Consider the following 115,343-nt stretch of genomic DNA (forward strand, 5'->3'; position numbering starts at 1 on the left):
GCTCGCTGACCAAGCAGGACACGGCCGTCGCACCAGCACCGGATCTGATCGGCCGGGACTTCACCGCCGACGCGCCCGGCGAGCGGTTCGTCGGCGACATCACCTACCTGCCCACCCAGGAAGGCTGGCTGTATCGTCAAGACCTCGCCCTCGTGGCATAAACCCCGGTGTCCGATTCCCGGGGGCAACCTCACTGCCACGTCGTCCAGCCGTCTGTCACCTTGCCACGGCGTCCGCATGGTCGACCTCCGTCGCGCCCTCACCACACCCGCCGACCGCCCCGGCGACGCCTCCGGCAAGCTTCTTTGACTGGTTGCCGCTGCCACGTGACACGTCACCGGTAGTCAACAAGCGGCGCTGTCCACATGAGACACATGTCTTGTTTGACGGATCGCTTGACAATGGCGCGGTGACGAAGCGTCCATAGACGTGTAGCTCGAACAACCGGATGCGCACCGGCGGGCCAAACGCCCCGGCCGGGGCATGACCATCCCCATTCCATACCTAACGCATGGAGTCCGTCATGTCCCGCAAGAACCACACCACCCCGATCCCTGACGCCACCGACAGCGACCGCCACCTGCATGCCGTGTCCGATGCGCCCGGCACGCAGAACGCGCCCACCACAAAAGACAAAGTGCGGGCGGCGCTGACCGCCAATCCCGCCTCCACGACCGCCGCACTGGCGATAACCGCCGGAGTCGGCCGTTCGACCGCCGCGAAGATCCTGGCCCGCTGGGGGCGCGACGGCACCGCGATCCGGACCGCCGGAGACGGCCCGCGCAATCCCGACACGTGGGCGCTCGCCCCGTCGGACCGTGATGCCACACCCGGCACCGAGGACACGCGACCGGACACCACAGCGAGCGACGCCACCGACGGCACCGAGGCGGCAGAGGAGACCACCTCCGACACCGACGGCGCGACCATCACGAACACCACGGCAGCGCAGGACACCACCACCGGTTCGGACGCCGATGACGACGCGGAGTCCCCCGCCACGGACACCACCGACGACAAGGTCGGTCCGGTAACTGCCGCCGACGTCGAGAACGACACCAGCCCGGTGCCCGACACCGCACCGGGGGATCCGGCCGACAGCACGACCGGGACCGAGCCGTCTGCGGCGGAACCGCCTGCGGTCGCCGACACCACCGACACCGCCCGACCGGACAAGGACCGACTGCCCAAGGGCGGACTGCNNGCGCGCAAGACATGCGAGGCACCGAAAAGGTTCGCCATCAACCCGGACAAGACCGACGTACCGAACACGAACACCGACGCCGCCGAGCCCGCGCTGAAAGCCTGACGGCTCGCCCGCCTGGACAAGTCTACTTCGGCTCGGCTTGTGTCACTTGGTCGGCGAGATGTCATGGATTCCACGTGAGATGTCAGGTGGTCTTGAGCCGGAGATGAGCGGTGTCGTTGAAACGGACCAGGCGCCAGATATTGGTCGTGTCGTCGTGTTCCCATTCGGTGACGGACGTGAAGTCTGGATCGATGCGTGTTCCGGTTCCGGGGCGGGGAATCGCGAACAGGATCATGAACGCGACCACGATGAAGCCAGCGTGGGTAACGGCTACCACCGTCTTGCCTTGGTAGGTCGCGGCCAGTGTGTTGAGCATGTTGTGAACGCGGTTGCGGAAGTCGTTCCAGCTCTCGCCGTCGGGACAGATTGGTTGGTTCGGTGCGGCGACGAGGTCGAACGAGCCAAACCTCGCCTTGAACTTCGCCCTGGGCAACCCGTCGCCTTGACCGAGCCGCAACTCGCACAAGTCGCGGTCGGCCACGATGGTGTCAGTGCCGAATGCTGGGTGCAGGAGTTCTGCAGTCTGGCGAGCCCGGTCAGCGGTGCTAGACAGCAGAGTGTCGACCCGTCGCTGTTCACCGGCAAACCGCGTTCGCAGGGCGTCAACTTGCCCGCGCCCATGGTCGGTCAGACCGAGACACCCGCGTTCGCTCGAAGCGATGCCGCGGACGGTGTGGTGCGATTCGCCGTGGCGGATCAGGATCAGATGCATGACAGAGCAGGCTATCGGGCCTTGGTCGGCGATGGTATGGCGCTGACACCAGTTGAACATGCGGTGGCTTGCTGCGGGGATTTCTGCCGTCGGATCAGGCTATTCGACAGTGCCGACACCCGAGGGTTCGCGATTTCTGAAGCCATGTACGGCTGGAACTCACGGGTGCGGGCCGTGTGCTGACCGTAGCCGACCACTGGAGTTCGTGAACCGGACGGTACGGCGGCCAGTTGATCGTTGCCGTGCAACGAAGTCTCGTTGAGCTTTCTTCATTGAACTAGGGAGTTTGATCACAATGACTGGAGAGACCACGACTACGTTGGTCGGAAACTTGACTGCAGACCCAGAGTTGACTTTCGCCCCGTCAGGTTCGTGCGGTAGTACACGGCCGTCAGCAGTACCCGATCCGCCAACGACAGGCCCCGCCGCCGGCCGGCCCCGGTCTGCTCGCCACCCCGACCGGCCACGATCCGCACCAGCTTCCGAAACTGCTTGACCGACAGACCCGTGAACACCGGCACCTACTCCGGCCGGTCCGCGCTGATCACCTGCTCCACGCCAAGATCATCGACCCAGGCACGACATCGTTACGGGACAACCTTTAGACGACCTATTCCAAGGGGGCTACCTGCTCCCCACCGCAAGACATACGCCCTGACAGCGCCACCCGGGATTCGATGTCAGGGCATGGACAGTGGCCGCCGGAGCGCTTTCCGCTGTCCGACGGCCACTGTGACCTTGTCCTCTAACGAGTCCGATGTGGACTTACGCCCGGGAATAGGCACTGGTCCACACTGATCCTGGCCCGTGACGGCAGCCTGCTCGGCACCTTCGCCATGTACCACCGCCTCCCGTGCAACCCACAGGACACCGACTTCACCCTCGCCCGGCTTTTCGCCGGCACCGCCGCCGCGAAACTGGCCTCCCGCCGAACAACCGAGCACGCCGACAGCCCGACCTGGCCGTAGCCGTCGTGCCGCACCGCAACTGGATCATCGCGAACTCGACCACCGACAACTCCTCGGACGAGAAATTTGTGCGAGGCGATGGTTACGTCGAGCCGCACCAGAGGCCCAGTCGGGCCCTGACCATTCACCGCTCCTTCGAAGACCCGATCTCGGCGAGCAGACCGTCGATGTCGAAACTCCCGAGCGACTCCCCACTGATCCCGTCCTCAGCGATCCGCCGGGCAAGCACAGCACGCACCGTCTCGCGTGTCGGCTCGCGCATCAGCACTTTCGTCAGGTCCTCGGCCCAATCGTCGTACTCGGTCGGAGCGAACTGGCGATCCTCGCCCACCCCGTAGATATCCCATCTCCACAAGTAGTCCGCGGCGAGGCGCCGGAGCAGCTTCCACCGTTCGAGTTGTTCGTTCATCGGCGAGGCATCCGCCTTCCTGCTTTTCCCTTCGGCCAGGCCGAAACGACCTTGCCCCGTTGGTTGACCACCACGACCGCGTGCTTCCCGTGATAGGCCGATGTTCTCCGCTTAATGTTCGTGACGGCCTTCCGGGGGTTCCGCACGGCATCGAGCATCGCCCTGGGGTGGACGCCACCGTCACCCCGCGAGCCCATCACCCGCTGCAAGCCGTGTCTGGTGTAACCCGTGATCACACCGCCGACACGTACCTTACGCGCTTGTGGTACGTGCCTTACCGCGCGGACGGAGCGCGCGACCTTCACCGCCGCACCGATATAGCGGGAAGCGCCTCCGGTCAGGGCGCCCATAGCGTACTGCGCAGCGGCACCCCAGTTGCCCTGGACAGCGTTGCCGACCGCGGCCACGCCGCTCGCGATAGCACCGATCGGACCGGGAATCCACGAAGCGACCTCGGCGACCTTGGTCACGACGTTGACGGTGGCCTTGAGCCAACCCCACATGGTTCCGTCGAGATCTGTCGCGTTGATCGGGTCGCCGACCACGTAGTCGTAGTCGTTCGCCGAACCGCCCTCGACAGGGTCAACCGAGAGGAACCGGCCCAGCAGCGGGCTATACGGCCGAGCCCCCATCTGCACGAGGGACAGCGCACCGGTGTGCTCATAGGGCCGCTGGTACTGACCGAGCCACCCGTAGTCCATCGAGCCTAGGGAGTTGTCCGGCACGTTCTGGGTGTCGACCACGCCCGAAGTGGCCAGCGGCTGACCGTACGGATCGAAGGTGCGCAGGTTCCCGACCTGGCGACCGGCTGCATCGGTGGACAGCACCAAGTCCCCACGCACCGACGGGTGGTCGAACGACGGTGTGAACGCCCCATCGGAACCGACCTTCGACGTGTAGAGCACCCCGCCCGGCAGCGTCAACGACAACGTGGTGAGCCGCCCGGCTCCGTTCAAAGTGAGGTCCGCACTGTCCCCGTCGCCGGTGTAGCCGTAGCGCACGACGGAGTTGTTGTCGCAATCGCGCGGGTCACGCCGGACGATCCGGTTGGTCGCGTCTCGGACGTAGGCGATATCCGCCGGGGTCGCCCCCGTAGTCCTCACGCCGATGTTGCGGTCGGACCCGTCCCACGCCAGCGTCGTCGTGCTGCCATCGGCCGCGGTCCAGGCCGTGGTGTTGCCGTCCGCGTCGTAGCCGAACCCGGACAGGGCAGTCGCACCTTCGGTGGCCAGCAGCCGATCCGCCGCGTCGTAGCAGTACCGGGTTTCGGCCGTGCCGCCGGCGGTCTCGTCGAGCAGCCGCATCCGGTTGGTGTTCAGCCCCGCGTTCGGCTGGGTGCCCACCGGGCAGGTAACCGAAGCGCTCGAGGTGAAGTCGTAGGTGTAGTGGTGACCGGTGACATATGCCTCGGTCAGCCGGCCGAGCCCGTCGTAGACGTAGTTCGGGGCGTTCGGGCGAGCGTCGGCCCCCGCCAGGGACTCGTCGACGATCGTGCCCGCCGATGTGCGACCGACCTTCGAGACAACGTCCTTGCCGTCACTCGTCTTCCACCCGAGCGACAGCAGCCGGGAGCCGTTGTCCTTGGCAATGGAAGCCAGCGACGACCCGTTGCCATAGGTGACCGACGCGAGCTCTCCCGCGCCGTCATAGCCAACCGTCGCGAGAACCTGGTCGCCCAGCTTCTCCGTCACGACCCGCCCAGCGTCGTCGTAGGTGAACGACACTCTGCGCGGTGCGTCCGCGGAGTCCGGCGGTGTCACCGTGGACGACGCAACCCGGCCTACCTGGTCATAGCTGGTGTTGGTGCGAACGCCGTGGACATCGGTGTAGGCGACGACCCGTCCGAGCAGGTCGACAACCGTGGTGACCGTGCCCTTGTCGTCGCTGACCGACGAGGTGAGCGGGTCACCCCCGACCGCGTAATCGTGCGTCACGGTCCGGGCCGACGCGTCCTTGCTCGCCGGAACCCTTTCCTGCACCGGCCGGTCCCGGCTGTCGTAGCTGGTACAGGTCCAGTCACCGCCGGTCGCCTCGGCGACCACCCGCCCAGAGGAGTCGTAAACCTGCTCGTCGACCCGAGCCGTTCCGGCCGCGGGCGTCGTGGACGTGGCCAGCTTCGGCATCCCACCCTGGTTGACCGCCGCGCTGCCCTGGTCACACGGGTTGACGCGGCTTTCCGCATCGCCGTAGTACACGTAACCGGTCTTCGCCCCGGTCGGCATGGTCTTGCCGGTTTTGCGCAGGTACCCCGCTCCTGGGGTTTCGTACGACACCGCCCCCGCGACTTTGAGCCCGGCCGGGTTGGCCGCACCGGACGTCGCCAGCCCGTAGGTCGGGTCGAGGCCGTTCTCATCGAACTTGGTCGTGCCCACCTTGTCCGGTACCCCGTCGGACTCCGTCGCCGTGGTCGAGGTCTTCAGGCCGTATCGCGGCCGCAATTGGGTGCCCGGTATGAGTTCCTGCACTCCTGCCGGAGTGGTCCAGTTCAGGTCGAGTTTGGCGTAACCGCCGTTGTCGTAGTAGTCGATGCGGATCTTCTTGGCCTGGCCTGCGGCGTCACTGTGGACGGTCGCTTCGCGCCAGGCCGGGTTGCTGATCTGCCAGTAGTCCATGACCAGCTGATCGTCGATCCACATCCGGATGCCGTCGTCGACGTTGGCCCGCAGCTTGTAGTCACCCGACGCCGGGAAGACGAGGTCGCCGGTCAAGCGAAGCGAGAACGAGTCGGAATTGATGCCGGGAACGACGTCCGGGCTGTACTCCCAACGGCTTTTGACCGTGCCGTCCGCCTGCCCGACCCCCGTCTGGTACACCTTCGGCGCACCAGTGAGAGTCATGTTGTCGTAGAAGGCGGCGCTGAGCCCGTTGATGCCTTCGTCATAGCCGTTGTGGCCGTGCGACATGCCGCCCGGGCAGGTGCCGCTGGGCAGCTGGCCGGAGAAACAGGACACGGGCGCGGGGCCATAGGAGTCGATGGGACGGTCCGCGTAGTCGTAGACCGTGGTCGCCTTCCGGCCGGCGGCGTCCGTGGTGGCCAGTGGCTGGTCCTTGGCGTTCCACTCCTGCCGGGACACCTTGCCCGCCGAGTCGGTGGTCGAGGTGGCGCGGTCAGCGTCGTCGTAGGTGACCTTGCCGGCGAATCCGATTGCCGGGGTCAGCCCTGCGGTGTCGGTGAAGGTCTGTTTGTTCGCCGGGTCGTATCGGTAGGAGGTCGCCGGGCGGGGCTGTCCCGGCATCGGCGCGGGCTCGACCACCTTGGTGGCCTTGGGCTTGCCCGAGGTGGTGTCGTAGGTGATCTCGGACCGGACATCGGTAGCGCCCGCACGGGCCGCCGGGTCGGCTGCGATCCAGTCGTTGACCAGCGGTGACCGCAGCGTGGTCAGCAGCCTGGAGGCGTTGTACCCGTAGTCGGTGACCTCCGCGCCCGGGTCCTCGATCCTGGACAACCGGCCGCCGGTGTACCAAAGACGGGTTTCGGTGCCGTCCCAGTAGCTGATCCGGCACAGCATCTGCGCCGGTGCGGTGGCATCGGCGCCCGTGGGCGGTGTGACACCTCCGTAGCAGTCATCACCCGCACGGTTGTAGCGGAGAATCTGCGACCGCTGCGACACCGGGTCTTTGATCTCCCGCAGGCGCGACGGCGCACCGTCGTAGACGTATTGCAACGTCGCGGGTTTGCGGCTGTCGCTGACGCCGGTCTGGCTCTCCAGCTTGCCGTCCGCGCGGAAGACGAAGACGTCTCCCCCGTCGGTCAGCGTGATCTTTCCCGCGGTGTCGAGGGCGAGGGTGCCGTCCTCGTTCGCGGGCGGCGTGTATCCGCCGGTGCTTTTCTTGGTCCAGGTGTGCTTGGCGCCGCTGGCGTCAGTGAGCACGATGGTCTGGTCGGCGACCTTCGCCTCGGTGTAGCTCGAGCCATCACCGTCGAGGTCGGCCGACAAGGTCCATCCCTGCGGGAGGGTGGGCAAGTCCGAGCTGTAGAGCCAGTCCGCCGGGACGATCTGCGGGGCGACGGTGGTGTTGTCGGTGGTGCGCACGAACAGGCGCATCTTCGCCGCGCCGGTGGCCTCGGCGTTCTCCACCTTGATCGGCACGCGCTGCCCAGCGGCCAGGGTGACGTTGGTGGACTGGGTCCAGTTCACATCACTGGGAACACCGACGTCGTAAACCTTCGCACCGTTGATCCAGACCACGGCCCCGTCGTCGTGCACACCGGCGAACTGGTAGGTCCCCGCGACCGGGGCTTGGAAGAAGCCCTCCCAACGGGTGACGAACCAGTCCGCGGCCAGAGCCGGGGAGAACGGCGAGTCCGTTCCCCAGTCGACGTTCACCTGCGGCTCGGTCCGCACCAGCACAGGCTGTTGGGCGTCGCTGATGAGCCCGTTATGAGACAGGTCGGAGAAATAGGACGCCTTGAGGCCCTTGTCCTCGTTCTGCTGGGAGTTGTAGGTCATCGTCACACCGGCCGTGCCCGCCACGGTGGTGAACGTCGGCGAGTCCTGCGAGGTTGTGACGTTGCCGTTGGCCAGATTGACGCTGACCGGGCCGGCGTCGTCGCTCGGGGAGGGGCCGCGGTCACCGATGCGCTGATCGACCTTGAGGTGGCCGATCCACGTCGGCGTTGTGGTGGTGGCCCCGCTGTAGGTCAGGGCCTGCCACGTGTAGGCGACACCGTCCTGCAGAATCCCGGCGGGCACCGTCCAGGTTGGGGTGCTCAGGCAGCCGGATTCGACCACGACGCCGGATTTCGCGTCGGCGCCGGTCGCGACGCGGTAGCAGTACTTGACCGGATCGCCGTCCGGGTCGGTCGCCGGGTTCACCGCAAGCGTCGGGGTGAGCGACGTGGACACGGTGCCGTCCGCCGGTCCGGCCAAGACCGCGGCAGGAGGCGGGGTGCCGGTGTCGACAGTGAGGGTGGCGTTGAGGTTCTTGTAGGTCCAGGTGCCGGGGTTCTCGGCGCCGATGAGCATGAACGACACATTGACGTCGCGGGCGTTGACCCGGTCTCGCAGGAAATTCGTGAACGCCGTGCTGGAGAAGGAGCCCACGTCACCGACCAGCGCGGAAGCCAGGTAAGGGCCGACGCCGTTGAAGTTGTTGTCCGACGCGTGGTGCAGGTTCGCGTTCCAGGTCTTGACCGACCCGACAACACTGGTGTTGCGGGTGAGGTTCAGGGTGGCGCCGACGACAGTCTTGCCCCACAGAGGTGAGTAATCCAGGTGCGCGACCGACCGGTTGTAGGTGTCCCCCTTGGCCTGACTGTTCCCGATCCGCAGACCACAATCAGTGCACTTCGAGCCGTCGGAACGGAACGCGAAGGAATACTGCACGCCATAGGTGAAGGTGGGATCGATCGACACCGGGTAGACCCGCTTCGGATCCTTCAGCCAATTCGCGTCGACCGCGACCGTGAGCCACCACTCCGCGCCGGTCCGCTCGAGGGTGTAGGTGCCGCCGGTCATCGCCGGTGCGGTCTCCCCGTTGCCCGCGGAATCCCAGGTCTCCACCGGCGGGAGCACGAACGTCGCCGCCCCAGTCTTGTCCAGCAGCGAGATCGAACCTGTCGTGGCGTCCAGCTTCGGTGTCAGGTCCCCGGTGTTGAGCTTGAACCGCCACGACGACCGACCATCGGCCGGTGGGCGTTTCAGCTTGATGGTCTCCTTGACCGCACCCGGGGTGATCTCATAGTCCAGGTCGGTGCCCGGCGCGACCTCGGGATAGGTGACGGAGTCACCGTTCACCGCGGCGACCGAGGGCGCGGCCTGGTCCAGTGCGAGGCCGGCGGTGTGCCCGGCGGTCTCGACTTGAAGCACTGCGGGGTCGTTGGCCTTGCCGGCCAGCGAGGGGTTCAGCGGGTGGTTGTCGACGGCAGACCGCTTGGTCGCCGCGTCGATGTCCAACGTCGTATCCACCGCCTGCCACTTCCCGGCGGCGTCCTGGACGTTCAGCGGCTGGGTCGACTCCCGCACCGAGTGCGTACCGTCAGGGTTGAGGTACTCGGTCCTGAACATCGCCTGCGCAACCGGCTTCGACCGCTGCGGGTCGAAATGACTTCCCGCCCCACCGTCACGCCGCGACGAAGCCGCGAAATCCCCAGCCTGCGGCGACGCCGGTGCCGCGCCGGCAGGCGGCGGAGACGGCAGAACAGGAACGTCACGCGGGTTGATCGGCTCGGCGGCCGCCGCGCGAGGCGGAGCCGAGACCGCCTCGGCTGTCGTGATACCCAGCACAGCGATTAACAGAAAAACAGCGGCTCTGAACCAGATCGATCTCAGCGCGAACCGCGACAACCTCAACACGAATAAATCCCCTCGTTAATCTGATCACATCGCGGTAAGTGCACCTGCCTCAGATGCACTTACCGCGAGTGGGCACTACAAAACGGGCGCCATAAGACGACGCCGTCAGGAGTGCGGGCCAGCGGCGAGAACCCCGCTTCCCGCCACGCGATCTTGCATCGCTGATCCGCGCAGGGCGTTACATCACCAGAAACGCGAACATGCAACGTTACTTATTCGTTAAAAACTTAAAGGCGGGACGGGCCCTGATAGCCAGCCCCACGACTGAAAGCCGTAGGCAGAGGACACCCTTTTCGGGCAAACACTGCTGCTGCCATGACGACGCGGACGCAAACCCCTCTCGATAGTCCCAATGTCCACAAAATTCACCCAGTGAGGCTGATCACCCGCACTGTGCTACACGACACAGCTGGTAGATAGCGTCCAGATGAGCCGATGGCTGACATCACTGCGGCCGCCCGGCTCTCTGAGACAGCACTCACGGCAAGCACTCAGTACTGACCAGTAATCGCAATCCGCAGTCAGCGTGACAAGAATCCCTATTGTCGATCCCACTATCGACGAGATGACGTGGACCTTTCGATTTTTTCCACTTGAAAACCTCCGTTTCGGCGAATAGTTGACAATCTGATTGAACATAAGCGCCAAGTCTTTACCAGAGTTGCTTTCTGGGGTCGGAGTCGCTTGTTGTCGACCCCATCTCGACACGCACGACTACAGAGGTAAAAATTCGCGAAATAGTCGCCGAAATATACTTAGCCCAAAAGATACCTCGGCGCGGACGAGGCAAAACGTACACCTGGCTTGACATTCCGGCATGTATGGAGCGTCCCTGGACATGTCATAGCGCGGATCGCGCATCGCATACACAAAGGGATGGGTCTCTTATGGACGGAACACCCGCAACCGTTCCCGGCTGTGCCGCGGCGCTTCCGGTGTTGCCGGAGGGCGAGGCGTGGGTGGCGATGCCGTACAAACCGGCATTCCCCGGCATCATCCCCGGCGACGAGACACCACCGGGCGTCATACAAGACCAGACCCGGTTCCCCACCCTGCCCAACCCAAACAATGACGTCGAGATCGGGTTGCGGTGCCGCCCCGCTGTGGCGCGCTGGATCGGGATCCATCTGGGATCGTTCTACAGCAACTCCGAATACCGCTTCACCTGGCGGGGGGACGCCTTGGAAATCCACGACGGCGGCCCCTGGGGCGACGTCGACGGTTCACCGCCGCGCGTGATCCGTCCCGGGGACGACGGCCGTTACGAGATCCGTGACCTGTGGTACCCCGTCGCCCCGGCGGCGGTCGGCGGATTGTATCGGCGGCATCCTGACGCGCTGGCCGCGCTGGCACGCGACGACTTCCCATCTCCCGTCCCGCACATGGTGGCGTACCTGACCGATCACCCCGGTGCGCCGTCGTCGTTACGGCGGACCATCGAGACCGCGCTGGCGACACCCACCGCCGAACCGGATCGGTGACTCGCGATGACAACGGTGGTCACGGCCTACGACGTCCCCGAGATCCGGAAACGAATGACCGAATGGACCCGCGACCCGGAAACGGACGGAGCGGGCCACTGGTACCGGTTCTTCGTCGGCCCCCGGCCCGAGGACTCGGCGGGCGAACCCGCGTTCCCGCCGCTGGACGACGTCGGCGCCACGATCGCGGACACACTCCGCGCCCAGATCCCCGCCGCTGAGCTGTTCTACGTGTCCGCCGACCTGACCGACCTCGCCTGCCACGCCGCCACCACCCTGGCCGACTACCGCCTCCACCCCGAAGACCTGCCCGCCCCTATGGGACTCATGATCTACGAACACCCACCCGTCACTCGAACCGCCAACGCATTGCACAACGACGTCTCCCTGGTCTCGTGGGGTCCAGGACGTGGCGGCTTGTGGGTGCAGACCTGGGGCACCGTCCCCGATCCCCTGCCGACAGCGGTCGACGTGGGACGCAGGCTCGCCCGTTTACCGCGCGAGCAGGCCCTGTCGCAGATGCGGAAAGCCGCCGCGTTCAACCCGCAACCCCTCACCCCCGGCACCAGACCCGCCAGCCACGACGACGCCGTCGACCAAGCCGCCCAACACCTCCTGGCCACATTCCTGAGCAACACCGAACGCGCACCGATTCCGCCGAGCTTCTCCCCGCCACACGGCTACCAATGGTGCGGCCTCACACCCATGACGTTCACCGACATGACGGGCTGGCCCAGCGCACTGACCGAAGGCATCTCCGCCGCTACTATCGACGCGCAGCTCGCCCTGCAGCGCACCATCCTCACCACCTGGCTCCTGTTGGGCCAGACCCTCGTACGTTCCGAGCGGATAGTTGCGCCCCGAGCTGCCCGCCGTCGCATCGAACGGTACGACCCCACTCTCAATCAAGATGTCCGGCTCGTTGACCTCCGGCGTGCCCGCACCACACCCGCCGAACGCCACAGCGACGCCTTCGGCAAAGGCACACGCGAATACCACCACAGCTGGATCGTTCGCGGCCACTGGCGCAACCAGTACTACCGCACCCGAGACGACCACCGTCCCATCTGGATCGCCGACCACCTCGCCGGACCAGAAGACAAACCCCTCATCGGCGGCGAACGCGTCAACGTCCTACGCCGCTAGCCCGGACACGGCCGCCCGCCGTAACGAGAGCTGGCCTCGACTGTCCGCAACAGACGCCCTGCACCCGCAGGCGATTGCAAACACAGGGAAAGGTACCCGGACCATGAGCACCACAGAAAGCATCGGCACTCCGACGGCCCAGCCAGCACCCGCCCGCGCGGCCATCATCGGCGACCTCTACGACCGCACCGCCGAACTGCCGCTTCGGGACATCGCCGCCCGCGTCCTCGAGGACCTCGTCGCCGTCCAGGACGACGACATGATCCACGCCGACGCCGAGTTCGCCGTCGCGGCGGACGAATCCGGCCCGCAGAACCAGATCCGCATCACGATCACCGGGCTACCCCACAGCGATCACGGCACCGCCGACACGCCGAGTATGGACGTGACGAGGGACGTGTTCCGGTCGGCGTTCGCGCTCGCCAGCCACTACAACCGGTTCGTCAGCAGCCCCTACCAGCTGCGGTACCTCGTGGTCATCCAAGCCGTCCACGACAGCGGCACCGTCTACGCCGAAGGCGCCGGCGCCATCGGACTCTGGGACACGCCACCCCTGCCCGCCCCCGCCGAAGAGGTTCTCCACCAGGGATAGGGAAACTCTGGGACGACACAAAGACCGCTCCGGGACACGGCGCTCACGAATCGCGCCCCGGAGCGGTCTTTGCCGGCTACGGCACCGTCTCCCACACCGGTACGCCCCGCTACGTGACACCCCAGAGCGGATCGCGAAACACCGGACCACCCGGCGGCGGGACCCACACGTGACCCGTTCGTATAGGGCAAACAAGGAAATCCACGACGTGTCCACATGAGACACATGTCTTGTTTGACGGATCGCTTGACAATGGCGCGGTGATGAAGCGTCCATAGACGTGTAGCCCGAACAACCGGATGCGCACCGGCGGGCCAAACGCCCCGGCCGGGGCATGACCATCCCATCCCATAGCTAACGCATGGAGTCCGTCATGTCCCGCAAGAACCGCACCACCCGCACCGCCCCGATCGCCGACGCCACCGACGGCGACCGCCACCTGCACGCCGTGTCCGATGCGCCCGGCACGCAGAACACGCCCACCACGGAAGACAAAGTGCTGACCGCGCTGACAGCCAATCCCGCCTCCACGACCGCCGCACTGGCGAAGGCCGCCGGAGTCGGCCGTTCGACCGCCGCAAAAATTCTGGCCCGCTGGGGGCGCGACGGCACCGCGATCCGGACTGCCGGAGACGGCCCGCGCAATCCCGACACCTGGGCACTCGCCCCGACGGGCCGTGACACCACCGCATCCGACACTCACGACGCACAGTCGGACACTGCGGCGGGCAACACCACCGAAACCAGCGAAGCGACGAAGAAGACCATCTCCGACACCGACGACGCCCCGGAATCCACCGCCACGGACACCGCCCAGGACGACGCCGATCCGGTCACGGCCGCCGACGACGCCGGGACCAACCCGTTGCCCAACACTGCGCCGCAGGATCCGACGGACGGTGCGGCCAAGCCCGAGCCGTCTGCGACGGGGTCGCCTGCGGTCACCGACGCCACTAGCACCGCCCGACCGGACAAGGACCGACTGCCCAAGGGCGGACTGCNNGCGCGCAAGACATGCGAGGCACCGAAAAGGTTCGCCATCAACCCAGATAAGACCGACATCCCGAACACAGTCAAAGACGCCATCGAGCCCGCGCTGAAACCCTGACGCCTGCCACCTGATCCGCGCGCGGGGCCGTCACCCCTCCCCTGGGGTAACCGGTCCCGCGCGTGGATCCTTCATACCTTCCGGGGCGCGGGGGTCGCCCCCGGTAGCCGCTGTGGACCGTCGGTAACTCCGGTTGAGCGGGGGATGCCAGCGATGACCTCCGCCGCGCCATCCGGCACGGTGGTGGCACCTATGCCCGCCGCCGTAGGCCGCATCGTGCCCGCCTCGGGGCGGGAAGGCGTTTGGCCCATTCCTTGCCTCACAACAGTGATGGGCCGTGTTCCATGGACCGGTAACTGGCGGGGCCTGTCGGCTACGCGTCGATGACGGCGTGCAGCAGGGCGCGGGTTTCTGTGTCGGTGGAGTAGAGGACGGTGCCTGCCCTGGCCCGGGTGAGCAGCACGCGGTAGGTGCGGCGCACCCACAGGTCGACGTCGGCCGCTGCCGCGCCGTCGAGGGCGTCGTCGTGGGTGGCGGCGGGATCGGTGACCCATCGGTCGTCTCGCCAGCGCAGGTCGGGCCCGAGGATGACGCCGCCGTAGTCGTACTCGAATCCTTGCGCGCTGTAGACGCTGCCGATCTGGCCGGCGCCCGCGGGGTCGATCGCCCACAACGGCGAGGGCGGCTGCCCGTTGACCGTGCGCTTGCCCTTCACACTCCACGGGCGGCGCCAGTCGCCGATCACGATGTCGCCGACCAGCGGATTTCCTGGTCTCGCCTCGCTCCACGGCCAGCACAACCCGGCCGTGATCCGGGCGCTCGCGCCGAGGTCGGTCTTCGCGCGCAGCAGCTGCTCCAGCTCGCCTGAGCTGTCGGCCACTCGCAGCTCGAACCGCGGCGCGGGTTCTTCGCCTGGGTTCCATGAGGTCGGCAGGCAGGGTGCGTCGTCGAGGCCGAGAAGCCGACGGACCCAGCTGTCGTAGCGGACGCTGCGGTGGCGGTGCTGGCTCGTCAGCTCGGTGGCGTGCACAGTGGCGCCGCCGGCCTGGGCGGCGGACGCGAGGTAGTCGCGGGTGCCGAGCTGGCCGGGGCGGATCGCCTGGTCCTCATCGAGGAGGAACACCACGACGCGGGCGGCCTCGAGCAACTGTGCGGCCTGCGTCCGGTCGCTGCGGCGTGAGGCGGGCGTGTAGCGGGTGTTCGAGGTGGTCCGGAGCTGGTGCGCGTCGTCGCACACCAGCAGATCCAGGCTGTCCGGTTCGGCGGCGGTGCCGAAGTATTGGAACAGCTTCTGGGTGACGCGGGAGCCGTATCCGGCGGTCTTGCGCAGCGCCGTGGTGAACGACTGCGAGCCGGTGGCGTGCCGGGCCCGGTAGCCGGCGCGCACAGCCTCGCCGAGCAGAGTCAACGCGAGGGCGCTCTTGCCCGTGCCCGCGGCGCCGGCCACCACCACCACCACCGCCCTCACCCCGTCCTCGCCGGCGAGGCACCGCCGCACGTGGTCGAGGACGGTTCGCTGATCGTCGGACAGGGCGAAGGCGTCGGCGTGGGTGAGCGAGCGGGCCGCGAGGTCGAACAGGGTGGGCGCCGCGGAGCGTGAGGGGGATCCGGCGGTCGGCATGACGAGTAGGTCCTCCTCGTTGCGGCGTTAAACGTGTGCCAGGGTCTCAGGACTCCGCCAGGCCTGTGTGGAGGTGTCCCTCGGGCGAGCGGCGCCGGGACGGAAGCACGATGCCGCGACGCATCCCAGGACACGCTGTGGTGATCAAGATTGCAGCCGAAGGAGGCGACCTCCCAGTCCCGCGGGCCAGTGGCGCTCGTCGTTGGTGGCGTCCCGCTCGGTGGCTGGAAACCGATCACGCCGGGTTCCTCAATCAGGTCGGGTGGCGCGGCCGGGTGCACGTCAACCCTCGGATTTCTCGAGACCGTCGATGCCCGCAGGCGAGCCCAGGCTGCTGGTGAAGTGTGGTCATCGCGGCTCTCCTTCGACAGTCGTGTCCTAGTCGGTCGAAGTCCGGTGGCCGGGGCGGATCCAGCGGTGCGCGACCGGATCCCAGGTGGCGGTCGACATCAGGCGATTAAGGTCGGGGAGACCGTCCCCGTAGGTCCAGCCGTACTCGAAGCACTCGGCCGCGCCAGGCCATCGCCCAGACCAGGTGTCTTTCGCGCACAGGCACGTTTCGTCGTGGCCTGTGCGCTGCAGCCCGGTGGCCAGGCAGCGAGCCACGGGACACCACTTGCGGTGGACGCGGCCGATCTTGGCGTGGCAGCGGGGACAGGACGGTTCCAGCGGTGGCATATCTGACCCGATGGCGGGCGGTGTGGTCATGCCGACCTCCCGGCAGGATTGTGCTGGTTTTTGAGGTACTCGTTCCAGGGCCGGGTCTCGGCACTGATGTAGGTGTCGTGCAGGGGCACGTCAGGGTTTGCGCGCAGTTGGCGGTGGGCGAGGACCAGTCCGGCTCCGGCGGTGATGGCCTCGGCGAGGCGCAGGTGCATGCGCGCCCAGTCGAGGCAGCGCCGGTATTCATCTTGGTCGTGCGCGCGGCTGCTGAGCGTTGGGTAGATCTCGCGGGCGTGGGCGAAGAGGGCCTCGGCGGCGGCGCAGTGCTCGGCGGCGCTACGCGGCTCTGTCGCGGTGCACGGGTCGGCAGGTGCGGTGTTCGATGACATTGGCGTCTTCTCCTTCGGGGTGGCTGGAACGTGGGGGGTCAGAACGCGGCGACTACCGCGCGGGTGCGCGGATCCGCAAGCATCGGGTGCGTGGTGTGGCGGCCGTCGTCGGCGATGAGCACGCGTACACCGAAGCGGGGCGGCCCGCCGAGGGGATCGGTCCATCCGTAGAGGGCGGGCAGCGTCGATAAGGCGTGCGCGGTGGCGTCGGCGGCGGGATCGCTGTCGCGGTAGCCGGAGATCTCGATTTCCAGCTCCACCGCCGTCTCGTCGGTGGTGACGGCGTAGCGCAAGTGCGGTGGCAGCTGTGCCCGGAGCTCGGTGAGGGCGCTGGGTGCACCGGGTACAGGTGGCCCGGTGAGGTCTGTCAGGATCCGCAGCCCGAGCTGGGGCAGGTCGTGGAGGCAGGTGTCGCCCAGCAGCGGGCCGTAGCGGCGGGTGGTGGTGTCGGCGGCGTCGATCCCGGTGTATCCGCAGCTGTCGCGCATAGGCGGGAACACCAACGGTGTCTCATCCGGTCCGGGCGGGATGTACTCGTCGGCGCGCAGCGACCACCGGTCACCCCGTCTCGCGGTCCACACCGCGCCGGTGTCGAACGCGTGGACATAGTCGGTGCCGTGGCTGGTGGGCCAAGGCCACGCATGGTTGCCGAGGGTCACCTCGCCGGCCTCGTGGATCTCGGCGGTGCGCAGGAAAAGAGCGACGAGGGTGATGAACCCGCCCGCGGACCGGGCGCGCGTGATCTCGTGGAGCCAGCGGCCGTCCCAGCTGGCCAGACGGACCGAGCCGAGCCAGTCGGCGTCCGCGCCGCGCCCGAGGTAGAAGTCGTGCGTCGTGCTGCTCATCGGGTGTCACCGCCGATGATGGGCATCTCGGCGGGTTTCTTCCGCATCAGCGGCAGCGGCACCGACGGCGGCGCGGCCGGATCACGCAGCCACGCGTACAGGTCCGGCGGGCCGAGCGGGTCGTCCCCGCCTTCGGGAAACCAGGGGTCGTGCGGGTCGATGCGGTGCCAGCGGACACCACCGCCCACCGTGACGAACACTGCCTCGTCGAAGGTGATGATCCAGGTGCTGTTGTGGCTGGAGTACCACGGCCACGGCCAGCCGAGCCCGCGCCGGTACGCGTGACCGAGCCGTTCGTCCTCCCAGATATCGAAGGTGTCGGCCAGCGCCGCGCGGAACGTCGCCTCGTCGGTCGCGGTCACCGCCAGCCGCAAAGGTGGGACTGCGAGGAAGTTCTCGGGATAGCACTCCCCGTGCAGGGAGCCGATCCACTCGGCGGCCTCGCCGCGTCCGAGGTAGAAGTCGGTGGTGCTCGACATCGCCAGGTCCTCCTTAACGTGACGGCGCAGTGCGGTTCCGGCTCACTGGCACCGGGACGCAGGCGTACGGATCGGGCGGCGGGTACGGAGGCTCCTCGTCGTGGTGCCGGGCGTCCCGGTCACGGGCGGCGGCGCGGTCCAGGACATAGGCGAGCACGACCACCGGGGTCCACGGTCCCGGCAGGACCACGGCCAACACTGTCCACAAGAGACGGTTCTTCCTGTCTTGCATCAGTTCTCCTCGCATTCGTTAGTTGGCGCGGGAAATGGAGGCTTTCTGTCACGGGCAGGCACTCAGGACAGCTGTCAGCGCGGCCGTGGACGGAAGGTCGGGAGCCGAAGCGTGGGCGGCGCGCCCGGGTCGCACAGCCATCTAGCGAAGTCCTGCGGGCCGCACCGCAACGGCGGGCGCGGATCGTCGGGATCCAGGCGGTGCCAGCGGTAACCGCCGCCCGCCGTCATGTGCGCGGCACCGTCGTAGTGGGTGATGATCCAGTCGTTGCGGTGGCTGGTATCCCAGTCCCAGGGCCACCCGTTGCGGGGCTCGTGTGCCGCGCCGAGTCCCTTGACGGCCCACATCAGCAGCAGGTCTCGCACCGCCGTCCGGTAGGCAGTGGGCTGTCTCGCGGTCAGCACGGCTCGGCCGTGGGGGTCTTTGAGGAGGTTGTCGGGGTGGCAGGCGAACTGCAGGGAACCGAGCCACGTCGCCGATGGTCCGGTGCCGAGGTAGAAGTCGGTGCGCGTGACCATCACGATGCCCTCTCCCTGGTCGCGGTTGGCTTCGTGAACTGTCCGGTCTGGCGCGGGCATGCCGACGTGTGGCCGACGCCGTACCTCGATTCGGGTGGGCAGGCAACGAGGTGGCCATCGGTCCGCGCACCGAGGACACGGCCGAGGGACACCAGATCGATGACGTCCGCCAGTGGCACCTCGCGACCGCAGTCCGGGCACGGCCCCAGGACACGCAGGGCGTCCCCTCTGCCACTGAATGAGGTGAATCGATAGTCGGTGCCGTCGTCGGTGATGGTCACGCGAAACCAGCGCCACCCACCGTGTATCCGGTCGGGATCGTCGGTGACCGTCACCGCCGATTGCACGACCCCGAACGTCTCGGCCACGTCGCGGACCAGCTCGCGCCGACAGGTATCGCGCTCGAAGTCATGAGGGCGGAGATCGAATTCGGGATCCTGGCGGCGGGCCCGGTCGACCGCGTCGCACGCGCGTCCCGCGAGAGTGCTGGCCCCGCCCGCCCTGGCAGCGGACGGCACGCGGCCGAGGGTGATGTTCTGCCAGTCGTTCTCGGCGTCGTCGATGCTGGGGCGGCCCTCGGGAAGGTACAGGACCCGGCCGCCGTCGAAGGTGTACGAGCTGCCAACAAGTAGGTCCGAACGCCACCACTTATCCAGCGTTCCGAGTTCGTCGTCGCAGCCGGATACCGCCAGTCCGAATCCACTCAGCGTCCACGCCTCGGCCAGGTTGTCCAGCGCGATCAGGAAATCGGGCTCGGTGGTAGCGGTCAGGAACTCGCGTCCGACGGGAAGTGCCGCGACGGTCGCGGGGTCGGCCACCCTGTCCGGCCACGCGGATCCGAGATAGCCGCACAACACGGCTTCCGGGCCCGTACCGATGAAGACCTCGGCCCGGGAAGAGTCGTAGAAATCGCCGGGGCGCAAACGTGAGACGACAGTGGTCATCGAGGTCATTTCGTCTCCTGGGTTTCCGTTGGCGTGGACAGTGCGGTGGTGGCGTCATCGGCACGGAGTGCCTGTGCGAGCGCGGGAATGCGGGCGAGCGCGTCGTCGACCGGCATGGTCAAACTGATGCTCATGCGGTCATCGCCCCTGTAATAGACGGCGACGGACCCGCACGCCAGTAAGAACTGGCCTTCCAGTTGCGCAGTGATCCGGTCGCGGGCCTCGCGTGCCCGCTCACGGGCTTTGTCTCGTTCACGCCGGGTGGCGCGGGCGTGGTCGATCCACTGGCGGAAAGCCGGGAGAAGCCTTTGCTGGATGCGGGTCGCGACCTCGGTGGCAGGGGTGCCGACGGTGAACGTGGCGGTGGGATACTCGTCATCGTTCCGCCACGTGAAGGCTTCCCGAAGGTCTGCCGGAACAGGCCCGGGTACGAGTGTGTAGCGCCACGACCCCGGCTCCTGCACCGCGAGGAAGCCGAGATGGATACCGGTGGCCAAGCACAGGATGTCGGCGACTTCGTCGAAGTCACGGCCGCGCCCGACCGTCCAGTGCCCCGGTAGCGCGGTCGCGACCTCGATCGCGGCGAGAGCTACCCGATCTTTCTTGAAGACGCGTGCCGGTTCGTCGATCGGCGAGGTCGTAGCCGTGGTCATGACTGAGATTCCTTTTCGTTGTCCCGTGCGGTGTGTGGCGCGGTGGCGGCGTAGAGGCAGTGGGTGCGGTGGGCGGGGTCGCCGTGGAATTCGATGGTTGCGGTGTCGAAGAAGTGGTGCTCGGGCTCGGGGTCGAGGTGCGCGCCGAGGCTGGCGAGGCCGGCGACTCGCGTGACCGGGACCCGCGGTGCCTCGCAGGCTAGGCACGGGCCGAGTAACAGCCAGGTCCACATGACGAATCCGGTCACGTCGGGAATGAAGTACCAGGGGCGGCCGTCGCTGGTGACCTCGATGAGGTCACCGGGGCTGGTACTGGCTGCGATGCCGTAGCGGCGGTCGGGGTCGTCCCGCACGATCACGGACTCGACACTGACGTCGAGCGCGACCGCGAGATGGGTAGTGGTGATCGCGCGGCGATTCCACGAGGACGGGATGGTGTCGCGGTGGGCGAAGGCGCGCGGGTCGATGGCGCGCTGACGGCGGGCGACGGTGATCGCGCGTTCTGCCAGCGAAGCGGATGTGTCGTCGTGTGTTTCGTTGGTGGCCATTACGACCACCTCAACGCGTCGGCGGCGGGCGCGGGCACATACCCGACCTGTTCGCCCGCACCGAGCCACACCACGGGCTGGTCGCTATTGGCGGGACTATCGCCGTCGGCATTGCCCGGGGTGCACGCAACCCGCGCGAGAAGGTTCTCCAGGGGATAGTCGGGTTGTGTCGCGAGCCGTACCGGGGCGGCGGGGTCGTATCGGTCGAGGGCGGCGATCAGCTCGCCCACGGTGGCGATGGTGGTGTCGGCCATCGGTAAGTCATCTCCAAGTCTCGGTGTGGGCCCGGGCGGGGCGGAGGTGAGGGGGAGGGTGTCCGCCCCGCCCGGGGTCTGGGGGTGGTTAGCGTGTGGCGCGTAGCGCGGCGGTGGCGGCTTGTCCGATGGCGCGGGCGGTGGCGGTGGGGTCGGTGAGGGTGTGATTCGTGACGCCGTCCATCGGCCGAAGCCACGGGCTACCGCCGGGAAGCAGCCACAGGACCGCGCATCCGGTGGCGCGTAAGCGATCGAGGAGCCGCTGGCCCGGTTCGCGGGTCTCGTCTTCGAAGTCACCGTCGGAGATGACCACCAGGAGCCGGGCGGCGTTCGGATGGGAGAGGTCGAGGGCGCCGTCGAGGGCTTCGATGGCGTCGTCGATGACGTGTCCGGCGTAGCCTGTGCCGAATTCGGTGGTCCGGGCGGGGGTGGCTCCGGGGTGTGTGATCGGGGTGACCAGGCCCGAGCCGAAGGTCACTGTGGCGGTGGTGGCGGGCACGTCGGTGTGGTGTGCGGCGTGGGCGAGAATCCACGCGGCCGAGGCGACGGGTGCCGTGTACTCCTTCATGGAATCGGTGACGTCGCAGGCGATGCCGAGCCGTAGTGGTGGCGCGGGCACGGTTTTGCGGGTGGTGCGGGTGAATGGTTCGGCGGTGGGGATGGCGCCCGCCGCGCGTTGTGCGGCGGCGGTCATGGCGCCGCGCACCCGTAGCCGCCCTGGTGGGATGGCCGAGGTGGTCGTGGTGGTGGTGCGGTCGCGGACTCCGGCGGTGGTCAGCGTGCGGGCCAGGTGCCGCGCGGCGGCACGTTCGGCCGTGGTGGGCAAGCGGGTGCCCGTGATGTGGGTGGCGTACGGGCTGGTCCCGGTCCCGAAGGTCTTGTTCGCCATGCTGACGGCCCTGGCTCGGGCGGCGTCCTCGGCGGCACGTGCCTCCATGGCTTCGGTGACGGGGTCGGTCGGCGCGGGGTCGTCGGCGGCCGCGTGGGTGATGGCGGCGGCGGTGGCGGTGATCGCTTGCGCCAACGGTGACGGCGTCCCGTTGCCGGGCTGGGCGCCCGGATCGGCGGCACCGTGATCGGGCGGCGGCTGGTCGGGGTCGTCGCCGAGGACCTCACACCAGCGGCGCCCGAGTTCGATCATGGCGGCGGCGGCGTCATCGGCGACCCGGTGCGCCGCACGCCAGATGGCGCGCAGTTCGGCGAGAGTGTCGTCGCTGAGGATGCCGCGCACGACGCGCTCGACCCGGGCGACTTCGCGATGGTTGAGCACGCCGCCGTCCACGCGTGCCAGCAAGAGCGCAGCGGTCTGCGCGGCGTCCTGTTTCGTCATGGTCGGCGCGGCGGCGGGGTCGTTGGCGCGGGTGTCGGCGAGGATGAGATGGGTGGCACTGCCGCGCAGCCAGTACCGGTCCTGCGGGCGGCGGCGTAGCTGTGCCGCTTCGATGCGGGACTCTTCCAGCAGGGTCGCGGCGGCCGCCGCTCCCGGTGGCGCGCCCGGGGGTTCACGCCATACCGAGTGTTGCGCGTGGGCGCATTCGTGGGTGAGCAGACCCCATGCGGTGCGGTAGCGCTTGCGGTCCCCGACCCGGTGCGGTTCGACGGTGGCGGGGTCGACCCCGCTGGGGAGGTGGATTCCGTCGACTTCGATGGCGGCGAGGTCGGGGAAGAAACACGCGGGGGCGTCGTGGCCCGCCCCGGGGGCGACGGTGACCACGAGGTCGTCTCGGTCGGCGATGGCGGGGACCTCGTCACCGAACCGGGCCGACAGGGTCAGCCATCCCGGTTTGGCAGGGAACACGGCGGTCGGTGTGGCGGCGGGTGCGGCGATGTGCGTGGTCATCGTGTGTCCTTTCCGGACGGTCACGGGCGGCGGTAACCGGTGGGGCCGGGGGTTAGAACTGTTCGCCGACGGCGAGCGGTGTGACGTGGGCGCCGAAGATGTTGCGGACCACGTCGGCGACGATGTCCTGGTCTTCTTCCGGTGCGGCGGCGATCAGGTTTCCGGCGGCGGTGATGGTGTCCAGCGCGGCGGCGGTGTCTTTGAACGCCAGGAGTTCGCGCATCTGGGGCGCCCACCCGATCTCGCCCTTCGTCTGCCGTGCGGCGAGGTTTTTCGCTACTCGTACCGCTTTCGGGTCGACCCCGATCCGGGCGGCGAGGTCATAGTCGGTGGTCACTTGGATCTTGACCCGGAACCGGGACGCCAACGCGGGGCTGAGAACCGCGCCGTGTACCCCGGGGTTGTGCCCGCCCACGACGTAGAAGCCCGGTGCGGCGTCGACACGTTCCCAGTTGTTGGTCTTGATGGTGATGTGCCCGCGCCCGTCCATGACGGGGTACACCACGGCGAGCACGGGCGCGGGAATCAGGGTGAAGTCGTCGATGAAGAACGCGCGCCCCTCACGCATCGCGGTCACCAGTGGCCCGTGCGCGAATTCGTAGGTTCCGCCCGGGGTGGGTACATACCCGCCCACGATGTCGTCCACCGTGGTGTCACTGTCGCCTGGAAGGGTCACCGCATCGCCGAACGCGGCTTCGACCAGCGACGTCTTGCCCGTTCCCGGGGGCCCGTACAGCAGCGAGGGAATCTGGTTCTGCCGCAACCGCCGCAACACCGTCACGTCCGAACTTCCCGCCAGTTTGCGCGGGTGGTACATCTGACCGCCCGGGCGTCGAACCGGTGCGGTCACCAGTGCGGGCGCGGTCGGTTTTTTCGGTCCGGGGGCGCGTTTCGGTGTGACGGGCGCGGGCGGTGTGGCGGCGGTTGCTGTGGCGGGTTCGGTGGTGCGCGTGCCGATCACGGCGGCAGCGGCGGCGGTGGGAGTGCTGGCGTTCGCACGGTAGGCCCGGGACGGTTGCCCCATGTAGGCGGCTTCCCCCCTTGCTACAAGGGTTTTTAAAGCGTTGAGCACGGCGCCGGATGATCGGTTCAGGAGGCGGGCGGCGGCGCCCGCCGTCAGTCCGGCGTTGCGGGGTTGCTGGGTGAGCAGTTCGGCCACCATGCGGCGGAGTTCGCCGCCGCGCAACCGGTTGGCCGCGCCCGGGGCGGCGGGCGCGGTGCCCGTGGCCGGAGTCGTGGCGTTCGTGGTCATCGTGCTGGTTTCCCTTCACAGCAATGGGTTTCGGCGGTTGTGTGCGGCGGGGACCGGGGGCGAGTAGGGCGAGCTTTTACGCGCGGCGCAATGTGGTGGTGAGCGCGAGCACGGCGTGCCCTTCGCTGGGGGCGGGGTATTCGGCGCCGTCGGCGGTCACCACCCGCCATTCCGATTGCCACACGATGTCGGCGGGAAAGTAGCTACCGACGAAACGCCCGTCGGGCCCGGTTACCGTGCCGTACAACAGTTGTTGGCGGTCGGCGGGGTCGATCACCACACCCGTGACGGTGCACTCGTTTTCGGTATTGGTGCGGGTCACCACTTCGGGTTGCACGTCGCGGCCCATGGTCGGGTCGACCACGTACACCACGCGTTCCGGCGCGTCGTCGTGGTTCATGGTGTTGCCCCTTTCGTTGCGGTGTCGCGGTTTCGCGGTCGGGTGATCAGTGGGCGCGGCGGGGAAGTCGGCCGACGACGGCGACGGTGTGGGTGGTGTCGTCGTAGGTCGCGGCGTCGATCACGTGCCCGCATCCGTCGCACTTGTACAAGGGTTCGACCCACCGTTTGGGGGCGTGGGCGGTGTCGTCGCCGTTCCTGTCGATCATGCAGAAACCGCTACTGTGCGGCGTGTTCCCGCATACACACACCCAGCGTTCGCAGTCGTGGGCGGTGATCGTGGCGACGGTGGCGGCCCGCATGGTCGGCACTTCCGGGTGCGGCGTGGCGGCGTTGTGGTTCATGTGTTCGGCCCCCTTTCGCGGTGGCACGATGGGCGGGGTCAGTGGGTGGCGGCGAATTCGGCTTCCGCCGCTTCGGCGTCCCGGGTGTGGGATTCGGCGGCCGCTTCGGCGGTGTCGTGGTCGGGGTAGGTGTTGCACCAACCGCAATAGCAATGCGCGGCCGTGGTGCCGTCCGGGTTGTCGGTGGTATCGGCGTAGCACATAGCAATCCCCAATCACGTGTTTTCCGGTTTCCGCTTTCCGGGGAACCATTCGCGCCCGGTGCGGTGATTTGTTGCGATTTCCGGTTTCCCGGTGACGCAACAAACGTAACTCGACCCCGGGGCGCCGCGCAATAGTTTTCCGGGTTAATTTCGGGGAATTTCGTCTATCTTTTCGCGTGAATGAGCACGCTTTTACGGAAATGTTTGCGCAGGTCAGGATGGTTCGGTTCGCTTGAGCAGGGGACAGCCGACCACAGGTGAAACCGCGGATAATTGCAGCCTCTTTCAATAAAAAAAGAGAACGAAGGAACAGGAGGAGGCGAGTAGGGCACGGGGGTGAGTACTGGTGTGAAACGATGACGGAGCCGCGTGACATCGCCGCCGGGCCTGATGTGTTCACCTGCTTGGTGTCAAGCGAGTCTGGGATACCGGTGGATCCCCCTGGAGGGGGTATGACCTGCGAGAACGACTGACACGGGGGGATCCGCCTTAGGCGGATACCGGAGAACGAGGCTGATGGGCCGGGTCGGCGGCCCCACGGGTGGCAGTCACGCTCCGGGGCGACGAACGCTGCTGCGGTGGCACCACGCGATCGCGACGGCGGAGGCGGCTCGGCGTTCGGCGCGCTATCCGCGCGCGGGGCGCTCCGATGGCATCGGAATGTCTTGTCGGCGCGCGAACGTCGCCGCCGACTCTCGACGAGAAGGGATGCCAGCGTTTTCAGGGAATGCGTTTGTGCGCCCACAGAGTTCTTTTTCTTCGCCTTCGACGGTTGTGTTGCCACAGTCGACGCTAGCATCGGCACGGGCGTAACCAAGGCGGGAAATCGAGGTATTTCGCTGTTCCGCGCAAATACCTTTACCGCCCGGTAGTCGCACCTCGGTTCCCGCTGTGGCGAGGTGTGTTCGAGAATCGGCGGCGTGTCATTCATGGTGCCGTGGATGGGGAGAGATTCTCGACCGGTATCCCGGTGGAGCGGGCACGCAACCGTTCGGCGAGGTCGACAGTGCCCGCGGTGGGCGTGGTGTCGATTTCGGCGAGGCGGGTCCGCAGGAGGTGAAGGGTGCGGGAGATGGCGTCGTGCAGGCCGAGCGTGTGCTGCAGGCGCATGATGTCGCGGTACAGCAACTCGTTGTGCGGATCGAACGCCCGCGCGGTTTCCAGCAGATCCAAGGTGTAGTCGGGGTCGGTCCCTACCCGGACGCGGGCGAGCGCGGCCACGGCGTCGAGCGCGTCGCGCCGCGTCGCCTCCCGGGCGGCGGCGAGCCAGCCGGCATCCAGGCCCTCGGCCAGGTCACCGCCGTAGTGCGCCACGATCGCCTCGTAGGCGTCGACGCGCCGCTCGTCGGTGACGGCCGCACGGCGGCGGGTCACCGCCTCGGCAAAGGACCAGAAGTCCACCTCCACCACAGCCCAGTCGAGCCGGTACCGGCCATGGTCGGCCACAACCAGCTCGCCGACAGTGCCGCTGGTCGCGCTACCGAGAGCGCGGCGGATTCGGGACAGGATCGTGCGCAGCACGCTGGCGGGATTGTGGGGCGGTTCGTTCGGCCACAGGGCGTCGACGATCAGGTCCCGCGACACTCCGCCGGGATGCACCGCGAGGAAGACCAGCAGTTCGAGCGGGCGGCTGCTCAGCTCGCCCGTCAGGTCGCGCGGCTCCACCGCGGCCTGGCCGGAGTCGAGTCGCCAGTGCAGTGCCGGGGCACCGAAGACCGTCAGCGCCAGCGGCGCGGGTGGCCTCGGATCCGTGCCAGCCTCGTGCGGGCGGGGTTCCTCGCCGGGGTAGCTGGCCGGGGATGGTTCCGGCGCGGGTGGTCCCGCGGTGATCTCCAGTCGTCGCGGGTCGCCTACGGCGTTCCGCGGCGGGCCCGGGGAAGTCGTGTCCGGCGGTGTCGCTGCCTGCCGGGGCTCGAGGACGTCGCGGGACGGGTCGGCGTCGGTGATGCCGCTGCCGGTGCTGTCGTGGGGCGCGGCGGTGCGGAGGAAGGCCAGGAGGTCGCGGGTCGCGGGCTCGGGCAGGGTGAAGGCACGGGTCCCGCGCAGGGGTTCACCGAGGCCGGGATCGGTCGCGGAGATGATCCCGCCGCCGGTGACGTAGGCGGTCACCCCGGCGCGCCATTGGCCCAGCAGCAGCGCGGTGAGCCCGTGCTGGCCGTGGTTGTCGAGCACGTGCTGCAGCCTCGCCTGCTGACTGGGGTTACCGGGTGGGGAGGCGATCAGGACGGCGGGCCGCGGCGGTGCGGGGGCGTCGAGGGCGGCCAGGGCGGTGTCCAGGTCGGCCACCACGGTGATCGACGTCGGCAGGTCGGTGGTCGCTGTCGGCACGCCGAGCAGGCGGGCCACATCGGCGCTGGGCACGTAGCCCCTGAGCGTGGGCGCGTTCTCGGACGCGGTGGCCAGGAGCGTGAGCAGCAGGGCGCGGGCCGCGGCGTAGCCGCCCGGCCCGACCAGACCGAGACCGTGAACCCGGGCCAGGTCGAGAGCGACCTGGGTCCCCTCGCCTGCGGTGGCGACGTCGCCACCGGCGGGAGACGACGTGGTGTCGAGGGCGATGTCGACCACGGATGGCAGCGTCGCCGGTCCGGCGACGCTGCCGGCGGGTGTGGCGGCGCCGATCACACGGCGGACACGAGGTACGAACACCGTCGGCCGGGCCTCGTTGCCCGTCCCTTTCGGTGCGGTGCCCGAGCGCGGTACCGGGTCTTCGCCGCCGGGTTCACGGTGCTCGCGCGTGGCCGGGTCGCCGGTCGCGATATCGGTCTCAGCGTCCAGTTCGAGGTCCTCGTCGTGGTGCTGGGCGCGCAGATGCGCCAGGCGCAGCTGGTACACGACCGGGGCGACGGGCGGGTCGTCGTCACGTCGGCCGCTGCCCGGCCGGTACCGCGCGTGGCGCCGCCGTCGCGTGAGCACGAGCAGGGCACTGACCGCGGCGGCCAGGCCCAGGCTGACGAACACCTCACCACTCCCCCAGCTCGCCGCGCCACCGACGGGCCTGTCTACCTCCGGGTCGGCGGCAGGTGTGGCACTGGGCGTCGCGGCCGGGGCAAGCTCGGAGGGAGCTGGCGTGACCGTGCTCGGCGTCGGGGGCGCTGATTCGGGGGCGGGCGTAGAAGGCGTGGATTCCGGCGGAGGCGGCGCAGGCGGGGCGGGCGTCGGGCTGGTGGTGGGGAGGTGGAGAGTGTCGCCGGGGTGGATCTGGTTCGGGTTGGTCAGCGTCCGGCCGCTGGGCTGGGCGCTGCCGTGGTTGAGGGCCCAGATTTCCGGCCAGCGAGCGCCCTCGCCCAGGCAGCGTTGGGCGATTCTCCACAGCGAGTCGTGCACCCCGTTCTCCGGCGGGCGGACCCGCTCGGTCCCGGGCTCGGCCGGCAGCCGGGGTTGTTCCTGGGCGACCGGTGCCGTGGACGCGGGAGCGGTGACGGCCACCTGGGCATGGCCGGCGCGGTGGGCGGCGTCGGCGGTGGTGAGGGGTGCGGCGGTGGCGGTGCGGCCCAGCATGGCCACGAGCAGGGAGCCGACGAGCACAGCCGCGACGCGCCGTACCGGGCCTGTCTGCTGTTGCAGGTCCGGTAGTCGCGCTCCGCGGGCGACGTCGGCCGCGCACGCGGCGAGGTCGAGGACGAACACCAGCCACAGCAGCCAGGCCAGGCAGGCGAGGGTGTTGAGCAGGAACCGTGCGGACATGGGGGTCATCAGCTGCGAGCCGATCTCGTCCAGGCCCGGCAGGTGATCCGGCAGCGGCCAGCCCACGCCGTGGATCAGCGCCCACGGCAGCCCGGCCACCAGCGCTGTCAGCACGACGGCGGCGAACAGCCCACGCATCACCCGGCCCAGCAGCCGCGCGGTGCGCGGGAGCGGCGCACGGGAGGGCATCAGCTGTTCGCCACGGTCAGGGCTACCCCGCCGTTGATGCCAGCGGCCGGTGCGGGCGCGGTGGGCCGGGTGGCGCGCGGTGCGGTGGCCTCAGGGGTGTCCTTGCCGGAGGTGCCGTTGTTCTTCGCGGTGCTGGGGCGTTGACGTTTGCCGCCGCGGGCGGCCTTGGTCATCTGGTCGCGCCAGCGGGTGAGGTCGCCGGCGGGGACGTCGGTGACTACGGCGAGCTCGGGCACATCGATGACGTCGCCGGCCGCGGTGAGGACCTCGCCGAGCTCGCGTTCGAGGTCGGCGAGCTGTCCGGCCAGTTCGGTGTGCCGGCGGGCCAGCTCCCCGACGGTGGCCGCCGCTCGCTGGCGACGGGCGCTGCGCGCGGAGTCGGTTTCCTCTATGCGGCGGGCGATCTCGTCGTCCGTGGTGACCATCCCGGTGTTCTCCCTTCCCGAAGTGGTGCAGCGGGTGGTCAGGGCTCGATGCCGGTGACCCCGCGCTGCGGATGTGCTGCGCCCCGTCCGTGGGTGTGGATGTCGTCGATCCCGGCCAGCGACAACAGCTGGGTCCGGTAGACGGCGGTGACCTCGACGGTCACCGTGTCCCTGGCCACCACGACGGTGCCGGTCGCGCCGACGCTGGCCAGGTATCGCTGCGCAAGGTCACGCGCTCGCGCCGGATCGACGCGAACGGTGCCGTTGGCGCGATACGCGGCGAGGTCGAGCGCCTGGGCGCCGGCACGGGCGGCGGACTCGGCCTGCCCGCCGGCGCGGACCTTGCTCGCCAAGGCGAGGCCGCCGTCGAGGCTCAGCCCGGTCAGAGCGAGCAGCCCGATCAGGAGAGCGAGCACGAACGCGGTTACCCGGCCCTCCTCCACCCGCCACCACAACCGCAGTCGGTACCCGGGGATGCCTGGCACGCGGGTGCGCTGCGGGCCAGAGGGGTGACCAGAATGAGCGATGTGACCGCGCTCGCGGAATCGCCCGAGATGACCGAGGACCGCGTGACCGCATGGCACGAGGCCGGGCACGCGATCGTCTACCTGCAAGGCCGATCGCTGCGCTACGTCACGCTCCGGCCCCGCGCGGCCGGGCGCGCTGGCTTCACCGCGGTCCGGCCCCGCTGTGTCGACCTGGGAACGCAAGCGGTTGTCGCGCACGCCGGGCCGCTCGCCCAGGCTCGCCATGTCCTCGAGGCGACCAGCGCTGCCGAACGCCTCCACGAGGGCGTGACCGCCGAGGACGTCCGTCTCGGCGCCTACCTGCACAGCGGGCACGACGACCTCGCCCTGATCGCCCACACCCGCCAGGCCTACGGATTCTCCGGCCGGCAGCCCGAGCCGCGGGCCGAGGTCGCGCAGGACCTCGTCGACCGGCACTGGACGGACATCTGCCGTATCGCGACGAGATTGCTCAAGCACCGGACGCTGACCGACGCCCAGCTCCGCGTCTGCGTTCCCGCCATTCCGCTTGCGAGCTGACAACGCCATCAGGCACCACCCCGCCGGGGCTGGGACCGGTAGGTGTCGACGACTTCACTGGCGGACGAGACCAAGGTCTTCCCGCTGGGAACACCGAGCAGGACGGCTTGTCCGAAGTCCACGGTGCAGTGCACGTGCACGGTCACCGCACCGGCGGGAGCCAATGTGCCGGACAGCGTGGTGGTCACCTCGCGGCACACCACACCCGCCTGGGCCAGCGCGGCGCCGGCGGTGTCGCGGGCGGCGGCGGTGGCGGCCGTGGTGGTGCGGTGCAGGGTGGCGGCGCGGGCGGCCTGGTGGGCGGCGTCGTCGAGCCGCAGCCGCGCAGCAACGCCGCGGTGCACCACCACAGCGGTGAGAACCAACACCATCACCAGGACCGGTGTCAGCAGGACAGCTTCGGCGGTCACCGAGCCGCGCTCGGCACACCACCAGGCCCGTGCCCCTGCGACCTGTCGGTTTCCTCGCCGCGTCACGACTGCCCCTCCCCTGCCGGACCGCCGGCACCGGGCGAACTGGTCGTCGCACGGTGAGGTGGCAGAAGCGTGAGCCGGGGCCACTCCACAGGTGGACGCTCCCAGGGGAATTCCCCGGCCTGGGCGAGGTCACGGGCGGCGGTGACGTGAGCGAACACGTTCTGCGGCAACGCTTCCGCGGCGCCGGCCAGGCGGCTCAGCTCGTCGCGGCCGGGCAGCGCGGTCAGGGCACGATCGGTGCGGTGAGTCAGGTCGGTGCGCCGCAGTTTCGCTTCCCACGCGCGGGTCAGCACCAGGCAGCCGCGCAGATGACGGGCGACCTCGTCCAGGTCGTGGTCGATTGTGCAGACCGCTTGACGTGCCGCGGCCACCAGGTCCTCGCCGGCGTCGGGATCAGTGGCGAGTTCCTCGGCCAGGGCTCGCGCGTCGCGGCTACGGTCCAGACAGCACAAGGTCTCCCACACCACCCGGTGCGCCTCACCGGGCAGTGCGGGGTCGAGCCAGGCTCGGGCCGAGGTGCGGTGCAGCTCGTCGACGCCGGCCAGCAACTCCCGCACCAGCCTCGCGGTATCGGGCCCGAGGTCGGTAAATTCCCGGCTGCGCCAACCCTCGCCGCGGCGCAACCGGGTACGGGGAGTGTCAACGTGCAGCCCTCGCTCTTCGCGGGCCGCGCAGGCGGCGCGCCATCCGGCGAGCACGACGATCAGGACCGCGGCGGTGAAAATGAACTTTCCGGCGAATCCGTTTCCCGCCACCAGCGCGAATCCCACGGCAGTCGCCCCGGCCAGACCTTTCAGGACAGTGCCCGATCGCGCTGCGGCGAGGACCTGTCGGCGCCGCCAGTGGCGCGGGGTGAGGGCGGGATGGAGCAGCACGGTGTCCGGCCCGTCCGGGAACACGCCATCGAGCACCGGCGACACCATGCCTGCATGAATGGGGTTGCCCATCAGGGGACTCCTGTCGTTCTCGCACCAGAAGCTGGCTCTGAATAAGGAAAAGTCAGGGGGTGGTGCCCGTGTCGGGCACGAAGCGCTCGACCTCGCCGACGGTTTCGGCGTGCACGTGCAGCTGCACACCGGGCAGTACCGTCGTGGCCTCGCCACGGACACTCACCGACACCGAGGTCGCGTCCCGGACCACGGTGAGCCGGGGCTCGCGCAGCGGGCCTGCGGCGAGGTCGTCGAGCAGCCGCTGTCCCGCGGCGTGTCCGGTGCCGGCGGTGCCGTGCTGGACGCGGGCCGCGGCGAGGGCTTGCGAGGCGGCGGTCTGGGCGACGTGGGTCGCGTGGGACCACACGGCGAACTGGATGATCGCCAGCAACGCCAGCAGCAGCAACGGTGTCGCGATGACCAGCTCGACGGTGACCTCGCCCCGGTCCCCGGACAGCGCGTGCCGGACACGGTGAGCCAGCGGGCCGCGCGAACGCCGCGGTGAGCGGCTTCGGGCCGGCATGGTCAGCCGAGCCCGAGGTTGATCGAGTTCGCCTTTTCGGTCAGTTTCGCCACGATGATCGCGATGATGGCGATCGCGGCGATGGCCATCAGAGCGGTGACGATGACGGTGGTGGTGATCTCACCGCGCTCGGGTTCGGCTCGCAGCACGGCGATCCTCGCCGCGATCACTGTCCATATCGTACGGACGTAGTGCTTCATGGCTCCTTCTTTCGTTTCCGTGCAAGGCTTCTCGTTGCGAATCCACGCGGGCTAAAGCCCGTTGAGGACCTGAATGACAGCGGGATAGGCGATGAATCCCAAGAAGCCGAGGAACAGCAACGTCACCGGCAGTGCCATGCGTTCGGTGGCGGCTTGGGCGTCGGTTTCGGCGTCGGTGACCTGATGGGTCCGCAGTGCTTGGGCTTTCGCCGCCAGGGACGCGCGGACGCGGGCACCTTCGGTGCCGGCCAGGGAGATCGACGCGGCGAGTTCGGCGAGTTCGGTGATGTCGAGTTCCTCGCCGAGGCGGCGCAAGGTGTTCCAGGGGGTGGTGCGGGTCAGCTGGGCGGCGTGCAGTGCGCGGCGGATCTTGTCGAACGCCGGCCCTGTCCCGACGGCCGCGGCGTCGCCGAGAGCGGCCTCGACCCCGGCTCCCCCGGCGAGGGTGATCCAGACGAGGTCGAGGAAGGCCGAGAGCGCGTCGCGGAACTCGCGCCGCGACCGGGTGGCTTTGGCGCGGACCTCGAGGTCTGGAGCCAGGAAGCCGAGCGCGGCGAGCACGAGCCCGGCCAGCAGCGGCACCTCGATACCCAGCGGCAGCCCGCCCAGGGCCAGCAACGCTTGCAAGAGCCACGGCGCCAGCAGCCCTGCAACGGCGAGCACGGCTTTCGACGCCAGATGGGTATCGACGCTGCGGCCGGTAACCCGCAGATCGGCCTCGATGTTCGCGCCGGGCAGACCGAGCATCCGCAGACCAGGGACGAAGACCCTGCCCCAGGCGCTTACCCGGGCGGCATCCGCGGCCAGCACGATCGGCGTTGCCGGCCGTCGGGCGTTGACCCGGGACAGCTGGTCACGCAGGGCCGGGGCCGGTGGCACAGCCCAGGTCAGCAACAGCCACAGACCGGCACCAGCACCAGCACCAGCACCGAACACCAGCGTGGGAATCATGAGCGCTTACCTCCACCAACGATCGCGTCACCGCGGTCTCGCGCTCCGGTGGATTGCGGCGTGTCCAGGGCGAGCACCCGCGGTTGCCGTCCGCCGGTCGCGATCCGGGCGAGCCAGGCGAACCCGGCCGCGAACAGGCCCCCGATGAGCAGCAGGACGAGCTGGCCGGTGGCGGTGTTGTAGACGTCGAGGTAGTTCCGGTTGAACAGCACGACCCCGGCGGCGAAGGTAAGGGTGGTGGCGACGATGACCCGCACCGAGGTTCGGGTCCGAGCGCGTCCGGTCTCCACGCGCATCCGCATCGCGGCCTGCTCGCGGGCGGTGGTGGCCAGGGAGCCGAGCAAGTCGCCGAGCTGGCGGGCCTGGTGCTCGGCCGCGAGCACGAGAGCGGCGAGGACGAGGTCCGCGGTCGGGTCGTCCAGCTCCCGCGCGAGAGCACGCAAGGCCGGCGCCAGGCGCTGCCCGCTTTCCAGCCTCGCGGTGAGGGTGACGACCTCGCCGCGGATGGCCGCGGGCGCGAGCGGGGCGGTGGCGAGGATGGCTTGCTCGAGCCCTGCCGCGGCGGACAGGACGTCGCGCAGCATCTCCGTCCACGACGCGATCGCCTCGATCCGCGCGACCCGACGGGCGTGGGCGCGGTCCGGGCCCACCAGGCGGGGCAGGAACCACGCTCCAGCGGCGGCCAGCACCGCGCCGACCACCCACCCGGTCGCGGCACCGGTCAGCACGCCCACGCCGACCGCCACGGCCAGGCGCAACAGCGCCCGCCGGTCGCCGGCCCGATCGCGCGCGGAGCGCAGCACCGTGTGAGAACGCGAGGGTGGCGGGACTGCCGCGGGCCGGCGCCAGGCGGCCACGAGCAGCAGCACACCGACGGCGCCACCCAAGCCGAGCGCGGCAGCGATCATGGTGGTGGTGTCGATGCTCATGGCGTCCACCACCCCTCCGGCCGGGCCAGCAGGTCCGGGTCGAATCCGGCGGCGACGAGGTCGTCGAGGGTGTCGGCACGCAGCGCGCCCGCCACCGGGACGGCGCGGTGGTCCGGGCCGCGGCGGTAGACCTCGTTGGAGATCACCGCCCCGTCCTCGGCGTCGATCACCTCCCGGATCGAGGCGATCACCCGCGTCGTCCGGTCGGCGGCCCGGTCCAGGTGCACCACGAAATGCACCGCGCTCGCCACGAGCAGCGCAGTCGCCTCCAACGGGAGCCGCTCCGGTCCCTGGGCGGCGTAAGAGGCGAGGCGGGTAAACGCGATCTTCGAACTACTGGCGTGGAGGGTCGCCATGGAACCGTCATTGCCCTGCGACATCGCGTTGCACATCGGGATGACCTCAGAGCCGCGGATCTCGCCGACGATGATCCGGTCCGGGGACATCCGCAGGCCACAGCGGACCAGCTCCGCCTGGTCGATGGCGCCCTCGCCCTCGACGTTGGCCTCGCGAGCTTGCAGGGCGGTGACATCGGCGTGCCGCTCGGGATCGCGGTCGAGACCGAGTTCGAAGGCGTCCTCGACCGTGACGATCCGCTCCAGTGGGTCCATCTCCGCAGCCAGGCCCCGCAGGAGCGTGGTCTTCCCGGCGCCGGTGCCGCCGGTGATCAGCACGTTCTTCCGCGCCCGGACCATCGCGCGCAAGAACCTTTCCAGACCGATGTCTAGGGTGCCGCGGCGACGTAACTGCAGGAGGGTGGCGGTGAGGTAGCCGTGCCGGCGAATCGTGCACGCCGTCACCCCACCCGCCGTCAGCCCAAGGACCGCGAAGAGCCGCTCGCCGCCGGGCAGCTGGAGGTTCAGCGCCGGACTGCCGCGATCGAACCTGCGCTCCTCCGATGAAGCACGGGCGGCGAGGGTGCGGATCAGGTCGGTGAGTTCGAGGTTCGACGCCGCCACCGGCGCTACCTGGGCACGGCGGCCGTCGTTGTACTGGACGAACACCCGGTCGAAACGGTTGACCGCGATCGTCTCCACCGATCGATCCGCCAGCAGCGGCTGCAGCCCGCCTAAGCCGAACACCTCGTCCAGCACCTGGTCGACGACCCGCTGCTCCGTCGCGGAATCCACCAGGGCACACCCGGCCAGGAGTTCGGCCTCGCTGTGCGCGGCGACCGCGGTGTCGAGGACCTCGCGGCCGATCTCACGACGCCGCGCTACGCTCAGCCCGCCGCCGCTCGTACGGGACATGGTCTCGACCCGGCCGGGCAGGTCCGTGGTCAGCGCCTGACGGAGCCGGGCGCGCAACCGCTGCTCGGCATCCTCCGGGCCGGTCGCGGCGGGAGGCGCTGCGGGGTGATCGGTCTGAGTCATGCGAATGGTTCCTTCCCGGCAGCGCTGGGCTGATGGCCGTTGCGCCGTGGATCACTCACCTGCGGCGGCGTGGACGCCGGGAACGACGAATGAGGTCCGTGTCCGGGCGCGATGATGACGCCGCCGGGCTGGCGCAACTGCTGGGCAGGCACCCCTGGCACACCCGCTGCGGTGCTCACAAACGGCGGCCCGGCTGGGGCGGCAGGTTCGGCCAGGGTGCGGGCAAGAGCAGCCGCGTGGCGGGCAAGGCCACCGTTGTTGCCGCGGCGGCGGGCCAGCGACTGCCGATGACCGGCCAGCGTGGCGGCAGCGACCGGGTCGTGCGGGAGACGCCCGATCGCGGGCACCCCCAGCTCACGCTCGACATCCACGGTCGGATAGCCCTCGCCGGTCAGCAGCAAGCCGGGACGCGGCGTCCAGCGCGCCAGCTCCCCTAACCGCGCCGCAGCGTGGGCGAGGTCGTCCCCCTGGGCCCCGGTCACCAGGACCAGCGCACCGGCGCAGCGCGCGATCGCCTCGGCCGGTGATCCGGGATCCACCCGCCCGCAATCGGCAAACACCACCACACCCGTGTCGCGGGCCACGGCGGGCAGCAGCGGCCCGTCCGGGGCCGTGGCCAGGGTCGACAGCGCGGCACTCGCGTGCGTGCCACCCGGCGGGGCCACCAGAGCGCGGGCGCCACCGGGCAGGGCCTGGGTGTGGTCCCACACCACCGCGGGGTCGCGGGTGCGGCGTGCCGCGGCGGCGAGGCTCACCAGCCCTGGCGTAGTTGCCAGGCCGAACCGCATCGCCAGATCACCCCCGGACGGGTCGACCTCGGCGACCAGCCGGCGCGTGCTCTCGGCGTGCGGCCACGTCATGGCCAGCGCGACGGTCAGAGTGGTCACGCCCGGCGAACCTTTCACCGAGCACAAGGCGATCAGCATCACCGCTCACCGCCCGCCGGTTGCATCACCAGCGCCAGCTGCCCGGCCGGGACCTGAGCCAGCTGCGGCGCCTCGGTGGTGTCGAGATCCAGTGACACCACGGTCGTCTGATCCGTTTCCACAGGGGCGACCCCGACGACCGTGGCACGCCAGGATGTTCCCGGCGCTTGTCCGGCGGCCGAGCTTCCTGCCGCGGTGGCGGCGGTCACGACGACGGTCACCGGTGCCCCGGCGGCCAGCTCGGGCGGGGCCTGCCCCGGCTTCACGACGACCGCGACCACAGCCCGGCCCACCGCCGGGATCGCGGCAGCGCCCACCGCGTCCGGCGTCAGCAACACTCCCGCGCCAAGGCTGGTCGCCATCGGCCGCCCCAGCACGCTCGCCGCCCGATCCGCCGGGATTAGCGCCACACCTGGCGCGGCGGACACGTCGATGCTGCGCAGGTCGGCTGGGGACAGCACATGCCCGAGCGGGACTGGCTTCGCCAGCGCCAGCACCGGAACCCGATCCTGGGTGCTGGTCGTCCACCACACCGCGCCACCGACGCACAGCACCACCAGCAACACCCCAGCCACCAGATGTGGCAACCGGCGACGCGGACCCCGGCGCGCAGCCGACCCCGATGGCAAACCCGAGGAATCCAGCCACGACACCGGCCGTGCTTCACCGGCCGCGTTGTCGCCGCGCGCTGGACTGTTGGTACTGGTCACGAGAAGCCCCTCCAGGCATAGCTCACCCGCACCACGTATTCACCCGGCCAGCAAATGCCACCGCGAATACACGGTCAGGAAAGGAAAGAGAAAACTGCTGATTCAGTTGGGGACGTCGTCCGGGTTATCCGGTGCCCAAGGCTTGAGTTTCGGCGACCCGGAAGGACGCCGCTGCACTGGTGATCATGTCCGGGAACGTGCCCGACGCCCCGGCACCCGACCACGTGATCCGCCACGACACCGTCGCCACGGCAGGAAACCGCTCGCCCGGCGCACCGGCCGACGAACACTGGTAGGTGTGACCGCAATCGGGGGACGCCGCCCGCGGATCCCCGTGGGCGGGGAACGGCGTGCCCGGCCCAGCGCAGGACACGGTGCCGCCATCGCCCATCGCCCAGGACAACGAGGCCGGGGTCGCGGTCGCGGTGACCGACACCCCGGGCACCGAAGCCGTCGCCGACTGCGGCCGCCACATCGCCCGGTCCAACCACAGCCACGTCGGCAACTGCACCAACTGGATTCCGGCCGGGCTTGAGCCAATCACCGGACTCGGCAACCGCAGCTGCGACCGCGCCTGTTCAGCTAACTCCTCTGGCGAGGGCAGCGGCGCGGCACCCAGTGCCTGACCATCGGGAATCCACACCGGTGCCCGGTAAAGCGCGTCCCGCTGCCCCTGACCGGAACACTGATAGACGTACCACGCGCCGCCCGGACCCGGGCCTTGCGCCGGCACCACATCTTGGGGCCGCGGACCGGCCAGCGACACGAACTGCACCCCACCAGAACCCCAGCGGTGTCGGTGGAAGCGGACCGTCTGCACACCGTTCCCCGGCGGCTGGTAGTTGCTGCGAACGTATGAGCAATCGGCTTGGTTGCTGTTGCCACCGACGATTCGATCGCCTGGCGGTGGTGGGGCCGTTCCCTTGCCCCCCGCCTGCGATTCCGACGCACCAGTTTTCGGGCCGGGCATTGGGCCTGGGATAGGAGCGGAGTGGCTGCCGCGACCAGCGCCGAGATCACAGGACGGGTTTCCGGCTTCACCGCACTTGACGTTGCCCCAACCATCGGCCAGAGCCGGGCTTGCCGCAGCAAGAGACAGGGCGATCGCCGCGCCCGCTGTCAGCGCGGTCTTGCTTACCCGGTGCATGATCCGACCTCGTGTACCGCGAAGGTCGTCACTTTCCAAGAGCCATCGACGGCTTTCTTCACCAAGGCCTCGATCTGTCGACGTCCGCTTGGCCCGTCGTTGGCTGGTTGACCATTGTCAGCCCGGTACTTGAGCCAGTTCGTCGAGTCGCCGCAATCGGTGAGTGTGACCGAAGTCGGGTTGTCCAGTGGCTCTACCGAAGCTGGCTTCGGGTGATTGACGGGCTGCCCTTTGGTGACCAGGCCATTGTAGTGATCGGCGTACAAACTTCGGGAGATGGTCTGCAGCGCTTCGCCTGTCGCGTTCTGAGCCAGTTTTGGTGTTTGCCAGTCCGAGGTTGTCGCGGCTTCGGCCATGTCGCTCCACATGCCCAGGTAGGCGGCAGTGGCCTTCTGCTTGGCGATGTCAGCGGGTGAGGTGGCCGTGGTACTCGGAGCAAGTGACGGTGCTGGCGTCGTGGAAGTCGGGGTTGCGCTGTTGTCCTGGCTGCAGGCGCTCAAGCCGAGTCCGGCGGCGGCGAGGACGGTCAGGGCGAGGCGGGTGCTGCGGTAGTGGGTCATTATGGTCCCCCGTTTCGTCGACGATCGCAGATCAACGTGGGCGAGCCACGCCACCGTGACGCTCCGCTGCAGCGGGTTCACCTCAAGACCGACTTTCGCGGTGATGGCGCTCCGGGCAGCTGTTCTCGCATGAAGTTCACCCGTTGGTTTGAGAGCCGGCCAGTTGGAAGATCGGCCGGGCAGGATGGCGTACAAGGTGATTCTCAGAGGGGCGGAGGAGTCGTGCAGCTGACGACGAGCAGCTGGTGGTGGTGGAGTGGCAGCGCTGCCGCCGGCCTCGTGCTCGGTGCGGCGGCGAGCGGGCTCACGCGCCAGTTCCTGCGACATGAGCGGACATTGGCCGGGACGTGGTGGTTCGGCGCGATCCTCACGGCCGCCGTCCTGGGGTTGCTGAGCTGGCGTGTGGGAGCACGCGGCGAGCTCGCCGTCTACGGGTTCGTGGCCGTCCTGGCGGTTCCCTTGGCCATAATCGACTGGTGCGAACACCGGCTTCCCCGGGCATTGATGTGGCCGCAGCTTGCCGGTGCCGTACTGGGGTTCGTGGTGCTGTGCTTGGTCAGTCACGACCCCGCGCCGGGTGTTCGAGCGCTTGCCGCACTCGTCGCGGCGGGCGGGCTGTTCCTTATCCTCGCCGTCGCCACCGGCGGGGGTGTCGGCGCGGGCGACGTCAGCGTCGCCGCCGTGGTCGGCCTGGCGACCGGTTGGATCGGTTGGGCCCAGGTCGTCGGGGCGCTGCTGACGGCCTCGCTGCTCGCGTTGGTCATGGTCACTGCGCCCGGCGTCCGACGCCGTGATGACGACGGAGCCCTGGTGGTGCCGTTCGGGCCGTGCCTTCTGGCGGGCGCGCTGATTACGGCGCTGGCGAACGGTTAGAACGCCTGTCGCCGTGTGGTGTGACTCCACGGGTGCCTGGCTCGTCATCGTTCTTCCCTGCTTCCTGACAACGCTCGTAACGGGACTGTCCTACCTGCTGGCTTTATGCGCCTGCGGGATTACCGGGGTGGCGCTTGAGGGGAGGGGCGCCACCCCGGCTGCTTCCGTCGATCCCCCGATGACACCGACGGAGCGCTTGTTACTGAACCGCTAGTTGGGGTGCGGCGTGACGGGCCAAACTGGGGCGGAGAGCTTGGATTCCCGCCACGCCGCGTCCGGGGCGCTGACCTCCCCGGAGCGCCAGAGCGACCGCCGGATCAGCAAGTCCCGGGCCGGCGGATAATCGCTCTGGCGAGTCTCGATCACGCGGGGCCATAATAGCCTGGGATGCAGCGGGTTCCTCCGTTCCACCAGGCACCGATCACCCGCCATTTGATGACTGGTTGGAGATTGGTCGTGCCGGGCCCGACGCAGTAGTGGAAGAGATTGCCCCAAATATCCTCGACGTCCAGCATCACAGTGGACCCGGTACCGCCGTCGCAGTGCCGGTACTTTCCCCAGCCGAGATAGCCGCATCCCTCGTTGACGGTGACGGGACCGCGAGCCGCTGTTTCCCTTGCCGTGTCGGCGTTTGCCGTCATACCAGACGCCGCTACCGCGAGCGCGGCGACCGCTCCGGCCAGACCGTATCGAACAGCACGAGTCCGCGAAATTCCAATCATATTCTCAGCCCTTAACCGTAGTGGAAGTGAATAGCGGAACAACGAGCCGCCGATAATCCACAGGTCCACAGAGATCGACCTGCGGCGAGTTGCGTTGTTCTGCTATTCACTATCCGCCGTCGCAAGAGGATCGGGAACCCGTCAGGCGAGCACAACGTTGTGCTGATTCTGTGTTGATCTTGTCATGACCTTGTCAAGACAGCAATGGTTTTCATTAACCATGAGGCCTTATAGCATCTAGGAAGACAACGTGACGCCTGGCGCCGAACCAGTTGAGCCCAGCCAGATCTACCCTGACCGGGCTCACGCTGAATGCCAGATTAAAGAACTAGAGAGCGCGTGCCAGCTTGACCGCACGACCTGACCGAACCATCGAATTCAACCGTGGCTACGAATACTTTGCCGTGCCTACGAAGGAAGGTGCAGCACTGTATCAGCTGGCTCGTTCTTCGCTGCCCACTCAGGTTTTCCGCCCAACGCGGCGCGCGCGCGAATTTCGTGTGCCCGGGAATCGCGGAGGCTTTCCAGTATGTCGGCAGCTTTTTCGTAGGCGGCTGCGGCCTGCGGACGAAAACCCAGGGCTAGCAGGGAGTCTGCTCGGGCGATCAGTGTGTCAGCGAGGTTCCATCGTTGCCACGGACGCTGCCGAAGGGAGGACGCAGCATCGAAGTGTATAAGAGCCGCCCTATGTTCGCCTCTGCGCTGCAGCAGGATGCCGAGGCTGTGGTGCGCGACGCTGTGGATGCTGTCAGAGTTGCGCCTTTGAGCGAGGCTCAGTGCCTCGCGCGCGGTGTCGACAGCCCTCTCGCGATCACCGGCTTCGTGGAAGGCAAGGGCGAGCGCTGCCCGGTTCATGACGACGCCGATGCCGTGGCGCAGTGCCTGGAACCGGTCGTCCGCCGCCAGGAAGTGGGTGATCGCTTCACCGTGCCGTTGGCTATCGGCGAGAGCGAGCGCCAAGCCGTATGCGGTCCATGCCGCGGGCAGCTCGTCGCCGAGTTCGACGAATAGATTGTGGGCTTGCGTGAGATGCGAGATGGCTTCAGATGTCCGGCCGAGGTCACGCTCGGCCCAGCCGAGGACTTGCAGGCTACGAGCAGTGCCCGCCGTGCTCTCCGCCGCGGTCGCGGCTTCGAGCCCGTCGCCGGCGGCAATGAGCCAGTCCGTCCAGCTTCGAGTGATAGCGAAGTACGGGAGGAACGCAGTCGGCAGGACCCACAGGAGGTCCTTTGCGAGGTGGCTGCGGGTGTTCTTCGCGATCTGCAGGGCCGTCGCGACCTCGGCCTGGCACCACGACATCGCCTCATCGAAGCCAGGGCTGCCTTGGTCGAAGTCCGCGAGCAAGCTATCGATCATCGAGTCACGCCAGTTCGGTATAAGCGAGTTGTTAGCCTGAAGCGCCCGCGCCGTGTACCACCCGAGAACCCGGTCTTGGGCCTTCTCGACGTCCCGGAGGTGTTCCTCGACCAGCGCGCGCTGATGTGCGTACGCCCGGAGAAGGTAGTCGATGCAGTAGCGGCCGTCCGGCATGGGCGTTACCAGATGAGCCTGCCGAAGCACGGTAAGAAGTGACTCCGCGAGGTCAGGTTCGATGTCGGCGAGCACGGCAGCGGAGTCCGCACTGACGGTGTACGCGGGACTGATTCCCAACAGACGGAACAGCCGTGCCGCGGCCGGTGGCAGAGCGAGGTAGGACAGGTCGATCACGCCATGGATGTTGACCGTGGGGTCCGGCGAAGTGAAGAGGTCCAGCCGGTGGCGGTCGGTCGCCAGCTGGGCGGCGATCTTGCCTAGCGTGCTGTCTGGACGCTGTTGGAGGTGTTCCGCGACGATCAAGACTGCCATGGGAAGCCGACCGCAGCGCCGTACGACCGCTTCCGCGGCCACGGGGTCCGCAGCTAGCCGATGACGGCCGGCGCGGCTGGCGAGCAAGGTCAGCGCGTCGGCGACCGGCAAGGCGGGTAAGTCGATCGACATGCCACCGGTCCGCAGCAGCAGACTGGCTTGGTGCTCGCGGCTGGTAGCGACGACGACACTGCCGCCGCCGGGCAGCAGATGCCGCACCTGGCTGTAGTCAGCGATGTTGTCGAGGACCATCACGGCGGGGCGTTCGGCGAGGATCGATCGGAATCGTGCGGCCCGGACCTCGAGTGCGCCGTTCAGGTCTGCCTGACCGGCACCCAATGCCTGCAAGAAGCCATCGAGTACCTCCTCCGGCGTCCTGGGCGTGCCGGGGCCGAGCCCGCGCATGTCGGTGAAGAGGCAGCCGCCGGGAAACCGATCCAGGTTTCGGGTAACCCAGTGCACGGCCAGGGCCGTTTTCCCGACCCAGAAGCCTCCTTCGATCACGATCGTGTGGGCGCCCCCCTCTGCCCGGCTCGCGAGTGCGTCGTCCATCGTCCGCAGGACGTCTGCTCGTCCGACGAAGCCTGGGACGTCAGCGGGCAGTTGCATCGGTTTGTCCCCACCCGCCGAGCCTCCGGAGCGTTGTTGTTCGGCGAGGCGTTCGAGTTGCCCCTTCGCGTCGAGGACCGTGTCGATCTGCCGCACGACCTCCGGCAGAAGGCGCCGGTGGCCGTGGAGCAACTTGGATAAGTAGCTCGGGCTGTAGCGGGCCTTTGCGGCCACGTCACCCAGGCTCATTCCACGCTCACGGCGCAGCCGGTGCACCGCCTCGGCAAAACTGTTGATTTGTCGCATCTGCGTCTCCCCATCCGCAGAGCAATCGACCGCGCTAGACGCGAGCCACTCTTGCCCCGCTGTGCCGGGGCGAGCCCGGACCTGCCTCCTGCACTGGCACCATTGCGGTCACCACCAACTTCCTCCGACCTTGAGGCTCCAAGCCCGCTAGCCCACCTGGGTGGCGAACTTTCTCCTCAGTTGAGGCTTCGTGGACTCGAGACTATTCTCAGGAGAAAGCTCATTTCAACTGACAAGAAAGTGATCACCCGATTGGGTGTCTCATCAGTGAAGACACAGCGGCTGTCATGGAGGCCTGGGGTGACAGGGCAAGCGACGCGAACGCTCGCCGCGAAACTGAACGACCTCTTCGCGACGAAGAAGCGATCAGACGGCAAGGAGTACAGCAACGAGCAGGTCGCCGAATTCATTGTTGCTAGCGGATACGCCAGGACGGCATCTCAGAGCTACATCTGGGGACTCCGTAACGGCACGAAGACCAATCCGACGAAGAGCTACCTGGAAGGGCTAGCCGCCTTCTTCGAGATCCCGGTCGCGTACTTCTTCGATGACGACGACGAGCTGGTGCGGCAAGTCGACCAGCAGCTGGAAGCGCTGAAGGCGGAGCGCGCAAGGATGGCCAGCCTTTCCGGCGACGAGGAGATACAGCTGCTGGCGATGCGCGCCGGCCAGCTGTCACCCGAACGACTGAAGCTGGTGAAGGACATGCTCGAACTCGTCTACCAGCAAGAACAAGCCGAGAGGCCTGCGCCACCCGATGGAGGGCTTCCAGGCATCTAGAACACACCGGCCATAGCGATTTCTGCGATGCTGCCCGAAGTCGCTGCCGCGAAGGGAGGGTACGGGTGTCAGAACGGCGCATACGCCGACAATGCCGTGAGATGCTGAGCAAGCTCGATATTCGCCCACCCCTGGACGTCACCGAGCTATGCCGTCAGATGGGCGAGATCCGCGGCAGACCGATCCGCCTGATCGCCTACCCCATCCCAGTCCCTGGCCCCTTCGGCATGTGGATCTCCACACAAGAAGCGGACTACATCCTCTTCCAGAAGGAAACGTCCAAACTGCACCAGGACCACATCGTCCTGCACGAACTCGGCCACATCCTCGGCGGCCATCAGGGTGCTCTCGACAGCGACGTCCTTCCCGACGGGCTCACAACGCCAGGCACACGATCGCTGAGCGAGCAGTACCCGGATATCGGCGATGACGCGGTGAAACGGGCGCTCCGGAGAACTGCCTACGACACCGACCACGAACGAGAGGCCGAAGCAGTCGCGACGATCATCCTCGAATGGGCGTCCATCCTGAACATCGCGGCCCCGCGACCCTCTGACGGCGCCGCGCGCGGCATGGACACCGCTCTCGGCGCCCGGATCGGCTGGCTATGAGCTGGCTCATCAGCGCCGCACTGATCAGCTGCCTCCTCGGCGGCCTGATCTGGAAGGGCTACCAGCTCAGCCGGCAACCCTGGAACCTCCCCCTACAAGGCATCGTCGGCTTCCTCGCTTTCGCGCTCATCGGCCGCATCCTGCGTGACGTCGTCGGCGACGCGTCGCTCGTGCGTGGGGGTCCGGTGTGGTCCGCCGTCGCATGGCACGCCCCCACGTCGGCCGCCGTTTTCTCCCTGCTGTTCTTCTTCGATGCGGCGACGCTGCCTCGACACGTCGCCAAACGCCGCACTCACCGCAACCTGGCGGTGCTCGTCACCGCCGAACTCGTCATGATCGGTGCCGCGGCTTCGGCGCCGGCGCCGCGGTCCGTTCCGCACATGTCGGTCATCTACTTCGCCGCCAACCTCTTCATGGGCTGCGCGCTCGCAGCATGCGCGGTCTCGGCACTGCGCTACGCCCGCCAAGCCGAACGGCGGCTAAGTATGGGACTTCGCGTCGCGGCCGTCGGCTTCGTCCTGGTCGCGGTGACCAGCGGAATATTCGCCGCGATCGACGTTGAGTACTGGTTTACCGGAACCCTGTTCATGGACATCATCGGCATGAACGGGACGCTGTCGTTCATCGGCATCGTCGCGATCGTCGTTGGCCTCCTCTATCCGGCGGCACGCATGCGGCTGACCGCCATACGCATCTGGTGGCGTCAACGTCGCGCCTACCAAGCACTCGGGCCGTTGTGGACGGCCCTCCACCACGCGTTCCCTGAAGACGAATTTCTCCGCGCCTCCACCACGCCGTGGGACTCTCTCCGCGTATGGGAGGTACACCGGCGCTACTACCGTCGGATGATCGAATGCCGAGACGGACTCGTCCGAATCAGCCCACGCGTGGCGAAACTCCGCGAAGATCACCCAGCCAACACACCGCTGTCAGACCTCATCGCCGAAGCGCTCCAGGACTCCCCTGACGACCACGGTCAGCAACAGCGGGCCATCCCTCTCGCCATCCCGGACACCAACTCAGCGCACGACGAGGTCGACGAACTCGTAGCGCTCTCACGTGCCTTTGCTGCCAGACACTCAGCCATATCAGGGAGGGCCGCGTGACCCATCACGCGATCATCGTCGGCGGTGGCATCGCAGGATCCGCAGCTGCCATAGCTCTGCGCAAAGCCGGCATCACAGCGGAAGTCTATGAAGCTCGCCACGACGGAGGCGACTACAGCGGAGCCGCACTACGCCTTCCGCGCAACGGCCTCAACGCCCTGCGCGCCATCGACGCACACGACATCGTCGCCGACATCTCCTATCCCGTCGCCAACACCGAGCTCAGCTCAGGCACCGGCCGCCACCTCGGCACAGTCTCCTTCACCGGCAACGGACACAACGATGCCCCCCGCACGATGCCCCGCGCTCGCCTCGCCCGCGTCTTGCGCTCCGCAGCCGCCGACCACGGAGCTGCGGTCACCACGAACAAGCGCCTGATAACCGCGACTAGCCGCTCCAGCAGCGTCATAGCGACCTTCGACGACGGATCCACCGCCGAAGGCACCGTGCTCATCGGTGCGGATGGACTCAACTCCACAACCCGTCGGCTGGTCTGCCCTTCCGCGCCAGAACCCCGCTATGCCGGAACCCACCTCGTCTACGGCTACGCCCCCGCGAACACCACCGCTCCTCCGTCACCGGACGCCTTTCACATCTACTGGGGGCGAAAGGCAACGTTTGGCTATACGACCGCCGGCGGCGACATCTACTGGTACGCCAATATCGCCTCGCCAGAGCCACTATCAACCGAGGAAGCACGCGACACCGAAACCTGGCGCAAACGCCTCGTGACGCTCTTTCGACGCGACCGTACGCCAGCCGTGAACATCATCCGAGCCGCGACCGTCATCCTGCCCTCCAACACACGCACCCTCGACACCATGCCGACATGGCACACAGACCAGGTCATCCTCATCGGCGACGCAGCCCACGCCGTCCCACCAGCTACAGAGCAAGGCGCCGCGTTAGCCCTCGAAGACGCAGTTGTTCTAGCCCAACAACTTCGCAGCAACGAAGAGGCAGCGACGGCACTCGAAGCCTTCGAAGCCATGCGACGCGAAAGAGTCATTCGAGCTGGGGCAAGCCGCCGCAGCCGCACGACACACCGACGCGGCACGCCGCGGTGGATCGAACAGCGAAGCCGCGATCGCCGAATCGCCCAAGCAGCTCAAAGCGGCGCCATGGATCCACCAGCGTGGCTACACGAGCACCAAATCTTTTGGCACTAAGCAGCTTTCAGTCACCACTATCTGTTCTATTTCCGTTGCGACTGCAACCTACAAGGCTGTTCAAAATGCCGACCATGTCCACGGACGATCAACTTCACCCTTTAAGCAGGACACCCGATAACGCGCTTGCTCGGCAGCCTTCGCGCTGACATCAGACTTCCCCAAAACAAAGGCAGTCCAGCGCAATTCTCTAATTGTAGCAAGGGTGCGATACCCGGGCCAGACTGTCATGTCATATCCACCGTAAGCAACGACGAAAGCGCGGTAGTCAGCTTCGACGATCCGTGCGAAGTCGGTGTAGTCGACCGCCAGAGAGACAAGATCCCATTCGCGAGGCCCGAGTCCTAGTTGGTCGAGATCCAGCAACACTGGATCTCCGCCTGCCATAGGGACAACGACGTTGCCCTGCCAGGCGTCCCCATGTATGACCGTGAGAGGAACGCTCGGCGCCAGCTCTCGATAATCCACGCCTAGTTGTTTGACCAGGCTTTTAAGCCACGCTCGATCTTCGTCCAGCAAAATGAATCCGCGGCCGATAGACGCGTCCAGCCCCTCGAGCGGATCCACGATGGGAAGAGGTAGCGCTTCAGAAGCGACCAACCCGTGGAGCTGCCTCAGCGTTGAGCCGAGTTCGGCTGGGGTTGCGTGGCGGTGCTCCGGTAGTTCGACCCACCACGTGACAGGTTGATCTCCGACAACCGTGGGCTGTTCGATGTTATCGATGGTGCGGACAACAGTAACGCCGGCTTCCGCAAGCCAGCGCGAAGCTCGGATCTGACGTTCCGCGACAAGCTGGGAGCCAGCTGGCCCGATCCGGGCGACGACACCGCCCGTCAACCGGTAGAGGACGTTCGTTCCGTCACGAATCAAGGTTGCGCCGACCGTCGACACGCCTGCTTGCTCACCGGCCACCTCCAGAATCGTCCGTGAGTTTCGCATTGACAGAAGCCGGTGGATGGGTACATCAGACATCGGAAGAACCGGACGCTATGAGCTCTGAAAGGTCGACCACGTCGGGTATCGCATAATGCCGTTTGCATGCCCGGGCCAGTTTGGCGAGTTCCTCGTTCATCCGCCGTGAATGCAACATCGTAGCGTCGTCAACAGCTTGTCGACCGACGAGGACAGCTTCGCGCGGATCTCCGATGGCCATGTGCAAAGTAGCCAGGCGCGCCCTGGAGAACGCGCGCGATCGCGGATAGGCGTCGCTGTGCAGCCGAATCGCGGAGGCAAGTCGTTCGGCGGCATCCCCTGGCTGCTCTTCCGCAATGGCGAGCGGGGTAAGTGCTCGCGCGACACTACCCGCATGTTCAGCTTCGTCGTAGTAGACCAGCCAAGGCGGATCGGACTCCGGCTGTCGTTGAGCAAGGAACGAGTCCGCGCGATCCACGTCAGCTCGCGCTTCGAGGTGGCGGCCCAGCATCGCCAACAACCGGGCCCGGACTATGCCGATCATGGCCCGCGCTGTAGCGGTCAACCGATCAGTTCGCACTTGAGCGAACTCGATCAGAGACAACGCTTCCTCGAGGTTGTCGAGATAGATGGCTTGGCGTGCCATGTCGGCGAGAGTCGTGGCGCGCAATTCCCACGAGCCACCCTGTTCGGCGCACCAAAGGCCAAAGCGAAAGCATCGAGCCGCTGCGTCATGGTCTCCGATATCGAAAGCCGAAAACGCCACCACACCCGCAAGGTTCCCGACGGCCTCGAACATGCCCGCTTCGACGGCTGAGCTGGCTCGTGCGCTCAACAAGTTGCCAGCCCATCGCAGATGAGCGGTCCCAGCTTCACCGGCCATGCCTCCGCCATAGAGATTCTCACTGGCGGCCAGGGCGCTGGTCATTAACTTGACCTGTTCGACCTCGGTCCATCCGATCTGCCGCGGCGGCTTCACTGTCAGGGTGAGCGACTTAAGGAACTCTGTTGGCGCCAAACCTAAGTCAGGGTGTCCAACGTGGTCATGCGCGCCTGAGGTCGCAACCGAATCCGAACTCGCCATTGGCGAAGACTGTTGAGTCTGCCCCTGTTCGCCTGCGCCCCGGCCTAATGTGACAAGGTCCTGAGGACCGCGAACTGGGACTCGCCTAAGGAGTGCGTTCAGCTCGTCAAGGGAGACAGCCAGCGCTTTCGCAATTCGAGGACGCCTCCACGGCTGGGGCGTCATCGCGCCCCGTTCCCACCGCCCAACGGTGGAGAACTCTACCCCGACCGCCTCACCGAAGCTCTCCTGAGTAAAGCCCAGCGCCTCACGCCGCGCTGCGAACGCCTCCCGGTTGTCGCCCATATCGCCTACCTCGCTGCCTGATCCAGCCACCAGGCTGGTTGGCGAGTAAAGCCATGCCGGATGTCTGTCGATCCCGTCAACTGTTCAAGCGTCTTGTTCGATGCGTTCGAAGATCTGGATGTCCGTGGCTTTCTGCCAGTCGGGCAGGTCGCCCCAGTCTGCTACGTAGGACGGCTTCGGGTTGGGGAAGTGCTTGTAAACCTGGCCGATCCAGCACAGCGCGACGAAGCGGCCTTTCTGGTTCGGGGTGAGTTTGGCGGTGGCGCCGCCGGTGGCCTCGATGAAGGCGAGGACCTGGTCGTACACGGCGGTCGCGGCGTCGCGTTCCCAGTCCGGGGTCTCGGCCCACGGAGTGATGTAGCCGGGCTTGGGTTCGCCGGGGTAGTGCTTGGTGACTCCGGCGATCCAGGCCTCACGGAACACGCGGCCACGGTCATTCTGCTGCATCCTGTTGTCCTCCATCATGTGGCGCGATTGCCAACGAGTTCGGTGATCTCGACGTCGAGTTGCTGGATCTGCTGGTGGGTGAGCAAGGGAGCCAGATTCAGCTGAAGGCCGCGTAGCTTGCGGGCAATGACTCCGGAGCCGGTGTGGCGGGCGGTAGCCAGGGCGGCGTTGACGTAGGTAGCGACCCGGTCAGGATCGCGCCGGTGTACTCCGATCATCGCCAGGTCGGTGAGAACGCCGGCTTTGCGGCGGGCGGTCAGGTCACCGGCCAGCGCATCGGTCAGGGCGGCCTCGGCTAGGTCGTAGCGGCCCAAGGTGACGTAGCAGGTGCCCCGTTCCTCGGCCAGGCGGGAGCCGTCGAATCGGAGCCAACCACCGTTGTGGACCGGGCCCTTCATGTGCTGGACCTCGGCGGCCGTATCGAGTGCACGTTGGCAGGCATCGAGGTCACCGAGACCGGCCAAAGTCTCTGCTTGCACTGCGGCGATCCATTGTCGGGTCGAGAGGGTAGGGTCGCCGCGGCGGGCCAGGTTGGAGGCCAGCTCGAGCAGTGGTATAGCCTCGGCGAACCGTCGCTCGTATACCGCGATAAAGGCGTGTCTGGTTAACGCGCAGGCCCAGAGGTCGGAAGTGGTGGCTTCCCTGCCCGCTGTCGCCGCCAGGGTGTAGCAGTGGGCGGCTTCGGTGTACCTGTCGCCGTCAAAGGAGATCTCTCCAGCCAGTTGGTACAAGTCCGCGGTCAGTTCGCACAGCTGCCGTCGAACTCCTGGTGTTTGTGGTCGACGTAGAGAGTCGGTAAGCACGTCAAGCTGGGTTCGAACCAAGGGCAGTACCTGCGCCTTGGTCGGTGACAGCGCGAACACACGCCACAGGTAAGAGTTCAATTGGGCGAACTCCGCGGCACTGGCGGCGTCCACCCTGCCGGTGTATGCCGCTGCGGTAAGTCGGTCGACATCGCCGGCAACTGCCTCGTCAGCAGGCAGCGCGAGCAACGCGCCCGTCACGCTGAACAAACGCAGCAGGTCTCGACGCTTCATGTCGTCGGCCTCCGCAGGGTGGGGGTGGACGGCATCCGCGGTAGGAGCCTGCCGGGGCGGCGTGAGCAAGGCCCCCAACTCGGCGAGGCTCACGTTAAGCGCCTTGGCGATACGTGAGCGGCGGTACGGATGTGGGGTCAGGTCGCCCCGTTCCCAGCGTCCGACGGTGGAGAACTCCACTCCCACCGCCAACCCGAAGCTTTCCTGGGTGTAGCCCATCTGCTCGCGCCGGTCGGCGAAGGCATCTCGCCGGTCACCCATGAACATCACCTCGCCCGTTGGTCACCTGCCACGATAGCCAGCTATCGGTCAAGGCTGATCACCCTCTCGATAAGCTGCACCCGTTCGGACTACGAACCCGAAGAGGCGTTTGCGCAGGTCAGACCCAGTGACGCCTCATGGGCGCCTCATAGCCGCCTCATGATCGCCTCGTTGACGCTCTGGCTGGTTGTTGATCACCGAGCGTTGACTGGCTTCGCTCCGATCCGGACGAGCGCCCGCCGCACAGGGTGGACACAACACAGCCGTTGGTCTGCGGATGAGGACTTTGCGCGCCGAGCAGCCCAAGCAGGGACACCCCACGGTGGCCTGCGTGTTCGACGAGTCGGAATCGGTAAGCACCAGCACCCACCCAACCTGTGCAGAGGAGTAGATTCCATGCCCGACCCGCTCGATGCCGTCACGACGGCTCAGCTTCACACCGTCAGCGGCGTCGACTATGCCGACGTGTTCACCGCCGCTGCCGCGTGGTTCGCCGCGCCGGCCCAAACCGATGTGGCGATTTGGAGCCTTGAGCTCGACCAGCAAGGTCGGCTATATATCGAGTCCGACGAACGTCTCTATCTCGAAATCTATTATCAGCGCTTTGACAAACCACACCTCCTGCGGGGGGAGAGTTGAGCTGGGCGACAAGCGCGCTGGCGTTGGTTTCCTGTCCGCCAAGCACAGCAGCGCTTCGGAATTTGGGCAGGTCAGCGTTGGCAACGATCTATGAACGCCGCATCGACGCCACATAACCGCTCTGGACCGGGACCTGTTACAGACGTTTAGCTAATTTACGCCTACGGGCCGCTGCTACGCCGGACCAGGACCGGCTGGACACCGTGAGGCTTACGAGAACGCTTTGACAACCTGCGTGGACGACAATCCGACGCAATAAATCAAATAGGGACTCGCTGACTATTGGAGTAATTATGCTCTTCCAGCGATTCGTGGCGCCACGCGCGTCACGATACCCAAAGACTCAGCTCGCTGTGCCGTGTTTGTTCGTGCAGCCGGTGTGTCGACGGGAATGGAGTAGGGACACCGCGCGAGGTGGTGGCGCATGACGAACACCGGACCCTGGTCCATCGCGTGCCGTGACGTGACCGGCCGTGAACGGGCGCTGCGTGTTGCCGTGCGCGACTCGGAGGTCGTGGGCGTGGCTCCCCCAGGGGAGAGCGCGGTCCTCGACTACGGGGCCGCCGCGCAGTTCCGCTCTGCCGTCATGAATGCCACTGAGGTGGCGGCCACCCCCGCGCCAGCCATATCTGGCGCCGTCACGACGACGGACACGACGAGCACGGCGGAGCAGAACCTTGGCTGTCTTCCCCCAACTGCCGAGGGGCGCCCTGCTCTGTCGCCATGTCGCGGCGGGACCACGACCCCGATATTTGGTCCCGCCGCGATCCCCGCCGCCAGGGGTGAGGGCGCATGATCCCCTTGAGTATCACGGCCAGTGCCGCGCTGACGTTTATCTGTTGCCTGCTGCGGATGGCGTGGCGGCGACGGCAGCAAGCCGAGTCCGCCTATGCAGGTTCGCACCGCCGCGCGCCGCGCCAGCCCCCCAACCGAGTCCTGCGGTACGCGATCGCGACCGCCGGGACCCACGGCCTCGGCTTGATCAGGAAGGCCGAGGGCCCATGAGGCGGCCATGTCACACCGTGCCCGCCGCCGCCTTGCTTCGTCGGCTGGGTTGGCAGCACCGCAGGGTCGACTGCCGCGACGACGACGGCCATCGGTCCGCGCTGCACCTACGGCGGCGTACTTCCGCGGACGTCGAGATCGAGCTGCCGGGCGGGCGACTCGCCCGGTTGACCAACGTCGAGGCAGGGCAGCTCCGTGCGGCACTGCGCGATGTCCTGCTCGCGGATCAACCGTCGCACCGAGCGGGGGCCGTCTAACCAGACCTCGCGGGCCAGGCCGGCTTTCCCGTGGTGCCTTAGCGGCTGAGCACGTCCGCGACACCGACTGCGGCCGGGCGGGAGTGGTTACTCGACGCCTCCCGTTCGGCCGCGCCCAACGCCCAACTCTCTCAAGGAGAAACGAATCATGACCGCCGTCATCGACGCCGCACCTGCCCAGCCCGAGCAACAACCAGGCCAACGGGCGCAGAATTACCGCGACGTATTCGCGTGGCCAACCACGATCGACAGCGTCTCCGGCGACGTCTACCTCCAGCTCGGTACCACGGTCGACGCGCTCATTATGCGGGCCGGGTCCGGCGCGGAGGTCAACAACTTCCTTGCGCGGCACATGTTGCGTGTGTCCATCATCGTGGTTCCAGGTGATCCCAATGACTGGATTTTTCTTACCCAGCCGCGCACGACGATGCGCATGTCGTCGTGGGGTGATCTGGTGCGCACGCAGATCGGCTGGAAACGGCGCGGTGACGCTGTTTTGCTTCCCTCGTCGGACAACGTGACGGAGGGCGTCCGGTGGCTTGAGCGGCCACAGCCGCACATGACCCTTCCGCCGTGGACCACAGTGGCCGACGCTGCCCGCTGGGCGTCCTCACCGTGCGGGACGTGGTGATCGTGCCGATCGGCTCGCCTGCTCCGCGGCACCCGCGGCACGCCATTGTGATCGCCTCCGGAGGTCTGGACTCCACTGTGCTGGCGTACTGGCTAGCCCAGCGCGGAGCAGAGCTGACGCTCTTGTCCTTCGATTATGGTCAACGGCACCGGGTCGAACTAGAGCACGCGGCTGAGATCGCGCGACTGCTTGACTGTCCACACGAGATCGTTGACCTGGCGATGCTTGGCCGGCTGCTGGCTGGTTCCGCGCTGACCGACGCCGACGTGCCGGTGCCTGACGGCCACTACTCCGACGAGTCGATGCGGGCGACGATCGTCCCGAACCGCAACGCGATCATGCTCGACATCGCGGTCTCGCTAGCCGTTGTCCGCAAGGCCGACGTGGTCGCGTTCGGCGCCCACGCGGGTGACCACGCCGTCTACCCGGACTGCCGACCGGAGTTCGTCAAGCGGTACGCCTGGTCTGCCCGCGTCGCCAACGACGGACTTCTGGACGACGATTTCGAGATCCTCGCCCCGTTTATCACCCAAAGCAAGACCGACATCGTCCGTCTCGGCGCGGCATTCCGCGTGCCGTTCGAGAAAACGTGGTCGTGCTACCGGGGCGGGACGACGCACTGCGGCACATGCGGGACCTGTATCGAACGCAAGGAAGCGTTCCAGCAGAACGGCATCCCAGACCCCACCAGCTACGGCAGTGCGTGAGGAGATGACGACGATGGCGGACGCGGAGTTCGGATCACCGGCAGGGCCTGGGCGGGGCCGTCGTTCCCAGCGCCACAGCTCGCGCGTGTCGGGTAGCGAGCCGGTACAGCGTGGCGAGGGGATCGTTCCTGCCGCCCAAGCACCCAGCACGGTAACGCACCCAGGCGCAACCGCGCCAGCGTCCCCGGCCTCCGGACCGCAATCGCACTCACTGATGCCGCTGCTGTCCGAGCCGCGTCTGCGCCGCGCGTTGCGCCAGTGCGGCCGGCGGGCCTCCGCCCCCGGCTCCGACGGCATGACCTGGGGGCGGCTACGCAGCGAGGCCCACGTGATGCTGCCGCAACTGGCCCTCGAACTCGCCGAGGGCACCTGGCAGCCCGGACCGGTTCGGGAGGTACAGCTCCCCACCTACACAGGCAAACAGATGTACACCTTCATCCCCACCGTCCGGGACCGCCTGGTGCACCGTGCGCTGCGCAACGCGCTGGAGCCAGTGCTGGAAGCGAGCGCCTTCCACGACTGGGTCTCGGGATTCCGCCCACGCCGAAATCGCATAACCTCGTTGCGGCAGGCTGCCGTGCATCACCAGGCAGGCTTTCGGTGGATCGCCGATCTCGACATCGCGTCGGTGTCCGAAGGCGCGACGATCGACGAAGTCATCGACTGGCACGCCGAGCACATCCACGACGGCACCTTCCTGGCCCGCCTGCGTACGGCGCTCGCCGCGATGCCGAGCCCGATCGCGGCGGGCTCAGGCCTGGCGCCTCTGCTGATCAACCTTCGGTTGTCTCAAGTGGACAAACACCTCGCACAGCTTCGAGTCGTCCGTTTCGCCGACAACTATGCCGCCTTCTCGCCCAGCCGTGCGGAAGCACACGCGGCCTTCTACACCATCAGCGACGCGCTCCTGCGGCTTCGGTTACGTCCCAACGAGCGCAAGAGCCGCATACGGAACGACGCCAATGTCGAAGACCTGTTCCTGATCGGCGGCTGAGGCATGCACCTGGAATGGATCAAGGTCACCGGCGGGATCTGCGCATACGGGGACGCTGGGCGTCCCGTCAAGGTCCCGACCCTGTTGTGGACACGCACCCCGCTCGCCTACGGACACCTGCCGAGCGACCACTCTGGTCTCGGGCCGCAGTACCCCGTCACAGAGATCAGCCACGCCGAGGCGACCCAGATCGCCAGTCGTCTGGGCGGCCGGTTGCCACGCTCGGCGGAGTGGGAATGGATGGCCGCAGGCCCCAGCCGCCGTCGCTGGCCGTGGGGCGCCCGCCCTTGGCAGCCGGCGTTCGCAAACCTCCGTGATTCCCTGCACGACACGGTCACCCCGGTCGACACACATCCAACCGGAGCCACACCCGAAGGCATGCTCGATGTCGCGGGCAACGTGTGGGAGTGGACCGCCAGCACCGCGATGAGCGACGGCGTCATCGTCCGAGGTGGTTCCTATGCCTCGCCACCGTTGTACGCGCAATGCACGTTCCTCAACGCCGCTCCCGCTGAATTGCGCTCGCGTGGCATCGGTATGCGGGTGGTGCGCGAGCTATGACTCTCCGGCCGCCCACCACGCGCGTCCTCGCACCCGACCAAGGGCTGATCATCCTCAACTGCTCACGGAGGAAGCTCGTCACCGCCGCGCCGGTCAAGGCGCTCGACCTCTACCAGGGCGGATGCGTCCCGAGCGCGCGAGTACATTTCGCCGCGGATCCCGCTCGCCGAGCTCGGATCCGGATCCTTTCCGGCGCCTACGGCCTGCTGCGACCTGAGACGCTGATCAGCACTTACGACCACCGGCTCACGACGCGGGCCGCGGCCGCGCGCCTGCACGAGCGGACGGTCGCCGCGCAACTGGACACCGAACTCGCCGACGCACCGTCGCTGCGGCACGTGCTGATCCTGGTCGAGCCGCTGTACCTGCACGCTCTACAACGAGTGTTCGACCATCCCGCCCGATTCGGGCAGATCACGATCATCCCTGATCCGAGGGCATGGCCCGACGCACTGCCACACCTTCGGGACTGGGGGTGGACGTGACCACGCTGCACGAGAAATTACTGTACCGCAACAACTTTCACACCAGCAGCACCCGAAGCTGGGAAGCCGTTGCCGGGATCGGCTGGCACGAGCCCACGCCCTCGGACCTTCCGCTGGCCGCCATACGCACCCTCTCGGTCGTCATCCCGGCCCACAACGTCGGCTATTGCCTTTCGGCCGTCCTTGACGCCTTGGAAGCCCAGCACCACCGGTACAGGTTCGAGGTCATCGTCGTCGACGACGCCAGTACCGACACCACAGCCGCCATCGCCGCCGTGCATCCGATCGTCACCACCGTCCTGCGGATCCCTGAACGCGCGGGCGCGGCCACCGCGCGCAACCTCGGAACCGCGCTCGCACGCGGGCAAACCGTCCTCTATCTCGACGGCGACATGGTCCTGCCCCCGCACGTGATCACCGACATCACCGCCCGCGCGACCGACACCACGGTGCTCGTCGGATTCCGCCACAACCTCCCCTACGACCTGCACCAGGGCGGGCGCGGAGTTTTGGCCGGTCACCCGGACCTCGCGGCCGACCACCGAGTCGTCTGGCGGCCACCGGTCGGCCGACCGCTGCTCTACACCGGCATCACCCTGGACAAGCCCCTCGACGGCCGCCCGCTAGACCACACCCGAGACTTCCTCGACCTCGGCTACGGCCGGCGCTATGTCGACTGGGACCTACCCCGCATGGTCGTCACCGCCCTTGTCGCCGTTCCCCGCACCGCCGCCCTCAACGTCGGAGGGTTCGACCCCGAATTCGGACGAATCGGCTGGGGCATGGAAGACACCTACCTCGGCGCGTGCCTGATCGCGGCCGGACTGCTGATCATCCCGCTCCGGCAGGCCGTCGGGTTCCACCTCGATCCCCCAGACGCCGACCAGCAATGGCAACGCAAACTCGCCAGCTGGCCCGACACCCTCGCCCGCTACTGGGACCTCATGCGGCTGCCCGCCCCCACCAGCCGCTCCCAAGCATTCATGGCCGACATGACCGAGCTGCTGCACTCCTGCGAGGTACTGCGATGACCCCATCAAGCCCAGCGACGACCACCACGATGCGTACCTTTGCCGCGCGCAAGCACGGCAACGCGAGCGTCGTCCACGATCCGCTCACCGGACTAACCCACCGCACCGGTCTCACACTCGGCTCCGGGCGTGTCCGGTTGTCCGGCACCGACGTCGCTTCCTGGCCGGAAATCCACCCAGCGGCCGTGCAGACGAAGGTGCCGATCAGCGTGTGCTGGTCGCCGCTGGTGCGCTGCAACCTCGCCTGTCCGTACTGCCTGGACGACAAGGCCGTCCTCGAACTGGGCCGGGCCGAGCGCTACCGCATCGCGAACCTGCTCGCCGACTCCCAGGTCCTGGGCGTGGACATCTCCGGCGGCGAACCACTGCTGCTGCGCGACTTACCCGACTTGATCGACGTGCTCGTCGCGGGCGGCCGCGCGGTCAGCGTGACGACCAACGGAACACACCTAGCCCGCCGCGCCGAAGCCCTGGCCACCCGCGTGGACGCCATACGGATAAGCCTGGACGGCCCGGACGCCGAACGCCACGACCGGTGGCGCGGCGCAGGCAGCTTCGACCACGCCATCGCCGGAATCCGCGAGGCGATCGCCCAGGACATCCCCACACAGATTCAGGCCGTGCTCCTGCGCTCCACAGACCAAGCGAGCATCCGAGCGATGGCCGACCTGGCCGCCACCCTGGGAGTGAGCGGGGTGACCTTCCTGCAGATGCTTCCCATCGGAGACGGCGCCGCCCTGGCCGACGACGAGCAGCTGACCGATAACGAGGCCCTCGCTCTCCTCGCCGAACTGAGCACCACCGCAGCCGTACCCGTACGTCTGCGTATCCGGGAGGCGGCCGGAGGCTTCACGGTGATCCGCGCCGACGGCCAGATCTGGCGCAACCAGCCCGGCGCACACGCCATCAGCTCCCTCCACCCCCTGCTCACGGCCAGCGATCTCGCACTGACAACACGGGACGGATCGGCGTGAACGGCTCCGCGGACGTCGGAATCGGCCCAGCTCGTAAGCACGCGCCGCATTACGGAGGACAGACCATGAACACGCCGACGAGCGAACAGCTCGACCAGTTCGCGCACATCCTGGGCGAAACCCTGCGGTCCGCGCGGAGAGAACGCGGCTGGACCCGCAAACAGCTGCGCGCTGCGATGTGCACCAACGACGATGACCTCTCCTTGCAAACACTCGCCAGCTATGAACTCGGCAAGCGCCGGATATCCGTCGAGCGGCTGATCGAACTGTGCGCCGCGCTGAACAAGCAACCAGACGAACTACTTCGCCGCGCGACCACCCTCGCGTTCAGCGGCCACTACGGCACTCGCATCACGGTCGACCTCCTCGGCCTCGCACACACCACCGATCCCAGGCTGCGGCCTCTACGACGCTGGGCACAGGTCCGTGCCCAGCAATCCCCGGCAGAACGAATCCTGGTCGACGAGCTCGACGCCACCGCACTGTCCGCGATGGCCGGCATCACCGGAACCACCGTCTACGACCTCGTGCAAGCCCTGCGTGAACTCCGTACCGCCCACGACCCAAGCACCCAACTCGCCGACGCGATATCCCCCGCTCTGTAAGGAATAGACCCGCGAATGACCACAGCACACCGCGACTTCGATCACCACCGGATCTGGCGCGTGACACCGGAGACTCTCCACGACGCCACCACGCTTCTGACCGACGCGATCCTGCGTGATCACCCGTCGGTCGAGCGCGTCATCGGCATCGCCAACGGCGGTGTCTCGCCCGCCCACCTCATCGCCACCACGGCGGGGCTGAACGCTCGCATCGTCCGCGCCCGCCACAACACCAGCGACGACACCTACCAGCAAGCCACGGGCAACGTGTCCCTCGATCTCACCCCGCTGACCCGCAGCCTCAACGGCCAACGGCTCAAGGGCCGTGTGCTGGTGGTGGACGACATCTGCGGCAGCGGCGCCACCCTCCGCCGCGTCCGCGACGACCTCACGCCCTTGCTCGGCCCGGACGCCCAGATCCTGACCGCGGTCCTCTGCCTCAACACCGGGGCCACCACGCTGCCGGACTACTCGATCTGGACCGTCTCCGACTGGGTCGTCTTCCCCTGGGAACAGCCATCCACCGACCAGGACACCACACCGCTGCCACCGCCGAAAAAGGTCTTCCGCCATGCCTAACCCGCCCCCGCTGACCGTCGCGTTCGTCCTCGCCTCCTACACCCCGAACGCGCCGGCCGGGATCGAACGCGCCACCGCCGCCCTCGCCCACGGCCTGCGCCAACTCGGCCACCGCGCCCTCATCCTGACCGCCGCCCCGATCGACACCCCGGACGACACCGTGACGCCGCTGTGCTCGGTGGGCGTCACCTTCCCCTGCGACGACGACGAACTGCGCGACGCGATCAGCACCCACGGCCAAGACGCCCTGCTCGCCGCCGAACTCTGCGAGATCTACCGCGAGCACCGGGTCGACGTCGCCGTCTACACCGACGGCCTCTGGGGCCTCGGCAGAGCCGCACCGATCAGCCGGGCCCGCACGGTCCTGGCCATGCACGTCGTCGGGCACGACCAGGACCTCGAGCCCGCCCTGGACCGCGCAGACCTGGTCATCGCACCGTCCCCGACGGTGCTCGACCAAGCGCACGATCGCGGCTACAACACCGGCGACTGGCACCTCGTGCCCAACGGCCTGCTGCACGACCCGGCACCACCACCCGACTCGCGACGGGAAGCGCTGCGACGGCACGGCCCGATCCGGATCCTGGCCCGGCTCGGGCCGGAGAAGAACGTCCGGGCCTTGCTGGACGCCGGACGCCTGGTCTGCCGCACGATCGAGGTGATCGTCGGCGAGGCCGGGTTCGAGGCCACCGTCGGCGGCCAGGCCGCCGAACTGGACCAGTGCCGCTACTCAGCGGCCCACCTCACACTCGCCACCGTCCACAGCGGCGTCGACTGGGACCGGGTGCCGTCCTGGCTCGCGCAGGCCGCGGTGGTGATCGTGCCCTCGCTACAGGAGACCTTCGGGCTGGTCGCGCTGGAGGCCATGAGCGTCGGGACACCGGTCGTCGCCTTCGACGTCGGTAACCTGCCCACCCTGCTCGGCGTCGGCGACGGCGCGGGCGGAGTGATCGTCCCCCGATCGTGGGGCGAACACGGTCTCTGGCGCGCCGCCGAACAGCTACTCGCAGATCCAGTACGCTACGCACACCTATCCAGGGCTGCGTACTACCGCTCGCGGGACTATCTGCCCACCACAGTCGCCGAGACATTCGTAAAGGCGGTGCGGTGATGCCTGCTGGCGTCCCTTTGCTCCTCGTAGACGGTCACAACCTGCTCTGGCGCGCGGCGTTCGGGTTCCCCGCCGCGATCCTCTCCCGCGACAAAACCCGCGATCTCACCGCCGAGTTCGGGTTCTTCGCCCTGCTCCGCGTCGCGATCCGCGAGGAGATACCGGAACCACCGGAGGTCCTCGTCGTGTTCGACGGCGAGCACGGCGCCGCCGACCGCAAGGACAGCGACGCCGACTACAAGGCCAACCGCGTCCTCGACGAGGCCGCCCTCAGACCCTTGCGCGCGATCCCGCATGTCCAGCAGGCTCTCACCGGCTACGGCATCGCCTGGATCGAGATCGACACCGCCGAAGCCGACGACGTTATCGCCACCCTCGTCGCCAATAGCCGCGAACACGAACCCGGCCGCCGGGTCTGGATCATGTCCGGAGACCGCGACTTCTACCAGCTCGTCGACGAGCACGTCCGCGCGCTCAACACCGTCATGAAACGCGGCCGACGGCACATCGGCCCCGCCGAGGTCACCGAACGCTACAACGTCGCCCCCGAGCAGTGGCCCGACTTCTGCGCCCTCAAAGGCGACCCTGCGGACAACATCCCTGGCGTGAAAGGGATCGGCGAAGGCACAGCGGCCAAACTCCTGACAGGCGGGCTGCACCTCGACCAGCTCCCGGACTCCGGACGGCTAACCGGCGCGAGGAAGGCCAAGGTCGCGGAGACCTGGGAACAAGTACTCGCCTGGCGCGAACTCATCCGGATGCGCACCGACCTCACGCTCCCACACCAACCGACCGGTGATCCCACGCGAGAATTGCCTAAGCCCGCCGACGTTATCGAGAAACTCGGACTCTGGTGAGCGGCGTGCCGTTCACCGCTCCAGCGTCCGTGCTGACCGTGATGGCCCACCCCGACGACGCCGAACTCTGGGCCGGCGGAACCCTCGCACGCTGCTCCGCCTCCGGCACCGCCGTCACCATCGCCGTCCCGCACCACCCCGAACCAGCACGGGACACCGAAGCCGCGGCAAGCGCGGCGATCCTAGGGGCCACGCTGTACCAGTACGACCACCCCACCGTGGCGACACTGCGCGAACTACTGCTCGCCGTCCGGCCCGAGGTCGTTATTACCCACCCGCTTCGCGACGTCCACCCCGAGCATCGCGCGCTCGCCGAAACCCTTGTGGCTGTCCTTCCCGACGTCGTCATCGCCACAGGGCACCCGTACCGGGTCTACACCGCCGACTCCTACAACAGCCTCACCCTCGACGGCCCTATTCCCGCCCACACGGTCATCGACATAACCGATACCTACGAACAAAAACAGCGTGCCCTCGCAGCGCACGCCTCCCAGCCGATCACCGACCACTTCGGGCCGATGGCCGAGACACTCGCACGCTTGTGGGGAAGCCGGATCGGTGTGCGCCATGCGGAGAATTTCGTACCGCTGCCCATACTCGGACGTCTCCCAGCCGCGCTCACCATATGATCAGACCGCACCTCATCGTGACACCCACGCAGTTGCCATACGGACACTCGACGCTCGGGCCAGTTGGGCCCGATCAGGTCTTCCTGACGTCACGAACTCCCAGCTACGGCGAAGTTCCAGCACGATGGAGCGCCATTGCGTCCGTGGTTGGTGGAAGTACTGACCCGCGGAGGCCGCACCGCTGCTGTGGACGACGACGAGGTCCGCCGCACGCGAAGTGTGGGCCTGGACAGCGCCCCAGAGTGGCGCAAGGTCACTTCAGGAACCTGCGGGGTGGTACCACCGGATCCCTTAATCGCGGTCGCGACATCCGCCTTCTCGACCTGTCGACATTCGGCGTACCTCCGGGCCACCACCACCGTGATCCCGTAGCGTGCCAGCTCGTTGTCATAGCAGTCTCAACTGTCACCTCCGAAGTCCTCGAGCGACTGTCTGACCCCGAGACCCGGGTACTCCCGCAAGGACCCGCATCGTGTTAGCCACCGCATGAAAGACTATGAAATATCCGTTGATCAGCGGGGCGAACCCTGCGGAATCCATCAACATCTCGACTGCAGCTACCCGCCCTCCACTACTTCCTTGACAACGACTTCCGCACCTCGGTAGACAGGCATTGTTAGTCCTCAACCAAGGGGAAGCTGGGGCAAGACCTACATACACTAGCTATACTTTGCCGCGCCCGGAACTCTGGGCTGCGGACGCTTGTTCCACGGACAATATAGTCACAGCACGTCACATTGTTCACGTGCCGACGAGTCGTCGAACCGACATTCGACACCGCTAGCGTGCACCATAGTGCGACTCCTTGCTATCGGCCAGTGCTCAAACTTGCTCCCAGCAAGCCTTTGTTCTTTTATTTCGGTCAACTTGCGAAACAGAGGGGCTTGTTTTGCCTAGACTTATTCGACATGTCGTCTTACTAAGCGCTGTTGTCGTAGCGTCTCTTAGCTCCACGGTGGCGCTAAGCACGCCAGCTTCCGCCGACACACTGCCCGTCGAGGCGAATCGGTCCACAATGTCGGTGCAGCAACAGGAACAGCTGTGCGCGCAGCGCGCGGCCAACCTCGGGACACCCGACAATTACGAGTGCGCCGTCGTGACGAGCAGCGGCGGGCTACGGACAAGCGCCGTCCCCGTGGGTGAGGATCCAGCGTCCGCGCCACTGACGGCGCGCCGTTCCGGCGGCGACGCGTCACCGCAGGCGATCTCCCCCGCATGCTTGCTCGGTGTCTCGAACCCGACACGGGCGATCTCCTGCTCCGACCGGAACTGGACCGTGACCCACTCCCGAGAAGTCAACGGCGTGAAGATTCCCATTGGAACCGTGGACCTGAACATCAAATCGTCGGCCGACTTCGAGGAAGGACAGGGGTCCACACCAGCGTGGGACCTGGACGTCGAAATCACGGTCACCAACACCTGGGGAACCCTCCAAGGAGGGACTGCCGGGAACTCGTGGACCGGGTGCTTCGGCCACCAAGACAAGTGCACGACATCGCACCTGTCAGGCTCCAATGACGAGAACGAGCCGGTGGCGTTGCCTCCGAAGGCGAAGGTGACCAAGTGGTACACCCAGTACTCAGCGTCCATGACCAATAACCAGGTGCTTCCCATCACCGGGAACCTCGGCTCGGCTCTCGAATTGACCACGCCGGCGAACCCGGTGACGATCGCCGACCACTACGGCAACACTCTCTGGGGCCGATGTGACAACGCCGAAACGAACCGCTATGGCGCCGGTTGCGTCGACGACAAAGGCCTCGCGTTCGTCATGTACAGCGCCATCGACAACGAAAAGGTCGGACCTGTCGCCGACCACGTCTACGACGCGATCCGCACCCTCCCCAGCCACTGGGGACGCCCTTACGCAGGAAAGCCCCTGACCAGGCTGACCGACTTGACCAAGATCGAGGCCAACCGTCGCGTCGCCTGCGGGGGCAGCCCAGCCCCATCCTGCGACGAGTACCCCCTGGCCTCGTCCTACCAAGGCGGCAACGGCGCCGCCCCCGGCGATCGTTCCACTCGCACTGTTCCCGCCGAGGCGAACAGCTCACAGGGAGGTCTGACCGCTGGCTACTTCGACTACTATCGCGTTCTTGACACAGATGAGTTCTACGTCCAGGCTATCAAGAAAGACGGATCACGAGCCTGGTAGGAACTTGAGGAGCTAGCCAGAAATGGCTGACGCGAACGAGAGTGTGGTACTGGAATTCCCCGTCCAGGACGGCCAGTACCACATTCGCGCTTCCCCTGGAATCGACAACGAGTGGCCTGACTCCCAATTCGGATTGTTCGTCGGCGAAGATAACTGGATCGCCGTTCTCTGCGGCACCCAGTACGGTAAGGTCCGACTGACCATCCAAGCTCTCGAGCAAGCGCCCGCAGAAATCGACCAGAGCTGGGATATGGCAGCAGAAAAGACGCTTGACTGCCCCGCTGGGCACCTCACCGTGCAAGACCTCTACAGCAGCAGTGGACCGCAGCGCTTCGAGGTCGCCCCCGGCTGGATCAGACTACGCATCTCGGCCCGACATAGGGCTTCTGCCTTAGCGCGCCCGGAATTCGACCCGTCCCCTGTCGAGCATCATCTCATCCAAGCATGGCCTACTGCGTCCCAGCTGGAACCTGAGCTCGTCTACGGCCCAGATGAATTCGCGCGACACTACGAATAAACGCCACCAGCCAACCAAAGGCTGACACCCTCACCTGCACAGTGAGGCCACTTTCACCGCTGGCTACCACAAGGCACACGGCGACACGAGCAGCGCCGCGCCCAAAGCAGAATGTCACACCCCGCGGAACCAGCCTCGTCGATACCACTCACCCCATGCCCGGACCCCAATCACCACGACAACCGCCCTCCCTGCCCATCCCAGGTCTGCAGGATGGGCGCTACCTGCAGGACTCACCTCAGTGCCACTGCGTCGCTCAACTTTTGACATCTTGCGAGAATCTGCGCAGCGCCGCCTGAGCGAGTTCAGGGTTCCGGGATCGTCTACCACGCGGGTGCGGTGTCAGCATCGCTTCCCAAGCAAGACACATGAGTCTGCAGGCCTTCGGGTTGGCCGATGCCTGCATGGCCCCGCGTGCCGACGTGTCGAGGGCGATTCGCACTAGATGGGGATGCCTTCTCTACGACAAGTCAAGCTCGCCGGCGTCAGCCACAGCCACGGCGGCTTTGGCAATGAGCGCGCCAAACACGTTCGGTCGCCGCATATGGCCGTCGTTGGTGGCCAGTTTGAACTCCCCGCTGGCGGCCAGTTAGCGGGGAGCTATCTGGCCGCACCCGGTTACGTAGCGTGGCTATCGACAGACGTGGCCGTAGCCCGTGGAAACCTGCCCGCTCATCGGCTTGACTGCTTCGATCTGTCGTTTACTAAGGCCGAGGGACCACCATGTCGCCAGTCGTGGAACCACCGACACCAGTGCAGAAGTGGAACGGGTTATTACACGGTTCATTGGGCCGCCGAGCGGTCCTGAACGACCGCTCGGCGGCATGAGCGGACGTTCGGCGACTACTGCTGTGGTACCTCGTACTCCATAACTACGGTGCGCCTGGCCGGGTAACCGGGGAGGATCGTCGGGTGAAACCGACGGATGAGGTTGACGATCTGCGCACGCGTTTCGAGGCAAGGCTGAGCGGCCTCCGGGGCCGCCAGCTCTTGGCGGTGGACTACTGGGATGTCCACAACTTCGCCTCCGAACCCGCGCGATGGGACTACGGCAACTGGCACCACGCTGTCATGGGCGTCGGACTCAGCACCGACGCGGGGCCAGCAACCATCACCTGGACCAGCACCTTCTACAGCTACGGGGTCGAAGTCCTCGGCCGCATCGAAGACCACCTCATCTTGGGTGAAGAGGGTCCCGAGCGCATCGGACCGGATGCCGGTTCCAAGAGCCCGTGGGACCGATACCTGCGGACACCGATTCGCGAGACCATCGCTCATTGGGAGCGACTGGAGATCGGGCCAGCCATGCGAGCCGATGGCACTATCGTCGAGCCCGCGCGCACCGTGGACGTCCCGGTGGCTGTGCGTCTCGACTTCGCCGCAGGAGCAGTGTGGTTCGTCGCCGCCATGCCGGAGCCGCCGGACTGGCAGCGCGTGTTCGTCGGAGGTGACGAGATCATGGTTGTCTTCTCGCCCGAGAAGATGCGCGACATGGGCTTCAAGGACACCCCAATCCTTTCGATAGCTCAGTGACACGCTCGTCGGCAGGACAGTGCATGAGGTGTCAGGTTGCGGATGCCATGTATGCCGCCAGGATGTAGTTCGGGTGTCGATCGAGGTTCTTGCGGGCTCGGTCGTAGCGCATGGTCGTGCGTGGGTCGGCGTGCCGGGCCGCGATCTGAACATCTCGGAGGTCGACGCCCGCGTCGAGCATCGTGGTCACGAACGTATGGCGCAGCATGTGTGGATGCATCTGCGGCAGCCGTACCACCGACGCATCGGACAGGGCTCGCAGCCGTCGTGTTGCGCAGTGCCGGTCCATGCGCACACCCCGCCGGTTGAGGAGTATCGGGCCGTGGTCGCGTTCACCGATGGCACGGTCGATAGCCCGCCCGACCGCCGGCGACAACGGCACCAGTACGACCTTGCTGCCCTTGCCGACTACGCGCAGAACCCGGTGTCCGTGTTCCTCACCGACGTCGTTGACATCTGCGGCGCAGGCTTCGAACACCCGTAGTCCCAGCAGGCCGAGCATGGCCACCAGCGCGAAGTCGAACCGGTTGGCCGATTCCCGCGCGGCGGCCAGCAACGCCTCGAACTGCAGATGCGACAGGCCGAGCGTCGGTGATTCGGCAGGGACGATGGGGCGCCGCACGTACTCCGCCGGTGAGTGCTCGAGCACGGTGTCGATGACACAGGTGCGGTAGAAGCCGGTGACGATCGACATTCTGCGCGACACCGTGGATGGCTTGAACCGCCGGACTTCCTGCATCCACCGCACATACAACTCAATTTGGGCGCGCCCCGCTTCCAGCGGCAAGAGCTCGCGCTCCTGACACCAGGCGAAGAAGATCTGCAGGTCTGACGTCGCGTGTTCCCGTGAGACGCCGGCGTAACGACCGAGGTAGGCAAGGGGCCGCCAGTCGTAACACCGTGTCGTTGAGGTCTGAAAGCTCCATGCCCATCCAGGCTGAGCACGAACGCGCCGAACACCAAACCAGATGAACCACGGCGTTGTGCCTGTGCCCGCCAACCGGACAGGCTTACTGGCATGACGGACACGGACCGGCTACAGGCGATGATCGACGAACTCCGGCGAATGCGGGAGCACTGTGAACCCAAGTCAAACCAGAACCCGAGATACCTGCGGTACTCGAACGCCGTAAGCGCCCTGCGATGGATCATCGACGACCTAGCCACAGAGAACCAAGCCTGAACCCAGCAGGCACGCGCTGTTCAGCCACATCGCGGCATGACAGGACGTTCGTGGGCACACGACGGTGTCGATCGGGGTCGTGCGAGCGCGGAAACGCAGTCAGATCGAGGCTACGGCGTTGTCACCCCAGGGATTTGCTGTTATCTGGTCGCTGTCGATGTGGTGGCCCGGCTAACGTGACCGAATCGATCATCCGCGCTTCCGAAGGACGGCCCAGCCGATCATGAGCACGTCGTATGTCTACCGGATCACCAAGTACGACCCAGCCGATCGCGACGACCGGGGCACCTACCGAGGGACCGAGGACGTGGCGAGCGACCACGGTCCGGTGGAGGCCGCCTACCTTGACGCAGTGACGGCCTTCGCCGAAGACACCGGCGTCACTCTGATGTCCATCCGCGACCCCGAGATCAGCGGATTCGTCCACTTCGGACTAGAGCCACCCGTCGACGGCCACGGACTGCACGGACTGTTCCCCTCCGACCTCACCGGCTATCACGACGGCGCGCAGATCACCCTGGACGTCGGACGTGAACTGGTGCGCGCCATGCTGCGCGACAACGGTGCGTGGTGCCGACTCGAGGCCGAGGACCGCTTCTTCGTCCACGTCGGCTACGACCAGTACATGTTCATCGGAAGCGACCAGCCCTGCGAACATGCGATCGCGCTGACAACCGCGAGCGGATTGTTCGTCGAACCGCTGGACGGCTCGCCCTACGAGCCGGACGACGAACCGTGCGAATCACGTCCGGCGGACGCGGCGTTCTGGGCCGAGGTGACGGCACTCGTGGCACAGCACGGAAGGCTCCTGCTGGAAGAACAGGTCGTCGGCAACCACTCCCGGTGGCATCTGCTCACCGGTGAAACTGTTCCCGACCTCGGTCCGCGCGCCCTGCTGAACGTGTGGCCGGACCTGTCCACCGATGTTCCGGCAGTGCTGCGCACAATGTCGCCGGGCTTCACCGGCTTGGCCGTCCTGGAGCGCGCGGGCGGCAGCATCCACAGCTGCTACTTCGACAGCGATGACCGAGCGGACCTGGCCGAAACGTTCGCGGGCGCACACGCGGCCATCCTCCTGCCGCTCACCGCCGCAGACCACAACCCGCTACTCGTGGCCGTCCGACCGGACGACGACGGAATCGTCCGCGCCCGCTGGCCCATCTGAACCACGGCAGAGGAGCCGGAGGCCTGCCCGCCCGGCACTCGCCACAACCTCTGCGGTCACCAGTACCCGGGTGTCCTGACGTCGGCCTGAGTGCGCTTGCTCGTCCGTCGACCACCCAGCGGCATGAGCGTGCGTCTGCTTGATGTCGGTTGGGGCGCGATCGAATGATCGGATCGGTTCGAAGGCGATCATGCGTTCTGCGGTGCCCGGTGCGTGTGAGATTGAAACATCCGCCTCACTACTCTCGACTGTCTGTTCAGGTGCTGAGGAAGGCGGTTGAGTGGACTACGTGGTGGCCAACAGGCCTCGTCAGCTGGTGTTTGTGCACGGTATTGGCGGGCTCCGTGATGCGATGGCTGAGCGCGAAAGATGGCTGGCCGCGCTTGTACGTGGTACGGCTGACCTGCCCTCGGTTGAAACACGCTTTGTCGACTACAGCTCCGAGTTCACTGTGAGTGAAGCGCAGGGGTACGCGGAGGCTGAGGCCGACCTGTTGCCGGAGCTTGTCGACGAACTGGTCGCCGAGCTATCGGAGGAGGCGGCCCTCTCTACTTCCCGGGTGCTCGCGGACGCGCGGATGCAGCTTTCCGGGGTCGCCGAGCAGGGGCCTGGGCAGGTGGTGCGGACGCTGGCCAACGTGCTGACGACCGTGCTCGCTTTGCCCGGGTTGCGCGAGGCTGGGCAGTGGGCCAGCGGCCGTGCGCTGCTAGGGCACCTAGCGCAGGTGGCCCGTTATCTGCAACGTGACGGTCTGGACATACGAATCCGGACCAGGCTGTACGAAGCGCTGGCGGACGGTCCCTCGGTCGTTGTTGCACACTCGCTCGGTTCGGTCGTCGCGTTCGAGGCGCTGCATGAAAACGCCGGAATCGTGCCATTACTGGTGACGCTCGGGTCTCCGCTTGCGATGAGCGCGGTCGTATGGCACCGGCTGGCGCCGAGGCCGCCGAATACGCCGGCGTGCGTGGCGCGCTGGCTGAACTACTGGGACCGCGACGACGTCGTGGTAGCCCGGCCCCGGCTCGAACGACGTGTCCTCCCCAATGAGCGGGGCGTAACCGCGGAGACGACACGTGTTGACTCGACGGGGGTGTGGACACATACGGCCACGAAGTACCTCGCGCAGCCGCTCGTAGCCAACGCGATTGCGGCTGCGCTGCGATGACCCGAGTCTGCCTGGTGGTGGCCGCGCAGAACGAGACTGCCGGCCATCTGTCGTCTCTCGACTCGGCCGCCGACGACCTGCGCACGCGACTCGCCAACCCGGCAATCGGTGCCTGCGCCCCGAACGACGCGCGTCCTGGCACGAAAGCGGAGATCGAACAGGCGGTGCGCACCGCGATCGAGACGGCCGGGAAGCGCAGGGCGGTGCTCGTGCTCGCGTTCCTCGGCCACGGGTTCACCACCGACCAGGACAGCCACCTCTACTACATGGCCGCCGACAGCCGCGTCGCTAGCCCGGCCAGTGGAGTGGACGTTGCCAGGCTGGTCACCGAAGCCGCAGGCGAACCGGGGGTCGCCGGAATCATTCTGTTGATCGACACTTGCCACGCTGCGGGCGGTGTGCCGGACGTGCATCGCATCACGGGTGGCGCAGGTGGTGGCCGTACCCAGGTGGCTGTGCTGTTCGCATCGACAGCGGACCAGCCCGCGTACGGCATGCAGCTAACTACCTCGCTCAACGTCGTGCTCCGCGACGGAATCGCGGGCGTAGGACCCCGGCTGCACCTAGATCACGACCTGGTCACACGGCTGCGCGACAGGATCGTCGGCCAGGCCGTCGGCAGCCTTAACTACGACGCCAACCCATACGCGATGGGTGAATTGTGGCTCGCGCGCAACACCGCCCACCAAGCCGAGACAGTGACCGACGTCGTCGGTCCGACCGGACAGGAGCAGCTGCGAACGACCGTGTCTGTGTGGCGGCCGGACTACGCATTCCCCGAACGCTGGAGCGAGTCAGCGCTCAACGAGCTCGCCGAGTATCTGGCAGGCGCCTCTACACCCGCCGAGCAGATGGTCTTGCGGCAGGTTAGGACGATTCTCGACTGCGTGCACACCGCGGCTGTGTTAACCGACATCTCGGGGTCGAGTCTAACGACCGAGAGCCTGCGCACCGCCGCACGCCTCTCGAAAATCGAGCCGAACCGCACTCTGTCCGGCACAGCATTGCTACGTGACCTCTTAGAGCGCGCCGCATTGCGGCAAACCAGGATCCGGGGCCACAGGCTGGAAGCAGTCGTCCGGTTCGTCGCTGCGCTTGCGATTGTCACCAGCAATGGGGAGGCCGATCCCGGGCTACGCGCTTGGGCTGCAGACCGGCAGATGACAACCGAACTCAACGACGCGTTCGCCGTGCTAGCCGCAGCCCGCCAAGTCGCAAACACGCGGCTGGTCGTGAGCCTTGCCAACGCGCTCACCGGCTGGCCAGAGCAGGTCGAAGCATGGCTACGGCAGGGGCAGCAGCTGCCGGACTACCACCGGGAGACGTGCGAGCGACCCGACCGCCCCGGGGTTGAAGCGGCGATCGGCGCGGTGATCCGATGGGCACACGGCAGGCTGACCGGCGTGGAGACGCTCGAACACATCGACGTGGTAGCACCAGCGCACTTGCTCGCGTCTTGGTACCCGGAGGAGGCTGACATCGGCGCTTATCTACTCGGGGTGCACCATCTGGTGACGCCGAGGTGGAGCGGGCGGCTGGGGCCGTCTCCTGCGTACGGCGACATCAACCATGCCGCCCGCACGATCCTCGTGCGGATGGCGGCCGCCGAGCGCACCCCGGTCGACTGGATTACCGCCGCCGAACTCGCCGATCCGGGCACGCTGAAACGGCGGCTGAAGACCGGCGGGTTCGGCGGCGCGATCGGTGTCAACCATGTGCCGGATGACCTGCCCGACGTGCTCGACCTGCTGTTGCCGCACTCTCCGGTGCTCCTCTGGCCTCGACAGGACAGTCGGGGCGCCCCACTTTCCGCCACGGCCGACCAGCACTGGCACACCTGGCCAGACGGCCTGCTCCTCGCCTACCGACACCGGCTGAGCGACGGCACCACCGACCCTGAGTCGTGTCTGCGCACGGTATGGCACGACGAGCAGTGGCTGGAGTTCTGCCACTGGTTCGAGACCCGCAACTTCGGCCCACTCGAGGAGAAACCGTGACCTGGACGCCGTACTACCGTGGCGACGGTGTGGCACGTGACGTGACCATCGCCGAGCCACCGCCATGGCGCATGTTCCCGCGGAAGCCGCAACATGCGCAGTTCCAGCCGCCAGCCGGCCTCATCGAGGCTGTGAACGCCGCACTGCACTTACGTCGGCCCATGCTAATCACCGGCCCCGCGGGATTCGGCAAGTCGACCGTGGTCGACCAAGTCGCGCAGGAGCTGAAGCTGGGTGGCGTGCTGCGCTGGCATGTCACCTCCCGCAGCACCATGCGCGACGCGCTCTACCGTTACGACGCTCTGGCCCGCATCCACGCGCAGAACACTGGCGACGCCGCCGACGATATAGGCTCGTTCCTGCAACTCGGGCCGCTCGGCACAGCCCTGCTACCGACGGACCGGCCGCGTGCACTGCTCATCGATGAGATCGACAAGAGCGAACTGGATCTGCCGAGCGACCTGCTGGACGTGCTGGAGCGCGGTGAGTTCGAGATACCCGAACTCACCCGCTACCACGCCAGTCTGATCGCGGTGCGGGGCTGGGAGAGCAGAGACACCCACGACATCTCTGATGGCGTCGTCCGGTGTAGCGACTTCCCGTTCATTGTGATGACGAGCAACGGCGAACGCGACTTTCCCCCTGCCTTTCTGCGCCGCTGTGTCCGCTTCACTATGCCTGCACCGACCCCCGCCGAGCTGACTCGCATCGTGCGAGCCCACCTCGGCGACTCAGCCGACGGCGCAGCGGACCTGATCGAGACCTTCGCCTCGCGGGTATCGGGCGGCGAACTGCTCGCGATCGATCAGCTCCTCAATGCGGTTCTGGTCCTCAGCGGGGATCACGCTCCCGATCTCGGGGAGCGGAAGCGCCTTGCCGATCTCCTGCTGCGGCAGCTCTCGCGTGCCTGACAACCTCGAGCGGATCGCCAGCGCTGTCGCTGCGGCGGTGAACGTAGACGCTCGGACACTTGCGGACGCCCTGTGGCTGGCTGCGGCCACCTCATCGCCGGCCCAGGACACGCCCGAACCGGTCAATGAGCCGGAGCCACAGCGGAAGGGCCAAGATCTCCCATCGCGTCAACCGCGCGATCGCAGCAGCACGACGCAGCCGCAGTTGCAGTCGACGGCCACTGGGACGGAGACGGCCGCGACGCCTCTTTCCGAACGGCGTGTATCCGGCACACCGGTGCGTGGCACGCCAGTGCGAGCGCCAGTGCCGCCGCCGCTGCCGCAGGCCGACGCGATCGCACGAGCGCTGCGCCCATTCACCCGCCCGTGGCGGCAGAGCACCGCGACCCTGCTCGACATCGACGCGACCGTTGACCGATTCGCCGAGCACCGCGTGCTCGTCCCGGTCCTGCGCACGGCGCCCGAGCGTTGGTTCGACGTTGTGGTGGTCGTCGACGACGCCCCGACGATGGCCGTTTGGCACGATACGATCACTGATTTCGTTCGCGTGCTCTCTCTCACGGGGTTCTTCCGCGCTGTGCACCGCTGGTCCCTGACCGACGCTGCCGTGAAAGATCACCTTGGCCGTTCCGCTGTGCTCGCAGACGCTGTCGCCATGGCTCGAGTTCCGCAAGCCCGCCGCCTCATCCTGGTGGTTTCGGATTTCGCGAGTACTGCCTGGCGCGGACCGGCACTCTGGGAGTTGGTCGCGGCGTGGGCCCGTGCCACCCCGGCTGCCCTCATTAATCCGCTGCCCGTCCGTTTCTGGGCGCACTCGGGAATCAACCTGCCGACCGTTCGCGCCATGGCCGTTGGTCCTCCCGGTCCTACGTCGTCGTTGCGTTTCAAGGTGCCGCTTCGCGCTCGTCTGACTGACGACTCCTGGCTGCCGGTGCCCGCGCTCACACTGACCCCCGCTGCACTGGATCGTTGGGCCCGGAGCATCGTCCGCACCGACCCCGAGGGCTGTGACGCCGTGCTCGTGCCCGCCCACCGGGTCGCACCGCCCCTGGCGCCCACTACCCCCGGTCCCGCCGCAGAGGCATTCTTGCGCACGGCGGCCGCGCCGGCCGCCCGTCTCGCCTTAATGTCCGCTCCGTTCGAACGTTTCAGTCTCGCCCTGCTGCGGCTGCTGCAGGCCAAAGCTGTTCCCGAGGCAGAACCTGCCGATCTGGCCGAACTATTGACCAGCGGTCTCGCCACCATCGACGATCCCCTCGCTGCCAACCCGGTGTTGACGTACCGCTCAGCCGCGCGCAACTATTCCCTCGACCACGTCACCGCTAACGACGTGTGGACTGCCAATCAAGCGCTGAGTTCGTTTATCGCCACCCACCCCGACGTGACTCCATCGATGCTGGCGTTGGCCCATACACCGGACGGCCAGGAAGCACTCCCCGCAGAACTGCGGCCCTTCGCTGCAGCGACCACGGAGACGCTCCGCCTGCTGGGCATGATCCCGAAGGAGTCCCTTGCCCCGACAGGCAACAAGGCGTTGAGCAACCTCGGCACACAATACGGCGCGGGACGTCGTGCCTTTGAAGAAGCAGTCACCCAGGACCGGGTCGAGACGGCTGAGTACCCGGCCTACTCGCCCAGCGACCAGCCGGGGCGTGAGGCTGAAGCCGAGCAGGCCTATCGTGATGCCGCCGCCGCGGGCAACACCCACGCCCTATACAACTTAGGTGTGTTGTTGGCTAGTCAGCCGGGGCGTGAGGCTGAAGCCGAGCAGGCCTATCGTGATGCCGCCGCAGGCAACACCCACGCCTTATTCAACTTGGGGAACTTGTTGGCTAATCAGCTGGGGCGTGAGGCTGAAGCCGAGCAGGCCTATCGTGACGCCGCCGCCGCAGGTGACGCCAAGGCGCTGAAAAATCTGGGGGCGCTGCTGAGCAGGCAACCTGGGCGTGAGGCTGAAGCCAAGCAGGCCTATCGTGACGCCGCCGCAGGCAATACCAAGGCCTTGTTCAACTTGGGAAACTTGTTGGCTAAACCGCCCGGGCGTGAAACTGAAGCCGCGCAGGCCTACCGTGACGCCGCCGCAGGCAATACCAAGGCCTTGTTCAACTTGGGAAACTTGTTGGCTAATCAGCCGGGGCGTGAGGCTGAAGCCGAGCAGGCCCTCCGTGCTGTTGCCGCCGGAGGCGATGCCAAGGCGCTGAAAAATCTTGGGGCGTTGCTGAGCAGGCAGCCTGGGCGGGAGGCTGAAGCCGAGCAGGCCTTCCGTGACGCCGCCGCCGCGGGCAGCCACAGGGCTCTGAACAACTTGGGGAATTTGTTGGCTAAGCAGCCTGGGCGGGAGGCTGAAGCCGAACAGATCTTCCGTGACGCCGCCGCCGCAGGCGATGCCAGGGCCCAGAAAAATCTAACGGCGCTGTTGGCCAACCAGCCTGGGCGGGACGCTGAAGCCGAACAGGCCTACCGTGACGCCGCCGGGAACACCGAAGCCTCGGTTGATCCTGGGCACACTCTCGCCGACAGCGAGCGGGTGCTGGGACCCGACCACCCGAACACGCTGACTTCGCGGAACAACCTGGCGGGCGCCTACCAGGCGGCGGGTGATGTGGGACGAGCGATCCCGCTGTATGAGGCCGCTCTCGCCGACAGCGAGCGGGTGCTGGGACCCGACCACCCCACAACCAGGGCCATCCGCTCGAACCTCGACGGGGCGCAATCGACCTAAAACCGCCATCGTGCGGTCGTTACGGAATCGGCCGACGGTGGCGCCGGATGTCCGCCCATCGGCATGACAGAACGTTCGTGAGCACACGAAGGTGCCGATAGGAGCGTGACGCACTGCTGGCTGGCGAATCCGGCGACGGTGCTCACTCACGGCGTCGGATATGTCTGCCTTGTGCTCACGGTCAAGGTCATGACATAGCGATGGCGGGTCAACTGCTCGGTGATCAGGGCATGTTGGTTCGGGCCGCTGGCGTGGGCGAAAAGATCGGACGACGGCTCAGGGTGGTCCAGTACCGGCTGTCCCGCTTCGGTCCAGGACTCGGCGAGTCCCATGTCGGTGGTGCCGCCCATCTGCCGGGAGTAGCCGACGCCGGGAAGGTTGCTCGCGTCGTAGACCCGGTTCGGGCCATCCGGGCGACCGCGGAACTGGCGGTAGTAGTCGATGGGCTGCGCGATTGAGCCTGCACCTCCGGCCCACTCGTGTGCCCTGACGATCTGGTCGAAGGCCCGGATCCGGTCGGACAGCTCGCCGTCGAAGCCCGCCTGCCGCACCCAGCTCGAAACACAACTCACAGTGCGTGGATCGGCCTGACCGAAGAACGAAGCGCGATCGACCTCGCAGGTTATGCGAGTCGCCGCCGGGCCCCATTCTGCCCAAGAGGTGGCTCTTGCCAGTTCGACGAATCGATCCGCGACCCAGCGATCGTGCAGATCGCGGTCAGCCATAGCAGCGGCGCTCGTCGCTGCGGCCTTGTAGTCCTCCCGAGTCGGACCACCACACGCCACCGAAGCCAGCGCGAGCAGCACCACCACCCACATCCGCTTCCCCCACATCCCGTGATTGTCGCGGCACGTGAAGGATCAGACAATCCCTTCGTCGCGCAGATCGTCCGCTCATCGGCAATAGCGGACGTTCGGCTGCCATTGCCGTGATCGGTCCGCACGGCGAATCTGGAACGCGTTCTCGGTGGATCACCTGCCGTTGCTGGTTCTACCGGCCGGCGACGTGGTGCTACTGCAACAGCTGGTAAACGGGGCCTGCAGCCATCTTCGAGCCGACAACGAACGAGGACGAACGGCCGACGATCACCGTCGCCGGAGACTACGTCGCGCTCTATGTCGACCCGGCCAGTCGGCAGGTCCGAGCTTGATCGATCTCGACGACTCCGAGTCGTGGGTGACCTGTACGCGGCAGGGGAACCCATAGCTTCGACCCGACCAATGGAGTACGGACTCACAGTTTGTCCCACTGTTTGGCCGTGTCGTTGTAGATGTAACTGTCCTGCAGCCCGGCCGATCCGGAGGTGTGGAACGGCTTTCCCTTGTAGTCAATGACGCTTACCCCGGCCGTCTCACCGTTGGACCACCGCAGGCGCGCTTTCCAGCGGCATTCGCAGGCATCGGTCTTGGCGATCAGCAGCAGCGACTCGGTTTCTTTGTCGGACACGGTGTAGGGGAACCGGAGTGGGCTCGTCCGCCAGTTCTCGTCTCCCCACATCATTTCCTTCGACGTGGACTCGGTGATCTGCGGCGGATTCTGGTCCAGATCGACGACCGCGAAGCGAGCCGTGGTCTCACTTCCGCAGCCAAGCCCAAGCGTGACCCCTTTGATCGCCGGTTTCCGTTCGCTGACAAGGAAGTCGATGCCCGTGATCGAAACGGGTTTCTCGGAGGTGCTCTTGACCGTGACGAGCACCTTGCTCCAGTCGATTTCGGCCACGTCATTGTCCTGCGCCCATGCGGCGTAGTCCGCGTTCATGTCATCCTGCCGTGGTGGAGCACCAACCTGGGCGACTGGTTTCGTAGTGCCGTACCAGGTGCACTGGGTCGCCACGGATTGGACCGTCAGCGAAACCGCGTCCTTCGGTGCCGGTTTCACGCTGTCCGATGTGGGTGGTGTCGTTGGTACGGCGCTCCCAGTGTTTGTCACCAGCGGAACAACGACCAGCGCCGCGATGGTCAAGCAGACAACCGTGAGGCTCAACGAAAGCCACATGGTCGTTCGGGAATCGGAGTTGACGTGAAGCGAGTCGATGCTGGACCCGGAGTTCTGAATGATCGTTCCACGGTTGTCCTGGCTGCTCAGGCTGGTGCTGCCGGGGCCACCACTTGGTGACTTCCCGCTTCCGGCTCGCTTGCGCTGCACTTTTTTGTCCGCCGTATACCCAATGGCGGCGCTGGTGGCCGTCAGGATTGCTACGGCAACCCAGGCTAGAGCGTTTCCTTTCAACTCCGTGGCGAGATTGATCGCAACGCCGAGACCGGCGCCTGTCAATGCCGCTCCAAGCGCGACGAAAAGGCGTCGACGTTCCATGGTTCGCCCTCTTTCTGTCCTTTTCGAGCATCGCCGCAAACCCGCAGTCCTCTCATCGCGGGCGCCTGCGGGAGAGTTACCCAGCCTTGCCGATTGATGTCAGTTCGATGCCGGAACGCGAGCCACTGACGCGATGGGTGCCCGCCGCCCCTGGGACTCGTCACAGTCGTTCACCGCGATCCGCGATACGACGACCTAGTATTGCGGTTACTCTGCGGCCTGAGGTTCGTAGGTCAGCTTCACTTTTCAACGTCGCATCCACCGACCTGCCCGCGACAATCACTTTGCCCTTGGCCGAAACCCCGGCCCGAACTCGACCTCCAGCTTGGCCTGGCGCGCCGCCTCATCACCCAGCTTGCCCCACAAACTCAACGGTCGACGCCGCCGTTCCCACGATCACCTCGTGCGCTCGACCAAACGCATCCAAAGCCTTCGCGCCGCCATCGCCCAGCCTCGACGTCGGCTCCGTCCCCGGCACCGTAGCCACCAGTACCTCAACCCCACCGAAACGTATTGGCACGACCTGACCAGCCACCACGACCCCTCCCTCATCTGCTAACGCACACAGTCGCATCCACCACCCGCACCGTTACGCACCGCGCGAACCAACCCAGGCCGCCAGGACCGACTCACATCCGCTCATCGACATGTCCGGACGTTCGATTGTCGTCGCCACGCTCGGTCCACAAGAAGGATTGGAACATGTTCTCGCGGTAAACACCTGCTGCTGGTGGCCCACCGATTGGTAACGAAGCCACCTGGCCCCAGCCAAGGGATGGCAATGATCGCGGAAAGGCAGGAATGTGCCCACCGCACGAGCCAGAAATCGGGTGCGGTCGGTTGTCACCGACAAACGCGGTCGCACCAGACGAACAAACCCAATCAGACACACCACATCGTTGACACACGGGCCATTGCCGCTCGCAGTCAAGAATGGGTTCTCGACGATGGCGGCCCATCGGTACACGATGGGCGGCGAGCAACGTTGTGCACTGTGAAAAGGGCGTCCTATGTCGCTACGAGATACCCAGTCATCTATCCACATCGGACTTGAAGGTGCTGCGAAGGGCGGAGATGACGTACGACCAGTCGAAGGTGGCCAGGCCGTCCTCGGCGTGGGTGGTGATCGTGTCCGGGTCGAGCAGCTTCACACCGGCCTTCGTGAGTCGAGCGACGCTGTCCGCGTACGCGGGATGCCGGCGAAGGACGTGCTTGACACACGGAGCGGCGACGATGGGGGCTTCGGCGCCGAGCATCTCGTTGAGCACACCCAACGCGAACGTATCGCTGATACCCGCTGCCCATTTGTTCATCGAGTTGAAGGTCAGTGGCGCGACTAGAACAGCGTCGGCTCGCGGAAGTGACTTTTCCCGCTGACGGGGCTACCCGCGTCACGCATCCCGTGGCCGCCGCCAGATCGTCGAGGTCGATCCAGGAGGCGGCTGTCGGTGTCGCGATCACGCACACGGTCCAGCCGTCGGTGGACAGCCGGGAGATGAATTGCTCGAGCCGAAGCACTGGCGGCGCAGCCGAGGTCACCAGGTAAAGACAACGCGGTTCTGGGCTCACACCGCGACCCCGGCTCGCAATGCGAGACCACGTAGAGCTGGCACCTGTTGGCGGCGCTCACGGGCCAGCAGATCCGCGATCAGCGATCGTGCGTTTGGGTTGGTTCGGACCAGTTCGGGAGCCACCCGCTCGGTCTCTAGCATGTGGATCACTGCCTGTGGGTCCTCTGCGAGCTGCGTGTGCGCCCACGCGCTGTCCAAGTGGAACTGAGCCTGGCGGCCGTTCAGACCAGCCGGTAGTGCGGTGATGTCCAGTTGCTCTGCCGTCGCGAGCGCGCGACGTGGGTCGTTCAGGGTGACCGCCACTGACGTGCGATGGATCAGCACGTTCGACGGACCGAACGCGGTCCACCCGATGTTGCCGTTAACGCCGAGCAATTGCGCGAGTTCATCAGCGTGTTCGAGCCGTTCACTCGCTTCGGCATCGTCGGCGCGGCGCGCGGCAATGACTGAACCAATTAGGGCCAATGCGCCTCGCCAAGTCACGCTCTGTGGGTCCTGACCTCGCAGGGCGGTGGCGGCTGAGACCGCTAACTCTTCGGCGTCCTTTATCTTCTCAGAATCTTTCATGCTGCTCGTGCGCAGCAGAGCACAAGCTCGTTGATACGCCGCCGCGGCGAGACCGAAAGTGTCCTCAGCCTTCTCTGCCGCCACACGCGCCAGCTCAGCTGCGGCTAAGCCCGTCTCACCGTCGCCTCTTTTCGTAGCCAGCTTGGCGGACAGGATCGCCACGCTGCACTGGAGGCCGAGTGCTTCCCGCCGTCTCGGCGCCGGTCCGTTGACTACCAGAGTGTCGGCAGCCTCACTGACCGATGGCAATCGCTGGGCGACATCGGTATAACGGGCGGCCTGATATTTCCGATGGAGATCTGCAACTCGTGCCGACACCCTCGTGTGGTCCATCCGATGCCGCAGCGGTTCCTCGCTACGGGCGCCGAGCACATGGTCGACGGTGATCCCGCTGGTAATCAGGGCCGCGTCCGCTATGACCTCGCGCCGCGTCGCCGAGGGCTGCCTGGCGACAGGCTTGCCTGTGCCGGGTTGAGGAGGACATCTAGTTCGTTGAGAGATACCTGAAGCAACTTCGCTATGCGAGTACGCCTCCAGGGATGCGGCGTCAGTGTTCCGCGCTCCCAGCGCCCGACCGTCGAGAGTTCCACCTTGAGCTGCCGGGCGAAGGTTTCCTGGGTGAATCCAAGGGCCTCGCGCCGAGCCGCAAGGGCCGTTCGCTGGATACCCATGATCGTCACCTTGCCTTGTCGGTCGCCTGCAACGATAACCGGCTGCGGGTCAGGCCGATCACCTGCTCGACAAGCTACATCCATTCGGACCACCACCTTCGAGAAGCATCCGCGCAGGTCAGGGAGGTGGCACCGCATCGCCGCCGCGTATATGCACCAGTTCCACCGCACCGGATGTCGTGGTGGGAGCGCAGTGGCCGGCTGTTCCCGCTGCTACAGCTGACCGATTTCACCCACTGGACCGCCTTTCGCGCCCGCCCCGGTGAACCCCGTGCCCTTGGCTGGCCCTATGGCGTCACGCCCATTCCCTGGCCAGGGCGGACGACGTCTCGTGCACGCCTCATCAACGATGTACTCACGCTCTGGATCATGCTGATCACCCGGCGTTGACTGAGCCGTGGTGTGCGGCGGAAGGCATCTCCTGCCCCTCGGCCTTCCGCCGCAGACCACACCCATTTCCCGTCTGGAGAGACGCGCGCGGCCCGCGTTCACGGTGAAAGGATTTCGGCATTCGCGATGTACGACACGGAGATAATCGGACAGACCACCACCCACCCGGCGAACCCTGCAGTGGCCGATTCCGCGCCGGCTAGTCACCAGATCTGTATCGAGCACACCTTCGAAACCGCGCACCGTTTACCGCACTTGGAAGGCAAGTGCGCCAGCCTGCATGGGCATTCCTGGCGGGTCACGGTGTCGGTGTTCGCTCCTGCCTTGAGTGGCGACGGAACTGTCGTGGAGTTCGGCGTCCTCAAAACCGGAGTCCGGCAGTGGATCGACACCCACCTCGATCATGGCACCATGCTCGGCGTCCGAGATCCGCTCGCTGTGCACCTTTACACCGCGGGGTCCAAGGTCTTCCGCTTCGGCGCACATAGCTGTGAGACGGTCGACGATGCGGAACTGCTGGCCGCTGATTTGCCTTGGCCGACCGTCGAAGCGGTCGCGGTGTTGCTGCGACGAGTGAGCCAGTCCGTGCTCATCGCGCTGCCGTGCGCTCCCGAAGCCCGTGTCGGCCGGGTGTTCGTCCGTGAAACGCATCTCAACACCGCGACCTACGGCCCGGCGGACGCGCCGTGAAGCCACCCGTTGTGTCCGATGTGGACCGCGATCTCGTGGTCAACGAAGCCTTCGGCCCGACCTTTCAAGGTGAGGGGCCAAGTACCGGTCGTTACGCGCACTTCATCCGCCTGTTCGGCTGTCACCTGTCGTGTACCTGGTGCGATACCCCGCAAACCCATGACCCAGCCCGGCATGACCTCGCCGCCGAGCAGCGGATTCTCTCGATCGAGGACATCCTGTCCTGGCTTGCCTCCACTCCGGCCGATCTTCTGGTGATCACGGGCGGCGAACCGCTGCTGCAGCCGCGTGCCCTGGAGCGGCTGCTGTGCGCGATCCGGGAGCGCGAGCTCGCCACCGATGTCGAGATCGAGACTTCCGGCACCATCGCGCCTACGGACGTGCTCATCTCGGCGGTGACACGGTTCAACGTCTCGCCGAAGCTGGCCCATTCGGGGCTGCGTCGCCGTCAACGCATCCGCCCCGCGGTGCTGCGCGACCTCGCCGGCTCGGGGAAGGCCGTGTGGAAGTTCGTCGTCCAGCAGGTCGACGACTTGGACGAGGTCCAGGAGCTGGTCGGCACCTACGGCCTTCATCCGGTCTGGATCATGCCGGAGGGCACGGACAGTTCCACGGTCCTGGCGCGGATGCGGCTGCTGGCCGATCCGGTGCTGGCGCGCCGGTGGCACCTGTCTACCCGGCTTCACACTCTGTTGTGGGAGAACAGTCGTGGCCGCTGATATCACCACGTCCGGGCTCAGTGGTCGGGACTTCGAGTGCGACACCGCGCGTCACCCCCTGCCTTCGCCCGACGCCGGGTGGCTGCGGTGAGCCAACCCAGCAGTCTGTCTGCCGGCCCGCAGCGACCTGACCGTACTTCCGCACTCGCCGCGGCCCACGCCGCGATGGATCTCGCGGTGGAGTATGTCCTTCGCCATCCGCCACGCCAGATCCGCTACAAGGGCGACCGCGACCCTGTGTCCGATGTCGACGACACCGTCGAACAACTCATACGTCAACGCTTGACCAGCGGAGACGCTACCGAGGTCGGGTTTCTCGGCGAGGAGACAGGCGCGATCGGAAACCGAGACACCTACTGGGTCCTCGATCCCATCGACGGCACGATCAACCACCAGCACGGCAACCCACTCTGCGCGATCGCACTCGGCCTCGTCCACCACGAGCAACCAGTGCTCGGAGTCACCGCCCTGCCGTTCCTCGGGCACCGATACTCCGCGACCGAAGGCCAGGGAGCCTTCCGTGACGACGAACCGATCACCGCCTCTAGCGCCGACCGGCTCGACAAAGCCCTGATCGGGTTCAGTGACTATGGCAGCGGCAATGACACGGGCTTGCGTGACGTCCTGTGCGCCTCCCTGGACCACGCCATCACCGCACGCGCACAGGGACTTCGCCGGTTTGGCTCCTCCGTGCTCGACTTGGTCTGGGTGGCCGACGGAACCCTCGACGCCTGCGTCCTGCTCGGCAACCGCACCTGGGACACCGCAGCCGGAGCCGTGATCGCCTGTGAGGCCGGAGCCCTCGTTCTCGACTCCGACACCAGCCCCCATTCCGCGGGTTCCCGTTGCACCATCGCAACCAGCCCAGGACTACGCGATGACCTCATGCCCCTCCTGCAACTCCTGTGGGTCACCCGGTTCTGGCCCAGCCGCGACCAAACCAGCCGCGGCAGTGTCGCCGACGCGCCGCCGGACGGCAGCGGCCCCACCTCCAGCGGCGACACGCCAAATTCCAGCCCTGCCATCACGTAGAGACGCCCACAACGGAACACAACACGAGGCAGTGGTCCTCCCGGCCCATTGTCGAGAACACCGAGGTAATCCTTTTGTTACAAGCCACGTCACTACCCTCCGCGCTACTCGCGGAGCTGCGCATCTTCCGGCGGCACAGTCCGAGCATGCTGGACGACGACCTGCCAGGCCTCCGGCTTCGCCGATTGGCCGGAGGCCACAAGAACCGGACCTTCGCCTGGGACGGCCCCGACGGTGAGATCTGCCTCAAGCTGTACGCCTCCGGCAACCGTGATCGCGCCATCCGTGAGTATCGGGCTCTGCTCCATCTCGCTGACTCAGGGATCACGGCGGCACCACAGCCGCTGTGGCATGACCCCAACCCGGAACTCCCGGCGGTCGCCACGACGATGCTGCCCGGTCAGGCGGTTCCCGAACTCGACGAACCGGTCAGCGCGCTGCGCTCCATAGTTAGCGTTCTCTCCGAGGTGCGCAGAGTCCCGGTCGGGCCGTTCGCAGACACCCCACGAGTCGGTGCGGCGAAGGACATCGTGCATCGGCTCATGGGCACGTGGTCCGGCCAACTCGACGATCACGCCGACGATCCGCACACCTACGACATGCGCCTGCTCCTGGACGCATGGAGTGAGTGCGGTGCCGCCGCGACACTCCTCGATCCGGCACCAAGGACTTTCTCCCGAGGCGACTCCAACTTGTCGAATTGGCTCTGGGACGGAACCACAGTCCGAGTAGTCGGCTGGGAGTTCGCCGGCTACAGCGAAGCCGCCTACGACGCCGCGGACATCATCGAGCATCCCAGCGCCCGTGCCATCGACGACGCCCGGTGGATCTCCTTGCTGCCAGACCTGCGCGTCCATGACGAGGACAGCCGCCGGCGGTTCCTCGCCGCCCAGCGCACCGTCGCACTCCGCTGGCTCAGCGTGCTGTGGCAGCGCCGCATCGCCCGAGCCGACGAGTTCGAGGCCCAACGCACACGGGTGCGGGACCTTCTGAACCACGACTTCCTGTGAGGAAGAACGTTGCCTCAAGACCCTCGTCTCTTACTGGAAGCCCACGGGGGCAACGCCGCGAATACCGGGTGGATCGCCGAACACTTTGGCCCTGGCACCTCGCAGACCGCCCCGGGAAGGGTCTCGAACAGCACGTACCCGACAACCGGACGAGCTGATGACCCATAGCAGCCGGACTGGCGATGAATCCGATCCTGCCCGTCGGCCTCGGGACCGTCCTGCTGCTGGCTGGCGCGATGCTCGCCGTGCGAGCCCGCGCTCGCCAACGGCGTCGGCGTTGGCGGGCCCGCCCGGACTCGGTTGCGAGTATCACCGCCCGCGTGACGACCGAGCGCCAGCAACCCTGCCCGGCCTGGCCCGTGCACGACCGCGACGTCCAACCCGCTACCACGAATCGCGACCAGCCGACGCTGCGGCTGCCCCGCGTTCTCACGCCGCATGCGCGACAAAGACCAAGCCCTCGGTCTCGACCGGACCGGCGCCGAGCCGCCGCTCCTGGTACGTCGGACGACACGGATACCACTACCTCCGATTCAGGCCCGCACGCACTCAGGTAGGCGACCAAACCCAGCACCTGTCGCCGACTTGGCGAGTCAGCCGCCGAGCCTCCCCTGCAGGGAAAGGACCTTAGCGACATGTTCCAGCTCTGTGCGGCTGTCCGCACTCACTTCCGACGCATCGGCAGGAGCGGCCGACACGAACAACCGGAGTCCGACGACGGGACCGTGGATCCGTTGCTTACCTTCTTCCGTTGGCGCGACTGGACGATCCTCGACCGCAGCTCGGACACCAGCGCCAACCTCTACTACTCCGCGAGTCTCCAAGGCGCGCTCGACACCGACAACCGGCGCCTCACCCCACTGGATGCCAACCTGAGCGAGCTCGAATGCGAGCTCGCCCACGACGGCACGTACTGGATCGCCAGCTTTTTCTCGTGTGGCACGGTGATCGGCTGCGGCCAGCATCGCAGTACACAGGTCGTGATCGGCGTGCACAGCGGTGTCTTTCCCTCTGTGCTTGATCAGCTGGAGCACCAGGCACGCATCCTCGACCCGGAAGAGATCGCCACCTGTGTGGTCTTCGGCCCGTGCGGCAGCGACAGCAATCCGACGTCCAATACCGGCGGGCCCCGATGGCACCGTCTGCGTCTTCCACGCTGCGTTGTGTCTCCATGCGCGGCAAGGCGGACGGCTAGGTGAGCCTTCCGCCAGCACTAGTCGCTCACCCCGGACGCGGGCCGCCCGCGCTCCGTAGTTGGTGACTCCTTTGTAGACAGTTCAACCCACTTTTCTCAGACGGGAAAGACAACTCCGTGAACAGAAAGACCTTGTCGTTCGCAGCAGCCGTGACAGTGAGCATCGCCGCCGCGCTGACCGCCCCCGCGGCGACGGCCGTCGCCGACCCGCCACCGCCGCCGGTCGACACGATGATCATCGGCGGTCACCCAGCCGCGACCGCGCTGCCGGGGATCACCTCGCTGCAGTACGACGCACCCGCACATGGCGAGCAGTACATCGACTACCACACCTGTGGCGCCGCCCTGGTGTTCCGCGGCTGGGTGGTCACCGCCGCCCACTGCGTCACCGATCCGCCTGCGGGTCCGGCAGCCAGGTCGTCGATGCTCGGACGATTCAACGCTGACCCGGCGCCGATCCCAACCGCGGACAAGGCGTTCCAAGTCCGAACCGGCAGCCTCGACCGGCTCTCCGGCGGAGAGACCGCGACCGTGACCAAGATCGTGGTTCACCCCGGCTGGAAATGGGGAGACGGCGCGCCGAAGAGCAAGGTGTACGACGTCGCCATGCTCAAGCTCGACCACTTGGTTCAGGAGCCGACCGTGCAGATCGCGCGCATCGCCGCCCAGCCCGGCACTGACGCCAAGATCTTCGGCTGGGGCGTGACCGAGCCCGACAGCACTCGCACCGGCCTGCCCAGGCGCCTGCAGCAACTCGAGACCCGGGTCATCGCACCGTCGCGCTGCGCCGAGGCGTTCATCGCCGCCGGCGAAGTCTGCACCAACAACCCCAGCGGAACCGACGGCAGCTGTTACGGAGATTCCGGCACGCCCGCCCTGGCCACCATCGACGGCGTTCCTCAGCTCGTCGGGATCGCCAGCCGATCCGCCGACCCCAAGTTCTGCGGCGTCGAGCCCGACGTCTTCACCAGCGCTCCGGACCTCCGGAACTGGATCTACCACGTCGCTCGCACCGGCAACGCCACCTAACCCTAAGCCTGAGGGTGCCGCGCCCTTCCACCCGTCGGCGCGGTACCACCAGGGCCCGGCGCGACATTCACCTTCCGGGACACCAAAACCCATGAACGACACCCCCAGAACACCACCAGCCACCGGCCTACGGTGGCCGACACCGGACTTCCCTCACATCGAGGTACCCAGCGCGGCTAAGAGGCTCGTCCGGCGCAGCTGGGCAACGAACTCCGACGCTGTCCCGGGCCGCCCGCACGATCCCTTCGTTCATGTCGCCGCCGCGCGTGTCCCTACCACCCACGATCGGTAATGGGCAGCCGGACCGCCAGCGCCGCCACCACACGACAACCGCGCAAGCGACTTCCCCCACTGGGGCTAACCGTCCGCTACCAGGCGGGCGCCTCCCTGCGAGACCTCGCGGGCAGCTATCGGCTGACCGTCCGGACTGTCCGTGCCCTCTTGGTCGCCGATGGAGTGCAGATCCGTCCCCCCCGGGCGCAGAAAGCAAACAGGATCCGGCACCGCAGTGGCCGCGAGCCGCCATCCGGCGCGAGCTGGAACACCCCGGCTGGCGACCGTGCACCCGCTGCGCCCACCGCCTGCCAGGCCACGTGAATCCGTTCTTGATGTGGCTCCGGCGACCTGGCCACCGTTCAACCAAGACATGCCACCCGTACCAGGTGGCATGCCACATCTAGCGGAAGCCGTACCAGGCCAGCCATGCGCCGGCCTCACGTCGCCGCATCTCGTGCACAAAATCGATGAGAAGCCCCTGCCGACCTGGTCCGGCGAGTACACCGCCGTCATGACCCGATGCGTACGCGTCGGCCTCGTCGACGCACCCATCCCGTCGCACGCTCAGCTCTGCCCCGAATGCCATCACCATGCCTAGACCTCCACCAGAGACCTGACCGCGAGGTTGGCGCCCCGGCCACGGCCGAGGACGGGTCGACACTCCGCACCACGCCAAACCTGCCGCGTCCCGCGGAAACCCACCTCATCCGAGTACTTGAACCCGCTACTCCTGAGAGCTCCCATGTCGAAACCTCTGCCCTACGGCCCGACCGATGACGAAGCCGCCCTGAGCTACGTCCGCGAAGCGTTAAGCCTGTCCCAACGAGGCAATTGGGAAGCCTTGCTGGCCGACGACCGCGTCTTGCAGACCTATCGCGCACTCAAGACCTTCGACGCCAAGGCGGGCGAGAGGTCCGTCCGGGAACGCGACGCGATCAAGCTCGCTGAACACCAGCGCTACGCCGGGCTCATCACCGCTGCCGAGTACGCCGATCACTATCGCCAGTTCACGACCTGGCGTAAACGCGCGAGCCGGTTCAACACCGTCTTGCACCAATACCTTGACCTGACCGCCGACCGCGTCCGCCAAGTCCACCACGACAGCGTCGCGGAATCGTTGCGGGCCGCGCTGCTGGCCCTGGCGATCGCCGTCGACGACCACCGCCAAGCGCACGCCGGAGAGGAGTCCCTGGTCGACACCGCCCTCTGGGCTCGCTTGCGGCTGCTCCCCTGGCCCACCGCCGACGACGCCGGCTACCGGCTCGTAGACGCGGTGGCCGCCGAGCGAGGCCGCCGAACAGCCGCCCGGCACCTCAAGAACAGCTTCATCCAGTACCAAGGCTCACACGTCACCGGCGAAAACGTCGACGTCGCCGACCTGCTCCTCGAAATCACCGACAACGCCCAACCGACCTGCGACCGCAGCCAGCTCGTCGAACTGTGGAACCAACGAACCCCGGACCTACTGGAATCAGACGCCGCGAAGGCCGCAGCGAGCAGGCAGAAGGGCTCCTACGCCACCTATCGACTCCGCAGATCGCTCACCTTCCTGGAATCACAAGGGATGATCGACCGGAATTCAGAAGACGGCACCGCCAAAGTCACGGTCATCAATCGGAGCGCCCTGCTCTCACTACGCCGACAATGGGACACAGCACAATTCCCACTCGACGACGCCGAGCTGTGAAGCGGACTCGTTCGCTCCGATCCGAACGAACCCGTTTGACGCTGTAGCGGCGCTGGTGCCCCGTTAGGTCCCCGTGGCAGCCCGTCTTGAGCGGATCTATCTCAGCCCCGCAAGCTGTAGCGATTGGTGGGTGTCCGGGCGACTATAAGGCGTGGAGCGGAAATGGCTGGATGGCTCGAGGACCTCGTTGTCGCGGCGGTGGCAGCACCGTGGAGGTACGTGGTGGTGGGCGGTCTTCGTCATCGTCGTCCCGGTCGCGCTGAGCGCGGCCGTAGCCATGACCGCCCTGTTGATGTTCGTCAACGTTGGGGGCGATCCGAAGAGCCAGCTCGAGTTGATCAAGACTGGCCTCACCGTCGGCGCCGGGACCGGTGGCGTAGTCGCACTGGTGCTCGCTGGGCGCCGGCAGTGGTCCACCGAGCACGACGCCGCCGAGCGGCGGCTCACTGAGCTTTACGTCAAGGCCGTGGAGCAGCTCGGCTCCGACAAACCCGTGGTCCGCCACGGCGGGTTGTACGCGCTCGAGCGCGTCGCCCAGGATAACCCTGACCACCGCCAGGTCGTGGTCGACGTGATCTGCGCTTACCTGCGTGCTCCTTTCCAGCTTCCTGGCGCGCCCCGTCCCCGGAACCGATCCGGTATATACCGGCCCTTGGCGTCCAGCAGAAGGCCTGCTCACGACCGCGCCTCGAGTGGGGAACAGGTCGAGTCACCGACGGTGGCCGAACTCGACGAGGACGCTCGGCAGGAGAGGGAAATCCGCCTCACGGCCCAGCGCATCCTCACCAGGAATCTAAAGCCGGGGAACAACCCAAATCATCCCGCGAAGACCTTCTGGAAAGATATCAACCTCGACCTCACCGGTGCCACACTCATCAACTTCAACCTGTTGCATTGCCAGATCAACAAGGCCAGCTTTATCAAGGCGACCTTCACCGATCACACCTGGTTCCAAAAGACGACCTTCACCGACCACGCAATGTTCGAGGAGGCGACCTTCATCAACCACGCCTGGTTCCTCGATGCGACCTTCACTCGCGCCGCCTCGTTCTACGGGACGACCTTCACCCGTGCCGCTTTGTTCGACGACGCGACCTTCACCGGCCACGCCACATTCGACAAGGCGATCTTCACCAGCGCCACCTCATTCGACAAGGCGACCTTCACCAGCAATACCTCGTGCCCCGGGGCACCCTTCGCTGCAGTACCTGGCGCTCAAGGAGCACGGATCCGGGCAGATTCCAGTAAGCCAGATTTTAAGGGCTCATCATGGCCGCTCGGGTGGACCGCCGAGTTGCCGGAAAGGGCGGAGCAGGCGTGGGTGCGGCTAGTTCCTGTGCCGATCGTCCTCGTCGCGCCAGGTGAAGTTTCGGGTGGACGAGGCATAGCACTCGACGCCGTCAGGTGACGAACCACACTGTGGAAGCTACGAACTCCGGACCTGCTGGAGTCCCCGCCGCAGCGGTTGTGACGAGGAAGCAGAAAGGCTGCTACGCCACCATCCGGCTCTGCAGATCGCTCCTCTTTCTGGAAACATCGTACGGACATCAGATCACGTAAAAAACCAAATTACGGTACTCAACCCTGTCGCTCTGATAACGCTACGCCAAAATGGGACCACCAGTACTTCCCCCTCGGCGACGTCGACCTCTAAAAACCGGACTGCCGATCGCCCGCGCGCCGGGTCATGCTACGGGAGCTATGTTGCCTCACTGCCAGCTTCCGTCGGGATACTGGGCGGTGAAGGCTGTCGGCCCAGCACTTCATCCGATGTTTCTCCAGAGTCGGACCACACCAGCACCGTCTCCGGTCGCAAGGACCTCGCCACCAAGGGCGAAGGCAAGTGCAGTGACTCCGTCGTCGTCGGCGTCGTGCCCTGGAAGGTTGGCTATTTCCTTTCTAGTGACCAGATCCCACACCCGGGCGGTCCCGTCCTTGCTTCCGGTGACGAGGGCGTTCCCGTCAGGGCGAAACGCGACAGTGTTGACGATGTCTGAGTGGCCTCTGAGGGTGAACATCACTTGGCCCGTGCGAGGATCCCACAGGCTCGCGTTTTTACCGTTAGCGGTGACCAGGAACTGGCCGGTCGGGCTGAACGCCATGCCGTGAACATAGTCCTCCGCCACGGCGCTCACGGCGCTTCGACCGCTTGCCCGGTCCCATATCTTCACAGCGCCACGTTCGTAGGTCGCGAAGAGAGTACTGCCAGGATCGAACGCCATACCTTCCCAGAAGCCCACACCCAGGTCGAGTCTCGCCTTCGGAGCACCGGAAGGCGAGTCCCAGAATTGCATTGCGCACGAGTTTTTTCCGGTGATCATCGTGGCGACCTCGGCAACTTTGGGGACGAATGCAGAGGGAACGAAGCCTCCCGCTGTGGAATCGTTCAGCAGTTGCACGGCTGGGACATCTTGCTTTCCGGTGGCCGCCCAAAGTCCAGCCTGTCCGGAGCTTCCGCTGACAGCCAGGGTCGCGCCGTCCGGACTGAACGACAGAAAGGATCCGCTGGTGGTGTTCATCGTCCCGACGATCTCACCGGACCGCCAGTTGCGGACCGTTACCGCCTGCGCGTTTGCCACACCTGACGTGGAGCCAGCCACTGCGAGGGTGTCACCGGCTGGACTGAACGCCAGCGCTGACGCATAGTCCCCAACCGAGAAGGTCGACTCGACTCGCGGGTTCTTGGACGCGGCGCCCTCTGCCGCTTGAGGGCGCCCAGGAATCGTCCGGTCCGTGTTCTGTCCCACCACACCGCCTAGCAGCTGGACACCGCCGTAGCTCGCGGAACTCAGGATGAGCACTGCGGCCACTGCGATAGCGGTAAACCGTGCAGGGTGTCGGCCTGCGTAGTTCACAACTCGTTGCTTGATGTTGACCGGTCCGGTGGCGACTATGTCGCCCACGGAGTTCCCGCGGATGACGTCGATGTTTGAAGGCTGGCTTTTTTTGCGGGCGCTCAGTGTCATGGCGGCCTGGACGGCGGCCTGCAGTTCGCGTGCGAACACGTGATCCTGCGCCTCGGCCTGCGTGAGTGCTTCCACGGCCTCGGCTCCAACATCCGGGGGCACGTGGCCAGCCCGCAGTGCAGCATCTCGGAATCGGACGATTGCCGGGTGTGTGCCGAGTTTGTTGCCGATCAGCGTCCACATGCGCTCTACGGTCGCATCCAAGGCCTGATCAGCCATTCCGGTTATCCGCCTAGTCGCCCAATCCACAATGAGAGCGACAACTGTCTCCATGCCCATGTGCTTGTCCCATTTCGCCGTTCGTCGCCAGCTACGATCTGTTGCGGTTGAACAGGTTCAGCACACAGACCAGGAGCCGGTCGGCTCGAGGCGCAGTCCGGTACCCCAGTCGTCGGGCTTGCTCAACTTCCTCTTGACCTCGGGGTCGAGGGTCTCGGGAATGTTGCCGTGGACCCACGCCATACGCGCGTCATACGTAGCGCCGTTTTCGCGCGGCCTTTGGGCTGGCACGACCTTGACGACCACGACGGACAAGGTCACGGCCGCCAGGCTCACATCGCCCACCGCGACGTTGCCTGGGCTGTACTTCTCCACGACCTTGTACCGCCGGGCGAACCAGTCACGCTGCTCAACGCACACCATGCTCTCGGCCAGCTGCCGGTCGCGGGCTGTGAGAGCGTCCACGAAGCTCTTCGCCGTGGCTTCGGGTGTGCTCCGATCCGGGGTCGGCGGCAGCGGGCTCGAGCTGATGGTCGTTGACGCGGCGGGCTGGCCGAGGACCAGGTACGTGCCCCAACCGGCCAGTGCGAGCACCGCGACGAGAAGGATCGCCATGAGGGTGACCAGGAGCGGATGGCGGCGCGCGTAGGTCGTGACCTTTTGGTCGACCGTGACCGGCCCGGTCGATGCGATGTCGCCGACGGCGTTTCCTTTTGAAACTGACGTGGTGCGTCCACCGGGGGTGCCAGGGACCGGTTGGTTCGGTGTAGGCGTGTGACCTTCTTCGGGGTTCGTGGGTCGGCCGAGGGTTTGATCGATCGCCTGGGCCAAGCCGACAGCGAAGGCGGCGGCATTGTGCACCGCGGTGTCCTGCCAGCCGCTCGAGTCAACGCGGTGCTTGTTGCCGTCGGCCAGGTCGCTGATGCCCCGGATGGCGATGGTGGGGGTGGCCTCGTGCAGATGACCGGCGAGGGCGACCCCTGAGCTCTCCATCTCGACGGCGGCCGCGTCGTTGTAGTGGGACCGCAGGCGATCTCGCTCAGGTGCGCTGGTCGAGTTGAGCACGATCTCACCTGCCGCGACGGGCTCGAAGTGCACCGCGGCACGTGTCTCGGACGCGCCGGGCCAGGCCTGCGCGCGGTTGACGTGCTTGGCGAGCTGGACGAGTCGGTGCGAGGTGTCCCACGCCTGTGGCCGCGCCAGGAACTCGTCCCCATCGACCCGTCCGCCCTGGTAGGCGTAGACCCGGGTGGCCACCACGACGTCGCCGAGGGCGATCCACTCCCGGAGCCCACCCGCGATACCCACGAACAGGACGGCCGACGGGCGGAACTCCGTGATCGCGCGTTCGGTGATCGCCGCCGCGTTGACCGTTCCCATGCCGATCACGGCGAGCGCGATCTCACAACTCGGCCGGGAGGCGAGGGCCCCTACTTCGAAGACCGTGCCGGCCCCGTGGTGATGCGTGCGCAGGTTCGTCAAGTGCTTCCGGATGGCCGCACCTTCGAGGTCGAGCGCGGTGAGGATCACGAGCATGACCACTCCGTTCCGTTCGTCAGGCGGCACGACCGTAGAGTCAACCGAACCTTCTCGTCAAGTTGACATATCTTTCCGATCGTCTAGAACTAGTAGTCGCTGCAGGTTGAGATGCTGTTTCACCGCGACGTCGCTTGTTGTCCAACTGACATACGACGGTAGGCTGGTCCAGTGAACGAGGGTTGGCAGATCCCGACGATCGCGGTGGCGGTCGATCTCGTCGTGCTCACCGTGCGATCGGAAATGTTGCAAGTCCTGCTCGTGGAGCGAGGGGTCGAGCCGTATCAGGGCAGACTCGCGCTACCCGGCGGGTTCCTGTCATCCGAGCACGAGGACATCGATAGTGCCGCCTCACGTGAGCTGAGTGAGGAGACGGGGCTCGACGCTGGCAGGCTGCACTTGGAACAGCTGGGGGCATACGGCGCCCCGGATCGGGATCCCCGCCAACGTGTGCTCACGGTCGCGTACCTCGCGATCGTGCCAAACCTTCCCGAACCAATTGCAGGTGGAGACGCACGCTCGGCGCAGTGGACACCAGTCACGAAGCTCGGTCGGCGTCGCAACGCCCTAGCCTTCGACCACTCCCGGATCCTGGCAGACGGCGTCGAACGAGCCCGTCATCGTATGGAGTACACGACGCTGGCCACCGCATTCTGCCCCGCCCACTTCACCATCGCGGACCTACGACGGGTCTACGAGATCGTGTGGGGCGAAACCCTCGACCCCCGAAACTTCCACCGCAAAGTCAAGGGCGTGGCCGATTTCCTGGTACCTACCGGGGAGATGACGAGCAAGCACGGCGGACGGCCGGCGGCGCTCTTCCGACGCGGGACCGCCGAGATACTGCACCCGGCGATCCTGCGTGGCGGCGCCAACTGACCCGACGGAGCCCAAGTTTCTGCGAGACTGACTAGGTGGCTGTTGCAGACGATTTCGCGACATTACGCGACGTTCTCCGCTTCGTCCCTGGGGACGTAAGCCACTTCGGGACACATAAAACGCTTGCCCCAACCTGTGAATCTCTCGGGCTCCCGACGCCTCCGGACGAAGGCACCAAGTACGAGCGAGCGTTAGCGAGCTTCGAAGCCGTGCCCGACACGGAGCTCCCGCGGGTCGCTGAGAGGGTGCTGGCCACCATGGAACTCGACGCACGACAGTGCAACGACGTCCAGGACACTCTCTGGGCCACCACGGAGCAACCCTCGATCCCGAAACGGATCCGTCGAGAACTCGCCAAGGACATCGACACCTACGATCTCATCCGCAACGAGGACCACTTCACCAAACTCCTCGACACCCTCTGGGTGCTTGACGACAACCCGCTCAGCGCGTTCATCACCGGCCAGCGAACCCTCCGCGACCACATCCAGCAACACGTGTACCGCAATATGGACTGGGACGCGATGGAACTCTTCGAGCATCTCGGTGCCTTCGAGGCATCGGGACGGCGCTTCGCGCTCTTCCTCGAAGGTCTGGCATCGGCCGATGTCGTGCCAGACGTCGAGGCACAGCGAAGGTTCGTCGCAGCCACGAATCTACATCTCGATCGCTCAGGCTACGAACTGCGAGAAACCGGCGATGACGACGGATACCCCGTGTTCAGCTTGGTCTCTACGCGTTCCGTCCGCAGGCGGCCAAAGTACCTGATCTTCGCCTCGACCGAGAAGCCCGACATCAGGTTCGTCGACGCCCTCGACGGTGACATCGAGATCCTCGGCAACGCCGACGCCGTTCTCTCCTACGACCGGCACATCGGGGCCGACGGTCTCCTCTGGAGTGACCTGCAGGCGTGGTGGCGGGACCGACACAACCTGCCGACCGACGAGGAGGCGAAGCGGACACTCTACAGCCGACTGCTGGAGTGCCTCCCCTGCAACTCGCCACAGCAACGCAACCTGTTCCTCGGGTACAACAGCGTGTTCGGATCCCGCATCCCACGACTGCCAGCGCTCGTACCCGAAGTTTGGCTCCACTGGGATCCCAAACGGTCCGAGCCCGCGGGAGAGACGCTCTCCTCCGGTTCCGGATGGACTTTCTTCTCCTGCTGCCAGGCGGCCGTCGAGTTGTGCTGGAAGTCGACGGCCAACGCCACTACGCGACGAACGGCCGACCAGACCCGGCCCTGTATGCCACCAACATGCGAGCCGATCGCGAGCTCAAGCTAAGCGGCTACGAAGTGTTCCGCTTCGGCACCGACGAACTGCAAACCGAGGAACAGGCCCGGACGGTCGCAGGCACCTTCTTCCCCGAATTTTTCCGCTCCTTCGGGGTTCCCGCGGACTGAAACCTACGGTGCCCGCTTTAGTTGGCAAAGGCACCTCTCTGGAGCGGCATCAACCTAACGGACTCGTCTCATCACTACTGTTGAAGACAGCAGCAGGAGAGAAGGGATTTCCGTCCATCGTCGTCCCATGGAACGAGACTTTTCCCTTGAAGGTAGTTTCTCTGAAATCAGGGCTCTCGACAAAGCTAGCTTTGCTAAACATGGCATCGCCGTTGAAGGCCGCCCCGGCGAACACGACGGCGCCGACAAAGGCGGTTTCGTCAAACATAGCATCGCCAGCGAATGACACCCCACCAAACAGCGCGTGGGTGAATGTCGCCCCGCCGAACGCGGCAGCACGAGCGAACGTCGCACCACCGAAATTGGCGTCGCCGATAAAAGCCGCCTCACCAAAATCGGTCGCGCACTTGAAAGAGGCCTGCCTGAAATCAGCACGTGCGAAGGACGCTCCGCCGAACGTAGTGTGGGCGAAAGTTGCCCCGCTGAACACGGCCCGTGCGAAGGTAGTTTTGTCGAACAGGGCATCGCCAGCGAAGGTTGCCCCACCAAAATCGGCGTCACGCTTGAAGGACGCCGCGCAGAAGGTGGCGTCTCGAGTGAAGGTGGCCTCACCAAATCGGGCGTTTCGGGCGAAGGTCGACTTGTCGAACAGGGCGTCCTGAGCGAAGAACGCTGTGTTGAACTCGGCGAGGGCGGCAAAGGTCACGCTACCGAACTCGGCATCGCCAGTGAAGGCCACTCTGTAGAATAGAGCATCGCCGGTGAAGGTAGCCAAGCTGAACTGCGCGCTGCGGCTAAAGGTCGCTCCGCTGAACTCAGCTTCGCCGCCGAAGGTCACCCCGTCGAACTCGGCACCGCGGGAGAAGGTCGCCTTGCTGAACTTGGCAACGCCGGTGAAACTCGCCCCGCCAAACTCGGCGACGCTGGCGAATGTCGTCTCGTTGAAATCGGCGAGGTCTGTGAAGACCGTCCAGTTGAACTTGCCGTTACCCTTGAAGAATGTCCCGACGAACGTGGACTCGGTGAATGTGGCCCCGTCGAACGTGGCGTCGCCGATGAAGGTGGCTCTGCTAAAGTCGGCGATGCCAGTGAAATTGGCATCGCGGAAGCTGGTGGTTCTGATCCGGGCGCCGGTCATGGTGAAGTCGATGAGCTGGGCGCCGGTGAGGTCGAGGGCGAGTTCGCCCCAGTATGCGGTGCCGCGGTGGGGGTTGAGGTGGTCGCTAAGAAGGCGCTGGGCTGTGAGCCGGACTTCGCGTTCCTGGGCACGCTCGCGAATGTTGCCGTCTTGTTCGATGCCGATGTCATCTTCCTCGTCCTTCTCGATCGGCGGTTCGTAGGGCATACGGAGATAGGCGCAGAGGACGTTGACGATGGTCTGACGCTGGGTCTCGTTGTCCTGAGCGAGGCGTTCAAGGACATAAAGGCCGCTGAGTCGGACCGGGGCCTTGTCGGACCCGAGCAGCTCGGCGGCCTTGAGGTACAGCTCAGTGATCCGGCGGGCGGTGGCATCGGCGTGGGCGTCGTCAGCGACGCGTTCCTGGTGCGCCTGGGTAGTGGCAGCGACGGCCTGTTGGTGGGCGAGGACTTCGTATTGCTGAGCGAGGGCGCGTTCGCGGTTGTCGAGGTCGGCTTCGGTGGAGTGCTGGCGGCGCCAAGCGAGGTAGAGCGCGACCACGCCCCCGCTGCCGACTCCGATGCTCAGCCCGATCTTCAGCGCGTCCAGTCGCGCCTTTACCAGGTCCGCACCGGTGAGCCCGGCGGTAGCAGGCCACCACAGCAGGGTCACCGCACCTGCAGTCAGGACCGCGATCACGATCGCGGTCGTCCACATCGCGGCTCGGGTCAGCTCAGGCAGCCGCTTCAACGCGGCCGACCGTGATCTCGGTGCTGAGGAGGTGCTCGCGGCCCCCGGCCGCGCGTGGTCGGTCATGACCATCAACGTCGCAAAAATCGGCAAGGATGTTGCAGAGCCAGGCGCGCCGCGGCGCCCACCCGGTGGCAAGAGCATCAGCGCGCCGTGGACCCGCTGCAACTAGCTTGGGCACCGCACTTCGGCACACCAGAGCAAACGGAGACGAACCGGAGCCCAATCGCCGTCCGCGCCAAGGTGGGCATGGCACAGAAAAAGCAATACCCCCGCAGGTCAGGGGGATGTTAATGTTGTGGGCCGCCTGGGGCTCGAACCCAGAACCTGCGGATTAAAGCCAGCTGTTTCGACTGCGGCCATCCTTGAAATAGTTCCCACAGCAGGGGCTTCTACCTGCGGTTTCACCAACCAACGATCATGTTTGCGACTGCTAACACGCGTTTCTGGGCTCCGCTATGCCTCCGTTCTTCCTGCTGTGCTCAGCGGAGTAGTGAACTGCACCTCGACCTGGGGTTTCATCCCGGACGGAGAGCCAAGACGATGGTTTACGCCGGGGTCAGCGGCCAGACCATCCGACGCCGCAGGAAGCCTTCCCATCCCCGAGCATCCCTGCCCTCCTTGACGGATCATCCCGCGCCTGCAGGGAGCACACGCCTTGTCGTTGATCTGCCAAAGGCCGTAGTTCGGATCATTCCCCCGCGTGCTGCCGACCGAGTAGGAGCTTCCGAGAGGTGACGGACCCGCACACGTGAAGGCTACGACGCTCTGTCGGTGCCCACCGCTAGGGTGAGAGATCGAGGCCCGCATGAACCACGTGCACGCCAAAGGCATGAAGGAGATTTGCCCGATCATGAACCAGTTGACGACAGCCTTCAGCACCGGCCTCAGCGCGATGGTGTTGGCGCAGTAGTGGCTCCGACAACCAAAGAGGCCCAGCGCGCCGAGCTCCACAAGACGATCTGGCGCATGGCCAACGACCTACGGGGCAGCGTCGACGGGTGGGACTTCAAAACCTACGTCCTGGGCATCCTGTTTTACCGCTTCATCTCCGAGAACCTCACCGCTTACATCAACGAAGGCGAGCGATCGGCCGGAGACGCGGACTTCAACTACGCCACACTAACCGACAAGCAAGCCGAGCCCGCTCGCAAAGAAACGGTCGCCGAGAAGGGCTTCTACATCCTGCCCAGCGAGCTCTTTGCCAATGTTTGTAAGCGCGCGGCTAGTGACCCCAACCTCAACGAGACGCTGGAAAGAGTTTTCGGCAACATTGAGGGATCAGCGGTCGGCACCGACTCCGAAGACGACCTCAAGGGTCTGTTCGACGACCTCGACGTCAACAGCGGCAAACTCGGCAACACCGTCGCCAGGCGCAACGAGAAGCTGGCGAAGCTGCTCAACACGGTCGGGAACCTCAACCTGGGCGACTTCAACGACCACGCGATCGATGCATTCGGCGACGCGTACGAGTACCTCATGTCCATGTATGCCTCCAGCGCTGGCAAGTCCGGCGGCGAGTTCTTCACGCCCCAGGAGATCAGCGAGCTCCTGGCCCGTATCACGGTCGCCGGCAAGAAGTCGGTCAACAAGGTCTACGATCCGGCCTGCGGCTCAGGTTCGCTGCTGCTCAAGTTCGCCAAGGTGCTTGGTAAGGAAAAAGTCCGTCAGGGCTTCTTCGGTCAGGAGGTGAACCTGACCACTTACAACCTGGCTCGGATCAACATGTTCCTGCACGACATCAACTACCAGCAGTTCAGCATCGCCCACGGTGACACCCTGCTCGATCCAGCCCACTGGGACGATGAGCCGTTCGAGGCGATCGTCTCCAACCCGCCGTACTCGACCAGATGGCCAGGCGACAGCAACCCGCTCCTCATCAACGACCCTCGCTTCGCCCCAGCCGGAGTGCTCGCACCCAAGAGCAAGGCCGACCTCGCTTTCACCATGCACATGCTCAGTTGGCTTGCGGTCAACGGCACTGCCGCCATCGTTGAGTTCCCTGGAGTGCTCTATCGGAGCGGGGCTGAGCAGAAGATACGCAAGTACCTGATCGACAACAACTACGTCGACACCGTGATCCAACTGCCGCCGGACCTCTTCTTTGGCGTCACCATTGCCACCTGCATCATCGTGCTCAAGAAGTCGAAGAAGGACAACAGTGTTCTGTTCATCGACGCCTCAGCTGAGTTCAAACGCGTCGGCAACAAGAATAAACTCCTGCCCGAGCATCAGCAGAAGATCCTCGACACCTTCATTACCCGCGTCGACGCCGACCACTTCGCTCGGCTCGTGCGCAACAACGAGATCGCTGCCAACAGCCACAACCTCGCCGTCTCCTCCTACGTTGAGGCCGAGGACACCCGCGAAACCGTCAACATCTCCGCGCTCAATGCCCAGATCACAGAACTCGTCGCCCGCCAGTCCGAGCTCCGTCAGCAGGTCGACGACATCCTCGCAGACCTAGAGAGCCGAGACGATCTGTTCTCCTCCCCCGACACGGACGGGGTCAAGCTCGCATCGATGGGCGACGTCGGTGTGTTCATTCGTGGCCGAAGGTTCACGAAGAACGATGTCGTGGACGAAGGTATCCCGAGCATCCATTACGGCGAGATTTACACGACGTACGGTGTGTCGGCATCCGAGGCCGTGTCGCATGTGCGCGAAAGCCTGCGAAGCCAGCTGCGCTTCGCCAAACCGGACGACGTCGTTATCGCCGCAGTGGGCGAGACCGTCGAGGATGTCGGATTGGGCGTCGCGTGGCTTGGCGAAACCGAGGTCGCAATTCACGACGACTGCTTCCTCTATCGCTCGGACGTCCTGGTTCCAAAGTTTGTCTCCTACTACTTGAGGACTAGCTCGTACACTCGCGAGAAGGCTAAGTACGTCGCGAGAGCGAAGGTCAAGCGCATGTCCGCAAAGGGGCTGGCAAAGCTGCTCATCCCTGTACCCTCGATTGATAGGCAGCGCGAGATAGTGTCCATTCTGGACAATTTCCACGCACTCGTTAACGACCTCAGCGTCTGTCTGCCCGCCGAACTCAACGCTCGCCGCAAACAGTATGAGCACTACCGTGACCGTCTACTATCCTTTGAGGACTCATCGACATGAACGAGGGGTCAGTCACCAAGTTCGAGCCCATCGCCGTCGGCGGGGACAGCACGGTCGTCGCCGAGTACTTACCCGACGCCCGTGGCTCCACGGCCTATCAGTCCGAGGCAGACCTTGAGCGTGAGTTCATCAGACTGCTGCAGTCTCAGGCCTACGAATACCTGCTCATCCACACTGAGACCGACCTGATCACGAACCTGCGCGCGCAGCTCGAGGCGCTAAACAGCCTCAAGTTCAGCGATACAGAGTGGGAGCGGTTCTTCAGTGAGAACATCGCTGGCCAGAACGATGGAGTCGCTGAGAAGACGATCCACGTTCAGGAGAACTATGTCCAGCTCCTAAAACGAGACGACGGCACGACCAAGAACATCTGGCTACTGGACAAGACCAACATCCACAACAATCGGCTGCAGGTCATCAATCAGTACGAGATCAACGCGGGTTCGGGTGGCGCGAAGCGCGCCACCCGCTACGACGTGACGGTCCTCGTCAACGGCCTACCGATAGTTCACATCGAGCTGAAGCGGCGTGGCGTTGACATCCGCGAGGCGTTCAACCAGATCGACCGCTACCAGCGGGACAGTTTCTGGGCGGGCTCCGGCCTCTTCCAATACGTCCAGCTGTTCGTGATCAGTAACGGCACGCTGACAAAGTACTACAGCAACACGACTCGCACACAGCACATCAACGCATTCAGAGGTAAGAAGCGCACCAAGAAGACGAGTAACTCGTTTGAGTTCACTTCGTGGTGGGCCGACGCGAACAACACGCCGATCCAGGACCTGACCGCGTTCGCCAAAACCTTCTTCGCCCGCCACACGCTGCTCAACATCGTGACCCGCTACTGTGTACTAACCGCGGGTGGCAGCGCTTCCGATCGCCTGCTGCTAGCCATGCGGCCCTACCAGATCGCCGCAACCGAGCGGATACTGAATCGCATCGAGATAGCCGTCAACTACAAGCGGCTTGGCATGGTCTCGGCCGGCGGCTACGTGTGGCACACGACCGGATCAGGAAAGACTCTGACCAGCTTCAAGACAGCCCAGCTCGCCAGCCGGTTGCCCACGGTTGACAAGGTGTTGTTCGTCGTTGACCGCAAGGACCTCGACTATCAGACGATGCGCGAGTACGACCGTTTCGAGAGAGGCGCAGCCAACTCGAACACGTCGACAGCGGTGCTCAAACGTCAACTCGAAGACCCGAACGCCAAGATCATCATCACCACGATCCAGAAGCTGTCGACGTTCATCGCAGGCAACACGGGGCACACGATCTACGAAGGTCACGTCGTTCTGATCTTCGACGAGTGTCACCGTTCGCAGTTCGGCGACATGCACACGGCGATCGCCAAGGCATTCAAGCGGTACAACATCTTCGGGTTCACCGGGACTCCGATCTTCTCGAGCAACGCCGGCAACGGCGGCAACCCCCACCTCAAGACCACTGAACAGGCCTTCGGCGAGAGGCTGCACACGTACACGATCGTTGATGCGATCCGGGACAAGAACGTCCTGCCGTTTCGCATCGACTACGTCAACACCATCAAGGTCGCCCCCGGTGTTGACGGCAGGAAGCAAGTCTCGGCGATCGACACCGAAAAGGCTTTGCTCGCACCGGAACGGTTGCGTCAGGTAGTCGACTACATCCTGGAGCACTACGACCAGAAGACCCGGCGGACCAACGGCTACATCCACTCGGTGGTCGCGAACGTGGATGAGGTCGCATCCGGCAGGAACCGGATCAGTGAAGTCAAGGCCGCTGCCCGAGTCCACGGCTTCAACGCACTGTTCGCCATAGCCTCGATCGATGCCGCCAAGCGCTACTACACCCGCTTCAAGGATCAGCAGGAGCACCTGCCGCCGGACCAACGGCTCAAGGTCGGCATCATCTACTCCTACGCAGTCAACGAGGCCCTTGATGACTACCTCGACGAAGAAGGCTTCGACACAGGCGCCCTCGACCAGTCTTCACGCGATTTTCTAGAAGCGGCCATCGCCGACTACAACACGATGTTCGGCACCAGCTACGACGCCTCTTCGAGCAAGTTCGAGAACTACTATAAGGACCTGTCGCTGCGGCTCAAGAACCGGCAGATCGACCTAGTTATCGTCGTCAACATGTTCTTGACCGGCTTCGATGCAACCACCCTCAACACCCTGTTCGTAGACAAGAACCTGCGCAGCCATGGCCTAATCCAGGCCTACTCACGGACCAACCGGATCCTTAACTCCGTCAAGACCTACGGCAACATCGTCAGCTTCCGCGACCTTGAGCAACAGACCAATGACGCCATCGCACTGTTCGGGAATAAGGATGCTCGGGGCGTCGTGCTGCTCAAGCCATACGCCGACTACTACGACGAATACACAGAGAAGATCACTGAACTGCTTGAGCGGTACCCGCTCGGCGAGATCATCCTGGGCGAGGCGGCACAGAAGGCGTTCATCGCCCTGTTCGGGCAGATCCTGCGCCTGCAGAATATTCTGGTGTCTTTCGACGATTTCGCTGGCAACGAGATCCTGACCGAGCGCGAGAGTCAGGATTACCGCAGTGTCTACCTCGACCTCTACGCCGAGTTTCGCAAGGACCGAGACGGTGACAAGGAATCGATCGTTGACGACATTGTCTTCGAGATCGAACTCATCAAGCAGGTCGAGATCAACATCGACTACATACTGCTACTCGTCCAGAAGTACCGCGACGCCCACGGCGACGGCGTGGACAGGGAAATCCGTTCCAACATCACCCACGCCATCGACGCCAGTCCGAGCCTTCGCAACAAGAAAGACCTCGTCGAGGCCTTCGTCGACTCTGTCTCGACTACAGGCGACCTGGACGAGGAGTGGGCCGTCTACATCGTCATGCGCCGCACCGAGGAGCTCAATGCAATCATCAAGGACGAGAACCTGAAGCCTGACGAGACGCAGGCATTCATTGAGTCTGCGTTCCGCGATGGAGCGATTCAGACCGGCGGCACGGCAATCATCAAGGTGCTGCCTCCGGTGTCGCGCTTCGCTACCGATGGCGGGCACGCCGAGAAGAAACAACGCGTGCTGGCCAAGCTCCACACCCACTTCGAGCGGTTCTTTGGACTCGCCTCCAACCGAAGCGAGGAATAGACAATTCAGACTACCAGCGCCTGGTGCATGATACATAACGGTGCTGGACGAGTGGGTCATGCGGTTTCGTCCCTGACGAGTCCGGAAGGGGTTAGTCTTCGCGGCTGGAGAAGCGGATGACGACGTCGTTGTCGGTTGCTGGGGTGTTTTGCACAACGATGACTTGCGCACCCCGGTAGGTACCGCCATCGCTTCAGTAGCTCCCCAGTCGGTGGCCGCTGTCCTCACGTCCTGCGGCGGCCACCTGGGCAATAGACGGCCGACACCTCACCGCCAGGGCGGCCAGATTCTGCCCACCGCAGCGAGCGGAGCCAGCCGTCGTCGTCTGCCTTAAACCGCCACGGCCGCCGCACCGCCGAAGGCAGACGCGGCGGTCGTGAACCAGCTGTGTAAAGGACTGTTCGTAGCGCACCGGATTGAGCATCCCGACAGCTGAGTGGTGCTGGCCTCGATAGGCATAAGCAGCGCAAGCCCGGGGCACTCGGCGATAGAGGGCGGCGAGCAGGTCTCAGCCGGGCATTGCTCGCGCACGAGTGTGTGGCTGATCGCCTGAGCAGCAAAGCCGATACCGGCGTTGCGGAGAATCGACTCGAGCCTGTGCCACGGCCAAGAGCGATTGTCGTCGATCTGGACACGGTCATATTCCTGAGCGTGGCCGGGGTCCGCGCGTTGCACCTCGCCACCGAAACTGCCGCAGCAGCGGGCGTCACGGTACGGATCGCCTACGGCCGCAACCGAATCGTGTACCGCGCCTTGACCGCGACCGACGTCGCCGCCATCCTGGCCCCTACCCCGACCGGCGCGCCGCCCTCGCCACCGCGCCATCTGCAGCGAGTTCGACAACCTCATCCGCCACTCCTGACCGGCGGCCATCCCCTCTCGCCACCGCGTTGGCGACTCGGTGTGCCCGTCAGCAGGACGGGCTCGGCGGAAAGGCGCAAAGCCCGACTTTGTCATGGGCGGCGTGTTTGAAGCGGCTCACCAGAGGTAGTCCGGAGGTGGTCGCTCGCATGGGGTGAGCGCAGGCCGTCACGTAGGACAGTCTCCCGCAGTAGGAAAAGTCCCGTGCTACGAGTCTTCAAAGGTGAAACCCAGAAGCATCCGGTGCGGCGTACGCCAAACATCCCAACGACGTTGTGCTCCGGCCGGCCGGGCACGACGTCCGGCATGGGTCAGGACCAGATGTCGTTTCGCACGGGAGATGGCGACGAAGAACTCGGACATCACGGTGGTGGGGTTCTTGCCCCAGAAGAGCTGCTCCTCGACGCCGAGTACCACGACCTTCTCGAACTCCAGGCCTTTGCACTTGTGGACGGTCAGGAAACGGATAGCGTCCGACTCCGAAAGCCGCCTGAGGGCCTCGATGGCGTCGTCATCCATGTCGAGCTCTCGGCCGAAGGTTTCGAGAGCTTGGGCGATCAGGTCCGCGAGCCGTGTCCCCTGCTGGTAGCCGGGCGACAACGCGGTGAGCACCGGTCGCGAGACCAGCCGCAGGAACTCGTCGACATGAGGGCGCCACGCTTCGAGGTCACCCGTCTTGAACGCGGGGGCGCGGACCGCTGCCCGGGTGTCGCGAAGGAACCGTTTCATCCGGCTGTCGAAACGGGCTCCTTCATCCCCGGAAGCATGCGCGCGGGCGGTCACCCGCATCAGTGACGCGTACGCCTCGGGCTGGCCTTCGCCGGCGATCACTCGGATGAAGTCGAAGATCAGCGCGGCCACCGGCTCCGCGGCGAGGTCTTGGCTCGCTTGCTCGTTACGGAAAGGGATGCCCCGTCTCCCGAGCTCTTCACCGAGTGCGGCCGTGACCAGGTCCGGGCGCGACCGCACGACGACGGCGATCTCGCTCGGCGGCACGCCCTCGGCGAGCCAGTCTTCGATGAGGCCGGCGATCGTCTCCGCCTCGTCGCGTTCGGTGCCGAAGTCGAGCACGTCGATCACGCCGTCGTCCCCGGCGAGGTCTTCAGCCGGGCTGACCGCCTCGGGATCCATCTCCGCGATCATCCGATTCTGCATCCGTCGCAGCCGCGGGGCGGAGCGGCGGTTCTGGTAGAGCGGAAGGGGCCGGGCCTCGAAGTCGTCGGCGAAGGTCCGCATCACCCCGTCCAGCGCTCCCGCCCACACCATGATCCGCTGCTTGGTGTCGCCGACTGCCGTCAGCACCGCCCCTGACCGTCCGAACGCGGCCTGGATCAGCTGATACTGCTCGCCGGTGCAGTCCTGGAACTCGTCGAGGAAGACATGGCTGTAGGTCTGCCGGATACCGCCGCGGGCATGGGCGTTGTTCTCGATGATCGACAAGGCGAGCGGCACCAGGTCCTCGAACCTGACCTGCTCTCCCTCGATCCGGATGTCGGGGTCGAGCCTGTAGTCCGGTCCAAGGGCGTCGTGCCCGGTGAGGGCGGGGCGGAAGCTGTCGATCAGGCGTTTGGCGAAGGCGTGGAAGGTGGAGCTGTCGAACCTGGCGGCGAGCCGCGGGCCGGTGCGAAGGCGGACTCGTTCCCGCAGGTTGCGTGTGGCGTCGACCTTGAACGAGATCGCCAGAATTCGGCGAGGGTAAGTACACCGTCCGGTGCGCAGCAGAAAATCCGCGCGTTGGGCCAGCAGCTCGGTCTTCCCCGCGCCGGGACCGGCCGCGACGACCACGTTCTCCCCTGTGGCCGTCGCCGCGGTTCGCGCGTTCGGTTCGAGGACAAGACCGCCGACCGGGTGCCACTGCTCGGGCCGGATCATTCCGGCAGCCCGGCCAGCATCGCGCGCACATGGTCGACCAGCCGGGCCAGCACCTCGGGCAGATCGTCGAGCAGCTGCTCGTCACTCAATCCGGAGAGAGCCGCCAGATGAGCCGCCGGCTTGCTGCGGCCCGGGCCGAACTTTCCGTGGTAGTCGCCGAAGAGCGCCAGGATGTCCTCGGGCAGACGCTCTTCGTTCGAGTGTTTCTCACCCAGCACCGCGGCAATCGTCTTCTCGTCCGGTTCGGACGGTTCGACGCCGTAGGCGCCGGGGTAGGCCGCCAGCATCATCAGGTCGAGATCGACCGGTTGAGAGAAGAAGACCCCCTTCCGCTCAAGCACCGCGACCGACCCGTTCCCAGCGTCAAACGAGGGGAAGCTGCGCCCTGCGTTCCACTTCGGAAGCCGTTCGATTTTTTCGGTCTCGAAGGTGCCCGGCCGGACCTTGTTGATCTGGTTCAGTGCGTTGCGGATCCGTCCCCAGCCACCTTGGAATCGGCCGCTGTCGAGGTCGAGCAGGGTCGCGTGCGGAATCCGCAGTTCGTTCAGGAGCCGCCAGAAATGGTTGACGTGACGGCCGCCGAGCGGGACCACCGCCACGGACGCGTCGTCCTCGGCGATGCCCGCCGCGGCCAGGATCCGGGGCAGGACCACCTGCTCGCTGTCCCCCTCGCCGAGCACGACGAAGCGGGAGAAGTACAGCTCGGGGTAGGCCTGGACACCTTCCCGCACGTACTTGGCGGCCCCCGCGTCGTTCTCGGGAAGAACGATCCGGTGGACGGTCGTCTCCCGGCTCGCGTTCAACCGCAAGAAGCAGATCGAGAGAGGGTCGACGCGGCGCAGCAGGGTGGGCGCGTGCGTGGCGACGAGTGCCTGCATGTCACCGTGCCCGCACGCGTCGCGCAGCTGCCGGATGATCCTGCCGAGGTAGTGCGGCGCGAGGCTGTTCTCGGGCTCCTCCAGGGCGATCACCGTATGCACCGGCGCGCGCAGCCGGTCCCCGTCGACGGTCGGCTCGTCACCGGCGAGGACCCGCCGGGAGAAAGCCTGCCACGCGAGGACGAGTGAGATGTAGAGCAGGGACTTCTGCCCGTCGCTCAGCCGCTCGAAGGGGAGCGGTACGTCGTCGAACGACGGGAGGAAGCTGACGGTCAGCTGGCGCAGCACTCCTTCCAGCTCGCCACGGCCGAAGGCGATCGCCGGGTCCTTGAAGTACTCGCCCCGGTGCAGTCCGCTCCACTCGGTGGTCAGGCGGTCCCCGAGACTCGAGACCGTCGCGTTGGCGACGAGCGTTTCGGTGATCTGGGCGCTGAGCTCGCTCAGCGTCTCGCGCTCTTCCGTCCAGTCGACCGCCCGCAGACCGCGGGCGATGAGCGACTTCGTCGTGTAAGAGACCTGGTCGGCTGGGTCACGGCGAGCGGGGAGGTAGTGCACCTCGATCTGGCCGCGGTCGAAGCGGGACATGTCCTCGCACTTACCCGGCTCGCCGTCCGCGCCGGTGTCCAGCACGTACTGGATCCGCTCCTCGATGACGCCGTCCAGGGCCACCGTCGCCGTCAGGCGGATACGAGATCGAGGGACCCCGTCCGCCGTCGGGATCGTCATATGGGCGAAGTTCACTGGAACGGAGGCGTGCTGTCCCTCGGCCCCGGTCTCCGGGAATTCGAGGTCGACCTCCAGCCACAGCTCGGGTTCGCCCTGCCGTACCTCGCTCGCCCGGTGGCCGGCCGGGACGTGGAAGTCGTCCAAGCGGATCGCGCGCTGGGCAGCCAACGGGCTGAAAAGGCGCGACAGGGCTTCGAGGACCGTGGTCTTGCCTGCTCCGTTGGGCCCGAGGATATACGTGAGGTCGCCGAGTTCGATCGCCGTCGGTTCCGGCCCGAAGGACTGGAAGTTGGACAGCCGCAAGGTCGTGATCTTCACCGCGCACACCGCGATCCGGTGGAGTACCTCAGGATCCCTTTCGGACACCGTCGCCACCGCCACGGCTGGGGAAGAAGTCACGCGCGCAGTCACTCCTGGACCCTAGCGGCGACCGCCGCCACACCTCCTGCGAGGCCGGTTCTGTCTGTGGTGGCGGGCATACGGTCTTGGGACAGGGCGCATCGCCTTGATGAGGCCAACCTCGCCCTGAAGCCCGCCATCGTCAGACACGTAGGCCTCCGAGCCTGATTCCGCCAGCCACAGCGTTCAGCACGGCTGTGAAAACGGAGACGAAATGGAGCCCAATGGCGCCAACAAGAATGTGAACAAAACTCGCATAAAACGTCGTATTGGCAGGTCAAACACCATGTTGATCTTGAGCCGCCAAGGGGGCTCGAACCCCTGACCTTCTGTTTACAAGACAGATGCTCTACCAGCTGAGCTATAGCGGCCTCGCCCGAAGTCGCCCCCAGGCGAGCCCAGTATATCGGCGCCCGTTCAGTCGTTCGCAGGGCGCACCCACGGTTCCCCTGCCACGGTCCGGAAGGCGTGCGCGAACGCCACGGCGGTCGCCGGGTCTCGGCGGTCGGCGACGTAGTACCGGTTCATCCGGATGGCGTCCGGGGGCACTTCGAGGACGCAGGGGCGTGCGAGTCGAGTTCCACGAAGCGCACGTGCGGGTTCAGCGCGCGGATGGCGGCCTCAACCTCGAGCGAGCCGGTCCGTGGTGGGACGCCGAGCTGCTCGTCGATGTTGTCGGAGGGGACCGACGGGCAGACGAACTCGACCGCGACGCTCGTCCCGTCGCGGGGCCCGTCGTTCGCCCACGACGAGGGGACGTCGCCGGTCAGGAAGACCGTGTTGCCCCGCCCCTGTGGGGCGATGGCGTCCAGCACCCGGCGGCGGTCGGCGGTGCAGCCGTCCCACTGGTCGGTGTTCGCGGTGGTCGGCTGCCCGTCGAGCAGATCGGCCAACGCGAGCTTTTCGCGCGTCGGCAACGCGGGCACCTTGATCGGTGTGACCATCACCGAGTTCCCGACGACGTTCCACGACGCCGTGCCCCGCGCGAGGCCGTCGAGAAACCACTGCCGCTGGTCGGCGCCGAGGATCGTGCCCGCCGGATCCGCCACGGGACCGGGCTGCCGGGTCCGGTACGACCGCACCTCGGTCCCCGGATCGTGTGACGGCGATGCGTTGTCGGCCGCCTCGTGGTCGTCCCAGGTCGCGACGACCGGGTGACGGGCGTGCAGTCGCCGGGGGTGCTCGTCGGTCTTGTACATCGCGTGGCGCCGCCGGTAGTCCGACAGGGTGATCAACTCGTGAGACGGCACCGAAGGCCGAAGATCACCAGCGGGGTTCGGATTACCTTCGTCGAGGTAGTCACCCAGGTGAATGAAGGCGTCGAGATCGTCGCGACCGGCCAGCTAGCGGTAGGGGGCGAAGTGACCGACAGCCCAGTTCGCACACGACACCACGCCGAACCGCAGCCGGGCGACGTCGTCCGCGGGCGCGGTGCGCGTCCGGCCGGTCTGCGTGACCTTGCCGCTCGCCGTGAACCGGTAGTGGTACGCGGTCGAGGCGCACAGCCCGCCCGCCGTCACCTTCACCGTGTGGTCGCGTTCGGGCTCGGTCCGGAGGTGACCACGAGCGACGACGTCGGCGAATCCGGCGTCGGCGGCCACCTCCCACCGGACTTCCACCGGCGCCCCTTTTCCGGATCCCGGAACGGCTTCGGCGGAGGGCGTGACCTAGGTCCGGAGAAGCACCGAATCGGGCATCGGGTCACCCGAGGCGACCCCGTGCGCAAAAACCGGGGCCTCCGCCCCGCTAGATGCCCCCGAAAGGGTGAATGCCGCCGCGCTTCCGGCGGCGGTGACACCGGCCGCGCGAAGGACGGAACGCCTGCTCACAGCGGACGTCATGGCATGCAGTGTGCCGCACACCGGCGAAGCCGCGATGATCTTCCTCGGACGTGGCGGACACCACTTCGGATTACCTGCAACGGTCGGGGCATCGGCCCCGATGGTCCTCGGGAAAGTCCCTCGAACGAGAGTGAGGAGGTGGATCGATCATGAAGATCAACGAGCACACCAAGGGAACCCGGAGCGGTGAACGCGGTGTCGAAAGGAAACAGGACGAAACACCCGAACGTGGCGAATGGCTGCTGGAAGCCCCGCGCCAGCGTGACGGTGAGCGATCGATCCCCCAGGCTCGCTCGCACCGGCCGAACCTGCTGCGCCGCCGCGCCTGGCAGATCCTCGAAGCCCCGACGGCCGAGCAGCCCGCCGTCGAGAGCGACGAGGCGATGGGCCCGAAGCCGCCCGACGACTCGACGGTCAACTTCGTCCTGGACCTCGCCCTGCGCATCGGCGAGGTCCAGATGTCGAGTGGCGCCGGTGCCTCCGACGTCACGGCGACGATCATCGCGCTGACCTCGGCGCTCGGCCTCCCGCACTGCGAGGTCGACGTGATCTTCACGTCGATCACGGTCACCTGCCACCGCGGCACCGACATGGCGCCCGTGACGGCGCTGCGGGTGGTCCGCTCGCGCAGTCTCGACTACACGCGGCTCACCCAGACGGAGACCCTGGTCCGCCGGATCGTCCGCGGCAACATCGGCGCCGAAGAGGCCCAGCAGGAGCTCCAGCGGATCACGACCGCGCCGCACCCGTACCCCCGTTGGGTGGCCACGGCCGCCTGGGGCGGGCTGGCCGCGTTCATCACCCTGATCCTCGGCGGAAGCATCGACGTCGCGCTGGTGGCGCTCGTGATCAGCGCGGTCATCGACCGGCTCGGCCGCTTCCTGAACCGCTTCGCGCTGCCGTTCTTCTTCCAGCAGGTGATCGGCGGCCTGGTCGCGACCCTGTCCGCGATGGCGATAGTCAGCAGCGACCTGCTCACCACGAACAAACCCACGCTGGTCGTCGCGGCGGCGGTCACCGTGCTGTTGTCCGGGCTTTCCACGGTTTCCGCCGTGCAGGACGCCATCACCGGCTATTACGTCACGGCGGCCGGGCGCACGATGGAAACCGCGCTGATGAGTGCCGGGCTGATCGCGGGCGTGGTGCTCGCCCTGAAGATCGCGCTGCTCCTCGGCCTGCCGCTCACGCCGCTGCCCGAGGTCGTCTCCTCGACGCCGCAACAACTCCCGATCATCGTCATCGGCAGCATCGGCGCGTCCGCCTGCTTCGCGCTCGCGTCGTACTCGACGATGCGCGCAATGATCGTCGCGGGGGCGGCGGGCGCGATCGGCGGCGCGGTGTACGGCGCGCTGATGCTGACCGACTTCGAGGCCGTCAGCTCGTCCGCGGCCGCCGCCACCTTGGTCGGTTTCTGCGGTGGCGTACTCGCCAGGCGGCTCAAGGTGACGCCGCTGGTGGTGGCTGTGTCCGGCATCACGCCCCTCCTCCCCGGCCTCTCCACCTATCGTGGTCTATACCAATTGGGCGTCGAACAGGGCGGCAACATCTCCACGCTGATGACCGCGGTCGCGATCGGGCTTGCCCTGGCAGCGGGCGTGGTTCTCGGCGAATACCTGGCGCAGCCGGTGCGCACGGGGCTCGGCAGGCTCGAACGCAAGTTCGCCGGGCCGAGGATGGCGGGCCCGATGGAACCCGCCGAACGACGCTTGGAGTGATCGTGCGACGACCGGCCGTCGCGCGGGCCCGCGATAGGGTTTCCCCTTAGGGCAGCGACCCGCGATTTTTCAGGGAGCGGCTGGTGGACGAAGTGATGGCAGAGACGGGCAGAACGGCTTCCGCGGACTTCGTCGTGGTGGCGAACCGCCTTCCGGTGGACCTCGAACGGACCGCCGACGGGAGCAGGCGCTGGACGGCGAGCCCCGGCGGGCTGGTGTCGGCGCTCGAACCGTTCCTGAGGTCCCGCAAGGGCGCCTGGGTCGGCTGGCCGGGTGTACCCGACGTCGAGGTCGAGGAGTTCGACGACGACGGCCTGGTCCTGCACCCGGTCTCCCTGACCTCGGACGACGTCCGCGACTACTACGAGGGCTTCTCGAACGCGACGCTCTGGCCGCTCTACCACGATGTGGTGGCGCGGCCGGTGTTCGAACGGAGCTGGTGGGAGTCCTACGTCCGGGTGAACCGGCGCTTCGCCGAGGCGAGCGCGAAGGTGGCCGCCGAGGGCGCGACCGTGTGGATCCAGGACTACCAGCTCCAGCTGGTCCCGGCGATGCTGCGCGAACTGCGCCCCGACCTCCGGATCGGGTTCTTTTTGCACATCCCGTTTCCCCCGGTCGAGTTGTTCATGCAGATGCCGTGGCGGACCGAGATCGTCCGCGGCCTGGTCGGCGCCGACCTCGTCGGATTCCACCGGCCGGGTGGCGCGCAGAACTTCCTCTGGCTGGCCAGGCAGCTGGCCGGTCTCGAATCCAGCCGCGGCGCGGTCGGCATCCGCACCCGCCCCGGTCTGATGCAGGTCGGCGACCGGACGGTGCGGGTCGGCGCGTTCCCGATCTCCATCGACGCCATCGGCCTCGACAAGCTCTCCAAGACCAAGGGCGTGGCCGAACGCGCCGCCCAGCTGCGGCGTGATCTCGGCAACCCGAAGAAGGTCCTGCTCGGCGTCGACAGGCTCGACTACACCAAGGGCATCGACCTGCGGCTACAGGCGCTGCACGAGCTGCTGCACGAAGGCCGCGTCCGCCCGGAAGACGTCACGTTCGTCCAGCTGGCCACGCCGAGCCGGGAGCGCGTCGAGCACTACCAGCGGATGCGCGGTGACATCGAGCAGATGGTCGGGCGAATCAACGGTGAATTCGCCCGCGTGGGTCGCCCGGTCGTGCATTATCTGCATCAGTCCGTGAACCGGACCGAACTGGCCGCGTTCTTCTCGGCGGCCGACGTCATGGTGGTCACACCTTTGCGTGACGGGATGAACCTCGTCTGCAAGGAGTACGTCGCCTGCCGCCACGACCTCGGCGGTGCGCTCGTGCTGTCCGAGTTCGCCGGCGCCGCGGCGGAGCTGACCAGCGCGCTCCTGGTCAACCCCCATGACCTGGACGGGGTGAAGAACGCGTTGGAGACTGCCATTACGCTCGACCCCGCAGAGGGACGCCGACGTATGCGCGCCATGCGACGACAGGTCCTCACGCATGACGTCGACCGCTGGGCGCGCTCGTTCCTCCAAGCGCTCGGTGCCGAATTGGCCGACTGACCGTGTCCCCATACCCCGCTTAGTTCCCGAGGAGAAATCGTTGACCGCCGAGGCACTGCCCGCCGAGTTGCGGCGCGCGATTGTCCAGGTCGCGCGGACCCCGCGACTGCTGGTCGCCTGCGACTACGACGGCACGCTGGCCCCGATCACGGCCAACCCGGACGAAGCCCGGCCACTGCCCGAATCGGTGGGCGCTCTCAGGTCGCTGGCCGGGCTGCACGAGACGACCACCGCGGTCATCTCCGGCCGCGCGTTGCGCGATCTCGCGACCCTGTCCCGTCTCCCGGCCGAGGTGAACCTGGTCGGCAGCCACGGATCCGAGTTCGACATCGGCTTCATCCACGCGCTCGACGACAAGGCCCGCGAACTGCACAGACGGCTCGAAGCCGAGTTGGAGAACCTGGTGCTCGACGTGCCGGGTGTCTCGCTCGAGGTCAAGCCCGCGAGCATCGCGGTGCACGTCCGCCGGGCCGAGCACGAGGCGGGCCGCCGCGTCCTCCGTGATGTCCACAATGGACCTTCGCGGTGGGAGGGCGTGTCCACCACCGACGGCAAGGAGGTCGTCGAACTCGCGGTCGTCCAGACGGACAAGGGCCGCGCGCTGGACACCCTGCGCCACCAGGTCGGCGCGACGGCGGCGATCTTCCTCGGCGACGACGTCACCGACGAGAAGGCGTTCGCTCGGATCTCCGGCCCGGACATCGGCGTGAAGGTCGGCGAGGGCGAAAGCCTCGCGCAGTACCGGGTCCCGGACACCGTCGACGTCGCGATGGTGCTCGCCTTCCTGCTCGAAGAGCGCCGCAACTGGCTCTACGGCGAGCAGGCGCCGCCGATCGAGCGGCTTTCCATGCTGGCCAACGAGCGTTCGGTCGCGCTCGTCACACCGGACGCCCGGCTGACCTGGCTGTGCCACCCCGGCCCCGACGCGCCCGCGATCTTCGCGGATCTGCTCGGCGGCCTCGGCGCCGGGCACTTCTCGATCAAACCGCACCGCAACGGCCTGCCGCTCGGGCAGCGCTACCTGCCGAACACGATGACGGTCGAGACCCGCTGGTCCCGGCTGCTCGTCACCGACTACATCGAGCCGGAGAGCCCCGCGCACCGCACGGATCTCGTCCGGGTGATCTCGGGTGAGACGGCGGCGGAGATCGTGTTCGCGCCGCGGCCCGAATTCGGTGGTGTGCCGGTGAAACTGGTCGCCAATGGCGACGGGATCCTGGTGCAGGGCACCTCGGAGCCGTTCGCACTGCGTTCGCCCGGTGTGGAGTGGGAGATCACCTCCGACGGCATGAACGACACCGCGACCGCGCTCGTCACCCCGTCACCGGAGAACCCGGTGGTACTCGAACTCCGTTGCGGCACCTCGGAGCTCGCCGCGCACGAACTGTCCGAAGTGGAGCGGCGGTCCCGCGCGGGCGACTACTGGAGCACCTGGGCGCAGACGCTCAAGCTGCCCAGCGTCCAGACCGACCTCGTCGGCCGCTCGGCGCTGACGCTGCGCGGGCTGGTCAACACCGACACCGGTGGCGTGCTCGCGGCCGCGACGTCGTCGCTGCCGGAGGAGATCGGCGGCGTCCGCAACTGGGACTACCGGTACTGCTGGATCCGCGACGCGGCCATGACCGTGCGCGAACTGGTCCACCTCGGCTCG

At 66.4% G+C, this 115,343-nt stretch carries 101 protein-coding genes, 1 tRNA gene and 2 pseudogenes (1 of these 104 running past the window's edge); 50 read left to right on the forward strand and 54 right to left on the reverse strand.

What is annotated here, in order from left to right:
• Positions 1-134: pseudogene (locus BS329_RS42325) on the forward strand (IS3-like element ISMasp3 family transposase); the annotation flags it as partial.
• A gap of 1,257 nt (positions 135-1,391) precedes the next feature.
• Here BS329_RS42325 and BS329_RS03570 read toward each other — a convergent pair.
• From BS329_RS03570 to BS329_RS03585, 4 genes and pseudogenes are all read right to left on the reverse strand, one after another.
• Positions 1,392-2,021 carry a histidine phosphatase family protein gene (locus tag BS329_RS03570; RefSeq protein ID WP_076155667.1) on the reverse strand — a complete coding sequence of 210 codons (630 nt, stop codon included), beginning with the start codon at positions 2,019-2,021 and terminating at the stop codon, positions 1,392-1,394.
• Positions 2,022-2,374: 353 nt separating this feature from the next.
• Positions 2,375-2,542: pseudogene (locus BS329_RS44345) on the reverse strand (IS5/IS1182 family transposase); the annotation flags it as partial.
• Between the two features lie 571 nt (positions 2,543-3,113).
• A complete protein-coding gene (locus BS329_RS03580; protein ID WP_076155670.1) occupies positions 3,114-3,398 on the reverse strand; it encodes a hypothetical protein in 285 nt (94 codons plus the stop codon).
• Positions 3,395-9,625 carry a PA14 domain-containing protein gene (locus BS329_RS03585; RefSeq protein ID WP_244197012.1) on the reverse strand — a complete coding sequence of 2,077 codons (6,231 nt, stop codon included), beginning with the start codon at positions 9,623-9,625 and terminating at the stop codon, positions 3,395-3,397. The genes BS329_RS03580 and BS329_RS03585 overlap by 4 nt, the downstream gene beginning before the upstream one ends.
• A gap of 956 nt (positions 9,626-10,581) precedes the next feature.
• Here BS329_RS03585 and BS329_RS03590 point away from each other — a divergent pair.
• The 3 genes from BS329_RS03590 (at position 10,582) to BS329_RS03600 (ending at position 12,913) form a co-directional block, all read left to right on the forward strand.
• Positions 10,582-11,175, forward strand: a complete 594-nt coding sequence (locus BS329_RS03590; protein ID WP_076155672.1) for a hypothetical protein — start codon at positions 10,582-10,584, stop codon at positions 11,173-11,175.
• A gap of 6 nt (positions 11,176-11,181) precedes the next feature.
• Complete coding sequence (locus BS329_RS03595; RefSeq protein WP_244197013.1) at positions 11,182-12,321, forward strand: hypothetical protein; 1,140 nt, start codon at positions 11,182-11,184, stop codon at positions 12,319-12,321.
• 103 nt (positions 12,322-12,424) lie between these two features.
• Entirely contained in the window at positions 12,425-12,913 is a 489-nt protein-coding gene (locus tag BS329_RS03600; RefSeq protein WP_076155673.1) for a hypothetical protein, read from the forward strand.
• Between the two features lie 1,421 nt (positions 12,914-14,334).
• Here the strand turns inward: BS329_RS03600 and BS329_RS03610 are convergent.
• From BS329_RS03610 to BS329_RS03695, 19 genes are all read right to left on the reverse strand, one after another.
• Positions 14,335-15,582, reverse strand: a complete 1,248-nt coding sequence (locus tag BS329_RS03610) for a DNA/RNA helicase domain-containing protein (protein ID WP_076155675.1) — start codon at positions 15,580-15,582, stop codon at positions 14,335-14,337.
• 378 nt (positions 15,583-15,960) lie between these two features.
• Positions 15,961-16,290: a hypothetical protein gene (locus BS329_RS03615; RefSeq protein WP_076155677.1), complete on the reverse strand. Its 330-nt coding sequence runs from the start codon at positions 16,288-16,290 to the stop codon at positions 15,961-15,963.
• A complete protein-coding gene (locus BS329_RS03620; RefSeq protein ID WP_076155678.1) occupies positions 16,287-16,634 on the reverse strand; it encodes a hypothetical protein in 348 nt (115 codons plus the stop codon). The genes BS329_RS03615 and BS329_RS03620 overlap by 4 nt, the downstream gene beginning before the upstream one ends.
• A gap of 38 nt (positions 16,635-16,672) precedes the next feature.
• Complete coding sequence (locus tag BS329_RS03625) at positions 16,673-17,479, reverse strand: hypothetical protein (RefSeq protein ID WP_076155680.1); 807 nt, start codon at positions 17,477-17,479, stop codon at positions 16,673-16,675.
• Positions 17,476-17,958, reverse strand: coding sequence for a hypothetical protein (locus BS329_RS03630; protein ID WP_076155681.1), 483 nt, complete (start codon positions 17,956-17,958; stop codon positions 17,476-17,478). The genes BS329_RS03625 and BS329_RS03630 overlap by 4 nt, the downstream gene beginning before the upstream one ends.
• 13 nt (positions 17,959-17,971) lie before the next feature.
• On the reverse strand, positions 17,972-18,190 hold the full coding sequence (locus BS329_RS03635; RefSeq protein WP_143252829.1) for a hypothetical protein: 219 nt from the start codon (positions 18,188-18,190) through the stop codon (positions 17,972-17,974).
• A 74-nt stretch (positions 18,191-18,264) separates the two neighbouring features.
• Positions 18,265-18,708 (reverse strand): hypothetical protein, encoded by a 444-nt coding sequence (locus tag BS329_RS03640; protein WP_076155684.1) that lies wholly within the window; start codon positions 18,706-18,708, stop codon positions 18,265-18,267.
• Positions 18,708-19,661 carry a hypothetical protein gene (locus BS329_RS03645; protein ID WP_076155686.1) on the reverse strand — a complete coding sequence of 318 codons (954 nt, stop codon included), beginning with the start codon at positions 19,659-19,661 and terminating at the stop codon, positions 18,708-18,710. Before BS329_RS03645 ends, BS329_RS03640 begins: the two co-directional genes overlap by 1 nt.
• Complete coding sequence (locus BS329_RS03650) at positions 19,658-20,305, reverse strand: hypothetical protein (protein WP_076155687.1); 648 nt, start codon at positions 20,303-20,305, stop codon at positions 19,658-19,660. The genes BS329_RS03645 and BS329_RS03650 overlap by 4 nt, the downstream gene beginning before the upstream one ends.
• Positions 20,302-20,853: a hypothetical protein gene (locus tag BS329_RS03655; protein WP_076155689.1), complete on the reverse strand. Its 552-nt coding sequence runs from the start codon at positions 20,851-20,853 to the stop codon at positions 20,302-20,304. Before BS329_RS03655 ends, BS329_RS03650 begins: the two co-directional genes overlap by 4 nt.
• Positions 20,853-21,107 carry a hypothetical protein gene (locus BS329_RS03660; protein ID WP_076155691.1) on the reverse strand — a complete coding sequence of 85 codons (255 nt, stop codon included), beginning with the start codon at positions 21,105-21,107 and terminating at the stop codon, positions 20,853-20,855. The genes BS329_RS03655 and BS329_RS03660 overlap by 1 nt, the downstream gene beginning before the upstream one ends.
• Positions 21,108-21,195: 88 nt before the next feature.
• Positions 21,196-22,947, reverse strand: coding sequence for a hypothetical protein (locus BS329_RS03665; RefSeq protein WP_076155692.1), 1,752 nt, complete (start codon positions 22,945-22,947; stop codon positions 21,196-21,198).
• A gap of 52 nt (positions 22,948-22,999) precedes the next feature.
• Complete coding sequence (locus tag BS329_RS03670) at positions 23,000-24,199, reverse strand: AAA family ATPase (protein ID WP_076155694.1); 1,200 nt, start codon at positions 24,197-24,199, stop codon at positions 23,000-23,002.
• A gap of 76 nt (positions 24,200-24,275) precedes the next feature.
• Positions 24,276-24,599 carry a hypothetical protein gene (locus tag BS329_RS03675; protein WP_076155696.1) on the reverse strand — a complete coding sequence of 108 codons (324 nt, stop codon included), beginning with the start codon at positions 24,597-24,599 and terminating at the stop codon, positions 24,276-24,278.
• 46 nt (positions 24,600-24,645) lie between these two features.
• Complete coding sequence (locus BS329_RS03680) at positions 24,646-24,942, reverse strand: hypothetical protein (protein ID WP_076155697.1); 297 nt, start codon at positions 24,940-24,942, stop codon at positions 24,646-24,648.
• Between the two features lie 38 nt (positions 24,943-24,980).
• Positions 24,981-25,145 carry a hypothetical protein gene (locus tag BS329_RS43770; protein WP_167479984.1) on the reverse strand — a complete coding sequence of 55 codons (165 nt, stop codon included), beginning with the start codon at positions 25,143-25,145 and terminating at the stop codon, positions 24,981-24,983.
• Positions 25,146-26,072: 927 nt separating this feature from the next.
• A complete protein-coding gene (locus tag BS329_RS03685) occupies positions 26,073-29,018 on the reverse strand; it encodes an AfsR/SARP family transcriptional regulator (protein WP_076155699.1) in 2,946 nt (981 codons plus the stop codon).
• Positions 29,018-29,443 carry a hypothetical protein gene (locus BS329_RS03690; protein WP_076155701.1) on the reverse strand — a complete coding sequence of 142 codons (426 nt, stop codon included), beginning with the start codon at positions 29,441-29,443 and terminating at the stop codon, positions 29,018-29,020. The genes BS329_RS03685 and BS329_RS03690 overlap by 1 nt, the downstream gene beginning before the upstream one ends.
• Before the next feature lie 38 nt (positions 29,444-29,481).
• Positions 29,482-29,928, reverse strand: coding sequence for a pilus assembly protein TadG-related protein (locus tag BS329_RS03695; RefSeq protein ID WP_084749355.1), 447 nt, complete (start codon positions 29,926-29,928; stop codon positions 29,482-29,484).
• Between the two features lie 33 nt (positions 29,929-29,961).
• Between BS329_RS03695 and BS329_RS03700 the strand changes: the two genes are divergently transcribed.
• Entirely contained in the window at positions 29,962-30,489 is a 528-nt protein-coding gene (locus BS329_RS03700) for an FtsH/Yme1/Tma family ATP-dependent metallopeptidase (protein WP_076155704.1), read from the forward strand.
• A gap of 8 nt (positions 30,490-30,497) precedes the next feature.
• On the opposite strand, the gene BS329_RS03705 is transcribed toward BS329_RS03700, so the two are convergent.
• The 11 genes from BS329_RS03705 to BS329_RS44355 form a co-directional block, all read right to left on the reverse strand.
• Positions 30,498-30,899, reverse strand: coding sequence for a TadE/TadG family type IV pilus assembly protein (locus BS329_RS03705; RefSeq protein WP_244197014.1), 402 nt, complete (start codon positions 30,897-30,899; stop codon positions 30,498-30,500).
• 62 nt (positions 30,900-30,961) lie between these two features.
• Positions 30,962-31,912 (reverse strand): hypothetical protein, encoded by a 951-nt coding sequence (locus tag BS329_RS03710; RefSeq protein WP_076155707.1) that lies wholly within the window; start codon positions 31,910-31,912, stop codon positions 30,962-30,964.
• A 52-nt stretch (positions 31,913-31,964) separates the two neighbouring features.
• Entirely contained in the window at positions 31,965-32,417 is a 453-nt protein-coding gene (locus BS329_RS03715) for a TadE/TadG family type IV pilus assembly protein (RefSeq protein ID WP_084749358.1), read from the reverse strand.
• A 2-nt stretch (positions 32,418-32,419) separates the two neighbouring features.
• The gene (locus tag BS329_RS03720) at positions 32,420-32,617 is read right to left on the reverse strand and encodes a hypothetical protein (protein ID WP_076155708.1); all 198 of its coding nucleotides are present in this window, start codon (positions 32,615-32,617) and stop codon (positions 32,420-32,422) included.
• 51 nt (positions 32,618-32,668) lie between these two features.
• A complete protein-coding gene (locus BS329_RS03725) occupies positions 32,669-33,568 on the reverse strand; it encodes a type II secretion system F family protein (RefSeq protein ID WP_076155710.1) in 900 nt (299 codons plus the stop codon).
• Positions 33,565-34,497, reverse strand: coding sequence for a type II secretion system F family protein (locus tag BS329_RS03730; protein ID WP_076156768.1), 933 nt, complete (start codon positions 34,495-34,497; stop codon positions 33,565-33,567). The genes BS329_RS03725 and BS329_RS03730 overlap by 4 nt, the downstream gene beginning before the upstream one ends.
• The gene (locus BS329_RS03735; RefSeq protein WP_143252830.1) at positions 34,494-35,870 is read right to left on the reverse strand and encodes a TadA family conjugal transfer-associated ATPase; all 1,377 of its coding nucleotides are present in this window, start codon (positions 35,868-35,870) and stop codon (positions 34,494-34,496) included. The genes BS329_RS03730 and BS329_RS03735 overlap by 4 nt, the downstream gene beginning before the upstream one ends.
• Entirely contained in the window at positions 35,867-36,757 is an 891-nt protein-coding gene (locus BS329_RS03740) for a MinD/ParA family ATP-binding protein (protein ID WP_158075748.1), read from the reverse strand. The genes BS329_RS03735 and BS329_RS03740 overlap by 4 nt, the downstream gene beginning before the upstream one ends.
• Before the next feature lie 38 nt (positions 36,758-36,795).
• Positions 36,796-37,371 (reverse strand): SAF domain-containing protein, encoded by a 576-nt coding sequence (locus tag BS329_RS03745; RefSeq protein ID WP_244197015.1) that lies wholly within the window; start codon positions 37,369-37,371, stop codon positions 36,796-36,798.
• 259 nt (positions 37,372-37,630) lie between these two features.
• Positions 37,631-38,281: a hypothetical protein gene (locus BS329_RS44350; protein WP_244197016.1), complete on the reverse strand. Its 651-nt coding sequence runs from the start codon at positions 38,279-38,281 to the stop codon at positions 37,631-37,633.
• A 359-nt stretch (positions 38,282-38,640) separates the two neighbouring features.
• Positions 38,641-39,408, reverse strand: a complete 768-nt coding sequence (locus BS329_RS44355; RefSeq protein ID WP_244197017.1) for a hypothetical protein — start codon at positions 39,406-39,408, stop codon at positions 38,641-38,643.
• 27 nt (positions 39,409-39,435) lie between these two features.
• Here BS329_RS44355 and BS329_RS03760 point away from each other — a divergent pair, with 27 nt between their 5' ends.
• Entirely contained in the window at positions 39,436-40,086 is a 651-nt protein-coding gene (locus BS329_RS03760; RefSeq protein WP_076155718.1) for a prepilin peptidase, read from the forward strand.
• A gap of 362 nt (positions 40,087-40,448) precedes the next feature.
• Here the strand turns inward: BS329_RS03760 and BS329_RS42340 are convergent, their stop codons facing one another.
• Positions 40,449-40,877, reverse strand: coding sequence for a DUF6355 family natural product biosynthesis protein (locus tag BS329_RS42340; RefSeq protein ID WP_143252833.1), 429 nt, complete (start codon positions 40,875-40,877; stop codon positions 40,449-40,451).
• 339 nt (positions 40,878-41,216) lie between these two features.
• Positions 41,217-43,508: a helix-turn-helix domain-containing protein gene (locus BS329_RS03765; protein WP_076155719.1), complete on the reverse strand. Its 2,292-nt coding sequence runs from the start codon at positions 43,506-43,508 to the stop codon at positions 41,217-41,219.
• 180 nt (positions 43,509-43,688) lie between these two features.
• Between BS329_RS03765 and BS329_RS03770 the strand changes: the two genes are divergently transcribed.
• The 4 genes from BS329_RS03770 to BS329_RS03785 all read left to right on the forward strand — a co-directional run bounded on the left by BS329_RS03770 (position 43,689) and on the right by BS329_RS03785 (position 47,174).
• Positions 43,689-44,288 carry a hypothetical protein gene (locus tag BS329_RS03770; RefSeq protein WP_244197018.1) on the forward strand — a complete coding sequence of 200 codons (600 nt, stop codon included), beginning with the start codon at positions 43,689-43,691 and terminating at the stop codon, positions 44,286-44,288.
• 65 nt (positions 44,289-44,353) lie between these two features.
• Positions 44,354-44,899 (forward strand): hypothetical protein, encoded by a 546-nt coding sequence (locus BS329_RS03775; protein WP_076155722.1) that lies wholly within the window; start codon positions 44,354-44,356, stop codon positions 44,897-44,899.
• Positions 44,896-46,005: an MAB_1171c family putative transporter gene (locus BS329_RS03780; RefSeq protein ID WP_076155724.1), complete on the forward strand. Its 1,110-nt coding sequence runs from the start codon at positions 44,896-44,898 to the stop codon at positions 46,003-46,005. The genes BS329_RS03775 and BS329_RS03780 overlap by 4 nt, the downstream gene beginning before the upstream one ends.
• A complete protein-coding gene (locus tag BS329_RS03785) occupies positions 46,002-47,174 on the forward strand; it encodes an FAD-dependent monooxygenase (RefSeq protein WP_076155726.1) in 1,173 nt (390 codons plus the stop codon). Before BS329_RS03780 ends, BS329_RS03785 begins: the two co-directional genes overlap by 4 nt.
• A 60-nt stretch (positions 47,175-47,234) precedes the next feature.
• On the opposite strand, the gene BS329_RS03790 is transcribed toward BS329_RS03785, so the two are convergent.
• From BS329_RS03790 to BS329_RS03805, 4 genes are all read right to left on the reverse strand, one after another.
• On the reverse strand, positions 47,235-48,146 hold the full coding sequence (locus BS329_RS03790; protein WP_244197019.1) for a phosphotransferase: 912 nt from the start codon (positions 48,144-48,146) through the stop codon (positions 47,235-47,237).
• Entirely contained in the window at positions 48,139-49,455 is a 1,317-nt protein-coding gene (locus tag BS329_RS03795; protein WP_076155729.1) for a helix-turn-helix domain-containing protein, read from the reverse strand. The genes BS329_RS03790 and BS329_RS03795 overlap by 8 nt, the downstream gene beginning before the upstream one ends.
• Before the next feature lie 84 nt (positions 49,456-49,539).
• Positions 49,540-49,902 (reverse strand): hypothetical protein, encoded by a 363-nt coding sequence (locus tag BS329_RS03800; protein ID WP_425266350.1) that lies wholly within the window; start codon positions 49,900-49,902, stop codon positions 49,540-49,542.
• A gap of 14 nt (positions 49,903-49,916) precedes the next feature.
• The gene (locus BS329_RS03805) at positions 49,917-51,200 is read right to left on the reverse strand and encodes a helix-turn-helix domain-containing protein (RefSeq protein ID WP_076156770.1); all 1,284 of its coding nucleotides are present in this window, start codon (positions 51,198-51,200) and stop codon (positions 49,917-49,919) included.
• 396 nt (positions 51,201-51,596) lie between these two features.
• On the opposite strand from BS329_RS03805, the gene BS329_RS03810 reads away from it, so the two are divergent.
• From BS329_RS03810 to BS329_RS03900, 17 genes are all read left to right on the forward strand, one after another.
• Positions 51,597-51,839, forward strand: a complete 243-nt coding sequence (locus tag BS329_RS03810) for a hypothetical protein (RefSeq protein WP_076155732.1) — start codon at positions 51,597-51,599, stop codon at positions 51,837-51,839.
• Positions 51,840-52,840: 1,001 nt separating this feature from the next.
• Complete coding sequence (locus BS329_RS03825; protein ID WP_244197020.1) at positions 52,841-53,101, forward strand: hypothetical protein; 261 nt, start codon at positions 52,841-52,843, stop codon at positions 53,099-53,101.
• 148 nt (positions 53,102-53,249) lie between these two features.
• On the forward strand, positions 53,250-53,732 hold the full coding sequence (locus tag BS329_RS03830) for a hypothetical protein (RefSeq protein ID WP_076155739.1): 483 nt from the start codon (positions 53,250-53,252) through the stop codon (positions 53,730-53,732).
• On the forward strand, positions 53,732-54,439 hold the full coding sequence (queC, locus tag BS329_RS03835; RefSeq protein WP_084749419.1) for a 7-cyano-7-deazaguanine synthase QueC: 708 nt from the start codon (positions 53,732-53,734) through the stop codon (positions 54,437-54,439). Before BS329_RS03830 ends, queC begins: the two co-directional genes overlap by 1 nt.
• Before the next feature lie 214 nt (positions 54,440-54,653).
• Positions 54,654-55,433 carry a reverse transcriptase domain-containing protein gene (locus BS329_RS03840; protein ID WP_076155740.1) on the forward strand — a complete coding sequence of 260 codons (780 nt, stop codon included), beginning with the start codon at positions 54,654-54,656 and terminating at the stop codon, positions 55,431-55,433.
• A gap of 3 nt (positions 55,434-55,436) precedes the next feature.
• Positions 55,437-55,994: a formylglycine-generating enzyme family protein gene (locus BS329_RS03845; RefSeq protein WP_076155742.1), complete on the forward strand. Its 558-nt coding sequence runs from the start codon at positions 55,437-55,439 to the stop codon at positions 55,992-55,994.
• A complete protein-coding gene (locus BS329_RS03850) occupies positions 55,991-56,479 on the forward strand; it encodes a DUF6884 domain-containing protein (protein WP_076155744.1) in 489 nt (162 codons plus the stop codon). Before BS329_RS03845 ends, BS329_RS03850 begins: the two co-directional genes overlap by 4 nt.
• Positions 56,476-57,510: a glycosyltransferase family 2 protein gene (locus tag BS329_RS03855; protein ID WP_244197021.1), complete on the forward strand. Its 1,035-nt coding sequence runs from the start codon at positions 56,476-56,478 to the stop codon at positions 57,508-57,510. The genes BS329_RS03850 and BS329_RS03855 overlap by 4 nt, the downstream gene beginning before the upstream one ends.
• Positions 57,511-57,539: 29 nt before the next feature.
• Entirely contained in the window at positions 57,540-58,484 is a 945-nt protein-coding gene (locus tag BS329_RS03860; protein ID WP_244197022.1) for a radical SAM protein, read from the forward strand.
• 65 nt (positions 58,485-58,549) lie between these two features.
• Entirely contained in the window at positions 58,550-59,089 is a 540-nt protein-coding gene (locus BS329_RS03865; protein WP_076155749.1) for a helix-turn-helix domain-containing protein, read from the forward strand.
• A gap of 15 nt (positions 59,090-59,104) precedes the next feature.
• Complete coding sequence (locus tag BS329_RS03870; RefSeq protein WP_076155750.1) at positions 59,105-59,668, forward strand: phosphoribosyltransferase; 564 nt, start codon at positions 59,105-59,107, stop codon at positions 59,666-59,668.
• A complete protein-coding gene (locus tag BS329_RS03875; RefSeq protein WP_076155752.1) occupies positions 59,661-60,779 on the forward strand; it encodes a glycosyltransferase family 4 protein in 1,119 nt (372 codons plus the stop codon). The genes BS329_RS03870 and BS329_RS03875 overlap by 8 nt, the downstream gene beginning before the upstream one ends.
• On the forward strand, positions 60,779-61,636 hold the full coding sequence (locus BS329_RS03880; protein WP_244197023.1) for a 5'-3' exonuclease: 858 nt from the start codon (positions 60,779-60,781) through the stop codon (positions 61,634-61,636). Before BS329_RS03875 ends, BS329_RS03880 begins: the two co-directional genes overlap by 1 nt.
• Positions 61,633-62,265, forward strand: a complete 633-nt coding sequence (locus BS329_RS03885; protein WP_076155755.1) for a PIG-L deacetylase family protein — start codon at positions 61,633-61,635, stop codon at positions 62,263-62,265. Before BS329_RS03880 ends, BS329_RS03885 begins: the two co-directional genes overlap by 4 nt.
• A gap of 1,015 nt (positions 62,266-63,280) precedes the next feature.
• Positions 63,281-64,420 (forward strand): NucA/NucB deoxyribonuclease domain-containing protein, encoded by a 1,140-nt coding sequence (locus BS329_RS03890; protein ID WP_076155756.1) that lies wholly within the window; start codon positions 63,281-63,283, stop codon positions 64,418-64,420.
• 22 nt (positions 64,421-64,442) lie between these two features.
• On the forward strand, positions 64,443-64,937 hold the full coding sequence (locus BS329_RS03895; protein ID WP_076155758.1) for a hypothetical protein: 495 nt from the start codon (positions 64,443-64,445) through the stop codon (positions 64,935-64,937).
• 912 nt (positions 64,938-65,849) lie between these two features.
• Positions 65,850-66,470: a hypothetical protein gene (locus BS329_RS03900; RefSeq protein ID WP_076155759.1), complete on the forward strand. Its 621-nt coding sequence runs from the start codon at positions 65,850-65,852 to the stop codon at positions 66,468-66,470.
• Positions 66,471-66,501: 31 nt separating this feature from the next.
• On the opposite strand, the gene BS329_RS03905 is transcribed toward BS329_RS03900, so the two are convergent.
• The gene (locus tag BS329_RS03905; protein ID WP_208619143.1) at positions 66,502-67,257 is read right to left on the reverse strand and encodes a tyrosine-type recombinase/integrase; all 756 of its coding nucleotides are present in this window, start codon (positions 67,255-67,257) and stop codon (positions 66,502-66,504) included.
• A 619-nt stretch (positions 67,258-67,876) separates the two neighbouring features.
• On the opposite strand from BS329_RS03905, the gene BS329_RS03910 reads away from it, so the two are divergent.
• From BS329_RS03910 to BS329_RS03930, 5 genes are all read left to right on the forward strand, one after another.
• A complete protein-coding gene (locus BS329_RS03910) occupies positions 67,877-68,818 on the forward strand; it encodes an RNA-binding protein (RefSeq protein ID WP_076155761.1) in 942 nt (313 codons plus the stop codon).
• A 280-nt stretch (positions 68,819-69,098) separates the two neighbouring features.
• The gene (locus BS329_RS03915; RefSeq protein WP_208619144.1) at positions 69,099-69,983 is read left to right on the forward strand and encodes an alpha/beta hydrolase family protein; all 885 of its coding nucleotides are present in this window, start codon (positions 69,099-69,101) and stop codon (positions 69,981-69,983) included.
• Positions 69,984-70,000: 17 nt separating this feature from the next.
• The gene (locus BS329_RS03920; protein WP_143252836.1) at positions 70,001-71,980 is read left to right on the forward strand and encodes a vWA-MoxR associated conflict system protein; all 1,980 of its coding nucleotides are present in this window, start codon (positions 70,001-70,003) and stop codon (positions 71,978-71,980) included.
• A complete protein-coding gene (locus tag BS329_RS03925; protein ID WP_076155765.1) occupies positions 71,977-72,891 on the forward strand; it encodes an AAA family ATPase in 915 nt (304 codons plus the stop codon). The genes BS329_RS03920 and BS329_RS03925 overlap by 4 nt, the downstream gene beginning before the upstream one ends.
• Complete coding sequence (locus BS329_RS03930; protein ID WP_084749371.1) at positions 72,797-75,613, forward strand: SAV_2336 N-terminal domain-related protein; 2,817 nt, start codon at positions 72,797-72,799, stop codon at positions 75,611-75,613. Before BS329_RS03925 ends, BS329_RS03930 begins: the two co-directional genes overlap by 95 nt.
• A 146-nt stretch (positions 75,614-75,759) precedes the next feature.
• Here the strand turns inward: BS329_RS03930 and BS329_RS03935 are convergent, their stop codons facing one another.
• The 5 genes from BS329_RS03935 to BS329_RS03960 all read right to left on the reverse strand — a co-directional run bounded on the left by BS329_RS03935 (position 75,760) and on the right by BS329_RS03960 (position 80,654).
• Entirely contained in the window at positions 75,760-76,425 is a 666-nt protein-coding gene (locus tag BS329_RS03935; RefSeq protein ID WP_143252837.1) for a hypothetical protein, read from the reverse strand.
• Positions 76,426-76,846: 421 nt separating this feature from the next.
• Entirely contained in the window at positions 76,847-77,926 is a 1,080-nt protein-coding gene (locus tag BS329_RS42345; protein WP_143252838.1) for a hypothetical protein, read from the reverse strand.
• Positions 77,927-78,957: 1,031 nt separating this feature from the next.
• Positions 78,958-79,239 carry a flavoprotein gene (locus BS329_RS44360; protein ID WP_244197024.1) on the reverse strand — a complete coding sequence of 94 codons (282 nt, stop codon included), beginning with the start codon at positions 79,237-79,239 and terminating at the stop codon, positions 78,958-78,960.
• A 252-nt stretch (positions 79,240-79,491) separates the two neighbouring features.
• Positions 79,492-80,436: an XRE family transcriptional regulator gene (locus BS329_RS03955; protein WP_143252839.1), complete on the reverse strand. Its 945-nt coding sequence runs from the start codon at positions 80,434-80,436 to the stop codon at positions 79,492-79,494.
• Positions 80,437-80,477: 41 nt separating this feature from the next.
• Positions 80,478-80,654: a helix-turn-helix domain-containing protein gene (locus tag BS329_RS03960; protein WP_244197047.1), complete on the reverse strand. Its 177-nt coding sequence runs from the start codon at positions 80,652-80,654 to the stop codon at positions 80,478-80,480.
• Between BS329_RS03960 and BS329_RS44365 the strand changes: the two genes are divergently transcribed.
• From BS329_RS44365 to BS329_RS04005, 9 genes are all read left to right on the forward strand, one after another.
• Positions 80,604-81,125 carry a hypothetical protein gene (locus BS329_RS44365; protein WP_244197054.1) on the forward strand — a complete coding sequence of 174 codons (522 nt, stop codon included), beginning with the start codon at positions 80,604-80,606 and terminating at the stop codon, positions 81,123-81,125. The two genes, BS329_RS03960 and BS329_RS44365, sit on opposite strands and share 51 nt — an antisense overlap.
• 126 nt (positions 81,126-81,251) lie before the next feature.
• The gene (locus BS329_RS03965) at positions 81,252-81,815 is read left to right on the forward strand and encodes a 6-pyruvoyl trahydropterin synthase family protein (protein ID WP_084749373.1); all 564 of its coding nucleotides are present in this window, start codon (positions 81,252-81,254) and stop codon (positions 81,813-81,815) included.
• On the forward strand, positions 81,812-82,534 hold the full coding sequence (locus tag BS329_RS03970; protein ID WP_076155778.1) for a 7-carboxy-7-deazaguanine synthase QueE: 723 nt from the start codon (positions 81,812-81,814) through the stop codon (positions 82,532-82,534). Before BS329_RS03965 ends, BS329_RS03970 begins: the two co-directional genes overlap by 4 nt.
• Before the next feature lie 87 nt (positions 82,535-82,621).
• Positions 82,622-83,566, forward strand: coding sequence for an inositol monophosphatase family protein (locus BS329_RS03975; RefSeq protein ID WP_244197025.1), 945 nt, complete (start codon positions 82,622-82,624; stop codon positions 83,564-83,566).
• Between the two features lie 146 nt (positions 83,567-83,712).
• Positions 83,713-84,576, forward strand: a complete 864-nt coding sequence (locus BS329_RS03980) for an aminoglycoside phosphotransferase family protein (protein WP_076155779.1) — start codon at positions 83,713-83,715, stop codon at positions 84,574-84,576.
• A gap of 635 nt (positions 84,577-85,211) precedes the next feature.
• Positions 85,212-85,775, forward strand: coding sequence for a hypothetical protein (locus BS329_RS03985; RefSeq protein WP_076155781.1), 564 nt, complete (start codon positions 85,212-85,214; stop codon positions 85,773-85,775).
• 146 nt (positions 85,776-85,921) lie between these two features.
• Entirely contained in the window at positions 85,922-86,800 is an 879-nt protein-coding gene (locus tag BS329_RS03990; RefSeq protein ID WP_244197026.1) for a S1 family peptidase, read from the forward strand.
• A gap of 1,018 nt (positions 86,801-87,818) precedes the next feature.
• Positions 87,819-88,763, forward strand: a complete 945-nt coding sequence (locus BS329_RS04000) for a hypothetical protein (RefSeq protein WP_076155784.1) — start codon at positions 87,819-87,821, stop codon at positions 88,761-88,763.
• A gap of 151 nt (positions 88,764-88,914) precedes the next feature.
• Positions 88,915-90,171: a pentapeptide repeat-containing protein gene (locus tag BS329_RS04005; protein ID WP_076155786.1), complete on the forward strand. Its 1,257-nt coding sequence runs from the start codon at positions 88,915-88,917 to the stop codon at positions 90,169-90,171.
• A gap of 355 nt (positions 90,172-90,526) precedes the next feature.
• Here the strand turns inward: BS329_RS04005 and BS329_RS04010 are convergent, their stop codons facing one another.
• Positions 90,527-91,948, reverse strand: a complete 1,422-nt coding sequence (locus BS329_RS04010; RefSeq protein ID WP_158075750.1) for a WD40 repeat domain-containing protein — start codon at positions 91,946-91,948, stop codon at positions 90,527-90,529.
• Positions 91,949-92,065: 117 nt separating this feature from the next.
• Entirely contained in the window at positions 92,066-93,484 is a 1,419-nt protein-coding gene (locus tag BS329_RS04015; protein WP_084749425.1) for a 5'-methylthioadenosine/S-adenosylhomocysteine nucleosidase family protein, read from the reverse strand.
• A 171-nt stretch (positions 93,485-93,655) separates the two neighbouring features.
• Between BS329_RS04015 and BS329_RS04020 the strand changes: the two genes are divergently transcribed.
• The 3 genes from BS329_RS04020 to BS329_RS43270 are packed head-to-tail and all read left to right on the forward strand — an operon-like array spanning position 93,656 to position 95,768.
• Positions 93,656-94,363, forward strand: a complete 708-nt coding sequence (locus BS329_RS04020; RefSeq protein WP_076155790.1) for an NUDIX hydrolase — start codon at positions 93,656-93,658, stop codon at positions 94,361-94,363.
• Positions 94,364-94,398: 35 nt separating this feature from the next.
• Positions 94,399-95,649: an AbiJ-related protein gene (locus BS329_RS04025; RefSeq protein WP_143252840.1), complete on the forward strand. Its 1,251-nt coding sequence runs from the start codon at positions 94,399-94,401 to the stop codon at positions 95,647-95,649.
• Positions 95,622-95,768 carry a hypothetical protein gene (locus tag BS329_RS43270; RefSeq protein WP_158075751.1) on the forward strand — a complete coding sequence of 49 codons (147 nt, stop codon included), beginning with the start codon at positions 95,622-95,624 and terminating at the stop codon, positions 95,766-95,768. The genes BS329_RS04025 and BS329_RS43270 overlap by 28 nt, the downstream gene beginning before the upstream one ends.
• Before the next feature lie 49 nt (positions 95,769-95,817).
• Here BS329_RS43270 and BS329_RS04030 read toward each other — a convergent pair whose 3' ends face one another.
• Positions 95,818-97,635 (reverse strand): pentapeptide repeat-containing protein, encoded by a 1,818-nt coding sequence (locus tag BS329_RS04030; RefSeq protein ID WP_076155791.1) that lies wholly within the window; start codon positions 97,633-97,635, stop codon positions 95,818-95,820.
• Positions 97,636-98,478: 843 nt separating this feature from the next.
• Here BS329_RS04030 and BS329_RS04035 point away from each other — a divergent pair.
• From BS329_RS04035 to BS329_RS45480, 3 genes are all read left to right on the forward strand, one after another.
• Positions 98,479-100,746, forward strand: coding sequence for a type I restriction-modification system subunit M (locus tag BS329_RS04035; protein WP_143252842.1), 2,268 nt, complete (start codon positions 98,479-98,481; stop codon positions 100,744-100,746).
• Entirely contained in the window at positions 100,743-103,865 is a 3,123-nt protein-coding gene (locus BS329_RS04040; protein ID WP_076155793.1) for a type I restriction endonuclease subunit R, read from the forward strand. Before BS329_RS04035 ends, BS329_RS04040 begins: the two co-directional genes overlap by 4 nt.
• A 537-nt stretch (positions 103,866-104,402) precedes the next feature.
• Positions 104,403-104,837 carry an STAS domain-containing protein gene (locus tag BS329_RS45480; RefSeq protein ID WP_158075752.1) on the forward strand — a complete coding sequence of 145 codons (435 nt, stop codon included), beginning with the start codon at positions 104,403-104,405 and terminating at the stop codon, positions 104,835-104,837.
• 96 nt (positions 104,838-104,933) lie between these two features.
• Here BS329_RS45480 and BS329_RS04050 read toward each other — a convergent pair whose 3' ends face one another.
• The 5 genes from BS329_RS04050 to BS329_RS44375 form a co-directional block, all read right to left on the reverse strand.
• Complete coding sequence (locus tag BS329_RS04050; protein WP_076155797.1) at positions 104,934-106,598, reverse strand: UvrD-helicase domain-containing protein; 1,665 nt, start codon at positions 106,596-106,598, stop codon at positions 104,934-104,936.
• Positions 106,595-108,601 (reverse strand): ATP-dependent nuclease, encoded by a 2,007-nt coding sequence (locus BS329_RS04055; protein ID WP_208619145.1) that lies wholly within the window; start codon positions 108,599-108,601, stop codon positions 106,595-106,597. Before BS329_RS04055 ends, BS329_RS04050 begins: the two co-directional genes overlap by 4 nt.
• 298 nt (positions 108,602-108,899) lie before the next feature.
• A tRNA-Thr gene (locus tag BS329_RS04060) sits at positions 108,900-108,972 on the reverse strand.
• A 153-nt stretch (positions 108,973-109,125) separates the two neighbouring features.
• On the reverse strand, positions 109,126-109,944 hold the full coding sequence (locus BS329_RS44370) for an alkaline phosphatase D family protein (protein WP_341866320.1): 819 nt from the start codon (positions 109,942-109,944) through the stop codon (positions 109,126-109,128).
• Complete coding sequence (locus tag BS329_RS44375; protein WP_244197027.1) at positions 109,945-110,220, reverse strand: PhoD-like phosphatase N-terminal domain-containing protein; 276 nt, start codon at positions 110,218-110,220, stop codon at positions 109,945-109,947.
• A 371-nt stretch (positions 110,221-110,591) separates the two neighbouring features.
• Here BS329_RS44375 and BS329_RS04070 point away from each other — a divergent pair, with 371 nt between their 5' ends.
• The 3 genes from BS329_RS04070 to otsB all read left to right on the forward strand — a co-directional run.
• Complete coding sequence (locus BS329_RS04070) at positions 110,592-112,157, forward strand: threonine/serine exporter family protein (RefSeq protein WP_076155799.1); 1,566 nt, start codon at positions 110,592-110,594, stop codon at positions 112,155-112,157.
• A gap of 95 nt (positions 112,158-112,252) precedes the next feature.
• Positions 112,253-113,692: an alpha,alpha-trehalose-phosphate synthase (UDP-forming) gene (locus BS329_RS04075; protein WP_076156785.1), complete on the forward strand. Its 1,440-nt coding sequence runs from the start codon at positions 112,253-112,255 to the stop codon at positions 113,690-113,692.
• 40 nt (positions 113,693-113,732) lie between these two features.
• Positions 113,733-115,343, forward strand: the 5' portion of a protein-coding gene (gene otsB / locus BS329_RS04080) for a trehalose-phosphatase (RefSeq protein WP_076155801.1). 918 nt of this gene lie beyond the right edge of the window; 1,611 of the gene's 2,529 nt are visible here — the first part of the coding sequence; it begins with the start codon at positions 113,733-113,735; its stop codon lies off the right edge, out of view.

It is taken from the genome of Amycolatopsis coloradensis (genome assembly GCF_001953865.1).
Taxonomy (GTDB): Bacteria; Actinomycetota; Actinomycetes; order Mycobacteriales; family Pseudonocardiaceae; genus Amycolatopsis; species Amycolatopsis coloradensis.

Bases quoted from the DNA above. Each gene is read 5' to 3' on its own strand.
- BS329_RS03570 (WP_076155667.1), bottom strand. From the start codon at position 2,021: ATGCATCTGATCCTGATCCGCCACGGCGAATCGCACCACACCGTCCGC.
- BS329_RS03580 (WP_076155670.1), bottom strand. From the start codon at position 3,398: ATGAACGAACAACTCGAACGGTGGAAGCTGCTCCGGCGCCTCGCCGCG.
- BS329_RS03590 (WP_076155672.1), top strand. From the start codon at position 10,582: ATGGACGGAACACCCGCAACCGTTCCCGGCTGTGCCGCGGCGCTTCCG.
- BS329_RS03595 (WP_244197013.1), top strand. From the start codon at position 11,182: ATGACAACGGTGGTCACGGCCTACGACGTCCCCGAGATCCGGAAACGA.
- BS329_RS03600 (WP_076155673.1), top strand. From the start codon at position 12,425: ATGAGCACCACAGAAAGCATCGGCACTCCGACGGCCCAGCCAGCACCC.
- BS329_RS03610 (WP_076155675.1), bottom strand. From the start codon at position 15,582: ATGCCGACCGCCGGATCCCCCTCACGCTCCGCGGCGCCCACCCTGTTC.
- BS329_RS03615 (WP_076155677.1), bottom strand. From the start codon at position 16,290: ATGACCACACCGCCCGCCATCGGGTCAGATATGCCACCGCTGGAACCG.
- BS329_RS03620 (WP_076155678.1), bottom strand. From the start codon at position 16,634: ATGTCATCGAACACCGCACCTGCCGACCCGTGCACCGCGACAGAGCCG.
- BS329_RS03625 (WP_076155680.1), bottom strand. From the start codon at position 17,479: ATGAGCAGCACGACGCACGACTTCTACCTCGGGCGCGGCGCGGACGCC.
- BS329_RS03630 (WP_076155681.1), bottom strand. From the start codon at position 17,958: ATGTCGAGCACCACCGACTTCTACCTCGGACGCGGCGAGGCCGCCGAG.
- BS329_RS03635 (WP_143252829.1), bottom strand. From the start codon at position 18,190: ATGCAAGACAGGAAGAACCGTCTCTTGTGGACAGTGTTGGCCGTGGTC.
- BS329_RS03640 (WP_076155684.1), bottom strand. From the start codon at position 18,708: ATGGTCACGCGCACCGACTTCTACCTCGGCACCGGACCATCGGCGACG.
- BS329_RS03645 (WP_076155686.1), bottom strand. From the start codon at position 19,661: ATGACCTCGATGACCACTGTCGTCTCACGTTTGCGCCCCGGCGATTTC.
- BS329_RS03650 (WP_076155687.1), bottom strand. From the start codon at position 20,305: ATGACCACGGCTACGACCTCGCCGATCGACGAACCGGCACGCGTCTTC.
- BS329_RS03655 (WP_076155689.1), bottom strand. From the start codon at position 20,853: ATGGCCACCAACGAAACACACGACGACACATCCGCTTCGCTGGCAGAA.
- BS329_RS03660 (WP_076155691.1), bottom strand. From the start codon at position 21,107: ATGGCCGACACCACCATCGCCACCGTGGGCGAGCTGATCGCCGCCCTC.
- BS329_RS03665 (WP_076155692.1), bottom strand. From the start codon at position 22,947: ATGACCACGCACATCGCCGCACCCGCCGCCACACCGACCGCCGTGTTC.
- BS329_RS03670 (WP_076155694.1), bottom strand. From the start codon at position 24,199: ATGACCACGAACGCCACGACTCCGGCCACGGGCACCGCGCCCGCCGCC.
- BS329_RS03675 (WP_076155696.1), bottom strand. From the start codon at position 24,599: ATGAACCACGACGACGCGCCGGAACGCGTGGTGTACGTGGTCGACCCG.
- BS329_RS03680 (WP_076155697.1), bottom strand. From the start codon at position 24,942: ATGAACCACAACGCCGCCACGCCGCACCCGGAAGTGCCGACCATGCGG.
- BS329_RS43770 (WP_167479984.1), bottom strand. From the start codon at position 25,145: ATGTGCTACGCCGATACCACCGACAACCCGGACGGCACCACGGCCGCG.
- BS329_RS03685 (WP_076155699.1), bottom strand. From the start codon at position 29,018: ATGCCCTCCCGTGCGCCGCTCCCGCGCACCGCGCGGCTGCTGGGCCGG.
- BS329_RS03690 (WP_076155701.1), bottom strand. From the start codon at position 29,443: ATGGTCACCACGGACGACGAGATCGCCCGCCGCATAGAGGAAACCGAC.
- BS329_RS03700 (WP_076155704.1), top strand. From the start codon at position 29,962: ATGAGCGATGTGACCGCGCTCGCGGAATCGCCCGAGATGACCGAGGAC.
- BS329_RS03710 (WP_076155707.1), bottom strand. From the start codon at position 31,912: ATGGGCAACCCCATTCATGCAGGCATGGTGTCGCCGGTGCTCGATGGC.
- BS329_RS03715 (WP_084749358.1), bottom strand. From the start codon at position 32,417: ATGCCGGCCCGAAGCCGCTCACCGCGGCGTTCGCGCGGCCCGCTGGCT.
- BS329_RS03720 (WP_076155708.1), bottom strand. From the start codon at position 32,617: ATGAAGCACTACGTCCGTACGATATGGACAGTGATCGCGGCGAGGATC.
- BS329_RS03725 (WP_076155710.1), bottom strand. From the start codon at position 33,568: ATGATTCCCACGCTGGTGTTCGGTGCTGGTGCTGGTGCTGGTGCCGGT.
- BS329_RS03730 (WP_076156768.1), bottom strand. From the start codon at position 34,497: ATGAGCATCGACACCACCACCATGATCGCTGCCGCGCTCGGCTTGGGT.
- BS329_RS03735 (WP_143252830.1), bottom strand. From the start codon at position 35,870: ATGACTCAGACCGATCACCCCGCAGCGCCTCCCGCCGCGACCGGCCCG.
- BS329_RS03765 (WP_076155719.1), bottom strand. From the start codon at position 43,508: ATGCGACAAATCAACAGTTTTGCCGAGGCGGTGCACCGGCTGCGCCGT.
- BS329_RS03780 (WP_076155724.1), top strand. From the start codon at position 44,896: ATGAGCTGGCTCATCAGCGCCGCACTGATCAGCTGCCTCCTCGGCGGC.
- BS329_RS03790 (WP_244197019.1), bottom strand. From the start codon at position 48,146: ATGTCTGATGTACCCATCCACCGGCTTCTGTCAATGCGAAACTCACGG.
- BS329_RS03795 (WP_076155729.1), bottom strand. From the start codon at position 49,455: ATGGGCGACAACCGGGAGGCGTTCGCAGCGCGGCGTGAGGCGCTGGGC.
- BS329_RS03800 (WP_425266350.1), bottom strand. From the start codon at position 49,902: ATGCAGCAGAATGACCGTGGCCGCGTGTTCCGTGAGGCCTGGATCGCC.
- BS329_RS03805 (WP_076156770.1), bottom strand. From the start codon at position 51,200: ATGGGTGACCGGCGAGATGCCTTCGCCGACCGGCGCGAGCAGATGGGC.
- BS329_RS03810 (WP_076155732.1), top strand. From the start codon at position 51,597: ATGCCCGACCCGCTCGATGCCGTCACGACGGCTCAGCTTCACACCGTC.
- BS329_RS03825 (WP_244197020.1), top strand. From the start codon at position 52,841: ATGAGGCGGCCATGTCACACCGTGCCCGCCGCCGCCTTGCTTCGTCGG.
- BS329_RS03830 (WP_076155739.1), top strand. From the start codon at position 53,250: ATGACCGCCGTCATCGACGCCGCACCTGCCCAGCCCGAGCAACAACCA.
- BS329_RS03840 (WP_076155740.1), top strand. From the start codon at position 54,654: ATGCCGCTGCTGTCCGAGCCGCGTCTGCGCCGCGCGTTGCGCCAGTGC.
- BS329_RS03845 (WP_076155742.1), top strand. From the start codon at position 55,437: ATGCACCTGGAATGGATCAAGGTCACCGGCGGGATCTGCGCATACGGG.
- BS329_RS03850 (WP_076155744.1), top strand. From the start codon at position 55,991: ATGACTCTCCGGCCGCCCACCACGCGCGTCCTCGCACCCGACCAAGGG.
- BS329_RS03860 (WP_244197022.1), top strand. From the start codon at position 57,540: ATGCGTACCTTTGCCGCGCGCAAGCACGGCAACGCGAGCGTCGTCCAC.
- BS329_RS03865 (WP_076155749.1), top strand. From the start codon at position 58,550: ATGAACACGCCGACGAGCGAACAGCTCGACCAGTTCGCGCACATCCTG.
- BS329_RS03870 (WP_076155750.1), top strand. From the start codon at position 59,105: ATGACCACAGCACACCGCGACTTCGATCACCACCGGATCTGGCGCGTG.
- BS329_RS03875 (WP_076155752.1), top strand. From the start codon at position 59,661: ATGCCTAACCCGCCCCCGCTGACCGTCGCGTTCGTCCTCGCCTCCTAC.
- BS329_RS03880 (WP_244197023.1), top strand. From the start codon at position 60,779: ATGCCTGCTGGCGTCCCTTTGCTCCTCGTAGACGGTCACAACCTGCTC.
- BS329_RS03890 (WP_076155756.1), top strand. From the start codon at position 63,281: ATGTCGGTGCAGCAACAGGAACAGCTGTGCGCGCAGCGCGCGGCCAAC.
- BS329_RS03895 (WP_076155758.1), top strand. From the start codon at position 64,443: ATGGCTGACGCGAACGAGAGTGTGGTACTGGAATTCCCCGTCCAGGAC.
- BS329_RS03910 (WP_076155761.1), top strand. From the start codon at position 67,877: ATGAGCACGTCGTATGTCTACCGGATCACCAAGTACGACCCAGCCGAT.
- BS329_RS03930 (WP_084749371.1), top strand. From the start codon at position 72,797: ATGCGGTTCTGGTCCTCAGCGGGGATCACGCTCCCGATCTCGGGGAGC.
- BS329_RS42345 (WP_143252838.1), bottom strand. From the start codon at position 77,926: ATGGAACGTCGACGCCTTTTCGTCGCGCTTGGAGCGGCATTGACAGGC.
- BS329_RS44360 (WP_244197024.1), bottom strand. From the start codon at position 79,239: ATGAACAAATGGGCAGCGGGTATCAGCGATACGTTCGCGTTGGGTGTG.
- BS329_RS44365 (WP_244197054.1), top strand. From the start codon at position 80,604: ATGCGGCGTCAGTGTTCCGCGCTCCCAGCGCCCGACCGTCGAGAGTTC.
- BS329_RS03965 (WP_084749373.1), top strand. From the start codon at position 81,252: ATGTACGACACGGAGATAATCGGACAGACCACCACCCACCCGGCGAAC.
- BS329_RS03980 (WP_076155779.1), top strand. From the start codon at position 83,713: ATGCTGGACGACGACCTGCCAGGCCTCCGGCTTCGCCGATTGGCCGGA.
- BS329_RS03985 (WP_076155781.1), top strand. From the start codon at position 85,212: ATGTTCCAGCTCTGTGCGGCTGTCCGCACTCACTTCCGACGCATCGGC.
- BS329_RS04000 (WP_076155784.1), top strand. From the start codon at position 87,819: ATGTCGAAACCTCTGCCCTACGGCCCGACCGATGACGAAGCCGCCCTG.
- BS329_RS04010 (WP_158075750.1), bottom strand. From the start codon at position 91,948: ATGGCTGATCAGGCCTTGGATGCGACCGTAGAGCGCATGTGGACGCTG.
- BS329_RS04015 (WP_084749425.1), bottom strand. From the start codon at position 93,484: ATGCTCGTGATCCTCACCGCGCTCGACCTCGAAGGTGCGGCCATCCGG.
- BS329_RS43270 (WP_158075751.1), top strand. From the start codon at position 95,622: ATGCGAGCCGATCGCGAGCTCAAGCTAAGCGGCTACGAAGTGTTCCGC.
- BS329_RS04040 (WP_076155793.1), top strand. From the start codon at position 100,743: ATGAACGAGGGGTCAGTCACCAAGTTCGAGCCCATCGCCGTCGGCGGG.
- BS329_RS04050 (WP_076155797.1), bottom strand. From the start codon at position 106,598: ATGATCCGGCCCGAGCAGTGGCACCCGGTCGGCGGTCTTGTCCTCGAA.
- BS329_RS04070 (WP_076155799.1), top strand. From the start codon at position 110,592: ATGAAGATCAACGAGCACACCAAGGGAACCCGGAGCGGTGAACGCGGT.
- BS329_RS04075 (WP_076156785.1), top strand. From the start codon at position 112,253: ATGGCAGAGACGGGCAGAACGGCTTCCGCGGACTTCGTCGTGGTGGCG.